Genomic DNA, 111659 nt, shown 5'->3' with positions numbered 1-111659 from the left:
GGCTCAGCTGCCGGACGACGTCGGCCGTGACGGCCACGGTCGCCTGCTCGTGGCGATCGGCAACACCACGTACTACGCCAATCTCGACGGCGACGCGGAGGAGGCGAGCATCGAGGCGGCGCGGGTGGTGCCTGACGAGGTCACGGTGCTGCGCGCCGAGGTGGCCGCCCTGCGGTCGCGCACCCTCGCCGGTCGCCGGCGCGACGACGAGGCAGCGGCCTGGGGCGAGCAGGCCCTGGCCATCGCGGAGCAGATCGGTGCCGAGGCCGTGATCTCGGACGCGAAGTCCACCCTGACCCGCCTCATGGTCCGCTCGGGCGAGGACCCCGCGAAGGCCAAGCTCGCCTTTCGCGAGCTCATCGACGGCTCGAGGGCTTCCGGACACGTCCTGGGCGAGCTGCGGGGCCTGCACCAGATGGCCTTCGTGCACTTCAACGACGGTGAGCTCGACGAGGCCGAGTGGGCCTTCGCCGAGGCCATGCGACGAGCGGAGCAGACCGGCTGGGCGTGGGGCCCCTACGGCTTCGACGGGCGGTTCTTCGGCGCCTTGCTCGCCTACATCCGGGGCCGGTGGGACGAGGCTCTCGAGCTCTGTGACGTCGGACCTGCCGCGCCCTCGATGATGGCCGCCTACCTGGGCGCCATCGCCTCGCTCGTCGCCGCCGGGCGGGGCGACCTCGGCCAGATCGAGCGCACGCTCCCGATGCGATCCATCTGGCGGCACGAGGTCGCGTCGTCGGTGCACAGCTCGGCGGCCCTGATCGACCTGCATGGCGCCGCGGGTGACCTGGCGGCCGCACGTCAGACCTACGACCAGCTGGTCGAGCTGCAGACCCGCGCGTGGGACGAGCCGCTCTTCCCCGGACGCGTCCGCCTGGCGGCACTGCTGGCCGGGCAGCACGCCGCCGCGGCACCGGGTCTCGAGCGGTCCGAGCGGGCGGCGCTCCTCGAGCACGCCACTGAGCTCGCTGCCTCGGTGGAGGCCGTCGTCGGCGACAACGCCACCTTCGGGCCGGAAGGCCAGGCGTGGCGCCGGCGGGCCCATGCCGAGGTCGCCCGGCTTCGATGGGTCTGCGGGGTCGACGCCTCGTCCGCCGCCGAGCTCGTCGAGCTGTGGCGTGGCGTCCATGCCGCCTTCATCGCCCTCGACGACCCGTACGAGTCGGCGCGTTCCGCAGCACGCCTTGCGGCCGTGCTCCTCGCGACGGGCGATGATGCCGAGGCCACCGCCCTCATCACCTCGGCACGCGCCGCCGCCGAACGTCTCGGGGCGAGGCCGCTGATCGACGAGCTCGACCTCCTGTCACCCCGAGCTGCCTCGACCGACGTCGTCCTGACCCCGCGCGAGCACGAGGTGCTGCAGCAGGTCGCCCTGGGCCACAGCAACGGCGAGATCGGGACGCGGTTGTTCATCAGCACCAAGACGGTGTCGGTGCACGTCTCCAACATCCTGGGCAAGCTCGGCGCCTCGAGCCGAGCCGAGGCCGCCGCGATCGCCCGTCGCCGAGGTCTCCTGGACGCCTAGGAGCCGGAGCTCTGGGCGAGGAAGGCAGCCGCGATCGACGTCATGGCGGTCGGGTCCAGGCTGCCGCTGCTCGTCGAGACCGTCATGTAGACGATCTCGTCGGCGCTGGGCTGGATCGTGAGGGTCACCGAACGGCTGGAGGCGCTGATGACGGCGTCCACGGCACCCTCGACCGTCACGGTCTCCGCGCCCGAGCTCCGACTCAGCTCCACGGTTCCCGTCGGGTCGTCGTTGGACGAGCGGGACAGCTGAACCGTCGCGAGGTGGTCGCCGAGGTAGGCACACCGGACGCTGGTGCCGCTGCGGCCGCCCCGAGCGAGCTGGATCGTGTCGACCCCGTCCTCGATCGTCGCGTCGTCGGCGGGAAGGCACGCGCTGTCGACCTCCGTCGTGAGTGCCTGCGACTCGAAGTCGTCCGGGATCGCCGGGAGGTACGCCTCGAGGAACTCGATCATGGCGTCCTCCGACACCCGGTTGGCGGGGTCGGTGTTGCCGGGGGAGTCGTTGCGCAGCAGCACCTCGTGGTCACCCACGCGCACACCGATCGAGATGGTGAGGGTCTCGCCGCCGAAGGACTGTTCACTGCGGAACGCCTCGTCGCCGAGGTCGTCGACGGGTTCGGTGCCGCTGTTGCCGCCGAGGATCTCGACCCGGTCCTCGAGCGTCTCGTCCGAGTCGACGACCTTGATGCCGAAGCTGACCGAGTAGACGTCGCCCACCGTGCAGCCGTCGTAGGTGAGGTCGCCGATCAGCAGCGTGGGAACGAGGTCCTCACCGTTCGGGTTCAGCGGGTCCGCCACCGACCGGTCCACGATCGTGCACGCGCTGACCTGTCCGGTCGTGCTGCGTCCGCCGTCCGTCGCCGTGGTGGACGGCGGAGACGGGTCGTCGTCGGTGCTGCCCCCACAAGCGGTCAGGAGCAGAGCAACGGCCAGTGCCGTGACCGCTCTCGCTGAGGTCTTGCGCATCGTCGGCCCCCGCTCGCTGGATGGTCACGACATCCTGCCACGACCGGGGCGGTCAGAACCGGCCGCCGCGACTCCGGCCACCACGGGAACCGGAGGACCGTCGACTCGACGACGAGCGCCTCGAGGACGAGGAGCGGCGCGACGACGACCGACGCGACGACGACCGCCGACTCGAGCCCCCACCGCTCCAGGCGCCGCTGCTGCCCCAACCGCCACCCCAGCCGCCGAACGAGGACGACTGGTCTGCCTCAGCCCGGTTCACGTCCGCCCGCGCCAGGCTCTCGGCCGATGCGGCGAGCTGGTCGGCCTGCTCCGCCTCGGCGAGCGCGGCGACCGGATCGGCGACCTGGGTCTGCTGCGCGGCGGCCAGGTGACGCCCGGCCTCGGACAACCGTGTGCGCGCCTCGGCGCCGATCGATCCGGCCCGGGCGTCCACGTACTGACTGACGCTCTGGATCCGGGTCTCGACCCGGGACACCGTGCCGGCGAGCGCAGCACGAGCCTGCTCGACCCGCGCGACCTCGGCCATGACGGGTGCGAGGGCCGAGGCGAGCGCCGTCTCGGCGTCCTGCAGCGCCGCCACGGTCGCCAGAGGATCCTGGTCGGAAGCCCGCGACGTCTCGGCGACGCCTCGCGCCCGTGTGGCCGCCGTCGTCACGCTCGGGTCGTCGGCGCCGTGCTCCGCCGCATCGACGAGGAGGGCGTCGATCTGGGTCAAGCACTGCGCGATCGTGGCAGGAGCGGCCTGGAGCGCTGCGTCCGCGCCGTCGACGGCGTCGAGCAGGGTCGAGGCATGGCCGAGCGCGGCTTCCGCCGAGCGGGCGTGGGCCACGGCGGCGGCGCGATCACCCTCGATCGCCGCCTGCCCCCTGGTCACGTCCTGCTGCGCCTGGGCGAGGAGCCGTTCGACCTCCTGAGGATGATCGTCGACCGAGCCGAGAGCGCTGACCGGATAGCGCGCCGCCAGCCCCTCGAGGGTTGCACGAGCCGCAGGCAGCCTGGTCCCGACCTCGGCAGCCCGGGTGGCCAGCTCCGTGAGCATCTCCGGCGCACGTCGGTGGAGGTCGCGCAGGGCCTCGAAGGCTTCGATCTTCGCGTCCAGCGTCTCGTTCGCCCGGGTGCAGAGCGCGATGATCTCCTCGGCGATGGTCCGTCGTTCCTCGTCCGACTCCGGGACGTCGTCGTCGAGGCGCTGACGGAGCTCGAAGGCCTGGGTGACGAGGGCACGAGAGTCGGTGAGCGCCGTCTGGAACTCGAGCGTGCCCTGGGTGCCGAACTGGGCCTGGGCGAAGGACAGCTCCTGCTCGGACGTGCGGATGGCGTCGTCCGCCGCCACGAGGGCCGAGCCACTGCGCTGCTCGATGTCGGCCAAGGACGCTGCAGCCGCCCCGCGACGTCGAGCACCCCGCCACAGCACGGTGGCGCCCGCCCCGCCGCCGACCACGGCCACGACCCCGAGGGTGATCCAGAGCCCCGGGCCGCGTTCGCCGGCGTCGACCAGGCCGTCTGCGGTGGCGATCGCGGCACCGGCCCAGTCGCTGTCGCGCAGGTGGGGGAGCAGGTGGTCGTCCACGACCTCGTCGACCTGGTCGTCGGACAGCGCGAAGCCGTCGGCGACCGACAGGCCGTAGGAGCGCTCCTCCGTCGCGATGGCGAGCAGGACGTCCTCCTCGCCCAGACGTGAGAGCGAGGCCGTCAGATCGGCCCACTCCGACCCGTCGACGCCGTCGAACGTCGGGACGACCACGACGAACAGCTGGTAGCCGGTCGCGGCCTGGTGCTCGTCGAGCGCCCGCCGCACCTCGTCGGCGCGGTCGTCCAGGACCCCTTCGGGGTCGGTCACCGGGCCCGACACGTCGAGCGGTGGCTCAGCCAGCGCGGCCGGTGGCCAGGCCACGACGAAGAGGGTCGTCAGGACGAGCGCGGCGGTGGCCGCGAGTCTCGAGGCGAAGGGCATGGGGTGAGCCTAGGTCGCGACGGCTCCGCCCTCAGGAGTCCTGGTCGTCGAAGCCGTCGTCGGGAGTCCACGTCACGGAGCGGTCGTCGTAGATGTCGTTCTGGAACACGACCTCGCCGTCCTCCACCTCGGGCTCGTCGCAGGCGAACTCCCCGAGCTCGTCGTCGAGCTCCCACGTGCGCAGATCGGATGTGACGAGTGCTGCACCCTGGTCGGGAGCCTGCTGCTCGAAGGCGTCGTCGACATAGCAGCCGAGCGCGACGGCGACGGTGGTGCCGTCCGTACCGGCGCCGACCTCGAGGCAGCCGTCACCGGCCACGAAGATGGGCCGCGGCTCGGTCCAGGCCTCCGGGTCGCGCGGATCGGAGTGCTGGACGAGGACCTGACGGATGTCGTCGGGATCGATCCAGACCACGAGCTCGGCTCCCGAGTCCAGCTCGAGCTCCACGAAGGCGTTGTCACGGTTCGGGTGGACGTCTCCGCCGTCCTCGCTGTACTCCTCCGGATCGGGCGCCTGCAGCTCGGAGGCGTACGCGAAGGGCTTCTCGTCGTCGTCCGCGGCGTCCTCCGAGCACGCCGTCAGGGCACTGACGAGCACGAGGACGGGAAGCAGGGCGAGGAGAGGGTGTCGAACAGCACGCATGCCGCAGCGTACGACGCGGGTAGGATGGTGGGGTGATCATCCAGCGCGAGTGAGCCGGCCGACGCCCCCGGCCCTGTTCTTCCTCCTCGAAAGTTCCTCATGATCACCGTCAACGACGTGACGCTGCGCTTCGGTGCGCGCGTCCTGATGTCCAACGTCTCCTTCCGGGTCGACACCGGCGACAAGATCGGCCTCGTCGGCCGCAACGGCGCCGGCAAGACCACCCTCACGCGCATGCTCTCCGGCGACGGCCAGCCGTCCGAGGGCTCGATCACCCACCGCGGCAAGATCGGCTACCTGCCGCAGGACCCGAAGATCGGCGACCTGTCGACCACGGCGCGTGATCGCATCCTCGGCGCACGCGGCCTCGACGAGGCCCTCGACCTGATGCGCAAGGCCGAGATCGACATGGGCTCCGCCGACTCGGCGACCGCCGAGAAGGCGATGCGCACCTACGGGCGCGCGCAGGACGCCTTCGCCGCCGGTGGCGGGTACGCCGCCGAGGCCGAGGCCGCCACGATCTCCGCCGCCCTGGGTCTGCCCGATCGCGTGCTCGAGCAGCCGCTCTCGACCCTGTCCGGCGGACAGCGTCGCCGCATCGAGCTGGCGCGCATCCTGTTCAGCGACGCCGAGACGATGCTCCTCGACGAGCCCACGAACCACCTCGACGCCGACTCGGTGACGTGGCTGCGTGGCTTCCTCAAGAACTACTCCGGCGGCCTGGTGATCATCAGCCACGACGTCGAGCTGATCGAGGAGACCGTCAACAAGGTCCTGTACCTCGACGCGAACCGCGCGACGATCGACATCTACAACATGGGTTGGAAGCACTACGTGCGCCAGCGCGAGGCCGACGAGGTGCGCCGCAAGCGCGAGCGCGAGATCACGACGAAGACCGCCGAGCGCCTGCAGATGCAGGGCAACAAGATGCGCGCCAAGGCCAGCAAGGCCACCGCTGCCCAGCAGATGCTGCGTCGCGCCGAGGACATGATGGCGGGCCTGGAGGGTGTGCGTCAGTCCGAGAAGGTCGCCAAGATCGACTTCCCGAGCCCTGCGGCCTGCGGCAAGACACCCCTCATGGCCGAGGGCCTGTCGAAGTCGTACGGATCGCTCGAGATCTTCACCGACGTGAACCTCGCGATCGACAAGGGCAGCCGCGTCGTGGTGCTCGGGTTCAACGGCGCCGGAAAGACGACGCTGCTGCGCATGCTCGCCGGCGAGCTGGTCTCGGACTCCGGCGAGATCCAGCCCGGCCACGGGCTCAAGATCGGCTACTTCGCCCAGGAGCACGAGACGCTCGACCCGGACCGCACGGTGCTGCAGAACATGCAGGCCAGCGCTCCCGACCTGACCGACACCCAGGCACGGAGCGTGCTCGGCGCCTTCCTCTTCACGGGCGACGACGCCGACAAGCCGGCGCGAGTGCTGTCCGGCGGCGAGAAGACGCGTCTCGCGCTGGCGGGGCTCATCGTCTCGAGCGCCAACGTGCTGCTGCTCGACGAGCCGACCAACAACCTGGACCCCGCCTCACGCGAGGAGGTGCTGTCGGCGATCCGGCGGTACCAGGGCGCGATCGTGCTGGTCTCGCACGACGAGGGCGCCGTGCAGGCGCTCGAGCCGGACCGGGTCCTGTTGCTGCCGGACGGCGACGAGGACCTCTGGAACGACGACTACGCCGACCTCATCTCGCTGGCGTGACCTCGCGGTCGGCCGCCGCCGGCGAGGGGTTCGCCCTGGCGGCCGCCTTGCGTCGCTCCTGGCGTTCGGCCCGGGCGAACCACCCGTAGCCGACGATGGCGAGGGCGGCGAAGAACCACCACTGCAGCCCGTAGAAGAAGTGCGGACCCTGACCGAGGTCGGGGCGGGGCTCGACGTCGACGCCGTCGGTCGCCGGGTCCTGCAGGTTCAGGTAGCCGTCGCGCAGGTCGTACGGCACGTGCTCGGCGAGACCCTCGCTCGAGATCGCGCGGACCTGGCCGTCGTTGACCCGGACGGCCTGTCCGGTGGCGGTGCTGTCGACGCGGATCCAACCGCTCACGTCGACGGATCCGTCGGGCGGCTCCGGGATGTCGTCCGGGGCCGCGTTGGTGCGGAGCGTCTCGACGAAGCCGCGGTCGACCATCAGGGCCGTGCCGTCGTCCAGCACCAGGGGCGTCAGGACGTCGACCCCGGGGCGTCCGTCACGACTGACGTACTTGACCGTGACCTGGTGGTCGAGGTCGAACGTGCCCGTGGCGCTCACGACGGTCCACTCCTGCTCGGAGCGCACGTCGGAGCCCTGCGGCACGACGTCCTCCAGGGGCACGGGATCCTCGGAGAGGTGCTCGCGCACGAGCTCGTTGCGCACCTGACGGTCCTCGAGCTTGTGGAACTGCCAGATGCCCAGCTGGATGCAGACGCCCGACAGCACGACCACGAAGACGGCGAATCCCACCCAGCGGGCGGACAGGAGGAACCGGAGCTCACGCATCAGCAGCTCCGACGGGCACGGTCTCGCGCCAGAACCCCCGGGCGGACAGGAACGAGGTCAGCGACGCGTCGTGGTCGGGGCACGCGAGCCAGACCTTGCGGCGGTCCGGCGTGTGCAGCTTGGGGTTGTTCCAGCGCACCTCGACGGTGGCCCCGGCCGTGCATCCCTTCGCCGAGCAGGTCAGCTCGTCGCCTGAGTCAGCGGGCACAGCGTCAGATCTCGGTGCGCTCGGGGCGGGACGCGATGGAGCGGTGCTCCATGGGCACGAAGTCCGAGCCCTTGGCCGGACCGGAGCGCACTCCGGCGTTGGCGAGCACGACCGAGACGTACGGCAGGAACACGGCACCGACGACGAGCGTCCAGCGCAGCCAGCCGTCCGCGATGCAGGCGCCGACGAAGCAGACGGTGCGCAGGGCCATCGACAGCGCGTAGCGACGCTCCTTCGCGCTCAGCCCCTGGCTGGCACGCTCGGGTGCTGACGTGATGACCTGCACCTCGTCGTCTCGCTTGTTCACCCCTTCAGGGTACGCCCCCTGACGTAGGGGCATCATGGACGGCATGAGCAACCGCACCTACCGCATCACCGAGATCGTCGGAACCTCGCCCGACGGCGTCTCCGAGGCCATCGAGAACGGCATCGCCCGTGCCGGCCAGACGCTCCGCCACCTCGACTGGTTCGAGGTCGAGGGCATCCGCGGCCAGATCACCGACTCGGTGCCGTCGCACTACCAGGTCACGATGAAGATCGGCTTCCGCCTGGAGGACGACGAGTGAGCCTGAGGCTCCTCGCGGTCGCCTCCCTCCTGGGTCTCGCCCTTGCGGCGTGCGGAGGCGGTTCGACCGACGGGGAGCCCGAGGGAGGCTCGTCCGGCGACGACTGGGGCTTCGACAGCGCGGCCGACGACGGCTCGGAGGACGGCAGCGACGGCCCCGGCACGGACGGCTCGACGGCCGAGCAGCCCACCGGCACCCCCGCGGATCCGGCGAACTACACGGACTCGTACTCGGGCCACGCCTTCGCGACGCCGACCGGCAACATCATCTGCTACGTCAACGTCGCGGCTGACCAGTGGGGATGCGTCATCGGTGAGCGGACGTACACCGAGCCGGCCGGTGCCGAGGACTGCTTCGCGAGCTTCGGCAAGGGGTTCGTGTCGGTCCAGGGCGGTCCGCTGCAGCCGCAGTGCCGTGGCGGCGTCCTCGCGGAGGCCGAGAACGGTGCCGGAGCGATCCTGCCCTACGGCAGCACGCTGACCGTGGGGTCGGTGACCTGCCTCTCGGAGCAGACCGGTGTGACGTGCGTCGACCAGCGCTCGGGACACTCGCTGTTCATCAGCAAGGCGAAGTACGAGATCAGCTGACGGCACCGGGTGACGCGGGGTCGTCGGAAGCGTCGGCCTCCTCGACCTCCTCGCGCGTGATGCCCATCAGGTACACGATCGTGTCGAGGTAGGGCACGTTCACCGACGTCCGTGCCTGGTCGCGCACGGTGGGCTTGGCGTTGAACGCGATGCCCAGCCCTGCTGCGGCCAGCATGTCGAGGTCGTTCGCCCCGTCGCCGATCGCCACGGTGTTCTTGACCGGGATGCCGGCCGATGCCGCGAACTCGCGCAGCGCGACCGCCTTCCCGGCGCGGTCGACCACCGTGCCGAGCACCCGGCCCGTGATCACGCCGTCGACGACCTCCAGGTCGTTCGCCCGGAAGTAGTCGATGCCCAGCTCCTCGGCGATGCGCGCGATGATCGGCGTGAACCCGCCGCTCACGAGGGCGAACCGGTAGCCCAGCCGCTTCAGCGTGCGGATCATCGTGCGAGCGCCCGGGGTGTAGACGAGGGAGTCGTACACGTCGTCGAGCGCCGTGGCCGAGACGCCGGCGAGCCGGGCGACGCGCTCGTGCAGGGACGCGGCGAAGTCGAGCTCGCCCCGCATGGCCCGCTCGGTCACGGCGGCCACCTCGGCCTCGCAGCCCGCGTGCGCGGCGAGCATCTCGATGACCTCGCCCTGGATCAGCGTGGAGTCGACGTCCATCACGACGAGGCGCTGGGCGTGACGCCGGATGCCGTTCTCCTGCACCGCGACGTCGACGCCCTGCTCGAAGGCCGTGCGTGCGAGCGTCGCCTGCAGGACGTCGGGATCGGCGCCGCTGACCTCCATCCGGATCGCGGTGACCGGGTAGCGAGCCATGCGCACGATGCGGTCGATGTTGCCGCCGTCGGTGCGGATCTGCTCGGTGATCGCGGCCATCGCGCGGGGGAGGAGCGGTGCTCCGAGCACCACGACCTGGGCACGACCGATGCGGCGCGGACGGTTGTCGCCCGTGCCGCGCTCGAGGGAGGCGGCGAGGCCGAGCTCGTCGCCGAGCGCGCGGACGGCGTCGTCGAGCCCGGTGTCCTCGGGGTCGGTCACGAGCACGCTCAGCACCAGCTGGCCGCGCACCACGAGCTGCTCGACGTCGATGACCTCGATCGAGAAGGTCTCGAGCACGCCGAACAGACGCGTCGACACACCCGCGCGGTCCGGACCGACCAGCGTCACGAGGACGGTCGGACCGGTGAAGTGCAGGGGGAGGTGGGGGACGGGCCCATGGCTGGTCATCGGCACGAGGCTAGCGCGATAGGTTGGTGCCTGAGCACGGCCACACCCGGAGGGACAATGACGAGCGCCATCAAGCTGACCGACGTCTCGGTGATCCGCTCCGGGTCCGTGCTGCTGGACCGGGTGGACTGGAAGGTCCGCGAGGGCGAACGGTGGATCGTGCTCGGCCCGAACGGCGCCGGCAAGACCACGCTGATGCAGATCGCCAGCGCGACGACGTTCCCCAGCTCGGGCGAGGCGAAGATCCTCGGCCAGGTGCTCGGCAGCGTCGACCTCTTCGAGCTGCGCACCCGCATCGGCCACACGAGCCTGACGGTCGCCGACCGCATCCCGCCCGCCGAGTCCGTCCGCGACGCGGTGCTCTCGGCCGCCCACGGGGTCACGGGTCGCTGGCGCGAGCAGTACGACGAGATGGACACGGCGCAGGCCGACCAGATCATCGGCGAGCTCGGCATCGCCCACCTCTCCGGTCGCACCTTCGGCACCCTCTCCGAGGGCGAGCGCAAGCGCGTGCTGATCGCCCGGGCCCTGATGACCGACCCGGAGATGATCGTGCTCGACGAGCCGGCCGCCGGGCTCGACCTCGGAGCGCGCGAGGACCTCGTCGCGAGCCTCGCGAACCTCGCGTCCGACGACGCCGCACCGGTGCTGGTCCTCGTCACGCACCACGTCGAGGAGATCCCGCCGGGCTTCACCCACGTGCTGATGCTGCGGCAGGGCGGGGTCGTGGCGCAGGGTCCCCTGGAGTCGACCCTCACGGCCGCAAACCTCACGCGCGCCTTCGGCACCGACCTGGAGCTCTCCGTCCTCGAGGGCCGGTACTCGGCCCGCAGGGTGCGCTACGGTCGACGCGCCGCCCGACGTGAGGAGTGAGCCGTGACTGACTGGGTGAACGAGAACCTGTGGGTCGTCTGGATCGGGGTCGCCTCGGTGCTGGCCGTCGCGGAGCTCCTGAGCCTCGACCTGGTGCTGCTGATGTTCGCGATCGCAGCGCTGGCCGCCGCGGCAGCCTCGCCCTTCATGCCCGCGTGGGCCACGATGATCGTCTTCGGTGTCATCTCGATCCTGCTGCTCGCGGTCATCCGCCCGCGCTTCAAGCGCAAGCTGCACTCCGGCCCCACGCTGTCGGTGGGGCACCACAACCTGGTCGGCCGTCCGGCCGTCGTCGACGAGCCCGTCACCGACGTGTCGGGCCGCGTCATGATCGACGGCGAGCTCTGGACGGCTCGTACGGCCACCGCGGAACACCATGACGTCGGCGAGCGTCTGACGGTCGTGTCCATCGAGGGGGCCACGGCGTACGTGGCCGGAAAGGTTGCACCGTGATCGGATCGGTAGCCCTGATCGTCGCGTTCTTTTTCCTGGCGCTGGCGATCGCCATCGTCGCGATGTCGTTCAAGATCGTCCCGCAGCAGCGGGCCGGCATCGTGGAACGGCTCGGCAAGTACCGCACGACGCTGGACTCCGGACCGCACCTCATCGTGCCGTTCCTGGACCGGCTGCAGTACATGATCGACCAGCGCGAGCAGGTGCTGTCGTTCCCGCCGCAGGACGTCATCACCGAGGACAACCTGACGGTCTCGATCGACACCGTCATCTACTACACGGTGAACAACCCGGTGTCGGCGACGTACGAGATCGTCAACTACATCGAGGCCATCCACCAGCTCACGATGACGACGCTCCGCAACATCATCGGTGGCATGTCCCTCGAGCACGCGCTGACCGGCCGCGACCAGATCAACCGCACGCTGGGCGCCGAGCTCGACGCAGCCACCACCCGCTGGGGCATCAAGGTCAACCGCGTCGAGCTCAAGAGCATCGACCCGCCGCCGACCATCATCGACGCGATGGAGAAGCAGATGCGCGCCGAGCGCGACCGCCGTGCCGTGATCCTGACGGCCGAGGGTCAGCGCCAGTCCGCGATCCTCACGGCCGAGGGCGAGAAGCAGTCGCAGATCCTCACGGCCGAGGGCGAGAAGCAGGCCGCCATCCTGTCGGCCGAGGGCGAGAAGCAGGCCGCGATCCTGCGGGCCCAGGGTGAGGGCCGCGCGATCGAGACCGTCTTCCAGGCGATCCACGACGGCAACCCCGACCAGAAGCTGCTCTCGTACCAGTACCTGCAGACCCTGCCGAAGATCGCCGGCGGCGAGAACGCCTCGACCTGGATCATCCCGGCCGAGCTCACCGCGGCCCTCGGTACGCTGGGCGGCGTGATCGGGACGGTGCCGGTCGACGGTGGCGGCTCGAAGAAGCGCATCGACCTGGACGCCCCGATCGAGGACGTGACCTCGTCGGTCGACACCTCCGAGGCCGTCGAGGCGGCGCTCGAGGCGGCCCGCCGGGCCGAGAACCCGGCGGCGACCCTCGACGACGACGTGGTGCCGCCCTCCTCGGTCGAGGACGACGACGGCCCGCCGCCGCCTCCGCCCGCGCCGACCGCGTGACCGAGGCACGCTCCCGGTTCGACGACGCGGAGCGTGCCGCGGTCTACCGCGTCATCGACGAGCGCCGCGACATGCGGCACTTCGCCGGTGGGGCGGTCGAGCCGACGGTCCTGCGTCGCCTGCTGCAGGCGGCGAACGCGGCTCCGAGCGTCGGACTCATGGTGCCGTGGCGCTTCGTCCGCGTGGTCGACCCCGCACGTCGCGAGTCGATCGCCCGGCTCGTCGACCTCGAGCGGGAGCGGACCGCCTCCGCCCTCGACGACCGCGGTGCCGAGTTCCTGCGGCTGAAGGTCGAGGGAGTGCGCGACTGCGCGGAGCTGCTGGTCGTCGCGATCACCGGTGACCGGGAGCGGCACGTGTTCGGTCGCCGCACGATGCCTCACATGGACCTGGCCTCCGTGGCGTGCGCGATCCAGAACCTGTGGCTGGCGGCGCGGGCCGAGAACCTGGGCATGGGCTGGGTGTCGCTGTTCGAGCCGGACGAGCTGGCGGCCCTGCTCGACCTGCCCGCGGGCGACGAGCCCGTGGCCGTGCTGTGCCTCGGCCCGGTCGACCGCTTCTACGAGCGGCCGATGCTCCTCGAGCAGGGATGGGCGGAGCCACCCCCGCTCGAGGAGCTGGTCGACGAGCGCTGACCGGGCCCGTCGCCTGTCTCAGTGCTGGTACGTGCCGTGCACGATCGCGCGGCCGAGGGTCTTGAAGGCCAGGTTGAAGCCGACGACCGCCGGGGACGCCGAGTCGTCGACGCCCAGCTTCTCCTCGCCGACCGCGTGCACGACGAAGTAGTAGCGGTGGACCTGGTCACCCTGCGGCGGAGCGGCGCCGGTGAAGGCCGCGCCGCCACCGTCGTTGCGCACGTGGAACGCGCCCGCGGGAAGCGTGTCGTCACCTGCGCCGGCTCCGGCAGCGAGGCTCGTGACGTCGGCCGGGATGTCCACGACGACCCAGTGCCAGAAGCCGGAGACGACCGGCGCGTCCGGGTCGAAGCACGTGACGACGAAGGACTTGGTGCCCTCCGGGGCGCCCGACCAGCTCAGCTGCGGCGACGTGTCGCCGTGGGCGTTGACCTGGTCGTCCTTCAGCGGGGCGCCGTCGGAGACGTCGTCGCTCGTGACGGAGAAGGTGGGGACTGCCGGAAGCAGCGTGTACGGGTCCGGGGTGACCGGTCGCTCGAGACTCATGCCACCTAACCTAACGGCGTGGCGCACATCGTTCGAGTGACGTCCGGCGACGACCGGCTGCGTGACTACACCAGCCTGCGGGACACGAGCCTGCGCAAGCTGCTCGAGACCGAGCGGGGCATCTACGTCGCCGAGGGCGAGAAGGTCGTCCGGCGAGCCATCGAGGCCGGCCACGAGCCTCGGTCCTTCCTGATGGCGCCCCGGTGGGTCGAGTCGCTGGGTGACGTGCTGGCGCGCACCGACGCGCCCTGCTACGTCCTCGACGAGGACGTCATCGAGGGCCTCACCGGCTTCCACGTGCACCGGGGAGCGCTCGCCGCCCTGCACCGCCCGCCCCTGCCGTCGGCCCAGGAGGTGCTGGCCGGGGCGCGCCGGATCGTGGTGGTCGAGGACCTGGCCGACCACACGAACGTCGGCGCGATCTTCCGCACCGTCGCCGCGCTCGGGTGGGACGGCGTCCTGCTCTCCCCGCGCTGCGCCGACCCGCTCTACCGTCGCGCGATCAAGGTCGCGATGGGTGCGGTGTTCCGTCTGCCCTACGCCCGCCTCGACGACTGGTACACGGCGCCCGACCTGCTGCGGGACGCCGGCTTCACGACCCTGGCCATGACGCTGGGCGAGGGTGCCGTCCCTCTGGACGAGGTGCCCACGGACGGTCGGCTCGCGCTCGTCGTCGGGTCGGAGGGCCACGGGCTTTCGCCCCGCTGGGAGCACGAGAGCGTCGTGCGCACGACGATCCCGATGAATCCCGACATCGACTCGCTGAACGTGGCCGCCTCGGTCGCGATCGCGTGCTGGCAGCTCCGGCCGTGAGCACGCAGCGCGGGTAGCGTCGGAGGCATGAGCGACTCCCTGGTCTGGTCGATCGTGCTGGCCGCAGCCCTTCTCCTGCTCGGGTGGGGCGTGTGGCGCTCGGCGCGGGCCCGCGCCCAGCACCCGGCTCCCTTCGGGCCGCCCCCGCGCACCGTCGCGGACGCGGCGACGACCCAGCGGGTCTCCGACCTGGTGGCGGCGGGGCGCACGATCGAGGCGATCAAGGCGCTGCGCGAGGCGACCGGGCTCGGGCTGGTCGAGGCGAAGGAGCGGGTCGACCGCTGGGAGACGGGCGCCGCCGCGACCGAGGCCGCGGTCGATCGCACGGAGCTCGACGCCGAGGTCCTCGCCGTGCGCTCGCAGCACGGTGAGATCGCCGCGATGAAGCGCCTCAGGGAGCGCACCGGGTGGGGTCTGGCCGATGCCAAGGCCTACCTGGACGGCCTGGGTCGGGGCTGACGGGGTCGGCACTAGGCTCGCCGAATGATGCGGCAGCGCGTGGCCCGGACGATCGCCCGACTGATGCGCTACCGGATGGTCGGCAGCGTTCCCGAGCGCGGCGTGCTCGTGGGTGCGCCCCACACCTCGAACTGGGACTTCGTGACGATGCTCCTGGTGATGTGGCACGGTGGCGCGCACCCCCGGGTGCTCGTCAAGCAGGAGCTGTTCACCGGGCCGGTCGGCTGGCTCGTCCGACGGTTCGGTGGAGTGCCGCTGGACCGCAAGAACCCGGCCGGGGTCGTGCAGGCCTTCGTGGACGAGGCCGCGAGCAACCAGGAGTTCCGCCTCGTGATCGCGGCCGAGGGCACGCGGTCGGCGGGGGAGTACTGGAAGTCCGGCTTCCTGCGCATCGCCCGTGACGCCCAGGTGCCGGTCACGCTGGCCTTCTTCGACCCGCCCACGCGGACGATGGGCTTCGGACCGTCGTTCGTGCCCAGCGGCGACTTCTCCGCCGACATGGACGTCGTGCGCGAGTTCTACGCTGACATGCAGGGCATCAAGCCCCAGAACCGCACGCAGCCGCGGCTCCGCGAAGAGGACTGAGCGCACTCGGGGCGGGCGCGCGTCAGCGCATGAAGCTGTGGGTGTGGGCGCGCAGCGTCGTCTCGTCGAGCTCGCGGTCGGCGTAGACGAGCCGGACGGCCGTCTCGTCGGCGTTGCCGAGGTCACGGCCCCGCCACACGAGCTCGAGCCCTGCGGACTCGGCGGTGCGGCGGCTGGCCTCGTTGCGCTCCAGCAGCTTCGCGGTGACCGGCACGGTGGAGTCGGCGGCCTGCGCCGCGGCGACCCCCTCGCGGGCGAGCGCTGATCCGTACCCGCGGTGCCAGTGCTCGCGGTGGACGCGGTAGCCGATGTTCCAGGCCACCCGGTCGTGCAGGAGCCGCGCGCCGCCGTGACCCACGAACACGCCGTCGTCGGTGAACGCCGCCCAGTTGCTCAGACCGTCGTCGCGCCATCCGTTGACGAAGAACTCCACGAGGGCCTTCGTCTGCCCGACCGACGTGAACACCCCGCTCGGCTGGTGCTCCCACACCCCCGGATCGGCGTAGAGGACGTGCATCTCCTCCCAGTCGCCGGTCTCGATCGGGCGCGTGATCACGGGCGGCTCAGGCCTCCGCGATCGGGGTGACGGGCCAGTCGTCGGGGTAGAGGTCGTCGAGCTCGGCCTGCATCTTGTCGAGCTTCTTGCGCGCACGGCCCGCGAGGCGGTCGCCGAAGACGGTGCCGAAGAGGTGGTCGGTCTCGTGCTGGAGGCAGCGCGCGAGCAGCCCGCTGCCCGTGAACTCCACCGGCTCGCCGAACTGGTCGACGCCACTGACGTGGGCCGTGTCCGGTCGCGCCAGGGGACCGAACGCGCCGGGGAACGAGAGGCAGCCCTCGTCGTCGTCGTCGAGCCGGCGGGCGTCGCCCTCCGGCAGCGTGAGCACCGGGTTGCACACGACGCCCGTGACGACCTGGTCGTCGTCGTCGGGGCACTCGAAGACGAACACCTTGACGTTCTCGCCGACCTGGTTCGCCGCGAGTCCGACACCGCGGGCGGCGTACATCGTGGCGACCATGTCGCGCACGAGCGTGTGGAGCTCCTCGTCGAAGACCGTGACGTCCTCGAGCTCGCGGTGCATCACGGGCGTGCCCCACCGGGTGATGGGACGGACGGATCCGCCCTCGGGGAGGGGGCGGGACTGCGGGTGGGTCACGGTGCTCCTAGCGGGCGAGTGGCGTCCGGGCGACGCTCCACGGTATCCGACGTCACGCTCGTGGTCCGCGGCGACGGTGGACCCCGGGACGACGCTGGGATACGCTCGGAGTGGCAAAGTGCAAACGAGAGTTACAACTTCGTCTACACTGGCTCCGACGGCGGGCACCTCGTCCGACCTCGCACCATCCCCCAGGAGATCTCGTGGCCTCTCGCAAAGACCCCATGGGCATCGGCCTCGCGGTGCTGAACCGCATCGCCAGCTCACCCGCGATCGACCGGCTCGGCCTGCGCAAGCAGACCGAGTCCGCCGTCTACCACGGCACCCGCGCCGGCTTCCAGGCCGCGGGCGGTGCCGCCCGCACCTTCAAGCGCGTCAAGGGCTCCGGCAAGCCGGCCCGACAGGGCAGCTCGGGGGACTCCGGCGTCTTCGACCTGACGCCCACCGAGGACCAGCAGATGATCGTCGGCGTCGTCGCCGAGTTCGCCGCCGAGGTCCTGCGCCCCGGCGCCGAGGCGGCGGAGAAGACCGACGACACGCCCAAGGAGGTGCTGGCCCAGACCACGGAGTTCGGGCTCAGCCTCCTCAACGTCCCCGAGGCGCTCGGTGGCCTGTCCGAGGAGCGCTCGGCCACGACCGGCGTGCTCGTCGCCGAGGCGCTCGCCTACGGCGACATGGGTCAGGCCGTCGCGTGCCTCGCCCCCTCCGCCGTCGCCACGGCGATCTCGCTGTGGGGCTCCGACGAGCAGCAGCAGACCTACCTGCCCGCCTTCACGGGTGAGGACGTCCCGGCCGCCGCCCTGGTGTTCAGCGAGCCCACGCCGCTGTTCGACCCGTTCGCGCTCAGCACCACGGCCACGAAGAGCGGCAACGGGTACACCCTCAACGGCCTGAAGTCCGGAGCCGTCCGCGGCACCGAGGCCGAGCTCTTCATCGTCTCCGCCGACCTGGACGGCACGCCCGCCCTCTTCGTCGTGGAGGCCGCCGCTGACGGCGTCAGCATCGCGGCCGACCCGTCGATGGGCCTGCGGTCCGCCGGCCTGACCCGCCTCAAGCTCGACGACGCCCCGGCGGCCCTCCTGGGCGACGGTGCCGAGGACGACTACCGCGAGGCCGTCCGCCTCGCCCGCCTCGGCTGGTCGGCGCTCGCACTGGGCACCGCCAAGGCCGTGCTCGACTACACCAAGGAGTACGTCGTCGGCCGCGAGGCGTTCGGCGAGCCGATCGCCTACCGCCAGTCGGTCGCCTTCATGGTCGCCAACATCGCGATCGAGCTCGAGGGCATGCGTCTGGTGACGCTGAAGGCCGCCTCGCGGGCCGAGCAGGGCCAGTCCCACGCGCGTGAGGTGGCCCTGGCCCGCAAGCTCGCGTCCGAGTACGGCATGAAGATCGGCACCGACGGCGTCCAGCTGCTCGGTGGTCACGGCTTCGTCAAGGAGCACCCGGTGGAGCGGTGGTACCGCGACCTGCGGGCCGTCGGCCTCATGGAAGGAGCCGTCCTCGTCTGAGGACAGGAGACACATCATGATCAATCTCGACACCCCCAAGAAGTTCCGCGCCTTCGTCGTCCAGGCCAACCAGGTCGCCGACAACTTCCTGCGCTCGAACTCCCGCAAGTACGACCTCGCCGAGCACTCCTACCCCAAGGAGCTCGACCTCCTGGCCTCGCTGGTCGACGGCATGAGCGACTCCGGCCAGGGCCAGGGGGCCGGCGCCGCCGGCGTCCGCCGTGGCGAGGACGACACCGACGGTGCGAAGTCCAAGAACAAGGTCAAGAACGGCACCAACATGAGCTCGGTGCTCTCGGTCATCGAGATGTGCTGGGGCGACGTCGGCCTGCTGCTCTCGATGCCGCGCCAGGGCCTCGGCAACTCGGCGATCGCCTCGGTCGCGACCGACGAGCAGCTCGAGCGCTACAAGGGCACGTGGGCGGCCATGGCGATCACCGAGCCGAGCTTCGGCTCCGACTCGGCGGCCATCAAGACCACGGCCGTGAAGGACGGCGACCACTACGTCCTCAACGGGGAGAAGATCTACGTCACCTCCGGCGAGCGCGCCGACTCCGTCGTCGTCTGGGCCACGCTCGACAAGAGCCTGGGACGCGCGGCGATCAAGTCGTTCGTCGTCAGCAAGGACACCCCGGGCATCCGGGTCGAGCGCCTGGAGCACAAGCTCGGCATCCGCGCGTCCGACACCGCCGTGATCCTCCTCGACAACTGCCGGGTGCACGAGTCGAACCTGCTCGGCAGCCCCGAGATCGACGTGAAGCAGGGCTTCGCGGGCGCCATGGCGACCTTCGACAACACCCGTCCGCTCGTGGCCGGCATGGCCGTCGGCTGCGCCCGCGCGTCACTCGAGCTCATCCGTGAGCTGCTCGAGAAGGCCGGTGTCGAGATCGACTACGACCGTCCGGCCGTGGCGCAGTCGTACGCGGCGGCCACGTTCATCCAGATGGAGGCCGACTGGGAGGCGGCGCTGCTGCTGACGCTCGAGGCGGCGTGGCTCGCGGACAACCGCAAGCCCAACTCGATGGAGGCCTCGATGGCCAAGGCCAAGGCCGGGCGCGTCGGCAACGACATCACGCTGCGGTGCGTCGAGCTGGCCGGCACCCTGGGCTACAGCGAGACCGAGTTCCTCGAGAAGTGGTCGCGCGACTCCAAGATCCTCGACATCTTCGAGGGCACGCAGCAGATCCAGCAGCTCATCGTGGCGCGCCGTCTGCTCAACCTGTCGTCGACGCAGCTCAAGTAACCCGCAGGACGCGCAGCTCGGGCTCGGCGTTCGACTCGGTAGGTTAGACGCATGTCAACCCCCGACGTCGATCTCGAGCTCGAGCTGACGCGTCTCGTGCAGCGCGTGCGCCGGCGGTCGATCCAGATCGTCTCGGGGCTGCACCGCGACCTCGACTACGGCACGTACCTGTTCTTCCTGGCCATCTGCGACGCCCCGGGGCAGGTGCGCGGTGCCGACCTCGCCGAGTCGATGGGCGTGCACAAGTCGACCGCGAGCCGCGCCATCGCCGCGCTGGTCAAGTACGGCCTGGTCGAGCAGCACCCCGACCCGAGTGACGGCCGCGCCCGTCTGCTGGTGCCGACCGACGAGGCCGCCTCCCGCCTGCGGGCCTACCGCATCGAGACCCACGAACGTCTCGTGCGGCTGCTGGACGACTGGGAGCCGAGCGACATCGACGCCTTCTCGGGCGCGCTGCGCCGGTTCAACGACAAGGCGGAGACGTTCTGACGTGCTGATCCACCATCTCGCCCTCCGTGCCGACTGGGCCGACGCCCAGGCCACTGGCGCGTACACGTGGTCGACCCGCGGCGTCACGATCGCCGAGGAGGGGTTCCTCCACGGGTCGCGACCCGACCAGGTCGAGGGCGTGCTGGCCCGGTTCTACGCCGATCTCGATCCGGCCGAGCTCGTGCTGCTCGACATCGACACCGACCTGCTCGACGTGCCGTGGCGCTTCGACCCGGTCGGCGACGACGAGTACCCGCACGTCTACGGACCCGTGCCGGTCGCCGCGGTCGTCGCCGCCCGCGACGTGCCGTCCTACAGCGACAAGTAGGTCTTGATCGCCGTGCGCTCGTCCATCGAGCGGTAGCCGTCGGCGACCTGGTCGAGCGGCAGCGTCTGGTCGAAGACCTTTCCGGGCTCGATCGCCCCGGACAGGACGTCCGGCAGCAGCTCGTCGAGGTAGGCCCGCACGGGTGCGACGCCGCCGCGCAGGCCCGTGTTCAGGTAGAACATGACGGGCACGTTGAGCTCGACGTCGTGCGGCATGCCGACGTAGCCGACCGTGCCGCCGGGGCGGACCGCTCGGAAGGCCTGCTTCATCGAGTCGGTGGTGCCGACGCACTCCAGCACCGCGTCGGCGCCGATGCCGCCGAGGATCTCCTTGACGGCCTCCGCGCCCTCCTTGCCGCGCGTCTCGACGATGTGGTCGCCGCCGAAGCTGCGGGCGACCTCCTGGCGCGGCGCGTGACGGGACATCGCGATCACGGTGGACGCACCGAGACGCTTCGCGGCGAGCACGGCGGACAGGCCGACCGCACCGTCGCCGACGACCGCGACGGTGCTGCCCGCGGTGACTCCGGCCGAGATGGCGGCGTGGTGGCCCGTCGGGAAGACGTCGGACAGGGTCAGCAGGTGGGGGAGGAGGGCCTCGTCGACCGGGCCGGGGACCGTCACGAGCGTGCCGTCGGCCCAGGGCACACGGACGAGCTCGGCCTGGCAGCCCGCGTAGCCGCCGCCGTTGACGCAGGAGGTCTGGACGCCCGCGGCGCAGTGCGCGCAGGTGTTGTCGCTGTAGAGGAACGGCGCGATGACGAAGTCGCCGACCTGCACGGCGGCGACGGCCGAGCCGACCTTCTCGACGACACCGATGAACTCGTGGCCGATCTGGCTGGGCTCCTTGGCGGCGTTGACGCCCCGGTACGGCCACAGGTCCGAGCCGCACACGCAGGCGGCGACGACGCGCACGACGGCGTCGGTGTCGTCCTGCAGGTCCGGGTCGGGGAGCGTGTCGAGACGGATGTCGCCGGGGGCGTGAAGAACGGTGGCTCGCATGGGGCCATTCTGCCCGTCGGGACCCGACCGCGCGCGTGTGACAGGATCGGAACATGACCTCCAAGCCTGAAGTCGATTTCATCCCCGGCCCCCCGCCCACCGAGCTGACCGTCACCGACCTCACCGTCGGTGAGGGCGCCGAGGCCGTTCCCGGCGGCGTCGTCGACGTGCACTACGTCGGTGTCGAGTTCGAGACCGGCGAGCAGTTCGACGCGTCCTGGGACCGCGGCCAGTCGGCACGCTTCCCACTCCCGAACCTGATCGCCGCCTGGCAGCAGGGCATCCCCGGCATGAAGGTCGGCGGCCGCCGCCAGATCGTCGCGCCCCCGGAGCTCGCCTACGGCCCCGCCGGCGGCGGACACCGCCTGTCGGGCAAGACCCTGGTCTTCGTCATCGACCTCCTCGACGTCGCCTGACCCACCCAGATGTGACGACTTTGGGCCCGTTCTGCACGTGAGAACGGGCCCAAGGTCCACAATTCGGGAGAGCGCGCCCGCTGTCCACAGGTGACACCTTGGCGCTCCCGTGACTCCGCTGCCGGCGCGACGCTCGAGGGATGGATCCCTCCCGCCCCTTCACCGTCGCGCAGGCCGCTGAGCTCGGCCTGACCCGCAAGCAGCTCAGGTCTCGACGGTTCCGACGTCTGCTCCGCGGTGTATACATCTCGGCCGATGTGGAGCCCACCTTCGCGCTGTGGATCCAGGCCGCACTGCTGGTGCTGCCCGGCGACGCGGTCGTCAGCCACACCTCGGCCATGAGGCTCTACGGCTTCGAGGGCAGGAGGCGCGGCATCCTCGAGTTCTCCACGAACACGTCGGCCCACACGTCGCTCCCCGAGATCGTCCTGCACCGGCGTCGCTGGCAGCTGCATCCACGTGAGGTCGACGGGTTCTGGACCACAGGCCCGGATCGGACCTTCGTCGATGTCGCTGCTCGCACCGCGTTGCCCGAGCTGGTTGCCTTCGGGGACCACTTGGTGCACGCCGGGCACACGACGACTGATGATCTCCGCTGGTACGCGGACTCACGTCACCTGGACGGTGTTCGCAAAGCCCGGCGCGTGGCACCCCTGGTCCGCAAGGGCGCGGAATCCCCGCCGGAGTCGACCCTCCGCGTGATGCTCCGGTTCGGACGCCTTCCGGAGCCTGAGGTGAACGGTGTCGTGCTCGACGAGGACGGCGGATTCCTCGCACGGGGCGACCTCGTGTATCGCCGGTGGAAGGTCATCGTCGAGTACGACGGACGCCACCACCTGACCGACCTGCGGACGTGGGTCCACGACCTGCGTCGGCGCGAGCTCCTCGAGGCGGCCGGGTGGACGGTCATCGTGATCACGGCTTCCGACCTCAGGACGCCGGCAACGGTGCCGTCGCGTGTCTATGCCGCCCTGGTCGCCCACGGCTACCGGGGCCCGTCACCCGTCATGAGCTCGCAGTGGCTGCGCTGGTTCTCCCGGTGACCTGCACGATATGACCAGTTTGGGCCCCCTTTTGACCAAGGAACGGGCCCAAACTCGACAAATCTGGGCGGGTCAGGGGGTGGGGAGGGTGTCCAGCTGCTTGCGCATCCGCTGGAGGCTGATGGGGTGCGCCGTGCCGAGCTTCTGGGCGGTCAGGCTGATGCGCAGCTCTTCCAGGGACCACCTGACCCGCTGCACGTCTGGCGACAGCTTCTGCCACTCGGTCAGCGACGCGGTGCGACGGTGGAACTCGGCCTCCAGGTCCTGCGCCTCGAGCAGGGGATCGGGAGTGCCGGCGATCTGGAGGCGCGCCGCGGCCGCCTGCAGGTAGACCGGCAGCCGGTGGATCCGCTCGACCCCGAGATCGCGGATGAAGCCGCGGTACACGAGCCAGGACAGCTGCACCGCCACGTCCTGCCCCGCCTCGTCGGAGCCGGGCCGCACCTCCCCGAGCCGTTCGTAGGAGCGGATCACGTGGGTCAGCACGCGCTGGGTGACGTCGAAGACCTCCGGCTTGACCGCCGCCGTGAGCGCCTCGAACGCCGCCTCGTCCGCCACCGGACCCCCGTGCGTCACGACCAGGTGGTCGATCGCCGCGAGCCAGCACGCCTCGATGACCTCGGCCGCGTCACGGTAGGGCCCGGTCTGCAGCGTCAGCTTCGCGCGGACGTCGAGCGTGCGCCCGATCGCCGGGACCACCGACGGCAGGTCGAACGACACGAGTCGCGCCTGTCCACGGATGCCCGCAGCCCGTTGCTCGGCCGCGTTGTGCAGGACCTTCAGCCCGACGCTCGCGCCCTCGTCGACGACCGCCGGGTACCCGGTCTGACGCCCGGCCGTGACCTCGACCGGCACCGTGCCGAACACCCAGGACCGCTCGCCGGTGCGCTCGATGCCACCCGTGGCGTCCTGCAGCTGCTCGCGCAGACGCGGACGCAGCCGTTCGCGCAGCTCGTCGAGGTCGTTCCCGCGAGCGACCTCCCCGGTGCCGTCCAGGACGCGGAACTTCACGCGGAGGTGGTCGGGCAGGCCGGAGAGGTCGAAGTCGTCGGCGGTGACGGCCGCCCCACCGCGAGCCGTCAACGCCCTCGCCAGCTCGGTGGTCACCGAGCCCCGCGACGGATCCAGCTGGGCGTAGACCTCGCCGGCGACCTGCGGGGCGGGCACGAAGCCGCGGCGCAGCTGCTTCGGCATCGACCGGATCAGCGCCTCCACGAGCTCGCGCCGGTGCCCCTCGACCTGCCAGCCGAAGGCGTCCGCGTCGAGCGACGGAAGCTGCTCGAGCGTCACGTCGACCGTGACGCCGTCGTCGACCGTGCCGGGCTCGAACGTGTACGTCAGGCTCATGGGGGCGCCGTCGGAGAACCACTCCGTGGGGAACTCCTCCGCGCCGGGGGCGTCCTGCCGGACGAGGTCGGCCGTGCTGAGGTCGAGCAGGTCCGCCCGATCGCGTCGTGCCTTCTTCCACCAGCCGTCGAAGTGGCGCGTCGAGACCACGTCGGCCGGCACGCGTTCGTCGTAGAAGCCGTAGAGGGTCTCGTCGTCGACCCGCAGGTCGCGGCGCCGCACGCGTGACTCCAGCGCATCGACGTCCTCCAGCAGCTGCTGGTTGTGGCGCCAGAAAGCGTGATTGGTGCGCCACTCGCCCTGCACGAGCGCGTGTCGGATGAAGAGCTCCCGCGCGAGCGGTGCGTCGAACCGGCCGAGCGGCACGAGGCGGTCGGCCACGACGGGCAGGCCGTAGAGGAGCACCCGCTCCCGCGCCATCGCCGCACCGCGCTTGGTCGACCAGTGCGGCTCGGCGTACTGGCGCTTCACGAGGTGCTCGGCGGCCTCCTCGATCCACTCGGGCTGGATGCGTGCCGCGGTGCGCGCCCAGAGCCGGGTGGTCTCGACCAGCTCGGCCGCCATGACCCACGCCGGCGGCTTCTTCGCGAGCCCGGAGCCGGGGAACACCATGAAGCGCGCCCCGCGCGCCCCGGCGAACTCGCGTCCGTCCGCCTCGCGCAGGCCGATGTGCGAGAGCAGCCCCGTGAGGAGCGCGCGGTGCACCGTGTCGGGATCGCTCGACGGCTCGCCCGCCTTCATCCCCAGGTCCTTGACGGTCCGTCGCAGCTGCGTGTGGACGTCCTGCCACTCCCGGATGCGCAGGTAGTGCAGGTACTCGCTCTTGCACATGGCCCGGAACTTCGAGTGCGACATCTCGTCGCGCTGCTCCCGCAGGTAGGTCCAGAGCGAGAGCCACGACAGGAAGTCGGAATCGGGCTGACGGAAGCGCGCGTGCTTCTCGTCAGCGGCCTGCTGCTTCTCGAGCGGGCGCTCACGCGGGTCCTGGATCGACATCGCGGCGACGATCACCAGCACGTCGGCCAGGCAGCCGAGCCGGTCGGCCGCGACGATCATGCGAGCCATGCGCGGGTCGACCGGCAGACGCGACATGGTGCGGCCGAGCCGGGTCAGGCGCAGGCTGCCGTCCTTCGCGTCGACGACCGCGTTCAGCTCGCGCAGCAGGTTCACGCCATCGCTGATGGAGCGCGAGTCCGGCGGGTCGAGGAAGCCGAACTCCTGGATGGGACCCAGGTCCAGGGCCGCCATCTGCACGATGACCGAGGCGAGGTTCGTGCGCTGGATCTCCGGGTCGGTGAACTCCGGGCGGCCCTCGAAGTCGTCCTCGGCGTAGAGGCGGATGCAGATGCCGTCGGCCACCCGTCCGCACCGACCCGCGCGCTGGGCGGCGCTGGCCTGCGAGATCGGCTCGATCGGCAGCCGCTGCACCTTCAACCGCTGGCTGTATCGCGAGATCCGGGCCAGGCCGGGGTCGATCACGTACCGGATGCCGGGCACGGTCAGGGACGTCTCGGCCACGTTGGTCGACAGGACGATGCGCCGACCCGGGTGTGAGGCGAAGATCTTCTGCTGGTCCTGCGCCGAGAGACGTCCGAACAGCGGGAGGATCTCGGTGTTGCGGTACTTCTTCCCGCTCAGGTGCTCGTCGACGTCGCGGATGTCGCGCTCGCCCGGCAGGAACACCAGGATGTCGCCGTCGCGCGGCAGCTCCTCCACCGCGGACGAGATGCCGTCGAGCAGGTCGCCCGCGTCGGGGTCGCTCAGCGGCCGGTACCGCATCTCGACCGGGTACGTGCGACCGCTGACCTCGATCACGGGAGCGTCGAACAGCGCCGCGAATCGGTCGACGTCGATCGTCGCCGACGTGATGACGACCTTCAGGTCGGGGCGGCGGGGGAGCAGCTGCCGCAGGTAGCCCAGCAGGAAGTCGATCGACAGGGACCGTTCGTGCGCCTCGTCGACGATGATGGTGTCGTAGCGCCGCAGCTCACGGTCGTGGTGGATCTCCTGCAGCAGCAGGCCGTCGGTCACCAGGCGGATCTTCGTGTCGGAGGAGCTGCGGTCGTCGAAGCGCACGGCGTAGCCGACCTCGGTGCCGAGCTCGACGTCGCACTCGTCCGCGATGCGCTTGGCCACCGAGCGCGCGGCGATCCGTCGCGGCTGCGTGTGGGCGATGCGTTCCCGGCCGACGCCGAGGGCGATCTTCGGGAGCTGGGTCGTCTTGCCGGAACCCGTCTCGCCGGCCACGACCACCACCTGGTGGGACGCCATCGCGTCGGCGATCTCGTCGCGCCGGGCCGAGATCGGCAGCGCGTCGTCGAACTCGATCCTCATCGCGGACAGTCTGTCACCGCAGGCCCAGGGCCTCGCCGAGGGTCAGGTACCCGACGAACGCGACGACGTCGAGCAGCGTGTGGGCGATGACGAGCGGCAGCACACGGCCCGTGCGCTGGAACCACCAGCCGAACACCAGGCCCATCACGACGTTGCCGAGCGCCTGGCCGAACCCCTGGTAGAGGTGGTAGCTGCCGCGGAGGAGGGCGCTCGTGACGATGATCGGCCAGGGGCCCCAGCCGAGGTCGCGCAGACGGGTGAAGAGGTAGCCGACGACCACCACCTCCTCGAGGAGGCCGTTCTGCAGGGCAGCGACCACCAGGATCACCGCCGTCCACCAGTAGACGGTGTCAGGCGCGACGACGATCTCGGCCGTGACGCCGAGCGCCCGGCCTGCGAAGTACAGGCCGAGGCCGGGGACGCCGATCACGAGGGCGAGGAGCGCACCGACCGCGGTGTCCCGGCCGGGGGATCGCCGGTCGAAGCCGATCGAGCGGCCCGCGAGCAGGTAGAGGGCCAGCGCCACCGGCACGAGGGCGAACACGATCGAGAGCACCTGCAGGGTCAGGTCGAGCCACTGCTGGTCGGCGCGCGAGGCGTTCAGGCTGGCGGTGGACTCACGCAGGCCGCCGTTCGTGAGCTTCACGACGAGGCTCAGGACCGCGTAGACGGCGGACTGGCCGAGGGACAGGCCCAGGACGATCCAGATCTCGGCGGTGACCCGGCGCCGGTCCTGCGGGGGCGCCGTGCTCACAGGTCGTCGGTGCCGAACGTGTCGCAGGAGTCGATCGTGCCGGACTCGTAGCCCGCGAGGAACCAGCGCTGGCGCTGCTCGCTCGAGCCGTGGGTCCAGGTGTCGGGGTTCACCGTGCCGCCGCCGAGCTCCTCCTGGATGTGGTCGTCGCCGACGGCCTCGGCAGCCGACAGGGCCGAGTCGATGTCGTCGCGGGTCAGTGGCTCGATCAGGGTGACGCCGTCGGCGTCTTCCGTCGTGGACGCGTGGTGCGCCCAGACGCCCGCGAGGCAGTCGGCCCGGAGCTCGATCCGCACGCCGGCGCTGGTCGGGCCGGTGGAGCGGTCCTGCTGCCCGGCCTGGAGGTCGCCGAGGATGTTCTCGACGTGGTGCCCGTACTCGTGCGCCACGACGTACATCTGCGCGAGGTTGCCGCCGTCGGCGCCGAAGCGGCTCGTGAGCTCGTCGAAGAACGTGGCGTCGATGTACACCTGCTCGTCGGCCGGGCAGTAGAACGGACCCACCGCCGCCGTGGCCGACCCGCACGCGGTCTGCGTGGAGCCGGAGAAGATCACCGTCTTCGCCTCGCGGTACGCCTCACCCGTGCCATCCAGCAGGGCATCGCCCCAGTAGTCCTGGACGCTGTTGACCGTGCCGACGATGCGGCAGACGTCCGAACGGTTGGCGTCGGCTCCGGTCTGGCACTCCGAGACGTCGACGCTGCTGCCGGAGCCGCCCTGGAGCACCTGCGACGGGTCGAACGGCAGGGAGCCGGAGCCGCCACTGCCGCCGAGGAAGAGGTAGACCAGCAGGAGCACGACGCTGCCGATGCCGCCGCCCGCGATCGCGCCGCCCTTGCCGCCCAGCACCTGGCTGGTGTCGAGGCGCGCCTTGTCGTTGAAGCTCACGGCTCGGAGTCTACGCAGCGACGAGCCGAACAGCGGGTCCGTCGATACGCTGCGGGAATGCCCGCCGAGACGACGACGTCGTTCGCCATGCCCGCCGAGCTCTCGGCCAAGGATGCCGAACGCCGTCGATCGCTGCGTCGCATGCGGGTCGTCGCGACGTCGCTGCTCGTGGTGGCCGCGATCATCTTCGTGCTGACCCGTGACGGCGAGGGCTGGCTCGGCTACGTCAACGCGACGGCCGAGGCGGCCATGGTGGGGGCGATCGCCGACTGGTTCGCGGTCACGGCGCTCTTCCGGCACCCGCTCGGGCTGCCGATCCCGCACACGGCGATCATCCCGCGGCGCAAGGAGTCGCTGGGGGAGAGCCTCCAGGACTTCGTGGTCGACAACTTCCTCCAACCAGGGGTGGTGCGGGAGCGCGTCCTCGCGGTGGGGGTCGCGGACCGCGCCGGCCAGTGGCTGCAGGAGCCGGGCCACGCCGAGCGCCTCGTGCGCGCCGGTTCGCGCATTGCCGCCCACGGGCTCGACCGCATCAGCGACGAGGACGTCGAGTCGCTCGTGCGCGACGTCATGGTGCCGAAGCTGAGCGCCGAGCCGATGGGGCCCGCGATCGGACAGATGATCACCGAGATCGTCAAGGACGGTGCCCACACGGGCCTCGTCGACCTCGTGGCCGAGGAGCTGCACCGCTGGCTGCTGAGCAACGAGGCCGAGGTCGCACAGATCGTGGAGCAGCGGGCACCGTGGTGGACCCCGCAGTGGGTCGACGACCGCGTGGCGTCGCGGCTGCACCTGGAGGCGGTCCGGTGGGTCGCCGAGATCCGCGACGACCCGCAGCACCGTGCGCGTGCGGCGTTCGACCACTGGCTGGGCCAGCTCGCGCACGACCTGCAGTTCGACGAAGCCACCCGCGAGCGCGCCGACCGCCTCAAGGAGCGCGTGCTCCACCAGCCGCAGGTCGTGCTCACGGCGGTGTCGCTCTGGACCTCCCTCAAGGGCGTCCTGAGCGAGGCGCTGACCGAGGACGGCCTCCTGCGGCGGCGTGCGGTCGAGGAGGTCGAGAACCTCGGTCGGCGGCTGCGCGAGGACGACCGGCTCGCGGCCCGCGTCGACGACCTGGCGGCCGACGTCGCCTCGTACACCGTCGAGCGCCACGGGCACGAGCTCGCGACCGTCATCTCGGCCACGGTGTCGCGCTGGGACGGCGTCGAGACCGCCCAGCGCATCGAGCTGCACGTCGGCCGCGACCTGCAGTTCATCCGCATCAACGGCACGGTGGTCGGCGGCCTCGCGGGGCTCGTCATCCACACGCTCGCTCACCTCTGACCGTCAGGAGACCCCATGACGACCCCCCGATTCACGCTGGTGCGGTTCCGCGAGGGCTACGACGCCGACGAGGTCGACGCCTTCGTCGCCACGGTCGAGGCCGAGATCGGCCGTGCGCGGCCCGACCCGGCGCTGGCCGACCGGATCCGCTCCGCCCGCTTCAAGCCGCGTCGTCTGCGACCGTCCTACGACATGGGCGAGGTCGACCAGTTCCTCGACGGACTGCAGCGCCGAGCGGCCGAGGGTCGATGACCCGGACCCGATTCGGAAGCCCGACGGTCGTTTGCTAAGATCGCACGCGCTGCCGAAGCCGGTCAGGCGGGAGCAGCGAGTCACACGTCCGGGTGGCGGAATGGTAGACGCGCTAGCTTGAGGTGCTAGTGCCCTTAATGGGGCGTGGGGGTTCAAGTCCCCCCTCGGACACAGCGAAACCCCGCAGATTCTTCGGAGTCTGCGGGGTTTTTCCGATCTAGGCGCTGCGGAAGACCGAGACGGCCCAGTCGCTCTCGCCGGTGAACGGGTCGAGGTTCCAGGTGCCAAAGCGGTGCTCGAGGTGCCAGCCCACGTCGGACGCGTCCTGGTCGAGCGCCTCGACGGTATAGGCCCGGTCGGTGTGGAAGCCGAACACGACCCGGCCGCGGGGGGCGATCACGGTCGCCATCGCTGCCAGGATGGCTCGCTCCGTGCCGGGCTCGACGTACGTCATGACGTTGCCGGTGCACACGATCACGTCGAACGGCCCGCCCACGTGTGGGGTCAGGTCGACCAGGTCCAGGACCCGCAGGTCCGTGCCCGGGTGCTGCTCGCGCCCGGCCTCGACCAGGATCGGGTCCGCGTCGACGCCGATCACCCGGTGGCCACGCACGGACAGGGCGTGGGTGATCCGTCCTGCGCCGCAGCCCGCGTCCAGGACGGTGCTGCCAGGCGTCGCCATCGCATCGATCAGTCGGGCCTCGCCGTCGACGTCCTTGCCGTCGGAGGCGATGTCGATGAAGCGGCGCGCATAGGCGTGGCGTTGCCGTTCGGTTCGTTCCGCGAACCACCGCGTCGGGCGCGGCTCGTCCAGGACCTCGATCTCGACGACCTGGACCTCGGTGTCGTCGGGCATGTCCGGGTAGTAGCCGGCGCGCAGCTCCTGGGCGAACGCCGCCATGTCGGTACCGATCGGCTGACGCGCGTCCGCGGCCGAGAGCGTGGGGAGCGGATGAGTCTCGACTCCCAGCACCCGGCCGGTGAGGGTCGGCGCCGTCGGGCCGTCCCCGAACACGAACGTGGCCGGGCCCACCGCGACCTGCTCCTGCCAGCGGACGGTCGTGACCTTCTCACCGGACATCACGGCAGCGTGGTGCCTCACGTGGAAGCGGATGACCTGGGTCGGGCGAGAAGACATGCGTCAAGTCTCCCGCGCCAGCGCCCACCGGCCCTAGGGTGTGCGCATGACGGGATGGCGGTTTCTGGCACGGATCGCAGCCGGCGTGCTGCTGGTCGCCGTGGTGTGGACGGGGTTCACCACCCTCGGGGAGGCGGGAGGCCGTGACTGCGGGAACGCCTTCGCCCCGGACTACTCGGCTGCGCCCGACGCCGGGAGCCTCGACGTCACCGACGACTCGTTCGACGAGATGGGCTTCGCGCAGGACTGCCGAGACGACGTCGCGACGCGGCGGTTCGTCGTGCTGGTCCTGGCGATCGCCGGGACCGGCATGCTCGCGATCGGGGTGTCGAGCCAGGAGCGACTCGGGGACGACGCCGCGTCCGCCTAGCTCGCGGCCGCCCTCAGGGTCGCGGCGATCACGGCCGGCGTCTCGGCCGGGTCGATCACGTCGTCGATCTCGAAGACGCGCGCGACGTTGAGAGCCTTGGCGTGCTGGCGCAGGTCGGCGGTGTGCTTTGCGACGGCCTCCTCGCGCTCGTCCTCGGGCATCTCCGCCAGCTCGTGGGCCATCGCGAGGCGCACCGCGCCCTCGAGGCCCATGGCGCCCAGGTGGGCCCCGGGCCAGGCGACGGTCAGGTGCGGCCGGTGCGTGCTGCCGCCGAGCATCGCCTGGGCCCCGAGGCCGTAGCCGCGACGCAGCACGACTCCCACGAGCGGGACCGTGAGGCGTGCGCCCGCCGTGACCATGCGCGATGCCTCGCGCACGAGGCCGGTGCGCTCCGCCTCCGGGCCGACCATGAAGCCCGGGGTGTCGACGAGCGAGACGACCGGGAGCCGCCAGCGCTCGCAGAGGTCGAGGAAGTCGGCGGCCTTCGTCGACGCTCCCGTGGTGAGGGCCCCGGCGAGTTGGGTCGACTGGTTGGCGACGATCCCGACCGGGAGCCCGTCGATGCGCGCGAACGCGGTGACGAGCTCGGGAGCGAACGCCTCCCGCAGCCACAGCACGGACTCAGGGTCGGCCAGCGCCTCGACGACCGGACGGACGTCGAATCCCTCGCGGTCGTTGTCGGGCAGGGCCGTCCGCAGGGCGTCGGCATCTGCAGGGGCTGAACGGCCGGCGGGCCCTGCCAGCAGCGACAGCACGTGGCGGACGACTCCCACGGCGTGCTCCTCGTCGTCCACCAGGACGTCGAGGACGCCGTTCGGTGCCTGGTCGGCCACCGGACCGATCTCCTCGGGTGCGAACTCGCCCAGCCCTCCGCCGGCGATCATGGCGGGCCCGGCCATGCCGAGGTTCGCGTCCGGGGTGGCGATGCGGAGGTCAGCGCACCCGGCGATGACCGCGTTGCCCGCGAAGCATCGGCCGGACACGACCGCGATGCGCGGCACGACCCCCTGCAGCTCGCCCCAGAGGGCGAACGACCCGACGTCCAGCGCCGAGACGAGCGGGATGTCCGTGTCGCCGGGCCGGCCGCCACCACCCTCGGTGAAGAAGACGGTCGGCAGGCGCATCCGTCCGGCGAGCTCGATCAGGCGGTCCGACTTGCGGTGGCCGCGCATGCCCTGGGTGCCGGCCATGACGAGGTAGTCGTAGGACAGCACGGCGCACGGACGGCCGTCGATCGTGGCCGTGCCGCCGATGATGCCGTCGGCAGGAGCCTCGACGACGAGATCGGCGAGGTCGCGCCGGTACTCCTGGGCAGGCGTGACGAACCGCCCGTACTCCACGAGCGACCCGGCATCGACGAGGTCGGCGATGTTCTCGCGCGCGGTGCGGCGTCCCTTGGCGTGCCAGCGCTCGACCTTCTCGGGTCGAGCAGCGTCCGTGGTCAGGAACCGGCGCGCGAGGACCTCGGGCAGGCCCTCGGCGGGCACGTCGTCGTCGAGCATGGCGCCATCATGGCGCACCGGTCAGTCGTACGGGACGACCCGCGCGTCGACGTCGGCCTGGATCGTGGCACCGACGCAGTCCGGGTGCGGCTCGTCGCGACCCGTGTAGATGACGTCGACGTCCAGCTCGCCGCGCTGCTCGATGCGCTTGCCGACCAGGTGGTTCTCGAGCTTCGCCACGACGCCGGCGCGGCTCGCGCCTGTGCACTCGGCGCCGCCGCCGGTGATGCGCAGCGACTTGATCTCGATCGAGGAGATCTCGACGGCCTCGCGCTCGCGGTTCTCGACCGTGTACACGACCGTGACCTCGTCGCCCTCCGGCACCTCGACCGGCGGAGCCTTCTCGACCATCATCTCCGTGCCCTCGGCGCTGTCGCTGCTGCCGCTGTCGCCGAAGAGACCGGGTGCGAAGACCTGCTGCAGCACGAAGGCGACGACCGCGACCGCGATCACCACCCAGCTGATCGGCTTCTTCAACCAGTCACCCAGGTTGGGCGTGTTCGGTGTGTTGCTCTCGGTCATGGATCCCCCGTCCAACGGCCAGTGTCGCGACCAGTCTGTCGCATCCGGTCAGTCGAGCAACGAGAGCATCACGGCGGTGATCACGAAGGCCGCGACCAGGACCCCGGCGGCGAGCGTGGGACCGAGCGTCCCCGGGGGCCTCGGGTCCTGTGCCTCGAGCCGACGGTGAGCGTGCCGGTATCGCTGCGTGCCGTAGACGATCGCCGCCACGCCGGTCAGCATCAGCGGGAGGCCGGACAGGATGCTCCCGACGGAGATCGCGTCCGGATCCGCGAACCGCATGACGACCAGGCCGACGACGAGCACTGCCGCCCCGGTGCGCAGCCACGCCAGATGGGTGCGCTCGTTGGCCAGGTGGTCGCGCCAGGTGTCGTCCTGCATCAGCTGATCGGCGAGCCCAGGTCGTAGTACGGGCGCCAGGACGCGGGAAGCGCCTCGATCGGCGGCACCTGCCCGCCGCCCAAGCGCACCAGAGCCGCGAAGCTCGTGACGTGGCGCAGCACGCGGCCGTCGCCCTGGTAGACCGAGGGATCACCGGCGAACTGCACGAAGCTGCCGGAGGCCAGGATCGGCGCGCCGGTCCCGACCCGAGCGACGGTCTCGCCGCTCCACGAGAGCAGGGTGAGCGCGCGGTTGCCGTTGAGCTGCACCAGCTGGGCGTAGGACCTGACGTGGTGGAGCACCCCCTGGTCCACGACGTAGACCTCCCCGCGTCCGGGCGTTTGCACGAACAACGGTGCCGCGACACTTCCGGAGCGCGGGAAGAACTGGCACGCGTCGGCCGCCAGGGCGAGCGGCGTGAGCCCGCCGGTGCCTCCGGTCACGGTCGCGAGTCGGCCGCCGGAGACGGCGTACGTCGTGCCGTGACAGGTCAGGGTGGGGGCCAGGCTGCCGGGGACCTGCCCGTTGCTGGCCAGCGCTCCTGCCGCGAGAACCTCGTACCCCGTGGCACCGGCGTCGTAGGCCAGACCGAACGACGGCACGTGCAGGAGCCGGAGCTCGTCGACCGCGAGGTAGACCGCGTTCTGGTCCGAGGAGCGGACGAGGGTCATGGGAGCGAGCAGGGACGACGTAACGGGGACCGACCCGGCGGTCCCGGCCGGCAGCGCGACCACGTACGACTGTCCGCGACGGCTGAGCGCCTGTTGCAGGGCCGACCAGGACACGACGTGGTGCCGCTCGCCGGGCGTGACCAGGAAGACCCGTCCGTCACCCTCCGCGACGTGGAAGTCGCCGACGGCGGCGCCCGCGGTGAACGCATCGACCTGCGGGCCGCCAAGCGCCGGGAGCACGGACGCGTCGACGGCGAGGTTCGTGGCGGCCGCGGCTGACATCTGGTGGCGGCTGCCGTCCTTCTGCAGCACCCACACGGTGCCGTTGCGGGCGTCCTTCACGACGCGCGTCGCGACCTGCCCGAGCGGCACCGCGTTGAGGGTGGCCGCAGCGACCGGTCGGACCCCTCCGAGCCGCGACTGCAAGGCCTCGTACTCGGCGAAGGAGGCGATCCAGTGGCGGGACGTGCCGGTCGCCAGCCAGATCTCGGCCTGACCCGGGGCCTGCACGAGGCCCGGGTCGAGCGTCACGGACGGGGGACCGCCGGTGCCGGTGCAGGTCACCGTGACGGTGTACGCGCCCAGGCTGGCGTAGTCGGAGTAGACGCCCGCGCGTCCGACGCCGTCGATGCGGATCCAGCGCGCACCGGAGGTGGAGGCGACGTCGAGCGAGGCGTCCAGGCCCGTCGCCACGGGGGGGAAGGCGTTCGTCTGCCCGGACGTCGGGTTGGCGCTGGTGAGCGTCGTGCCGTTGGACGCGAGCAGCTCGAGACCGATGTCGAGGTTGCCGCCCGACCAGGTCGAGCGGGCCTCGACCACGAGCCGGCCCTCGCACGACCCGATCGCATAGGTGTCGGCATCCGCCCGGGTCGAGATGAATCCCTGCACCGTCGGGCCCGTGAGGCCCGGGGCGTTCGTCACGCTGCCGGGAGCCTCGTCGGCGCGGGGCGACAGCCCGAACGACGCGAAGGTCGTGATGTCGTCGCTCGCCTGGTTGGTCGAGCGCGTGGCACCCGTGTAGCTGTGGTCGGTCCACTGCGTCACGGCGCGCCCGTACGGGGCTCCCATGATCGGGCCCCAGTTGTCGTGGCCGCCGTAGTAGGCCGAGGAGGTCGCTCCCGCGTGCCCCAGACCGAAGGTGTGTCCCACCTCGTGGCTGATGACCAGGGCCATCGACGCCGGCGTGCGGCTGTTGACGTTCCCCTTGATCCACGCGGGGTGGTAGCGCTCGGTGGTCTGGTTCGCGGTGCCGACGAAGGCGATGCCCGCGCAGCCGCTGCCACACTCGGCCGGGAACTGGGGACTGTTCGTGACCAGGGCCCGGGTGCCGTACGCCTGGTCGCTCTGGCTGCTCCGCACGAGTGCGGCCGTGCCCGGGTCCTGCGTCGTCACGTCGACGTCGAAGGCGGCGTAGTCCTCGGCGACGTGCTGCCAGACCTCCTGGACGAACCGGCGCTCCTCGTCGTTGAACGTGGCGTAGTCGCCGTCGAGCGAGTAGCCGATGTGGAACTGCGCCGGGACGCCGAACTGCGTGTTCCACTGCGTGCCGCTGACCGTGTGGCCGTCGAAGTCCAGGTAGATGGTGCGGGACGATCCGGCCTTGCTGTGCAGCGTGAAGGTCTGGTCGAGCGGCGCGACGGGTGCGAGCGCCACGGCGGGCTCCGTGGCGGTGGCTGCGGCCTCGTCGTGAGCCTCGTGCCCCTCGGACTCCTCGGCGTAGAAGAGCGTGCCGTCGGGAGTGACGCCCAGGGTCGGGTCGTCGAACGCCGCCGTCATGTCCTCGACCGAGAGGCCTCGGGCGGCCGCGAGGTCGGCGATGTCGTCGCCCAGGCGCTCCACGGCCTCGGCCCCGCGCACCGGCTCCGTCAGGTCCAGCGCGAGCGGATCCGCGGGTGCGGGCGCGGGCGAGCCGGGGTCCGGCGCCGTGACGAGCCCGGTCTCCGGCGTGGTGCTGTCCCAGGTCTCCGAGCGTGCAGTGGCGTCGTCGTCGTCCGTCAGGTCGGCGCTCACGGGGGCGACGACGAGGGCCGCCAGGACGACCACGGCGAGGACGCCACCACTGCGTCGAGCGTTCATCGGCCTGCTCCTCCAGCTGCGCGGGGCGGACGTGCCGCCGGCGGTGACCCGATGCGACCCGACCACGACAGAGCCGTGCCACCCTCGGGCCGTGCCACGATGCTGAACTCGCCGTCGTGCTTCCGCGCGCGCATCTCGAGGTTCGACAGGCCGCTGCGGCGCGACATGGGGCCGGGGCCGACGCCGTCGTCGGTGACCGACACCGAGATGCTGCCCTCGCTGACCGCGACCTCGATGTCGATCGAGCGGGCCTCGGCGTGCCGGACCGCGTTGGTGAGCGCCTCGCTGATGACGGCCTCGACGTCGTGCGAGAGCTCGTCGTCGGTCAGCAGGTCGATCGGACCGGCGAAGACGATCGTGGGGCGCCGCGCCAGGTGCTCACCGAGCCGCTCGACGATCGAGACGATGCGCGACCGCGGGGTCGAGCCCGAGCGTTCCGAGTCGTGGTTCAGCGCGAAGATGCTCTGTCGGATCTGGGTGATGGCGCCGTCGATCTCGTGCACGAGGTCCGACAGCCGACCGCCGGCGGGACCGTCGACCTGGGACGCGGTGGCCTGGAGGCTGAGACCGGTGGCGAAGAGCCGCTGGATCACGTGGTCGTGCAGGTCGCGAGCGATGCGGTTGCGGTCCTCGAGCATGACCACGCGCTGGCGGGTGCGCCGCACCTCGGCACGGTCCATGATCACGCCCAGGTGGCTGGTGAAGGACTGCACGACCTGCACGTCGCGGTCGCCGAACACCGCTCCGGCCTCGAGGTTCGCCACGCACAGGACGGTGCGCTGACCGGTCGACTTCGCGAACGGGACCACGACGAGGTTGGCAAGCGTCGGCTCCTCGGCCTCCGCGTTGTCCAGGACGAGCCGGACCCGGTTCAGGACGACGGCGTCGCCGTCCAGGCACGGGGCGAAGCTCTTGTCGACGGCCCTGATGCGGGCGTGGGCCAGGGCCGGGGTGTGGTCGCCGACCTCTTCTTCCACGACGAGCTCGTCAGCGACCGGGTCGATCGTGCAGACCACGGCCATCTCGGCCTCCAGGACGCCCCGCACGCGCTTGAGCAGCTGAGGGATGTGCTCGCCCTCGTCGTCCATCATGACGCCACGCGCCGCCTCGGCCAGCTCACGCGACCAGCGCTCGCGCCGGACCGACTCGTCGAACTGGCGAGCGTTCTCGATCGCGATGCCGGCCGTGGCGGCGAGCGCCTCGGCCAGCTCGACGTCGTCGGGCGAGAAGGTGCCGCTGCGACTGTTGGCGAGGTAGAGGTTGCCGTAGATCTCGTCGCGCACGCGGATCTGGGCCCCGAGGAAGCTCTCCATCGGCGGGTGTCCCGCAGGGAAGCCGACCGAGCGGGGGTCGTCGCCCAGGGCGGTCAGGCTGACCGGTCTGGCCGCGTCGATGATCGCGCCCAGCAGTCCCTTGCCCTCGGGCTGGCGCCCGATCGCCGCCTCGGTCTCGGCGTCGATGCCCGAGTGGATGAACTTCTCGATGCGGCGGTCGTCGCCGAGGACTCCCATCCCGGCGAACTCGGCGTCGATCAGCTCGGTCGCCATCTCCACGATGCGTCGCAGCACGGAGTCGAGGTCGAGGTCGCTCGTGATGGCGTGGTTGACCCGGATCAGGTCGCGCAGGCGTGACTGGGAGACCATCATCTCCTCGGCGCGCGAGACCATCTGCGCCAGCAGGGTCTCGAACTCCAGACGTGGACCCTTCACGTCCCAGATGTCATCCACGACGTCATGCTAGGTCGATCCGGGATCAGTCGCGGGTCATACGGGGAGCAGGCGGGAGATGAATCGCTCGAGCTGCGAGATCGTGCGGCACTCGTGCATCTCCACGACCTCGGCGTACTCCGGCGCGACCGAGTCGCCGAGGCCCCACGAGCCGGAGTGCTCGGGGTTGAGCCAGAAGCACCGCTTGGAGCGCTGGGCGATCTCGTGCAGCGCCTCGAGCCGCAGGGCCTGGTTGTTGTTGCGGGCGTCACCGAGGACCAGCACGGAGGTGCGGGGACCCACGGCGTCGAGGTGGTCGGCCACGAAGTCCAGGAACGACTCGCCGTAGTCGCTGCTGGTGTGCCACTTGGTGATGCGCGCCTCCTCGGAGATGCGCCGGCGGACCTCGCCGCCCTCGCGGACGATGTCGGTGACCTCGTCGACGGTGTTCACGAAGGCGAACACGCGGACCTTGCTGAACTGCTCCCGCAGGGCCTGGACCAGCAGCATCGTGAAGCCGGAGAACCCGGCGACCGAGCCGGAGACGTCGCACAGCAGCACGAGCTCGGGGCGGGTGCGGTGCGGGGGAGCGTGGACGGGGCGCATCGGCACCCCGCCGGTACCCATGGCGCGGCGCATCGTCCGCCGGATGTCGATGCGGCCTCGGCGCGAGCGACGACGGCGGGCGGAGAGCCGGGTGGCCAGCTTGCGGGCCAGCGGCTGGACGGCCTGGCGCAGCTCCTCGAGCTGCTGCGCGTTGGCCGAGAGGAAGTCGATCTGCCCGGAGGTCTTGCGCACGGCGTGCTGGGTGACGAGCTCGCGGCCTCGGACCTCCGCGGTGCGTCGACGGGCCTCGGCCTCGACCATCGTGCGGAACAGGTCGATCATGCGGCGTACCTCGTCGCGGGTGAGCGAGTCGGCGACGTCACCCCCCATCAGCCCGGCCGAGGAGCCGCCGGTGCCGGACCCGCCGCCCTGACCGCCGCCCTGGCCCGCCCCTTGTCCGTTGCCGCGCTGCTCGCTGCGCATGGCCTCCGCGGCCGCGGTCAGCGTGCGCGGGTTGAGGCGGTCGAGCGTCTGGTAGGCCGACCATCCGCCGGCGCTGCTCCCAGCCGTGGCGACGTTGCCGAGGGTCTCCACGGCCAGCTCCGCGAGCTGCTGCATCATCCGCGTGTCACCCTCGGCGATCGCCATCAGCAGCAGGTCGCGCAGGTCCTCGACCGACTCCGCGTCGATCTCGGTCGCCGAGGCACCGAGACCCACGCCGGCGGGGAAGTAGAGGTCGAAGGTCATGTCGAAGACGTCCCGCTGCCCGCCACGACGGACGAGCGCGCTCGCGAGGCCCTCGCGGAGCCGCCGACGGTCCTCGAAGCCCAGGGCTGCCATGACCGCCGCGGCGTCGACCGTCTCGCTCGTCCCCGCGGGGATGCCCTTGCCCCGCAGGGCGTCGACGAACTCGACCAGGCGCTGGGCCAGGTCCTGCGGGGCCTGGTCGGTGGTCATACCAGGATCGACGGGAGGTCGAGCTTCGTGCGCGCCTTCGCGATGTCGTCGGTGTGCTTGAGGATGACGCCGAGGCTGTCGCTGACGACCTGGGCGTCGAGCGACGTGGCGCCCAGGGCGACGAGGGTGCGTGCCCAGTCGATGGTCTCGGCGATCGACGGCGCCTTGCGCAGGCCCAGGTTGCGCAGGGCCTCCACGACCCGCACGAGCGAGGTCGCGAGCACCTCGTCCAGCTCGGGCACCTTGAGCCGCACGATCCGCTGCTCGAGCTCGGTCTCGGGGAAGTCGACGTACAGGAACAGGCAGCGACGACGCAGCGCCTCGGAGAGCTCGCGGGTCGCGTTCGACGTCAGGACGACGAACGGGCGCTGCACCGCCGTGATCGTGCCGAGCTCCGGCACCGTGACCTGGAAGTCGCCGAGCACCTCGAGCAGCAGGCCCTCGATCTCGACGTCGGCCTTGTCGGTCTCGTCGATCAGCAGGACCGTGGGTCCCTCGTTGCGGATGGCGCGCAGGAGCGGCCGGGGGAGGAGGAACTCCTCGCTGAAGATGTCGGAGCGCGCCTCGTCCCACGACTCCTCGCGGCCGGCGGTGATGCGCAGCAGCTGCTTCGCGTGGTTCCACTCGTACAGGGCCCGGGCCTCGTCGACGCCCTCGTAGCACTGCAGGCGGATCAGCTCCGAGCCCGTCGCTGCCGCCACGGCGCGCGAGAGCTCGGTCTTGCCGACGCCGGCCGGGCCCTCGACGAGCAGGGGCTTGCCGAGCTGGTCAGCCAGGAACACGGTCGTGGCGACGGCCTCGGAGGCGAGGTAGCCGACCTCGGCCAGACGGGTCACGACGTCGTCGACGCTGGCGAACGCGGGCGCGACCGGGGTGTCGAGGCCGGACGGTGGGGTGCTCATGAGGTCCTTTCCGCGCGGCGCACATCGCTGCCGCTGCCTACCATCGTGCCGTGGACGGAATCGAGATCGTGCGTGAGGTGCCCCTGTCGCCCGCCGAGGCGTGGGCGCGGGTGACCGACTGGCCGCGTCATGCGCGTGCGGTGCCCTTGACCCGCATCACCCGGACCGCCGACGGGTTCGTCGCCCGGACGGGGGTCGGCCGGCTGGGCTTTGACGACCCGATGCGCGTCGTCGAGTCCGATCCGCCGTGGCGCTGCCGCCTCGTCAAGGAGGGCAAGGTCGTGACCGGCTGGGCCGAGATCGTGGTCGAGGAGATCCCCTCCGGCAGCCGCGTCACGTGGCGCGAGCTGGCTCACGTGCGCGGCGTTCCCCGGGTGTTCGCGGGCCTCGAGCGGCGATCGGCCGAGGTGCTCTTCTCACGCGTCCTGGACGAGGTCCTGGGCTGAGCGTTCCCGCCAGGTCGTGCGTACGATCGACGTATGTCCGCGTCTGCCGAGTCCGAGGTCCTGGAGATCTGCCGCGACCTGATCCGCATCGACACGTCCAACTTCGGTGACGACTCCGGGCCGGGCGAGCGCAAGGCCGCCGAGCACGTCGCGGCGCTGCTCGACGAGGTCGGCATCGAGTCCGAGATCATCGAGTCCACCGCCGGCCGGGCGAGTGTCGTCGCCCGCTGGGGCAACCAGGACTCCCCGCGTCCCGGTCTGCTGATCCACGGCCACCTCGACGTCGTGCCGGCGCAGGCCGCGGACTGGCAGGTCGACCCCTTCGCAGCCGAGGTCGTCGACGGCTACCTGTTCGGCCGGGGAGCGGTCGACATGAAGGACTTCGACGCGATCACGCTGGCCGTCGTGCGCGACCGCCAGCGCAGCGGTCGCATCCCCGACCGACCGATCACCCTCATCTTCACCGCCGACGAGGAGGCCGGAGGCGTGCTCGGCGCCCAGTGGCTGGCGCGGCACCGCCCCGACGTCCTGGAGGGCTGCACCGAGGCGATCGGCGAGGTCGGCGGGTTCTCGACCGAGATCGGTGGTCAGCGCCTGTACCTGATCGAGACCGGCGAGAAGGGCATCTCCTGGATGCGTCTGACGGCCAAGGGCACCGCCGGGCACGGCTCGATGAAGGCTCCCGACAACGCCCTCGTCCACCTCTCCCGCGCCCTGGTCGCGCTGGGCGAGCACGAGTGGCCCGCCGAGCCCGGACCCTCGATGCAGGCCCTGTTCGCCAAGGTCCGCGAGCTGACGGGGGAGACGAGCACCGATCCCGACGAGATCCTCGCCCACTTCGGGCCGGCGGTGCGCATGCTCGGGGCCGGGGTGCGCAACTCGACCAACCCGACCATGCTCGAGGCCGGCTACAAGCACAACGTCATCCCCGGGGAGGCGGTCGCCTACGTCGACGGCCGCTACCTGCCGGGGCACGCCGACACCTTCCTGCCGGCCGTGCAGGACGTCGTCGGCAGCAAGGTGCTCGTCGAGCCGCACATCACCGACATCGCGCTGGAGTACCCGCTCGAGGGCGACCTGGTCGACGCCATGACGGTGGCCCTGCACAAGAACGACACCGGCGCGCACATCGCGCCGTTCGTGATGTCGGGCGGCACCGACGCGAAGGCGTGGAGCCTCGCCGGCATCACGTCCTACGGCTTCGCGCCCCTGCGCCTGCCGGCCGACCTCGACTTCACGGCGCTGTTCCACGGTGTCGACGAGCGGGTGCCGGTCGACGCGCTGGAGTTCGGCTGCCGCGTGCTCGACGACTTCCTCGACATCGCCTGACGCCGACTCACACGTACGTCGGTCGCATCCGGATGATCTTGCGGCGCAGGCGCACCGTGCGTTGACCCGTGCGGTCCTTGTGCAGCCGGTGGAGCTCCCAGCCCTGGTACTCGGCCGCCTGGGTCAGCATGTGGCACACCGCCGAGCGCGACTTGGTGCGCGAGATCGTCAGGTCCCAGAACTCGTACTCGACCATGGTGTCCTCCTTCAGACCTGGCTCGCCGACACGTCGTCGAGCGCCAGGATGATCTCGGGTGGAAGGGCGACCGACTCGGCCGCGAGCAGCTCGGTGAGCTGAGCGGTCGTGCGGGCACCGACGACCGCCGACGCGACGGTCGGACGGTCGCGGACCCAGGCCAGCGCGACCTGGGCCGGCGTGTGTCCGAGCCCCTCGGCGGCGCGGGCGACGGCCTCGACGACCGCGCTCGGGCCGGGCTGCAGGTACTCGGTGAGCCAGCGTCCCCAGCCGTCGTCGGCACCGCGGGAGTCGGCGGGCGTGCCGCGCCGGTACTTCCCGGTCAGGACCCCGCGACCGAGCGGCGACCACGCCAGGAGACCCAGCCCCAGGTGGTCGAGGGCGTCGACCAGGCCGGTCTCGGGGGAGCGGCGCAGCAGGGAGTACTCGACCTGGGTGCTGACGAGCCGGTGTGCGGACGGGCGGCCGGCGAGACGTTCGTGCGCGAGCGCCGTCTGCCAGGCCGAGAAGTTCGAGAGCCCGACGTAGCGCGCCCGCCCGGAGTCGACCGCGTGCTCGAGGGCCGCGAGGGTCTCGTCGAGCGGGGTCGAGTCGTCCCAGCGGTGCACCTGCCACAGGTCGAGGTGGTCGGTGCCCAGGTCGCGCAGGGACTGGTCGAGCTGGGCCAGCACCGTGCCGCGGGAGGCGTCGACGACGGCGCCGTCGGTGCCGGGACCGAGGCCGCACTTCCCGGCGAGCAGCACGCGGTCGCGGACGCCGCGGTCGGCCAGCGCCGCCCCGAGGACCTGCTCGCCCTTGCCGTCGCCGTACACGGGAGCGGTGTCGATCAGGGTGCCGCCCGCGTCCAGGAAGCCGTCGAGGAGCTCGGTCGCCGTGTACTGGTCGACCTGTGAGCCCCACGTCATCGTGCCGAGCGCCAGACGGGAGACCCGGAGGCCCGAGTGGCCGACCCGACGCTGCTGCATGCGCACAGGCTAGTCAGCACCTGGTAGCAGGGCCGGTAGGCTCGCGGACGTGGATTTCCTCCAGTCGCTCGTGCTCGGTCTGTTGCAGGGTCTGACGGAGTTCCTTCCGATCTCCAGCAGCGCGCACCTGGCCATCTTCCCCAAGTTCTTCGGTTGGTCCGATCCGGGCGCCGCGTACACCGCCGTCGTGCAGATCGGCACCGAGATCGCGGTGGTCCTGTACTTCTGGCGCGACATCTGGACGATCGGCTCCGGGTGGGTGCGCGGCGTGTTCTCCCGCGAGGCGCGACAGGCCCCGGAGTGGTCGATGGGCTGGTTCGTCATCATCGGGTCGCTGCCGATCGTCGTGATCGGCCTGGTGCTCGAGGACCTCATCGACAGCGAGTTCCGCAACCTCTGGGTCATCGGCACGATGCTGATCGCCCTGGGCATCGTGCTCGGCGTGGCGGAGCGGGTCGGCCGCAACGCCAAGCCGATCGAGGAGCTCACGTGGGGGCACGCGGTGATGCTCGGTCTGGCACAGGCCGCGGCGGTCGTCCCGGGCGTGTCGCGCTCGGGCGCCACGATCAGCATGGGGCTCTTCCTCGGCTACGAGCGGGCGGCGGCGACGCGCTACGCGTTCCTGCTCGCGATCCCGGCGGTCGTGGGTGCCGGTGTCTACAAGCTCAAGGACATCCCCGGCGGCGACAACACGTACGGCTGGGGGCCGACGATCCTCGGCACGGTGGTGGCCTTCGTCGTGGGCATCGCGGTCATCCACTGGCTGCTGCGCTACGTCAGCACGCGCTCGTACGCCCCGTTCGTGGCCTACCGCATCGTCCTCGGCTCGATCGTCCTGATCCTGCTCGGCACCGGCGCGATCACCGCCGACATCGCCATCAGCGGCTAATGACCGCTCGCGAGAGACTTTGTTGGTGGTCACGAGAGACTTTGTTGTCTCCTGTCCACCAACAAGCTCGCTCGCGAGGGGTAACAAAGTCTCTCGCGAGCGGTAGTTAGAGCCAGCCGGACTTCTTGAAGCGGCGGTAGGTGTAGAGGCAGAGACCGCCCATCAGGGCGAGGCACAGCGGGTAGCCGGCCGTCCAGGAGAGCTCCGGCATGTGCTCGAAGTTCATGCCGTAGACGCCGGCGATGGCGGTCGGGATGGCGAAGATCGTGGCGCCGGCGGCGAGCTTGCGCATGTCGGCGTTCTGCTGGACGCTCAGCTGTGCCAGGTGCGCCGTGAGGGCGTTGTCGAGCAGGTGGTCGATCGTGTCGATCGCCTCCGCCGCGCGGCCCAGGTGGTCGGCGATGTCGCGGAAGTACGGACGCGCCTCGGCCGGCTCGGCCGTCTCGGAGAACCGCACGACCGGCTCCTTCAGCGGCACCACGGCGCGGCGGAACTCCAGCGCCTCACGCTTGAGCCGGTAGATCCGGGTCGAGTCGCTCGTCAGCTCGGCGGAGAACACCGACGACTCGACCTCCTCGACGTCGACCTCCAGCTCCGAGGCGACCTGCTCGTAGCGGTCCACGATCGTGTCGACCACGGCGTACAGCGCGGCCGTGGGGCCGTGCGAGAGGGCCTCGTTGCGGCGCTCGGCCCTCCGGCGTCCCTCGACGAGCGACGGCCCGCCGTGGCGCACGGTGAGCAGGTAGTTGGCTCCGAGGAACAGGTTGACCTCGTGCGTCTGGATGTCGTCGTCGCTGTACGAGACCATCCGCATCGACATGATCAGGTGGTCGCGGTACCGCTCGATCTTGGGCCGCTGGTGGGCCTCCAGCGCGTCCTCGACCGCCAGCGGGTGCAGACCCAGGACCTTACCGATGCGGTGCATCTCGTCGACCGTCGGGTTGTTCATGCCGATCCAGAGGAAGTCGTCCTCACCGAGGCCGGCGAGCGCCGCGACCAGGTCGTCGCTGTGCTGGCCGGTGTCCTCCCGGGCCCCGTCGCGGTACACCGCGCAGTCGATGATCACGAGGACATCGTGCCAGCGATCGAACCGGACGGGCGTCGCACCGCCGGGAAAGCGCGGCCGATAGGCTCCACCCATGCGCAGCTGGTCGGGTCCCGTGGTGCCGTCCCTGGCCTCCGAAGGACTCGGAACCGGGCCCGCGCCCGTCGTGCACGACACCGCCCACGAGTCGCTGCGGCCGCTCGACGGCGAGGGCGAGGCCCGCCTCTACGTCTGCGGGATCACCCCGTACGACGCCACGCACCTGGGCCACGCGGCCACGTACCTGACCTTCGACCTGCTGCAGCGCGTCTGGCGCGACCAGGGTCGCGACGTGGTCTACACGCAGAACGTGACCGACGTCGACGACCCGCTCCTGGAGCGCGCGACCGCCACCGGCATCGACTGGGTCGAGCTCGCCGAGCGCGAGACGCAGCTGTTCCGCGAGGACATGACGGCCCTGCGCATCCTTCCGCCCCGCCACTACATCGGCGCCGTCGAGTCGATCGACCTCGTCGTCGAGCTCGTCGGACGCCTCGAGAAGGCCGGCGCGGTGTACGCGGTCGACGACGACCTGTACTTCGACGTGCACGCCGACGCGGCCTTCGGATCGGTCTCGGGCTGGGACGACGAGACCATGCGCCGGATCTTCGGCGAGCGCGGAGGCGATCCCGAGCGCGCCGGCAAGCGCGACCCGCTCGACTGCCTGCTGTGGCAGGCGGAGCGTCCGGGCGAGCCCGCCTGGGACACGCGACTCGGACGCGGCCGCCCGGGGTGGCACATCGAGTGCGCCGCGATCGCGCTGGCCCACCTCGGCACGAGCTTCGACGTGCAGGGCGGTGGCTCGGACCTGGTCTTCCCGCACCACGAGATGTCGGCCTCCGAGGCCGCCGTCGCGACCGGCGCACCGTTCGCCCGTGCCTACGTGCACGCCGGCATGGTCGGCTACGAGGGCGAGAAGATGAGCAAGTCCAAGGGCAACCTCGTGCTCGTGTCGCGGCTCCGCGCCGACGGTCACGACCCCATGGCGATCCGGCTGGCCCTGCTCGCCCACCACTACCGCAGCGACTGGGAGTGGTTCGGCCCGGAGATCACCGCGGCCGAGGAACGTCTCGCGGCGTGGCGAGCAGCGGCATCCCGCGACTCCACGGCACCTGCGGCGCTCGTCATCGATGCGGTGCGTGCAGCGCTGGCGGACGACCTGGACGCCCCGGCCGCGCTCGCTGCCGTCGACGCGTGGGCGGGGGAGTCCGGGGACGACGCCGAGGCGCCCCAGCAGGTGCGCACGGCGATCGACGCGCTGCTCGGCGTCGAGCTGTAGCTAGCGGTCGTCGCCCGTCTGGCGACGGCGGAGGTAGCGCTCGAACTCGCGGGCGATCGCGTCGCCGGAGGCCTCGGGCAGGTCGCTCGTGTCGCGCTCGGACTCGAGTGCCTTGACGTACTCGGCGATCTCCTCGTCGTCCTCCATGACCTCCTCGGCGCCGCGCTGCCACGCGTCGCTGAGCTCGTCGAGCACGCCCTGGGGGAGCGGGATCGAGAGGACGTCCTCGACCGCGCCGAGCAGCGCGAGCGTGGCCTTGGGGCACGGCGGCTCGGCCAGGTAGTGCGGCACGGCGGCCCAGAGCGACACGGTCGAGAGACCGAGCTTCGTGGCCTCCTCGTTCAGCACCGAGTTGATGCCGACCGGGCCGCTGTAGTGCGAGGACTCCACCCCCGGGACCACGCGCGCCGACATCCCGTTGCTCGAGCCGCTGACGGGCACGGGGCGGGTGTGCGGCGTGTCGGCCAGCAGGGCACCCAGCGTGATGACCTCGGAGACCCCGGCCAGCGAGGCGATGCCGAGGATCGTGCTGCAGAACCCCCGCCACTTGTAGTTGGGCTCGCTGGCGCGCAGCAGCAGGACGTCTCGCTCGGCGCCGCGCGGCCGGGCGACGTAGATCGTCGGCGTCGGCCACACGAGGACACCGTTGTCGTCCTCGTCGCGGCGCAGCACGGGTCGGTTGACCTGGAAGTCGTAGTACTCCTCCGGGTCGAGCTCGACCAGCACCTCCGCGTCCCACTCGTCGACCAGGTGGGCCACCGTGCCCGAGGCCGCGTCGGCGGCGTCGTTCCAGCCCTCGAAGGCGGCCAGCAGCCAGGGGTCGCGCAGCGGCGGGATGTCGTCGAACGTCACGAGGCCACCCTAGGACCGCTCACTCGTCGTCGGTCCGGTACCCGAGGTTCGGCGCGAGCCAGCGCTCCGCCTCGGCGACCGTCCAGCCCTTGCGCTCGGCGTACTCGGTGACCTGGTCACGCCCGATGCGGCCGACGACCGTGTACTGCGACTTCGGGTGCGAGAAGTACCAGCCGCTGACCGAGGCCCCCGGCCACATGGCCATGGAGTCGGTGAGCTCGATGCCTGTCTGCGCCTTGACGTCGAGCAGGTCCCACAGGAGCGCCTTCTCGGTGTGGTCGGGGCAGGCGGGGTAGCCGGGTGCGGGCCGGATCCCGACGTACTTCTCGGCGATCAGCGACTCGTTGTCGAGCTCCTCGGTGGGCTGGTAGCCCCAGAACTCCTTGCGGACGCGCTCGTGCAGCCGCTCGGCGAAGGCCTCGGCCAGGCGGTCGGCCAGCGACTCCAGCAAGATCGCGCTGTAGTCGTCGAGGGCCGCCTTGAACTCGTTGACCTTCTCGGAGCTGCCGAGACCGGCCGTGACGGCGAAGGCGCCGACGTAGTCCTGCAGGCCCGTCTCCTTCGGAGCGACGAAGTCGGCCAGCGACTTGTGGGCCACCCCGGCCCGGTGCTCGGTCTGCTGTCGCAGGTGGTGCAGCGTCGTGCGCACGTCGTCGCGGTGGCCGTCGGCGTACACCTCGATGTCGTCGTGACCGACCTGGTTCGCCGGGAACAGGCCCACGACGCCGCTGGCCGAGATCCACTGCTCCTCGATCATCGTGTCGAGCATCTCCTGCGCGTCCTCGTACAGCTTGCGCGCGGTCTCGCCCGTGGAGGGGTTGTTGAGGATGTCGGGGAAGCGCCCCTTCATCTCCCACGCGTTGAAGAACGGCTGCCAGTCGATGTACTCACGCAGCTCGGCCAGCGGGTAGTCGGTGAAGGTGCGCACGAACGCGCCGTCGGCGTCGAGCTCGGGCGGCACGGGCGGCTCGTAGCCCTCCCACTCGATGTCGACCTGGTTCGCGCGCGCCTTCTCGATCGACAGCAGCGGCTTGGCGTCGGAGCGCGCCGCGTGACGCTCGCGCAGCGAGTCGTAGTCGGTCTGCAGGTCCGAGAGCAGGCCCGGACGCTGGTCGTCGGACAGCAGGGCCGCGACGACGGGAACCGAGCGCGACGCGTCCTTCACCCAGACGACGGGACCGTGGTACTTCTGGTCGACCTTGACCGCCGTGTGGGCGCGCGAGGTCGTGGCGCCACCGACGAGCAGCGGGATGTCGAAGCCCTGTCGCTCCATCTCGGCAGCGAAGTTGACCATCTCGTCGAGCGAGGGCGTGATGAGCCCGGACAGGCCGATGACGTCGGCGTCGTGCTCCTTGGCCGCGTCGAGGATCTTCTGCGCCGGGACCATGACCCCGAGGTCGATGACGTCGTAGTTGTTGCACTGCAGCACCACGCCGACGATGTTCTTGCCGATGTCGTGGACGTCGCCCTTGACCGTGGCCATGACGACCTTGCCGTTGCTGCGGCCGGCGTCCTCGGGACTCTTCTCGTCCTCGATGAACGGGATGAGGTGCGCGACGGCCTTCTTCATGACGCGCGCCGACTTCACGACCTGCGGGAGGAACATCTTGCCCGCGCCGAACAGGTCGCCGACGACGTTCATGCCGTCCATCAGCGGGCCCTCGATGACCTCCAGCGGCTTGCCGCCGCGCGCGGCGATCTCGAGCCGGAGCTCCTCGGTGTCGGACTCGGCGAACTCGTCGATGCCCTTGACCAGGGCGTGCGTGATGCGCTCGCCGACGGGCAGCGAACGCCACTCGGCGGCCGCGACCTCGGCCTTCTCGCCCGTGCCGACGTACTCGCCGGCGATCTCGAGCAGACGGTCGGCCGCGTCGGGGCGCCGGTTGAGGATGACGTCCTCGATGCGCTCACGGAGCTTCTCGTCGACCTCGTCGTAGACCACGAGGGCGCCGGCGTTGACGATTCCCATGTCCATGCCGGCCCGCGTCGCGTGGTACAGGAAGACCGCGTGGATCGCCTCGCGCACGGCGTTGTTGCCGCGGAAGGAGAACGACACGTTCGAGACGCCGCCGGAGATCTTGACGCCCGGCAGGTTCTCCTTGATCCAGCGCGTGCCCTCGATGAAGTCGATGCCGTAGGTGGCGTGCTCCTCGATGCCCGTGGCCACCGCGAAGATGTTGGGGTCGAAGATGATGTCCTCGGGCGGGAAGCCGACCTCCTCGGTGAGGATCCGGTAGGCGCGGCCGCAGATCTCCTTGCGGCGTTCCACGTCGTCGGCCTGGCCCTCCTCGTCGAAGGCCATCACGACGACCGCGGCACCGTACTTGCGGCACAGGCGCGCCTGGGTGACGAACTCCTCCTCGCCGGCCTTCAGCGAGATCGAGTTCACGATGCACTTGCCCTGGACGTTCTTCAGGCCCTCCTCGATGACCTCCCACTTCGAGGAGTCGACCATGATCGGGACCTTGCAGATGTCGGGCTCGCTGCTGACGAGGCGGGTGAAGCGCCGCATGGCCTCGACGCCGTCGATCATGCCCTCGTCCATGTTGATGTCGATGACCTGCGCGCCGTTCTCGACCTGCTGCCGCGCGACCGACAGGGCCGTCGGGTAGTCGCCGTCGCGGATGAGGTTGCGGAAGCGGGCCGATCCGGTGATGTTGGTGCGCTCGCCGACGTTGACGAAGAGCGAGTCCTCGGTGATGTTCAGCGGCTCCAGGCCCGACAGGCGCATCGCGGTCTGCACCTCGGTGCGCTCGCGCGGGGCGACGCCCTCGAGCGCACCGGCGATGTCGGCGATGTGGGCCGGCGTGGTGCCGCAGCAGCCGCCGGCGGCGTTGATGATGCCGGCCTCGGCGAACTCGCGGAGGATCTCGGCCGTGGTGTGCGGCTCCTCGTCGTACTCACCGAAGGAGTTGGGCAGGCCCGCGTTCGGGTAGGCGTGCACGAAGCAGTCGGCGATGCGCGACAGCTCGGCGATGTACGGCCGCAGCTCGCGCCCGCCGAGGGCGCAGTTGAGCCCGACCATGATCGGACGCACGTGGCGGACCGAGTTCCAGAACGCCTCGGTGACCTGGCCGGTCAGCGTGCGGCCGGAGGCGTCGGTGATGGTGCCCGAGATCGCGACGGGCCAGCGCCGGCCGGCCTGCTCGAAGAAGGTCTCGAGCGCGAAGATCGCGGCCTTGGCGTTCAGCGTGTCGAAGATCGTCTCGACCAGGAAGAGGTCGACACCGCCGTCGACGAGGCCCCTGATCTGCTCGCCGTAGGCGTCGACCATCTCGTCGAAGGTGATGTTGCGGGCGGCTGGGTCGTTGACGTCGGGCGAGATCGAGCCCGTGCGGTTCAGGGGGCCGATCGCGCCGGCCACGTAGCGCGGCTTCTGGGGATCGCGAGCCGTGTACTCGTCGCACGCCTCGCGGGCCAGGCGCGCCGAGGTGACGTTGAGCTCGTAGGCGAGGTCCTCCATGCCGTAGTCGGCGAGCGAGATCCACTGACAGTTGAACGTGTTGGTCTCGAGGATGTCGGCGCCGGACTCGAGGTACTCGCGGTGGATGCCGCCGATGATCTGCGGCTGCGTGATGCTCAGCAGGTCGTTGTTGCCCTGGATGTCGGACGGCCAGTCGGCGAACCGCTCACCGCGGTAGCCGGCCTCGTCGGGACGATCACGCTGGATCGCGGTGCCCATGGCGCCGTCGATGATCGCGAGCCGCTCGGAGAGCAGCGCCGTCAACGCCTCGGTGGCGTCGGGGCGCCACTCGTCGGTCGGGGTCACGGGAGTGCTGGTCACGGTCATGCGATTCCTCGGATCCAGAGAGTGGACTGGGGAACCTCCAGCCGGCAGCGGGCTCGCATGGGCAATGAGGTCGAACGGGTTCATTGTGCCACGCAGGACCAGGTTTCGAGGCGAGTCGCCGTGGTGTGGACGCGTGATGCCGGGAACATTCTCGGTGCCCCGCTCCTCTGAGTTCACGAACACGCCACCCCGGCACGACACGACCACCGGTCCACCTCAGGACCCCGATCGGGAGGAACCACGATGGCCACCGACGAGACCCGCTACGAAGCCTCGAACCCGCAGACGGCACCCGCCCGCCTGCAGGAGCTGACGGGCGACCCCGACCTCTGGCCGCTCATCGCCGCCAACCCCAGCGCCTACGACTCGCTCGTCGCCTGGCTCGGCGAGAACGGCGGCCCGGAGGTGCAGTCCGCGATCGCGTCCCGCGGCAGCGCCGCAGCCGCATCGTCCGCTGCACCGCCTGCGGCACCCGCACCGCAGGGTCCCGGCCTGCCTCCGCCCGGTGGCTACGGACAGGCGCCCAGCGGCTACGCCGCTCCCGGTGCTCCGCAGTCGGGTTCCGGCGGCTCGAAGAAGGGCCTGTGGATCACGCTCGGCGTCCTGATCTTCCTGATCGTCACCGGCGGCATCGGCACCGGCGTCTGGGCGCTGACCCGCGGCGACGACTCCACCACGTCGTCCGACGACGAGAAGAAGGACTCGGACGACACGACGACGACGGACGACGACAAGGACGACAAGGACGACGAGCCGACCACCGAGGTCGACTGCGACACGCTCGACGACCTCGAGGACGCTGCCGGCGACCTGACGCTCTACTACCCGGACCTCGACGACGAATCCGACCTCGAGGACGCGGTCGCCACGATCGAGGAGTTCGCCGACGTCGACGACACGACCATCGCCGATGCCGTCGAGGTGCTCCTGGCCTACGCCGAGGAGCTGCAGGACGACCCGGACGCGGTCTTCAGCGAGGCCTGGTCCGACGCCATCGATGCCGAGTACGAGATCGTCGACTACGTCGCCGAGGAGTGCTGAACCCGGCTGTCCGCCGCCGCCGCCGATCCACCCGGGTCGGCGGCGGTGGCATGTGTGCTTGCTCGCACCCTGACATCCGGTCACGCCGAGGGCGTGACTGCACTAGGCTCATCTCGTTTCACACTGCGACTACTTGCTTCTCGAGGGGAACCACCGATGGCCACCGACGAAACGCGCGCTGAGGCGAGCAACCCGGGCACGCCCGCGGCACGCCTGCAGGAGCTCACGAACGATCCCGAGCTCTGGCCCCTGATCGCCGCGAACCCGAACGCCTACGACAGCCTCCTGGCGTGGCTCGGCGAGAACGGCGGACCGGACGTGCAGTCCGCGATCGCGTCGCGCGGTGGCGCGGCCGAGCCGACGTCGGTCCTGCCGCAGCAGGCCCCGCCCGTGACGCCGCCTCCCGGTGGTCCCGGTCTGCCCCCGCCGGGTGGCTCGGCGCTGCCGCCTCCCGGCGGCTACAACCAGGCCCCGGCCGGGTTCCCGCCCCCGGGCGGCCCGCAGGGTGGTTCGGGTGGCTCGAAGAAGGGCCTCTGGATCACGCTCGCGGTGCTCGTGTTCCTGCTCGTGGGCAGCGGCATCGGCGTGGGCGTCTGGGCGCTGACCAAGGACGACGACTCCGACACCCGTTCGGACGAGGACACCTCGGACACCGATCCCACCGACGACCCGAGCGACGAGCCGAGCGACGACACCGATGACGACGACACGTCGGGCGACATCGACTGCGACGCGCTCGACGACGTCTCCGACGCCGGCTTCGACATCGTCTACTACATCCCCGACGTCGACGACCAGTCGACGCTCGACGACGCCGTCGCCGTGCTCGAGGACTTCGAGGGCACCGACGACGCCGACGTCACGGACGCGATCGAGCTGATCCTCTCGTTCGCCTCGACGGTCCAGGACGACCCGGACGCGGCCTTCGGCGACGAGTTCCTCGAGGCGTCGGACGCCCTGGGCGACATCGACGACTTCATCTTCGAGGAGTGCTGACGGGTCCTTCCCGCTCGCGCGAGAGCCCGCCGACCGCCCCACGGGGCGGACCCGGCGGGCTCTCGGCGTTCTGACAGGATCGAGGCGTGGCCATCGACGCGTTCACCTCAGGCCTGCCGGCTGCCGTTCTCTGGGACCTCGACGGGACCCTGGTCGACACCGAGCCCCTCTGGATCGCTGCCGAGCACGAGCTCGCCGCCCTGGTCGGGGGATCGTGGACGGCCGAGGACGCCCTGCAGCTCGTGGGCTCGGACCTGCTGACCTCGGGCCGGATCCTGCAGCAGCACTTCGAGACCACGATGACGCCGGAGGAGATCGTCGACTTCCTCGTGGTGCGGGTCTCGCGCGGGCTCGCCGAGGGCACGCCGTGGCGCCCCGGTGCCCGTGAGCTCGTGCTGGCGTTCGCCGACCGCGAAGTGCCGCAGGCCCTGGTGACGATGTCGTACGCGGTCATGGCCGACCCGCTGGCCGCCACGCTCCCGCTCGCTGCCGTCGTGACCGGTGACCGGGTGACGCACGGCAAGCCGCACCCCGAGCCGTACCTCGCCGCCGCCCGGGCGCTGGGCGTGGACGCCGCAGCGTGCGTCGCGGTCGAGGACTCCGAGACCGGGGCCACCTCCGCCACCGAGGCCGGCTGCCACGTGCTGGCGGTGCCGCACATGGTGCCGGTCGCCCCGCACCCACGGCGCCGATCCGTGACGTCGCTCGAGGGGCTCACGCCCGAGTCGGTCGCCGCGCTGTTCTAGCCGAGCGGTTCCAGGCGGGTCGTCGGCATCGGCAGCACCTGACCGCCGCCCTCGGGGCACAGGTCGCGGTGGGCGCAGAAGCGGCAGAGCCCACTGGGCCGTGGACGGAAGTCGCCGGCCGCGAGGGCCGCGTCGATGGCCGACCAGATGGCGAGCAGCTTGCGCTCGGTGGCCAGCAGGTCGGGCTCGGTGGGCACGTACCGGAGCACCTGGCCGTCGCCGAGGTACATGAGCTGCAGCAGGGACGGCATGACGCCGCGCGTGCGCCAGACGACCAGCGCGTAGAACTTCATCTGGAACAGCGCCTTGTCCTCGTAGCGCTCGCCCGGGGACCGTCCGCTCTTGTAGTCGACGATGCGGATGCGACCGTCGGGTGCGACGTCGATGCGGTCGACGATGCCGGCCAGCACGAGCCGGTCGTCGACCGCGCCCTCGACGCGGACCTCGCGCTCGGCGGGCTCGAGCGTCTGCGGGTTCTCGAGGCGGAAGTACGTCTCGAGGAGGGCGTCGACCGAGGCGAACCATGCGTCGCGCTCGGGGTCGACCGCCTCGGGCGCGGTGAACAGGTCGACCAGACGCGCGTCGTCGGCGACGACCCGCTCCCACGCGGCCGGCACGAGCGACTGGGCGACCTCGGGCGTGCGTCGCTCGGCCGGCTGGTCGAAGAGGTCCTCGAGCACGGCGTGGACGAGCGTGCCGCGAGCGGCCACGGGTGACGGCGGCTCGGGCAGGCGGTCGATCGTGCGGTACCGGAACAGCAGCGGACAGGTGAGGAAGTCGGACGCCCGGCTGGGGGAGAGCCGGCGGCGCACGACGACGGGCTCGTCGTGCGCGGCGCCGAGGTCCGTTCCGGTGGTCATGCCCTGCACGCTAGTCGGCGGGTCCGACAAGGTCCCGAACCGCCACGGTCGCCGCGATAGGTTGACGCCATGTCGACATCCGGATCGCTGCGTCTCGGGCGCGTGTGGTCCGTGCCGATCCGCATCCGTCCCGGCGCCGTGCTGATGGGTCTGGTGCTGGTCGGCCTCTTCGGCCCCCGGCTCGACGCGGCAGGGTTCTCGAACCCGTGGCTGGTCGCGGTGCTCGCCGTGCTCTCGCTCTACGTGTCGGTGCTCCTGCACGAGATCGCCCACGTCGCCGCGGCGCGCCGGTACGACCTGCCGGTCCACTCGGTCACCCTGCACCTGCTCGGCGGCGAGACGCTGCTCGAGGCCGACAGCGCGACGGCCCGCGAGGAGCTCGTGACCGCGGCGTCGGGACCGCTCGCGTCAGCGGTGATCGGTGGCGCCGGGCTGGCCGCGGGAGCGGCACTCGGCGACGGCCAGGCGGGCGAGATCGTCATGACGCTGGGCCTCATCAACCTGCTGGTGGCCGGCATCAACCTGCTCCCGGCCCTCCCGCTGGACGGCGGACGCGTCGTGAGGGCGATCGCGTGGGCCGTCACCGGCCGGGAGCGTTCCGGCATCGTCGTGGCGGGCTGGACCGGCCGCTTCGCCGCGCTGGCGAGCTTCGCGCTGGGCGCCTGGCTGCTGCTGCAGGGCGGTCGCACGGCGTGGCTCGACCTCGCGCTGTGCGCCATGGTGGGCCTGTTCATGTGGGCCGGCTCCTCCCAGGCGCTGCGCATCGCCGACCGCGCGGCCCGCATCGACCGGCTCCAGGCACGCCGCATGTACGACTCCACCCGACCCGACCCCGAGTGGCCACGCCTGCACGTCGACCTGACCGGCGACGAGCTGCTGCGCGCGATGAGCCACGAGCCCGCCGATGCCTACGCCGTCGTCGACGGTGACGGCGAGGTCCTCGGCACCTTGCGCACCCGCACCGTCAACCGCCAGTACCGAGCAGGAGCCCGACGATGACCACGCCCGACCCCGCCGCGCCGACCCCGACCTGGATGCGTCGTGGCCCCTTCGCCGAGGGGGAGTGGGTGCGCCTGAACGACGCCAAGGGGCGCAAGCACAACATCCAGCTCGTGGCGGGCAAGGAGTTCTCGACCAAGAAGGGTCAGCTCCGCCACGACGACATCCTGGGCCGCCCCGAGGGCGTCGTGATCGAGGCCTCGCTCGGTGGCGAGTACCAGGTCTTCCGCCCGCTGCTCTCGGAGTACGTCGTCTCGATGCCCCGCGGCGCCGCGATCATCTATCCGAAGGACGCCGCCCAGATCGTCACGTGGGCCGACATCTACCCGGGGGCGCGGGTGGTCGAGGCCGGTGCCGGCTCAGGGAGCCTGACGGCCTGGCTGCTGCGCGCCGTGGGCACCGAGGGCAGCGTCGGCTCGTACGAGATCCGCGAGGAGTTCGCCGAGGTCGCCCGCAAGAACGTCGGCCAGATCATCGGGGACCACCCGGCCTGGACGCTCACGGTCGGCGACGTGCGCGAGGTCATGACCGAGACCGAGATCGACCGTCTGGTCCTCGACATGGTCGACCCCTGGACCTGCGTGCCGCTCGCCGCCGAACGGCTCGTGGCCGGTGGCGTCGTGTGCGCCTACGTCGCGACCACGACGCAGCTCTCGCTGTTCGTCGAGACGCTGCGCGAGCACGGAGAGTTCACCGAGCCCCGCGCCTGGGAGACCCTGGAGCGCGAGTGGCACGCGGAGGGCCTCGCCGTCCGGCCCGCGCACGGCGCCGGGTCGCACACCGCCTACCTCGTCACCGCACGTCGCATGGCCCACGGCCAGCGCGCCCTCGCCAAGACCCGCCGGCCCGCGCCTGGCGCCTACGGTCCCGACTACTCCGGGCCCCGTCCGGCGGGCTTGCCCGAGGCCTGACGCCGGCCGCGTCATCGAAACGTCACACACGGTGTGAGATCGACACTGTGGTGCAACGTTGCGCGGGGTAGTGTCAACCGCACGAGCAGGAGGTGTCACATGTCCGACGACGATGCCCGCCCCATGAACTCCGGATCGGCGGCAGCCGAGGCCGAGCTGGCCTACCTGCGCGCGGAGGTCGAGCACCTCCGTCGCCGCGCCGACGGAGACGTCTCCACCGACGCGCGCCTCCGGGAGGTCGAGGCCAAGTTGTCCGCCACCTCGGCGCAGAACGAGCGGCTCATGAGCACGCTCCGCGAGGCGCGCGACCAGATCGTGACGCTCAAGGAGGAGGTCGACCGTCTGGCGCAGCCGCCGACCGGTTTCGGCACGTTCCTGCAGCTCAACGACGACGAGTCGGTCGACGTGTTCACCGGCGGCCGCAAGATGCGCGTCAACGTGAGCCCGGCGGTCGACCGCGACGCGCTGCAGCGTGGCCAGGAGGTCATCCTCAACGAGGCCATGAACGTCGTCGCCGCGCTGGAGTTCGAGAACATCGGCGACATCGTCATGCTCAAGGAGATCCTGGCGGACGGCGAGCGCGCCCTCGTGCTCGGCAACGCCGACGAGGAGCGCATCGTCCGCATCGCGCACAGCCTCGCCGACGTGCGGATCCGCGCGGGCGACTCGCTCCTGCTCGACTCGCGCTCGGGGTACGTCTACGAGCGCATCCCCAAGAGCGAGGTCGAGGAGCTCGTGCTGGAAGAGGTCCCCGACGTCGACTACACCTCGATCGGCGGCCTCGGCAACCAGGTCGAGATCATCCAGGACGCCGTCGAGCTGCCGTACCTGCACCCCGAGGTCTTCGTCGAGCACGAGCTGAAGCCGCCGAAGGGCATCCTGCTGTACGGCCCGCCCGGCTGCGGCAAGACCATGATCGCCAAGGCGGTCGCGGCCTCGCTCGCCCGCAAGGTCTCCGAGAAGACGGGCCAGGAGGGGCGCAGCTTCTTCCTCAACATCAAGGGCCCCGAGCTGCTCAACAAGTACGTCGGCGAGACCGAGCGGCACATCCGTCTGGTGTTCCAGCGGGCCCGCGAGAAGGCCAGCGAGGGCACCCCGGTCATCGTGTTCTTCGACGAGATGGACTCCCTGTTCCGCACGCGCGGCTCCGGCGTCTCGAGCGACGTCGAGAACACGATCGTGCCGCAGCTGCTCAGCGAGATCGACGGTGTCGAGGGCCTGGAGAACGTGCTGGTCATCGGTGCGTCGAACCGCGAGGACATGATCGACCCCGCGATCCTGCGCCCCGGCCGTCTCGACGTGAAGATCAAGATCGAGCGCCCCGACGCCGAGGCCGCCCGCGACATCTTCAGCAAGTACCTGACCTCGCGCCTGCCGCTGCACGCCGACGACGTCGCCGAGTTCGGCGGCGACCGCGACGCCACCGTGCACGGCATGATCCAGCGCACCGTCGAGCGGATGTACACCGAGACCGAGGAGAACCAGTTCCTCGAGGTCACGTACGCCAACGGCGACAAGGAGGTCCTGTACTTCAAGGACTTCAACTCCGGCGCGATGATCCAGAACATCGTCGACCGGGCCAAGAAGATGGCCATCAAGGACCTCCTCTCGGCCCAGCAGCACGGCATCCGGGTGCAGCACCTGCTCCAGGCGTGCGTCGACGAGTTCAAGGAGAACGAGGACCTGCCCAACACGACCAACCCCGACGACTGGGCGCGGATCTCGGGCAAGAAGGGTGAGCGCATCGTGTTCATCCGCACCCTCGTCTCGGGCAAGTCCGGCGGAGAGCCGGGCCGCTCCATCGACACCGTCGCCAACACCGGCCAGTACCTGTAGGTGGCACTGGAGATCCGCGTCGTCTCGTACGGGAGTGACGACGCGCAGCTGCTGACGGCCGAGGTCCAGGCGGAGTACGGCCGGCGGTACGGCGGCGAGGGTGACATCTCGCCGATGGACCCCGCGCAGTTCGACGCGCCCGACGGGCTGTTCGTGATCGGCTACGTCGACGGGGTGCCGGCTGCGTCGGGCGGATGGCGGCGTGGCGGCCCCCTGGGCCACGCCGACGCCGAGATCAAGCGGATGTTCGTCCGACCGCAGTTCGCGCGTCAGGGTCACGCCCGCACGGTGCTGGCCGAGCTCGAGCGCACCGCCCGCGAGGCAGGCATCACCCGCCTCGTGCTGGAGACCGGCCTCGCCCAGCCCGAGGCGATCGCGCTGTACTCCTCGAGCGGGTACGAGAACATCACGCCGTTCGGCTTCTACGCGGCCTACGACGACTCGGTCCACTTCGGGAAGGTCCTAGGGTGAGGTCATGACGGTCCGCCGGGTCCAGGGCAGCGAGGTCGAGTACGGCATCGCGGTGCAGGGTCAACCCCACGCCAATCCCATGGTCACCTCGACGCACGTGGTCAACTCCTACGCCTCGGCGAACCACCTGACCCGCCGGGCCCGCTGGGACTTCGAGGAGGAGAGCCCGCTGCGCGACGCGCGGGGCTTCGACCTCGGCCGCGCCGACGCCGATCCCTCGCAGCTGACCGACGAGGACCTCGGGCTCGCCAACATCATCCTCACCAACGGCGCCCGCCTGTACGTCGACCACGCGCACCCGGAGTACTCCAGCCCCGAGGTCACGAGCCCGCGCGACCTGGTGATCTGGGAGAAGGCCGGCGAGGAGGTCATGCGGTCGGCGGCCGAGCTGGCCAGCCAGATCCCGGGCCACGGCACGGTCGTGCTCTACAAGAACAACATCGACAACAAGGGCGCCTCCTACGGCTCGCACGAGAACTACCTGATGGACCGGGCCGTGCCGTTCGACCAGATCGTGACGCACCTGACGCCGTTCTTCGCCTCCCGCCAGGTCGTGTGCGGGGCCGGCCGGGTCGGGCAGAAGCAGGACGGCAGCAGGCACGCCTTCCAGATCAGCCAGCGCGCCGACTACTTCGAGGTGCCGGTCGGGCTCGAGACCACGCTGAAGCGGCCCATCATCAACACCCGCGACGAGCCGCACGCCGACGCCCGCAAGTACCGCCGGCTCCACGTCATCATCGGCGACGCGAACTGCTCCGAGACCTCGATCTACCTCAAGCACGGCACGGCGTCGCTGGTGCTGGCGCTGATCGAGGCAGGGCGCACGGTGACCGACCTCGCCCTCGAGACGCCTGTCGCCGCCCTGCACGAGATCTCCTACGACCCCACGCTGCGCACGACGGTCCGTCTGGCCGACGGGCGCACCGTCACGGCCCTCGACCTTCAGGGGGAGTACCTGCAGCGCGCCCGCCGGCTCGTGGACGACACCGGTGACGCCGACGAGCAGACCCTCCACGTCCTCGACCTCTGGGAGGACGTCCTCACGCGGCTGGCGCGCGACCCGATGGACCTGTCGACCGAGCTCGACTGGGTCGCCAAGCTGGCGCTGCTCGAGCGCTACCGCGAGCGCGACCAGCTCGACTGGGACCACGCGAAGCTGCACCTGGTCGACCTGCAGTACCACGACGTCCGCACCGAGCGCGGCCTCTTCCACCAGCTCGTCCGCACGGGCCGCATGAAGCGCCTGGTCGACCCGGCCGAGATCACCGCGGCCATCACCGAGCCGCCCGAGGACACCCGTGCCTGGTTCCGGGGCAAGTGCCTGCAGCACTTCTCGGACGACATCGCGGCCGCGTCCTGGGACTCGGTCATCTTCGACCTGCCCGGCTACGCCTCGCTGCAGCGCGTTCCCACCATGGAGCCCCTGCGCGGCACGCGGGAGCACGTCGGCGCCCTGTTCGACTCCGGCCCCACCGCGACCGAGCTGTTCCGCGCGCTCACCGGCAACGGCTAGACGCGTCTGTTCGTCACGCGGGCGCAACCGTTCTGGGTCTAGGGTGAAGACATGTCCGAGCAGCAGCACAAGAGCAACCGTCCGTCGCGTGATGCCGACGAGCAGGTCGAGGCCGCACCGGTCGACACCGAGGCCAAGGCGAAGCTCGACGACGACGTGGATTCCATCCTCGACGAGATCGACGACGTGCTCGAGGAGAACGCCGAGGAGTTCGTGCGCAGCTTCGTGCAGAAGGGCGGGCAGTGATGCTGCCCGACGCCTTCCGCACGGCAGGCTCGGCCTCCTTCACGGAGTTCCTCGCATCGCACGCCCCTGACCAGCTGCCGCGCGCCCGTGCCGAGCACACCGGCGCCCTCGAGGGGGTCACGCACGGCACCACGATCGTGGCCGCCACCTTCCCCGGTGGCGTCGTCATGGCAGGTGACCGCCGCGCCACGATGGGCAACGTCATCGCCCAGCGCGACATCCAGAAGGTCTTCCAGACCGACGAGTTCTCCTGCGTCGGCATCGCCGGCACGGCCGGTCTGGCCGTCGAGATGACCCGCTTGTTCCAGGTCGAGCTCGAGCACTACGAGAAGATCGAGGGCACGGTCCTGTCGACCGACGGCAAGGCGAACCGCCTGGCCACCCTGATCCGCGGCAACCTCGGCATGGCGATGCAGGGCCTGGCCGTCGTGCCCCTGTTCGCGGCCTACGACCTCGACCTCGGCGTCGGCCGCATCTTCGCGTTCGACGTCACGGGCAACCGCAACGAGGAGCGCACGTTCCACTCGGTCGGTTCCGGCTCGTTGTTCGCCCGCGGCTCGCTCAAGAAGCTGTACCGCGACGACCTGACCGAGCGCGAGACCGTCACGGCCGCCGTGCAGGCGCTGTACGACGCGGCCGACGACGACTCCGCGACCGGCGGACCCGACCTCGCGCGCCGCATCTTCCCGATGGTCGCCGTCATCACCGCCCACGGGTTCCACGCCTACGGCCAGGACGAGACCGCGGCGATCGCCGACGAGATCGTGGCCGCCCGACTCGCTGCGCCGGACGGCCCGTCCGCGCCCCTGATCTGAGAAGAGGAGCGCCGCCGTGACCCAGCCTTTCTACGTCTCGCCCGAGCAGCTCATGAAGGACCGGGCGGACTTCGCCCGCAAGGGCATCGCCCGGGGCCGCTCCGTCGCGGTCGTCCGCTACGCCGACGGCATCCTGTTCGTCGCCGAGAACCCGTCGCGTGCGCTCCACAAGATCAGCGAGATCTACGATCGCGTCGGCTTCGCGGCCGTGGGCCGGTACAACGAGTTCGAGAACCTGCGCATCGCCGGCGTCCGCCTGGCCGACCTGCGGGGGTACTCCTACGACCGCCGCGACGTCACGGGGCGCGGGCTCGCGAACGCCTACGCACAGACCCTCGGCACGATCTTCTCCTCGGGCGGAGAGAAGCCGTACGAGGTCGAGCTCTTCGTCGCCGAGCTGGGCGACACGCCGGACGGCGACCAGGTCTACCGCCTCACGTACGACGGCTCCGTCGCGGACGTGCGCGGGTGGGGCGTCATGGGCGGCACCACCGAGCCCGTCGAGCAGTGGTTCACCGACCACTACACGCCCGACCTCGACCTCGCCGGAGCCCTGACTCTCGCGCGTTCGGCCCTCGGCCACGACGACACGGCGCCGCGAGACGTCCCTGCCGAGTCGCTCGAGGTCGCGGTGCTCGACCGCACCCGCAGCCAGCTGCGCAAGTTCAAGCGGCTCTCCGACGCCGCCGTCGCCGAGCTCCTGGGGGGATGACGACCATGGACCGGCGCATCATGGGCATCGAGAACGAGTACGGGGTCACCTGCTCGTTCAAGGGGCAGCGCCGGTTGTCGCCCGACGAGGTGGCGCGCTACCTCTTCCGCCGCGTCGTCTCCTGGGGTCGCAGCAGCAACGTCTTCCTGCGCAACGGCTCGCGCCTGTACCTGGACGTCGGCAGCCACCCCGAGTACGCCACCCCGGAGTGCGACGACGTCGCCGAGCTCGTCACGCACGACAAGGCGGGGGAGCGCATCCTCGAAGGCCTGATGCTCGACGCGCAGCAGCGGCTGCGCGACGACGGCATCGAGGGTGACATCTACCTGTTCAAGAACAACACCGACTCGGCGGGCAACTCCTACGGCTGCCACGAGAACTACCTCGTCGGCCGCGGCGGGGAGTTCGCGCGGATGGCCGACGTCCTGATCCCGTTCCTCGTCTCGCGCCAGATCATCTGCGGCGCCGGCAAGGTGCAGCAGACCAGCCGCGGCACGATCTACTCGGTGAGCCAGCGCGCCGAGCACATCTGGGAGGGCGTCTCGAGCGCCACGACCCGGTCCCGGCCGATCATCAACACCCGCGACGAGCCCCACGCCGACGCCGAGCGCTTCCGCCGGCTGCACGTCATCGTGGGCGACTCCAACATGAGCGAGACCACGACGCTGCTGAAGGTCGCCACGACCGAGCTCGTGCTGCGCATGATCGAGGCCGGGGTCACGATGCGTGACCTCACGCTCGACAACCCCATCCGCGCCATCCGCGAGATCTCGCACGACATGACGGGGCGCCGCAAGGTGCAGCTGGCCAACGGTCGAGAGCTCTCGGCCCTGGAGATCCAGGCGGAGTACTTCGGCAAGGCCAGCGAGTTCGTCGATCGTCACGGTCTCTCTGATCCCGTCATCGAGCGCACGCTGGACCTGTGGGAGCGCACGCTCAAGGCCGTCGAGTCCGAGGACCTCTCGCTCGTGGAGCGCGAGATCGACTGGGTCATCAAGCTGCGGCTGCTGGAGCGGTACCGCGAGAAGAACCAGCTGAGCTGGAGCGACCCGCGCATGGCCCAGCTCGACCTGGCCTACCACGACATCCGTCGCGACCGCGGTCTCTACTACCTCCTGGAGCGCAAGGGCGCCGTCGCCCGGGTCACGAACGACCTCGACGTCTTCCGGGCCAAGTCGGTGCCACCGCAGACCACGCGAGCTCGGTTGCGGGGCGAGTTCATCAAGCGGGCGCAGGAGCGCCGCCGCGACTTCACGGTCGACTGGGTGCACCTGAAGCTCAACGACCAGGCCCAGCGCACCGTGCTCTGCAAGGACCCCTTCAAGTCCGAGGACGACCGCGTCCAACGGCTCATCGACGGCATGTGACGCGCTGCGGTACGGAGTGTGCCGGGTGATTGGCTAGGGTGGTCCGCGGTCGACCGTCCACGACGCGTCGTTCGCCCTTCTTCTCCGACCCCAAGCCGAGGACGTGCATGTCGACGCTCGACGATCTGCAGCGGGAGGTCCGCGCCAACGACGCCTCGAGCGACGGCGCCTTCCCGGCCGCGTCCTACGGCGCCATGCTCAAGCAGTCCCTGGCTCCGGCCGTGGGCGCGAAGGGCCGGGTCGTCTCCGTCGTGCCCGTGCAGGTCAGCGTCGACTCCGAGAACCGGCCGACGCCGTACCCCGGCAAGACCGTCTCGACCGAGGACGGCCTGGCCGCGTTCCTGAGCGACCGCCTGGTGGTGTGCTGGTCCCGCGAGGGCGAGCGCAACGTGTTCACGACGCACGCCATCAGCTACGACGACCTGAAGAAGGTCACCAGCACGACCTTCGAGCGTGACGGCCAGGAAGCCGTCGGCATCACGATCCGCGACCGCATCACGTGGACCATGCTGTTCTCGACCACGGTCGACGCCGACGTCGTCGCCGACTTCCACGAGAAGGCCGTCGACCTGCTCGAGACGGCTCTCGAGGCCCGCCGCATGAAGGCCGAGCCGAGCTCGACCACGTCCCCCCAGAAGTCCACCCCGAGGAGCTCCGTGTCCCGCCGCAACCTTGTCCTGACCGTCTCGACCGTCGCGATCATGGCGGTGATCGCCGCCCTCCTCGTGTGGAAGCCGTTCGGCGGGGGTGCCGACGACTCGCTCCCGGGCGTGACCGTCAGCGAGGGCGACGTCCCCGAGATCACCGTCGAGGAGCCGCTCGAGGTCGAGGAGCCGGAGACGGCCGTCCTGTCCGAGGGCGACGGCCCCGAGATCGACGCGAAGGACTACTTCCGCGCCGACTACATCATCGCCGACGGCGAGACGGGTGAGACGGTCGACTCCTCCTTCGGCGAGGGCGCCAACGGCGCACCCGCGGCCGCGATCGTCTTCCAGAACGTGGAGGCCTCCGAGGCGGAGTCCCCGCAGACGGCCCCCGGCCTGCCCGAGCCCATGATCTCGGCGCTCGAGGGCACCAAGGTCGGCTCGAAGGTGCTCGTCGGCATCACGGCCGGCGACTTCTTCGGCGACGCCGCCGCGCAGGTGGGCTACGAGCCCGGCCAGACGCTGATCTTCTACTTCGACATCACCGACTCGATCGACGTCAGCGCCGACGTCACGGCGCCCGAGGGCGACGAGGAGGAGCTGCCGGCCGGCATCCCGACCCCCGTCGTCGACGGTGACTCCGTGACCGGCGTCGACGGTGCGGCCGCTACCGGCCCCGCTGCCCTGGGTGTCTTCACGGTCGTCAAGGGCGACGGTGCCGAGGTCGAGGCCGACGACTTCGTCTACGCGAACTACGTGGGCCAGATCTACCCCTCGGGTGCCGTCTTCGACTCCTCGTTCGAGCGCGAGTCGCCGTCGCTGTTCCCGCTCTCCGGCGTCATCCCGTGCTGGACGGGGCAGCTGCCCGGCCAGACGATCGGCTCCCGCGTGGTGCTGACCTGCCCGTCGGACAGCGCGTACGGCGACGGTGGCGGTGCCGGCGGCCTGATCGCTCCCGGCGACTCGCTCACCTTCGTCATCGACATCGTCGACACCGTCTGAGGTAGGTCGCCATGGCCGAGCGCAAGTCCGAGCGGTTGATGAACCTCATCTTCCTGCTGCTCTCGACCCGCCAGTTCCTCACCAAGGAGCAGGTGCGCGCGGCCATCGACGACTACCGGGCGAGCAGCGACGACGCGTTCAACCGGATGTTCGAGCGCGACAAGGGGGAGCTGCGTGATCTCGGGATCCCGCTCGAGATCGGCAGCTTCGACCCGCTCCACGAGGACATGCAGGGCTACCGCATCCCGCGCGACGCGGCCGAGCTGCCCGACCTGGAGCTCACGGCCGAGGAGTCGGCCGTGATCGGTCTCGCCGCCCAGGTATGGGAACACGCCGGGCTCGCGGGGCAGTCGGGTGACGCGTTGATCAAGCTGAAGGCCGCCGGCGTCGCGATCGACACCAGTGCCGTCCCGCTCGCCCAGCCGCGCATCACGGCGGGGGAGCCGGCCTTCGACGCCGTCTGGGACGCCGTCCGCGCGCACCAGCCCATCCGCTTCCCGTACGGCCGCACCGGCGAGGACCCGGTGCAGCGGCACCTGCAGCCGTGGGGCGTGCTCTCCTGGCGTGGCCGCTGGTACGTCGGCGGTCACGACGTCGACCGGGGCGAACCGCGCCTGTTCCGGGTCTCCCGCATCCGGGGCGACGTGACCCCGGCCGGTCCGGCCGACTCCTACACCGTCCCGCCCGACACCTCGGTGCGCGACCTCGCCGCGTCCTTCACGGTCAACGACCCGGTGGGCGAGGCCGTGCTGCACGTCCGTCGCGACCGCGCCCTGCCCCTCCGGCGCCACGCGCTATCGGTCACCGAGCTGGACGACGACCTGGACGAGGTCGTCGTCGGGTACCGCTCGACCTGGGAGCTCGCCAGCACCGCAGCCTCCTTCGCACCGCACGTCCTCGTGGTGTCACCGCCGGAGGCACGGGCCATGGCGGTCGACGTGCTCCGCGCCTCCGTCGAGGCGAACGCGTGAGGCCCTCAGCGCGCGACGTGCAGCGTCGACTCGCGCTCGTGCCCTACCTGCAGAGCAAGCAGGGCGTCTCGGTCGACGAGGTGGCGCGCGAGTTCGGGGTCAAGCCCCGCGTCATCCGCAAGGACGTCGAGCAGCTCATGATGACCGGCGTCGGCTCGCTCGGCGGCGAGATGATCGACATCGACCTGTTCGCGTTCGAGGACGACGACCGGATCTACATCTCCAACGCCGACTTCATGACCCGGCCCATGCGCATCAACGCGGGGGAGGCCTCGGCGCTCATCGTGGCCCTGCGGGCCCTGCGTGACGCCACGAGCGGCGAGCACGTCGAGGTCGTCGACTCCGCGCTCAGCAAGCTCCAGACCGCCGTCGGCGGGCAGTCGCCCGAGTCGGTCGCCGTGGTGCTCGAGGCGGTCGACCAGAGCATCCTCACGACGGTGCGCCAGGGTCTGGGCGCGGGCCGCCGGCTCGAGATCGTCTACACGACTCCCTCCCGCGACGCCATCACGACGCGTCAGGTCGACCCGATCGCCACCTTCGTGCGCGAGGGACACGAGTACCTCGACGCCTGGTGCCACCGGGCCGGTGGCCAGAGGTTCTTCCGCCTGGACCGCATCGAGCGCGCGGAGGTGCTGGACGTCCCCGTCGAGAACCGTGCCGTGGCGCCCCGCACCGCCGGAGACGGGTTCTTCGCGGCCGGAGACGGCGGTCTGCGTGTCGAGCTCGCCGTGGCGCCGGGCGCGCGCTGGGTGGTCGAGCACTACGACGCCGAGATCCTCGACGACACGGGTGAGACCTGGATCGTCTCGCTGGTGGCGAGCGACGAGGCGTGGGCGCGCCGTCTGGCGCTGCGATCCGGCGGTGCCGTACGGGTCCTGGCACCGGACTCAGCACGCGCACAGGTGACGGAGCACGCCCGCTCAGCCCTGGCGGCGTACGATGGGCTCACGCCCGCAACCGAGGAGCTGTGATGTTCAAAAATATCGGCCCGACCGAGATCCTGCTGATCCTGGCGGTCGTGCTCCTGTTCTTCGGTGCCGCGAAGCTCCCCGAGCTCGCCCGAGGCAGCGGCCGCGCCCTCCGCATCTTCAAGTCCGAGATCAAGGGTCTCGAGGACGACGACCAGCGCCGCGAGGCCGAGAAGCCCGAGGCCGACGAGACGCCGCGTGCGCGTCAGGTCGAGATCACGCGCGTCGACGGTCCCGACGACAAGCACTGATCCGCCTTGGGGCGCGGGAAGGGCGCCGGCCAGGCGCCCGGCGGCACCATGCCGCTCATGGAGCACCTGCGTGAGCTGCGCACCCGGATCTTCCGCGGTGTGCTCGCGATCCTGGCGGCGACGGTCCTGGGCTTCGTCTTCTACTCCGAGCTGCTCGCGTTCCTGACCGAGCCGTACCGGCAGATCGAGCCCGACCTCGAGGCGCAGGGCATCGACACCAACCTCGTCATCACCGGCATCGGCGGCGCCTTCCAGTTCCAGCTCAAGATCGCCCTCGTCGCCGGCATCGTGCTCGCCAGCCCGGTGTGGATCTGGCAGATGTGGGCGTTCGTGCTCCCGGCGCTGCACCGCAACGAGCGGCGCGGCGCGCTGATCCTCACCGGCATCGGCGTGCCGCTGTTCCTCGCGGGGGTCGCCCTCGCCTACGTGATCCTCCCGAAGGCCATCCTGGTCCTGATCGGCTTCGTGCCCGACGGCTTCGAGAACCTCGTCAGCGGAGCGGAGTACTACGACTTCATCATCCGGATGATGCTCGTGTTCGGCGTCGCCGCGGAGATCCCGCTCGCGGTCGTGATGCTGAACCGGCTCGGCGTCGTCAGCGGACGCGCGCTCGTGCGCGCCCGCCCGTGGACCGTGGTCGCCATCTTCGTCTTCTCCGCCGTCGCGACGCCGAGCACCGACCCGCTGACGATGCTGTTCCTCGCGATCCCGATGACCCTGCTCTACCTGGTCTCGGAGGTCATCGCACGACTCACCGACCGGCGCCGCGCGAAGGCCGAGCCGGACGTCCCCGACGACGAGGCGTCGCCGCTGTGAGGCACGCGGCCCTGGTCGTGAACCCGATGTCGGGCAAGCACCGCGGCGAGGCGATCGGCGAGCAGGCGACGCGCCGACTGCGGTCGGCGGGCTGGACGGTCGACCGCGTCACCGGTGACGACGTGGTCTCGGTGCGGTCGTCGCTGGCCGCCGTGCTGGCCGGCGGGGCCGACACCGTCGTGGTCACGGGCGGGGACGGCGCGCTCCACGGGATCCTCGACCTGCTGGTCGAGGCCGACGCCACGCTCGGCCTGCTGCCGGCCGGGACGGGCAACGACCTCGCGCGCGCCCTCGAGCTGCCCTACCGCGACGCCGAGGCGTGCCTCGACGTCCTGCTGAGCAGCACGCCTCGTCGCATCGACCTCGCCCGGGTCGACGGGGCGGGGGAGTCCCGGCTCGTCGCCACGGTCGTGGCCTCCGGCTTCGACTCGAAGGTCAACGAGCGGGCGAACGCGATGACCTGGCCCCGCGGCAACATGCGCTACAACATCGCGATCGTGGCCGAGCTGCGCGCGTTCTCCCCGATCCCGTTCACGCTGGAGCTCACCGACGCCGCGGGGGAGTACTCGACCGTCGAGACCGACGCGATGCTCGTCGCGATCGGCAACGGCCCCTCGTTCGGAGGAGGTCTGCGCATCGCCCACGGCGCCTCGCTCTACGACGGCCTGCTCGACGTCTGCCTGATCCGCCCCGTCAGCCGGACGCTGCTGATCCGCACCTTCCCGAAGCTCACGAAGGGCACGCACGTCTCGATGCCGGAGTTCGAGCGGTACCGCGTCCGGTCCGTGCGCATCGACGCCCCGGGGATCGTCGCGTACGGCGACGGCGAGCGCCTCGGGGCGCTGCCCCTGACGGCCGAGGTCCTGCCCGGGGCACTCTCGGTGCTCGCGCCTCCCACGCGCGTCTGAGCGACGTCCGTAGGCTGGGGTCATGCCCAGTCCGTCGGAGGCCTACGCGCGGTCGCGGGCCGAGCGCCAGCACCCCCACCTCACTGAGTTCCGCGGCCACCACTCCTTCCCGCTCGACGACTTCCAGGTCGAGGCGTGCCGCGTGGTCGAGGACGGCCAGGGCGTGCTCGTGGCGGCCCCCACCGGGTCGGGCAAGACGATCGTGGGCGAGTTCGCGGTGCACCTCGCGCTCGCAACCGGCCGCAAGTGCTTCTACACGACCCCCATCAAGGCGCTGTCGAACCAGAAGTTCCACGACTTCGGCGAGCGCTACGGCACCGAGAACGTCGGCCTGCTGACGGGTGACAGCAGCATCAACGGTGACGCCCCGATCGTGGTCATGACGACCGAGGTCCTGCGCAACATGCTGTACGCCCGCTCGCGCACCCTCGAGGGCCTCGGCTACGTCGTGATGGACGAGGTGCACTACCTCGCCGACCGCTTCCGCGGCGCCGTCTGGGAGGAGGTCATCATCGGCCTCCCGGAGTCGGTCAGCATCGTCTCGCTCTCGGCCACGGTCTCCAACGCCGAGGAGTTCGGCGAGTGGCTCACCGAGGTGCGCGGCAACACCGTGACGATCGTCGAGGAGAGCCGACCGGTGCCGTTGCACCAGCACGTGCTGGTCGGCCGCAAGCTGTTCGGGCTCTTCGAGGAGGGTGCCGCGAGCCCCGAGGGCGGCCCCGTCGTGAGCCGACAGCTGGAGCGGTTCGCGCGCGACGACTGGCAGCTGAGCCGCATGCAGAAGGGGCGTCCCAAGAAGGGCGGCCACCGACCGCGCACCCGCCACACCACGCCGTCCCGGCTCGACATCGCCATGAAGCTCGAGCAGGAGGGCCTGCTGCCGGCGATCGACTTCATCTTCAGCCGAGCCGGCTGCGCCGCGGCCGTGCAGCAGCTCCTGGACGCGCGCGTCATGCTCACGAGCGCGGAGGAGCGCCTCGAGATCGAGAGCTACGTCGACGAGGCCTGCGCGCACCTGCCCGACGAGGACCTCCACGTGCTCGGGTTCCACGAGTTCCGCGAGGCCCTCGGTCGAGGCGTCGCCGCCCACCACGCCGGCATGCTGCCGACGTTCAAGGAGTGTGTCGAGCACCTGTTCAGCCTGGGCCTCGTGCGCATGGTGTTCGCCACCGAGACCCTCGCGCTCGGCATCAACATGCCCGCGCGCTCGGTCGTGATCGAGAAGCTCAGCAAGTGGAACGGCGAGGCGCACGTCGACGTGACGGCGGGGGAGTACACCCAGCTCACCGGTCGCGCCGGTCGGCGCGGCATCGACGTCGAGGGCCATGCCGTCGTGCTGTGGCAGGCGGGCTTCGATCCGCGCCAGGTCGCCGGGCTGGCCTCCCGCCGCACGTATCCGCTCAACTCCTCGTTCCGGCCCTCGTACAACATGGCGGTCAACCTGGTGGCCCAGGTGGGTCGCAAGACGGCTCGCGACCTCCTCGAGCAGTCGTTCGCCCAGTTCCAGGCCGATCGCGGGGTCGTCGGCCTCGCCCGTCAGATCCACAAGTCCGACGAGGCCCTGGAGGGCTACGCCGAGGGCGCCACGTGCCACCTCGGCGACTTCATGGAGTACGCCGACCTGCGGCGTCAGATCGGTGACATCGAGAGCGAGGGCTCGCGGGCCCGCAAGGCCAAGGCGCGGGAAGGCGTCGCCTCGTCCCTGCTGGCGCTCAAGCGAGGCGACATCATCGAGGTCCCGCGCGGCAAGTGGGCCGGGTCGGCCGTCGTCCTCGACCCGGGCCACGCCGCCGACCGCGAGGGCCCGCGGCCGTTCGTGCTCACCGAGGGCCGGCACGCGCGCCGGCTGGCGGCGGTCGACTTCACCGGGCCGGTCGAGCCGCTCGGCCAGATGCGGGTGCCCAAGAACTTCAACCCGCGCAGCCCGCAGTCCCGGCGCGAGCTCGCCACGACGCTGCGCAGCCGCGCTCCGCTGCGTCGTGACGCGGTGGAGCGCCAGGGCCGCTCGCTGCACACCGGCGGCTCCGGGCCGACCGACGAGGACCCGCGCGTGACCGAGCTGCGCCGGCTCATCAAGGCGCACCCGTGCCATCAGTGCCCCGACCGCGAGTCGCACGCCCGGTGGGCCGAGCGGTACCAGCGGCTCGAGAAGGAGACCCTGCAGCGCCGTCGCACGATCGAGCAGCGCACCAACACCGTGGCGCGCGAGTTCGACCGCGTCTGCGAGGTGCTCGACGAGCTCGGCTACCTCGAGGGCGACACCATCACCGACACCGGGCGCCGCCTCCAGCGCATCTACGGTGAGCTCGACCTGCTCATCAGCGAGTGCCTGAACCAGGGGGTGTGGAACGGTCTGACGCCCGCCGAGCTGGCCTCCGTCGCGAGCGGTCTCACGTACTCCTCGCGAAACGTCGACGACGCGCCGCCGCCGCAGTTCGTGACCCAGAAGTCGCACGACGTCGCGACGCGCATGGGGCAGATCCATCTCGACCTGGCCGCGCTGGAGCGTCGTCACCGTCTGCGCTTCCTGCGCGACCCCGACTTCGCCTTCGCCGAGGGCGTGGGCCTGTGGGCCGACGGCGCACCGCTGCACGAGGTGCTGAGCGTCACCGGGCTCGCCGCCGGCGACTTCGTGCGTTCGGTCAAGCAGCTGATCGACGCCCTCGCCCAGATCGCCGTCGCTGCCGGCGACGACACGGCGCTGCGATCGACCGCCCGCAAGGCGCTCGACGCCCTCCGCCGCGGCGTGATCAGCTACAGCTGAGCCAGGAGGCGCTCGACCGGGCTGGCGACGCCCCAGCGCTCGCCGAAGGCCCGCAGCCCGTCCGCGTCGGGCTGCGGGAGCGGATCGGGCACGGCGACGTCGAGATCGGCCCGCACGGTCACGACGGTGCGCGCCGCGGCGATGTAGTCGCGTGACTCCAGGAGGGACGCGCGGGGACGGGGCTTGATCGACGAGGCGTCGTCCTCCGCGGCGGCGAGGATGCCGTCGAGGTCGGAGAACTCGTTGACGAGTGCCGCGGCGGTCTTCTCGCCGATGCCTGCGACCCCCGGCAGGCCATCGCTGGCGTCGCCGCGCATCACGGCGTAGTCGACGTACGTGGCGGGGTCGATGCCGTACTTCTCACCGATCCACGCCGCGTCGACGGTGTCGAGCTTCGCGACACCGCGAGCCGTGTAGAGGACCCGCACGGAGCGCGAGTCGTCGACGAGCTGGAAGAGGTCCCGGTCGCCGGTGACGACGTCGACGGGACCCTTCCAGGTGTGGGACAGGGTGCCGATCACGTCGTCCGCCTCGGCGTCGGGTGCTCCGACGACCGGGATCCCCGCGAGGGCGAGCACCTCGGCGATCAGCGGGACCTGCGGTGCCAGGAGGTCAGGGGTCTCCTCGGCGTCGGCGCTGCCGTCGGCCAGGCGCTGGGTCTTGTAGCTGGGCACGAGATCGACGCGCCACTGCGGTCGCCAGTCGTCGTCCCAGCACGCCACCACGGCGGCCGGCGCGTCGTCCTCGCGGGCGATCAGCGTGGCGGCGAAGTCGATCATTCCGCGCACGGCGTTGACGACGGTGCCGTCAGGACCCTTGAGGGAGTCCGGGATCCCGAAGAACGCGCGGTAGTAGAGGCTCGCGGTGTCGAGGAGCAACAGGCGTCCGGGCATGCCGCGATCCTAGGCTCTTTCAACGGTGTGATGTACCTCACACTCGCCGTGACTGTCGGACCGCGGGAACGTCCGGCCCGAGAATGGGGGGCATGACCGCCGTGCTCCGCAGGACCACCCACGCCACCGTCGGTGTCATCGTCGTGCTGCTCCTGACCGCGATGGTGGTCGTCGCGTTCCGCGGCCTGGACGAGGACGTGCTGACGTCGCCCGCACCGGCGGGGGAGGACGGCGCCGGTAGCGACGACGTCGCACCCGGCGCGGACCCGGTGCCCGGCCTCGAGGGCACGCCCGTCGCACCCGGGGCGACCTGGGACGCAGCGGACGACCTGGCGCTCGTCTCGCAGGACGTCACGCTGTCCGAGGTGGGCAGCCCGTCCCACCCCGCGACGACCGTCTCGAGCACGACCCCGGCACCCCGTCCGACGACGAGCACACCCCCGGTCACCACCCCTCCGGCCACGACTCCGCCGGTGGTGACGCCCCCGCCGACGACGCCTCCACCGGTCACGCCGCCGGTGACGCCTCCGCCGGTCACCCCGCCCCCGGCACCTGCCCCGACGTCGGTCGTGAACGTCTCGGTGCTGTCGGGCGGCAACCTGGTCTCGGTGTCGGTGAACCCGGGCGGATCGAACCTGCTGAACCTGAACCTCCTGCAGCCATGACCCGCTGGGTAGGCTCCTCGCATGCAGCGACTGGAGCGTGCCCGTGACCTCGCCGGAGCCTCCGGCATCGACGCCCTGCTGGTGACGCCCGGCGCGGACCTGCGCTACCTGTCCGGGTACGCCGCGAAGCCGCTGGAGCGGCTCACGTGCCTGGTCGTGCCGGTCGGTGCCGACCCGTTCCTGGTCGCCCCGAACCTCGAGGTCGCGGCCGCGGAGGCCGCAGGTGTCGACGTCGAGATCGTCGGCTGGAACGAGACCGACGACCCCTTCGCGATCCTGGCGGCCCGGCTCGGCGACGTGCAACGGATCGCGCTCGACGACGAGATGTGGGCCGCCCGTGTGCTCGCCCTGCGTGCGGCGCTCCCGAGCACCGAGCAGGTGCTCGCCGGACCCGTGATCTCCCAGCTGCGCATGCGCAAGGACCCGGCCGAGGTCGAGGCGCTGCGCGAGGCCGGCGCCGCGATCGACCGCGTCCACCGGCGCATGGCCGAGTGGCTGCGCCCCGGTCGCACGGAGCGGGAGGTCGGCCACGACATCGCACGCGCGATCGTCGAGGAAGGCCACGAGACGGTCGACTTCGTCATCGTCGGCAGCGGCCCGAACGGCGCCTCGCCCCACCACGAGGTCTCCGACCGCGTCATCGAGGCCGGCGACCCGGTCGTGGTCGACATCGGCGGCACCACGCCGGCCGGCTACTGCTCCGACAGCACGCGCAACTACCTGGCCGGCGGTGAGGTGCCCGCGGCCTACGCCGAGGCCTACGCCGTCCTGCACGAGGCCCAGGAGGCCCAGCGGGCGTACGCCCGTCCCGGCGTCACGGCCGAGTCGATCGACCGGGTCGGGCGCGACATCATCGCCGACGCCGGCTTCGGCGAGCTGTTCATCCACCGCACGGGTCACGGCATCGGCACCCAGACCCACGAGGAGCCCTACATCGTCGAGGGCAACGACCTCGTGCTCGAGCCGGGCATGGCCTTCTCCATCGAGCCGGGGATCTACCAGCCCGGCCGCTTCGGCGCGCGGATCGAGGACATCGCGGTGTGCACCGAGGACGGTCTCGCCGTCCTCAACGACACCGAGCGCCAGCTCGTCGTGCTGGGCTGAGCGGGTCCACGACGTGAGGTTCCGCACCGCTGCGCTGCTGGTCGTGCTGTCGGGCCTCGTGTCGTCCTTCGCCTTCGAGCCGCTCGCGCTCCCGTACGTCATGGTGCTGGCGGTCGCGCTGCTGTTCGCGGTGGTGCTGCGTGTGCCGGACCTGCGCTGGAAGGGCGTGATGGCCCTCGGGTTCCTGTGGGGGCTGGCCTTCTTCGGTCCGTTGATCTGGTGGATGCGGGCCGTGAGCGACGGCGCGTACGTCGCGCTCGTGATCGCCGAGGCCGTGCTGCTGGGCGTCGTCGTGCTCGGGCTGCACGCCGTGGCCCGCCTGACCTGGTGGCCGGTCCTCATGCCTGCCGTCTGGGTGCTCGGCGAGCAGGTGCGCGGCTCGTTCCCGTTCACCGGGTTCCCCTGGGGGCGCCTCGTCCACACGGCTCTCGACACGCCCCTGGAGTCCTGGGTCCGACTCGTCGGCATGCCGGCCACCTCGTTCCTGATGGCGGGCCTGGCGGCGGCGCTGCTGGTCCTGGTCGACCTCGCCGCCCGTTTCCGGCTCGTCGCTGCCGCCACGATCGTCGGGGCGATCCTGCTCGGCGGCCTGCTGCCGACCGGCGTCGCCGGGTCGGACGGCGATGCCCGATTCGCCCTGGTGCAGGGCGACGTGCCGGGGGAATTTCTGCAGTGGCCGCGGGGGGCGATCTTCAAGCTCCACGCGGAGGAGACGCAGCGACTCGTCGACCGCATCGAGGACGGTGACACCGACGCCCCCGACGTCGTGCTGTGGCCGGAGAACTCCACCGACAGCGACCCGCGCGAGAACGCCGAGGAGTCGGCTCGGCTCGACCAGCTCGTGGCCGACCTGGGGGTGCCGATCCTGGTCGGCGGCATCCTCGACGGCCCGACGGACGACACCGCCGAGAACGCCGGCCTGGTCTGGACCGAGGACGGTCCGGGCGAGAAGTACGTCAAGCGCAAGCCGGTGCCCTACGGCGAGTACGTGCCGTTCCGGGACGCGCTGGGCGGCCTCGTCCCGCGCATCGACCGCGACATCCCCCGCGACCTGGTGGCGGGCGACGAGCCCGGCGCCCTCACGGTCAACGGGCTCCGCCTCGGCGACACGATCTGCTACGACATCGCCTATGACGGCGTGGTCGACCAGGCCATTGCGGACGACGCCCAGGTGCTCGTGGTCCAGACCAGCAACGCAGCCTTCACCGGCACCTCCCAGCCGAGTCAGCAGTGGTCGATCTCCCGCCTGCGCGCGATCGAGACGGGCCGCTGGGTCCTCGTGCCCTCGACGAACGGCATCTCCGGCGTGATCGACGCCGACGGGGAGGTCGTGGCGCAGGCGCCGCTGCGGCAGCCCGCCACGATCGAGACCGACGTGCCGCTGGCCGAGGGCTCCACCCCGGCCGCCCACCTCGCCGGTCCGGCGGGCTGGGCCGTCATGATCCTGGGTGTGGTGGGATGGACCCTTGCCCTGGTGTCGAGACGACGGGAGGACGCGCGGTCGTGACCACCTTGGTCGTCGTGCCCACCTACGACGAGGCGGAGTCCTTGCCCCGACTCCTCGACGGCCTGGCCGTCCATGCGCCCGACTGCGACGTGCTGGTCGTCGACGACGCCTCGCCCGACGGCACCGGTCTGATCGCCGACCGTCTGGCCCGTCTCGACCCCCGCGTCCACGTGCTGCCCCGCTCCCGCAAGCAGGGACTCGGCGTCGCGTACCGCGCGGGATTCGCCTGGGCCCTGGCGCGGGAGTACGACGTCGTCGTCGAGATGGACGCCGACGGGTCGCACCGTCCGCAGGACCTGCCCGTGCTGCTGGCGCGCATCGACGAGGGGGGCGCGGACCTCGTGCTCGGCTCCCGGTGGGTGCCGGGCGGCGGGGTCGTCAACTGGCCCTGGTACCGCCGGCTGATCTCCCGGGGTGGCACCTGGTACGCGCAGAAGGCGCTGGCCATCTCGGTCACGGACGCCACCGGTGGGTTCCGGGCGTTCCGTCGGTCGACCTTGGAACGCCTTCCCCTGGACCGCATCGCGTCGCAGGGCTACTGCTTCCAGATCGACCTGGTCCGCCGCGTCTTGGCCCTGGGCATGACGGTCGAGGAGGTGCCGATCACGTTCGTCGAGCGCACCCGCGGCCGCTCGAAGATGAGCGGGTCGATCGTGCGCGAGGCGCTCTGGCGCGTCACCCTCTGGGGTGTGAAACGCCGAGCCAGGCGGATGCGATCCGTCCTGACCCGGCGCTCGTAGACCGGTCGTCGGTCAGCGGCTCGAGGCCGCCTTCTTCTTGGTGCGTCGGTGCAGGTGCGGCGGGCCGATCTCACCGGCGCGCAACAGCTCGATGCGCTCGGTGAGGATCTCCTCGAGCTCGTCGACGGAGCGACGCTCGAGAAGCATGTCCCAGTGCGTACGCACGGGCTTCTCGTTCTTCGCTTCCGGCTCGGCGCCGTCGACGAGGCGACCTACGATGCCGCTCTTGGGGTCTTCCCACTGCAGGGGGACCTCGGCCTCCTGCGCCATCGTGACGGTGAAGGTGCGGCCGTCGGGCAGGACGTACTCGACCTCCTGCCGGGGCGCCATCTCGACACCGCGCTCGTCCTCGAAGCTCTGACCGCCCAGTCGCGCACCGCGCAAGGCTCGCTCAGCCATGATCGGACTCCTCTCGTGTCGTCTCTCGCGTCAACGTACGGGACCTGCGTGAGATTCCCCTGAGGGTGCACCCCCGGCGCAAACGCCTGTGACCTTCCATTCAGCCCGAGGTCGCGCGGTCCCGCACGTCGGACGGAACGGCGAGCAGGGCCAGCAGGCCGGCGCCGAGCACGATCATGATGCCGAGGATGCCCCACCGGTCGTCGCCGCCGAGGAACACGCACAGCCCGAACAGGGCGGGGGACAGGAACGAGGCGGCCCGCCCCGTCATCGCGTAGAAGCCGAAGTTCTGGCCCTCGAGGCCCGGAGGCGTCAGCCGGATCAGGTAGCTGCGCGCCGCGGACTGGGCCGGGCCGACGAACAGGCAGAGCATCAGGCCGAAGATCCAGAACATCGTCGAGCCCGAGACGAACAGCAGCACGACGCCCGCGACCAGCATCGAGGTGAGCGACACCACGATGACGACCCGTGGGCCGCGCAGGTCGTCGAGCCGACCCGCGGCGAGCGCTCCCGCCGCGGACACGACGTTCGCGACGATGCCGAAGATGATGACGGTGTCGTCGGTGAACCCGTAGACCGTGACCGCCAGGATCGCGCCGAACGCGAAGACCCCCGCGAGCCCGTCGCGGAACACCGCGCTGGCCACCAGGTACTGCAGCACGACGCGGTCCTCGCGCCACATGCGCTTGAGGTCCCGGGCGACGTCGCGGTACGACTGCACGATGCCGACCTTCGCGGCCGGGCTCGCGTCCGCGGGCAGCTCCGGCACGAGGAACAGGACGGGCAGGGCGAAGACGGCGAACCAGACCGCCGCCAGCACGGCGACGATGCGGATGTTCAGGCCGTCCTCCGTCGAGACGCCCAGCAGGCCGCCGTCGCCCGTGATCAGGCCGAAGAAGCAGATCAGCAGCAGGACGATGCCACCTAGGTAGCCGAACGCCCAGCCGATCGCCGAGACCCGGCCGACGTTGCCGGGGGTCGAGACCTGTCGCAGCATCGCGAAGTACGGCACTTGCGACAGCTCGAACATGATCTCGCCGATCACCAGCAGCAGGAGCCCGAGCCAGAGGTACGACGGGTCGTCGCGGACGAAGAACATCAGCGCCGTCATCGCCACGACGCCCGCGGTCAGGAGCGCCAGCGAGCGTCGTCGACCGCCGCCGGCGTCGGAGCGTCGTCCGGTGACCGGAGCGAGCAGCGCGATGACGACCGATCCGGCCGCCACCGACCACGCCAGCCACGTGCTGGCCGAGATCGGTCCGTCGAGGTCGTCACCGACCCCGTCGACGAGATAGACCGAGAACACGAACGTGATGATGACCGCGTTGAACGCGGCCGACCCCCAGTCCCACAGGCTCCAGGCCAGCACCTGCCGGCGGGTGGTCGCGGTGGCGACGGCCTCGGTCATCGGTTCCCCCAGGTTCCGCGCGCGACGAGGGTGTCGCGCAGCACGTCGGTCCGGTCGGTGAAGATGCCGTCGACGCCGAGGTCGACGAGCCGCTCGATCTCACGCGACTCGTCGATCGTCCACACGAGGACGCCGGCACCGGTCGCGTGGGCGGCCTCGACGAAGCGACGCGTGACAACCGGGATGCCCTTGCGGCGCGCCGGCACGCTGAGCCAGCGGTAGTCGACGCGCCGGCGGGACGGCGGGACCAGCAGCGCCTCGACCACCTCGCGCCGGGAGGCGGCCGTCTCGACGCCGGGCAGCCGGCGACGGATCGCGAGGGTGCGCCGGTGGTCGAAGCTGCCGAGACAGACCCGATCGGTGGCCTCGAGCCGCTCGATGACGCGGCAGGTCTCCTCGACCGCGTCGGCGGCCTTGACGTCGATGCTGAACCACGCGTCGGGGTGGGCCTCGAGCAGCTCGTCGAGCCGGGGGATGCGAGCGCGGCCACCCAGGCGGAGCTCGTCGACCTGCGCGGAGTCGAGGTCGCCGACGTGCAGCCGCTGGCCGGTGAGCCGGCGCAGCTTCACGTCGTGGCACACGTAGGCGACACCGTCGCGCGAGCAGACGACGTCGGTCTCGAGGTGGCGGTAGCCGAGGGACGCCGCGTGCGCGAAGGCCTCGAGCGAGTTCTCGATGCCGACGTTGTCCGCGGTGAGACTTCCACCGCGGTGAGCGATCGCCAGGGTCACGGCCACCACGCTAGGCGGTCGCCGGGTCAGATGTCCCGGAAGGTCTCGATCCGCGCGCCGAGGGCGTTCAGACGCTCGGCGAGGTCCTCGTAGCCACGGTTGATCACGTAGACGTTGCGCAGCACCGACGTGCCCTTGCCCGCGAGCATCGCGAGCAGGATGACAACCGCCGGGCGCAGGGCCGGCGGGCACACCATCTCCGCGCCGCTCCAGTGCGTCGGCCCCTCGACCAGGACCCGATGGGGGTCCATCAGCGTCACGCGCGCACCGAGCTTGTTGAGGTCGGTGAGGTAGATCGCCCGGTTCTCGTAGACCCAGTCGTGCAGCATCGTCTGCCCCGTCGCGGTGGCCGCGATGACCGCGAAGAACGGCAGGTTGTCGATGTTGAGCCCCGGGAACGGCATGGGGTGGATCTTGTCGATCGGAGCCCGCATGGGGGAGGGGTGCGTCGTGATGTCGACCAGACGCGTGCGGCCGTTCTCGGCGAGGTACTCGTCGCTCTGGTCGTACCGGAAGCCCATGTCCTCGAGCACCGCGAGCTCGATCTCCATGAACTCGATCGGCACGCGACGCACCGTGATGCTGGACTGCGTCACGATCGCGGCGGCGATCAGGCTCATGGCCTCGATCGGGTCCTCGCTCGGCGCATACTCGACATCGCGGCTGATGCGCGTCTTGCCGGTGACCCGCAGGGTCGTGGTGCCGATGCCCTCGATCTCGACGCCGAGCTCGGTCAGGAAGAAGCACAGGTCCTGGACCATGTAGTTCGGGCTGGCGTTGCGGATGATCGTGACGCCGTCGACGCGCGCGGCGGCGAGCAGCGCGTTCTCGGTGACGGTGTCGCCGCGCTCGGTCAGGACGATGGCCTTCTCGGGCACGTGCGGCGTGGCGTCGGCGTGGTAGCTGCCCTCGGTGGCGACGACCTTGAGGCCGAAGTGCTTGAGGGCGGTCATGTGCGGCTCGACCGTGCGCGTGCCGAGGTCGCAGCCGCCGGCGTACGGCAGCTCGAAGGTCGTCTCGCGGTGGATCAGCGGGCCGAGGAACATGATGATGCTGCGCGTGCGCCGGGCGGCCTCCTCGTCCATCGCGTCGAGCTTGAGCTCCGCCGGGACGACGAGCTCCAGGTCGTTGTCGGTGTTGAGCCAGCGGGTGCGGACGCCGATCGAGGACAGCACCTCGAGCAGGCGGTTGACCTCCTCGATGCGCGCGACCTTGCGCAGCACCGTGGTGCCCTCGTTGAGCAGGCAGGCGCACAGCAGGGCGACGCCGGCGTTCTTGCTGGACTTCACGTCGATGCTGCCGTGCAGCTCGGTGCCGCCGTGGACGCGCAGGTGGCTCGGGCCCGAGGACCCGACGTTGACGAGGCCGGAGTCGAGGGCGTTGCCGATGCGCGCCACCATCTCGAGGGTCAGGTTCTGCTGGCCCTTCTCGATGCGGTTCACCGCGCTCTGGCTGGTGCCGAGGGACTCGGCGAGCTGCGCCTGGGTCTTGTTCGCGCGGACGCGTGCGTCGCGGATCATCGTGCCGATGCGCTCGAGGTAGTCGTCGGTCATCTGATCAGCGTATCTCGTATGTGAGATACGACAAATCACCCCTCCGCGCGGCGAGGCGGGGTCAGCAGCAGGGCCACGACGACCCCCAGCAATGCGACCGCGCCACCGACGAGCCCGAGGGCCCCGACCTCGACCACGGGGTCGAGCAGGTCCAGCAGCTCGGCCGTCACGACCTGTCCGGCGATCATGCACAGACCCAGGACGAGCACGCCGTACGTCTGCACGGCGACGGCCGCGATCATGATGAACCCGATGCCGAGCACGCCGCCCAGGTAGTACCAGCCCGCGGTCGGCAGCGCCCCGACCCGACCGTCGACGAGGAACGAGACGGCCAGGAGCACCAGCAGCGCGGTCGTGCCGACGAGGAAGTTGTTCCAGGTCGTCGCGGGGGACTGGACGACGGCGGAGACCCGCCCGTTCAGCGCCTGTTGCACGGCCTGGGCGGTACCCGCGACGAACGCGAGCGCCGCGAGACCGACCGTCAGCCAGGTGGCTCCGGCGTCGAGCTGCTCGATCGCCTTCAGCAGCACCGCGACGATCGCGCAGGCTGCGGCGACGGTGCGTCCGACCGAGACGGCCTGGACGCCCCCGGGACCGAATCCGAGGTGATCGACCGCGAGCGAGCTCAGCGACTGGCCCGCGGTGAACGCGACGATGAACAGCGCCACGCCGATCGTGCCGACGGCGATGCCCTGGCTGGCGACGAACAAGGCCCCACCGAGTCCGCCGACGAGCTCGTACCAGCGCAGCCGACGCGAGGAGCGCGCATGGGCGAGCCGCCGCATCGAGCGGCGACCGGACTCGGTGGTCACGACGATCAGGGTCATGACGGCGAGCCCGCTGCCGAAGCTGATGACGGCGGCCAGCGTCCCGGCCCGCAGTCCGGTGCCGATCTCGCCGGCGAGGGCCCCGTTCACGCGGGACTGGAAGGCCACCAGGGCACCGGCGAGCACCATGAGCGGGACCATGAGGCCCCGGGGGAGAGTCAGGTTCACGCGGTCGTGACCTCGGTGCTCCCGGTCTGGCCGAGGCCGCGCATGTCCTGCACGCCACCGTGGTTCGAGACGTGGCCCCAGTACATGCCGTGGGCGAGATCCGAGACGGTGCGGTCGTGGATCGGGAAGACGGTGCGCGGGGCGACCCGGGTCACGAAGTCGACGGTCTCGGACACCTTGGCCCATGGAGCGGCGAGGGGGAGCGCGAGCACGTCGACTCCCTCGGGGGCGGTCGCGTAGCTGTCGCCCGGATGGAACAGGGTCACTCCCTCGGCGACCAGGAGCACACCGACGTTCGCGATCCGCGGGATCGTGCGCAGGATCTCGGCGTGGACGGCACCCGCCGCACGGATCACGAGGCCTCCCAGGTCGAGCTCGTCGCCGTCGACGTGGGCCTGCCAGGGCGAGCCCATCTCGTCGGCGGTCGCCGGGTCCGCCAGCAGCACGGCGCTCGTGTTCGCCTCGAGCAGCACGGACACACGTTCGCGGTCGAGGTGGTCCGGGTGCTGATGGGTCACCACCACGGCGTCGAGCTCGGTCAGCCCGAAGGCCTCGTCGGTGCTGAAGGTGCCCGGGTCGACCAGGACGCGGCGACCGGCCGCCTCCACGAGCACGGCGGCGTGTCCGAAACGGGTGATCTGCACCCGCCCATCATGCGCTCAGGCGTCGAGCCGCCCGACGTCCGGGGCGTCAGCGCCGAAGTAGCGGTACATCTGCTCGTCCCGGTACGCCCGCGCCCATCGGTCGATGCGTCGTCGTCCCGCCGCCGTGCGCATGAGCACGCGGTACCGCCACAGGTTGCCGGGCAGGACCATCGCGGTCGCCCACGGCAGACGCGCGGGCAGCCGGAGGTCGGCCAGGCCGCGCCGCCCCAGGAAGGGGCGCAGCATGCTGAGCAGCCGTCGCGGCGCGTACCAGCGTTGGAACCTCGCGAACCGGCGGAAGTGCAGCTGGGTCTGGGCCTCCACGATCGACTGCGAGAGCAGGGCCCCGGCCTCCGTGACGTCGTCCTGGGCCAGCAGCACGTGGTAGTTGAGCCGGTGCTGCTCGCGCTCGGCGTCGAAGAGCCAGTCGTCGTCGACGCCCATGAGCCACCCGACGTACTTCCACAGGTGCATGACAGCGAGGGACTCCTCCCGCGTCACGCGCACGCCCAGGGCGCGCACCCCCAGCAGGAGCGCGCCCGTGAACAGGCCGAGGGTCGCCGCCTGGTCGGTCTGGTTGATCGGCCGGCCCCAGTGCGCCGAGTCCCAGTCGGGGTGGTCGTCGTACCGGTGGTTCACCAGGGCGTGCATCAGGCGCACGTGCGCGGTGAGCTTCCACCCGGCCCCGTCGCGCAGCATCGCGTCGTGCTCCGTCACGGCGATGCTCCACTGCTGCGTCTCGGCCAGGCGACGCCGCGTCATGTCGCCCGTGAGGCCCCCGGTGGCGACCAGGAGGTCCGTCGGTCCGCCGAAGCGGTAGCCGCCGATCAGCGACAGCTGCAGCAGGACGTCGCCCGCGTTGCGGCCGAGGCGGCGGTACACCTCGCCGCCGCGGTTCATCAGGTCGACGTCGACCCAGTCCGGGGTCTGCTCGAGCGTCGCGAAGAACTCACGCAGGGCCGGCGGCGCATCGGGCACGGCCTCGATCCCGTGAGCCAGCGCCCGATGGAACTGCTCGAGCCGCACCCGGTCCGGGCCCTTCGAGCGCACTGCGGCCGCCAGCCGGGCACCTGGCTCGTCGACGGCCCAGTGCCGCTCGCCGATCCGGGTCATGAGGTCCTCGTCGACCTCGCGCACCCGACCGACCACGCGGAGGAGCTTGCCGATCTGGGCGCCGCGGTCCTCCGCGGCCCGGAATCGGGTCGGTGGAGCCGTCCGGACGAGCTGGTCTGTCATGCCGGGAGCGTGACACGAGCAATGACTCGCATACAATTCGCGTATGACCTCTCCCGCACCCGGACTGCGCAAGGCACCTCGCCAGGAACGGTCACGGCTCATGGTCGAGCGCATCGTCGCGGGTGGACGCCAGGTCCTCGTCGAGCACGGCTACGAGCGCACGACCACGAACCGCGTGGCTGAGGCGGCCGGCATCAGCCCGGGTTCGCTGTACCAGTACTTCCCGAACAAGGAGGCCGTGCTGGCGGCCGTGGTCGACGCGTACTCCGCCGAGATCGCCGACCAGCTCGCCACGGTCGTCACCGATCGCTTCGCCCTGCCGCCACTGGAGCTCATGCGGGCCTCGTACGACGAGCTGCTCGACATCCTGATCGCCAACCGGGAGTCCGTGCGCCTGATGACGCGCGAGCTTCCCCGTGCTCGCGTCGCGCCGCATGTCGAGCAGCTCGAGCGCCGGGTCAGCGACCTGGTCGGCACGTACCTCTCGGTCGCCCGGCCCACCGACCGCGTGAGTCCCGCGACGTCCGCCTGGATCCTCGTGCGCATGGTCGAGCACCTGTGCGTCCAGTTCGTGCTCGACGAACCGCCCTTCGACCGCGAGACGCTCGTGGACGAGCTCGTGCGGCTCAGCGCCGGACACCTGGCCTGATCACCCAGCCGATCGAGGTCCGGCACCGAACCACCGTCATGGGACTGCTCGCCGACGCCCAGGCCCTGATGATGGGCGCCTCCGCACGCATGACGGTGCACTACGGCCGCGACCGGGTCTTCGCCGGCGGCGACCTGCCGGACCCACGCCGGTTGATCGTCCCGACCCGCCACGGGCGCATCCGCTGCGACGTCTACGCCGATCCGACGCGGACGGAGCCCGCGCCCGTCCACGTGCACCTGCACGGCGGCGCCTTCCTGATGCGCTACCCGAAGATGGACGACTTCTGGTGCCGCTACCTCGTGGCCGAGGCCGGTGTCACGGTCGTCAACGTCGACTACGACATCGCTCCTCGACGGCGGTACCCCGTGGCTCAGGAGCAGGCGTACGACGTCCTGGCCTGGGTGCAGAAGCAGGCCGACGACTGGGACCCGACCCGCACGACCCTCAGCGGGTTCAGCGCCGGCGGCAACCTGGCCGCAGCCGCCTGCCTCCAGGCCGTCGACCTGGGCACGCCGCTCCCGCGGCTGCAGCTGCTCGGCGTGCCGTCGCTCGACGTGTCCACGACGGACAAGCCGGCGCCGGCCGGGGCGATGATCTCGCCCGCCGTGATCGACCTGGTGCGGCGGACCTACTTCCGCGACGAGAGCCGGCGCACCGAGCCGTACGCATCGCCGCTGCTGGCACCCGACCTCACGGGGCAGCCGCCCACGCTGGTCGTCACGGCCGGACGCGACCGACTCCGTGCCGAGGCCGTCGCCTACGTCGCCCGGCTCGCCGAGGCGGGGGTGCCCGTCGACCACCTCGACCTGCCCGACCGCGACCACTACTTCCTGGACGGACCGCGCGAGCGGGCCCACGACGTGATGCGATCGATGGCGACAGCGGTGCGGGACGCCTGACACAGTGGGCGCATGACGTCCGAGCGCGAGGTCCTCACCTGGGAGCTGTTCGGCACCGCGAGCCGCGAGCTCGCCGCCACCGTGCACGCCGACGGCTTCGAGCCGGACGTCGTGCTCGGGATCGCGCGTGGGGGACTCGTGCCCGCCGGCGCCATCGCCTACGCGCTCGACTGCAAGAACCTCTTCGCGCTCAACGTCGAGTTCTACACCGGCGTCGGGACCACGCGTGACGCGCCGATCATCCTGCCGCCGTACCTCAACGCGGCCGATCTCGACGACAAGCAGGTGCTGGTCGTCGACGACGTCGCCGACAGCGGCCGCACGCTCGAGCTCGTCGTCGACTTCTGCCGCGGCCACGGTGACGACGTGCGCACCGCGGTGCTCTACGACAAGCCGGGCTCCGTCGTGACTCCCACGTACTCCTGGCGCACGACCGACCGGTGGATCAACTTCCCGTGGTCGGAACCGCCCCTGGTCGACCGGACGGGCATCGTCGACGTGTGACGTCCGGCGGACGGGGTGAGACTGAGGACATGGCTCCCGACACGACACCCGTGAAGACCACCGACGTCCTCGACGCAGGACTCGACGACTGGGTCCTGGCCGAGCGATGGCTGCACGCCCGCTTCACGACGTCCGACTTCGCCGCAGGTCTCGCGCTCGTGAACGCGATCGGTGCCGCGGCCGAGGACGCGAACCACCATCCGGACGTCACGCTGCGCTACGGCCACGTCGACGTGCACCTGCGCAGCCACGACGCCGGGGACCTGACGTCGCGGGACGTGGACATGGCGCGCCGCATCTCCGAGCTGGCCGCCGAGCACGGCGTGACGGGCACACCGTCAGCCGTCCGTCTGCTGTCGCTCGCCCTGGATGCTGCTGACATCCCGGCTGTCGGGCGCTTCTGGTCGGCCGCCTTCACCGGCGCGCCCGACAACGTCGACGAAGACGACGTCGTCGACCCGGACACGCACGAGCTGGTGATGTGGCTGCAGCAGACCGATCCCCACGCCGAGCCGCGCCAGCGGTTCCACCTCGACCTGTGGGTCGCGCCCGACGCCGCCGAAGCCCGGATCGCGGCGATCGTGGACGCCGGGGGAGTCCTGGTCAGTGACGACGAGGCGCCGTCGTTCACGGTGCTCGCCGATCCGGAGGGCAACAAGGTCTGCATCTGCACGTGTCTCGACCGCCGGCCGTGAGCGGGGCCCAGTGCGAGGGAATCTTCGAGCCGCCCGAGCGTTGACCACTGCGTGAAGAAGATCGGGTTCCTGTCCTTCGGCCACTGGTCCGACACGCCGCACTCGCAGACGCGCACCGCCTCGGACGTGCTGCTGCAGTCGATCGACCTGGCCGTCGCCGCCGAGGAGCTGGGCGCCGACGGCGCCTACTACCGCGTGCACCACTTCGCGCGGCAGCTCGCCTCCCCGTTCCCGCTGCTGGCCGCCGTCGGTGCCCGCACGTCGCGCATCGAGATCGGCACCGGCGTGATCGACATGCGCTACGAGAACCCGCTCTACATGGCGGAGGACGCCGGGTCGGCCGACCTCATCTCCGGCGGCAGGCTGCAGCTGGGCATCAGCCGCGGATCACCCGAGCAGGTCGTCGAGGGCTACCGGTACTTCGGGCACGTGCCGTCGGAGGGCCAGACCGACGCCGACCTGGCCCGCACCCACGCCGACGTCTTCATGCAGGTCATCAGCGGTGAAGGCTTCGCGCAGCCGAACCCCCGGCCGATGTTCCCGAACCCGCCGGGCCTGTTGCCGATCGAGCCGCAGTCGCCGGGTCTGCGCGACCGGATCTGGTGGGGCGCCGGCAGTCGCGCGACGGCCGAGTGGACGGCTGAGCAGGGGTACAACCTGATGAGCTCGACCCTGCTCACCGAGGACACGGGCGTGCCGTTCCACGAGCTGCAGGCCGAGCAGATCCAGCGGTTCCACGACGCCTGGAAGACCGCTGGCCACGAGCGCACGCCGCGCACCTCGGTGAGCCGCAGCGTCTTCCCGATCGTCGACGACCGCGACCGCGCGTACTTCGGCGGCTCGGGCAGCACCGACCAGGTCGGCTACATCGACGGGGGAGTGGCGCGCTTCGGCAAGACGTACGCGGCCGAGCCGGACGTGCTGATCGAGCAGCTGCGCGAGGACTCCGCGATCGCTGCGGCCGACACGCTCCTGCTCACGGTGCCCAACCAGCTGGGCGTCGACTACAACGCTCACGTGCTGGAGTCGCTCCTGACGCACGTGGCCCCGGCACTCGGCTGGCGCTGAGCGACCAGGAGTCCCTGGGCGCGTGCACCCGGATCCGTCCGCGTGCGCGCGTCGAGCACGGAGAACCCGGCTCGCTCGAGGCGTTCGCTCAGGGCGTCCACCGACCAGTAGTAGGCCGTGGTCACGGCGTGGTCGAACGGCTCTTGCGCGGGACCGTCGAAGAATCCGATCGCCAGGGTCCCGCCCGGCCGGATGCAGCGGGCGAGCTCTGCGAGCGGCTGGTGGAGCAGGTCCGGGTGGGTGTGGATGAGGGAGAACCACGCGAGGACGCCGCCCAGGCTCGCGTCCTCCACTCCGAGGTCCTCGGCGCGTCCGGCGCGGCACCGCGACGACGGATAGCGCGCTCGCGCATGGACCAGGAACGCCGCGACCGGCTCGACGCCCTCGACGTCGGCACCGGCCTGGTGCAGGAAGCTCGTCCACTGGCCGGGTCCGCACCCGACGTCGATGATCGGGCCGTCGACCGACCGGGCCCACGCCAGGAGTGCGGCGCGGTCGGTCTCGGCGGCGTGCTCGATCATGCCCACGACCTCGACGTACTCCGCGGCTCGTGCCGCGTACGCCTCGCTCACGACGTCAGACATCACGCGGCGTGGACGAACTCGACGGCGAAGGCGGGCTTCGGAAGATCACTCTCGCGGTCCAGGAGCTCGAGCAGGATGCCGTGTCCCTTGCGGGCGTGGTCGCGCTTGCACCGGTGCTTGAGGTTGAGCCCGGTCGTGCGGCCCTCGGGCCAGGGGATGACGTGGTCGAGCTCGCACTCGTCGGCCGGCACGAGACATCCGGGTGTTGCGCAGGTGCCGGACCGGAAGGCCAGGGCGCGCCTGAGGACGGCCGGCGGACTGTAACCCGCGTACTCGTGGGCGAGGACGTCCTTGGTGATCGGGTGGAGCAGCATCCGGTGCCAGAACGCATCTCCGGCGAAGGCCGAGTGGAGCAGCCAGTCGGTCGGCACCTGCCAGGAGCCGTCAGCAGCCTCGGCGGGCCCCTCGACCGCACCGGTGAGGACCGAGGCATCGATCATGACCGCGACGTCGCACCGCAGGCCGACGGCGGCGGGCAGCTCGTCGGCCGGGGCCGAGGTGAGCAGGTGGGTGAGGAGATCGGCTCGACGCTGCTCATGGGTGCGGTCGATGCCGTCAGCCTTGTCGGTGGCCTTCATCGCCGTAGCCGTTCGCTGCAGGCGCTTCTGGATCGCCGCAGCGTGGTGCGAGGGCAGATAGGCGTGCAGCCACGCCATGCCGTCGTCGGTGTGGTCGACGACGACGTGCCGCTTGGCTCGCTCGGCGTTGGCGCGCTCGGTGAACAGGTCGGCCTCGACGCGGGCGACGAAGCGTCGCAGCCAGCGCCGCAGCTCGGTCACGGTGTGCTCGCGGGCATAGGGGGCGGCTTCGTCGTCGAGGCGCTGGATCGAGTCGTCGCGCTCGAGCTTCTCGATGGTCAGCGAGATCTCGCGCACGCGCACGGCGTCGATGTGCCCGGCCTGGAAGGCTGCCCAGGTCCTCGGTCCGTGCTCGATGGCACGGTCGGCCGAGGCGAGCCGATGGACGACCTGACCCTCGGACATCTGCAGCTCGCGGGCGATCTGCAGATGGATGGCCATCCGCTCCAGGCCCTGTCGCATCGGCGAGGCGTCGCGCCTCAACCGGGTGAGGGCGTTGTCGCGGAACGTGACCATCGCCGTCCACTCGCGGGCCTCCGCCTGGGCCCGCTCGCGGCGCGCCTGACTCAGCTCGCGCAGCGTGCCGGGAGGGGGAGTGGACATGCGTCCATCATACTCGAACACATGTTCGAGGACAACTGTTCTCGCCGGACTTTCGGCGGTTTTCCGGTGGTTTTCCATCGTCGCGGCGCGTTCGGATCCTCGGCCTGTCGGCTCGGTGGTCGGTCTCGCTAGGCTTCGCGGGTGACCATCCACGCGACGCAGGTGGGGGAGAGCGGCACGCGTGTCGTCTTCCTGCACGGTCTGTTCGGGCAGGGCAAGAACTTCACGCAGGTCGCGAAGGCCCTCCAGCCCGAGCTGACGTCCCTGCTGGTCGACCTGCCGAACCACGGGCGGTCGTCGTGGACCGACCACGTCGACTACGTGGAGATGGCCGACACGGTGGCCGAGTTCCTGCGCGACGGCTTCGGCGCGGACGGGCCCGTGCACCTCGTGGGCCACTCGATGGGCGGCAAGGTCGCGATGGTGCTCGCCCTGCGGCACCCCGACCTGATCGACCGCCTCGTGGTCGTCGACATCACGCCCTCGTTCAGTGACGGTGCGGGCGAGTTCGAGCACCTGCTCGGCAGCCTGGCGTCGATCGACCTGGCCACGATCGACCGGCGCAGCGAGGCCGACGAGGCGCTCCGGGAGAAGATCCCGAGTCCCACCATCCGGGGCTTCCTGCTGCAGAACCTGCGCGCGGGCGACGACGAGCGGTACACGTGGCAGGCGAACCTGGACGTGCTGCGGCGCGACCTGCCGACGATCGGCGGCTTCCCCGAGATCGACGCGACCTTCGACCATCCCGTGCTGTGGGTCGCGGGGGAGACGTCGCCCTACGTCCAGGAGGAGCACGAGGCGCGGATGCGAGAGCTGTTCCCGCGCACCCGGCTCGTGACGATCAAGGGTGCGGGGCACTGGGTGCACTCGGAGCAGCCGGCGTCGTTCGTGTCGGCGCTGAAGGTGTTCCTCACCGCCTGAGTGGTCACCGTCGCATGGCGCAACCGTCCGACGAGCGATATCTTGGCGCGGGTATGACGGGGGTGCACATGACGACGGATCAGGTTCTCGCGGACGGCGACGTCCAGCTGAGCCACGACCTCGTCGCGCGCGCGCTCGACCAGTGGCAGTCCGAACGGCCCGACCTCGACGTCAGCCCGCAGGGCGTGATCGGACGCGTGCAGCGGCTCTCGGCGCGGCTCAGCGACGAGATCGCGGCGGAGCACGCGCACCACGGGCTCGACGACGACGAGTACGACGTTCTCACCACGCTGCGGCGCACGGGGGAGCCGTACGAGATGACGTCCGGCGAGCTCGCACGGCTTGCCGTCGTGACGACGGTCGAGATGGACCGTCGCATCGACCGGCTCGCCGAGACCGGCCTCGTGACGCGCACGGGCGACGCCCTCGTCGCCCTCACGCTCACCGGACGCTCGGTGGCCGACGAGGCCTTCACGGCCCACGTCGCGAACGAGCACCGGCTGATCGGGCCGCTCAGTCCCAGCGAGCGCGCCGACCTCGAGCGCCTCCTGGCCCGCTGGATCGAGGCGCTCGAGGGCCCCGACCACGTGTCACGCTGACGCTCGAGCAGCGTCCTACGCTGGCAGCATGGACCCGGACCTGCTGATCGACCGCAGCCCTCTGCCCGACGGACTCGACGAGCGGCTGCGCCGACAGCTCACGTTCGTCGCCGAGGCCGACCTGCTCAAGTCGGTGCTGCGCGCCTCGCCCCTGGCGGCCGCTGACCGGCGCGAGAACGACGCCGAGCACTCCTGGCACCTGGCGCTGATGGTGCTGCTGCTCGCGGAGCATGCCGACGAGCCGATCGACGTCGGCCACGCGATGACCCTCGTGGTGATCCACGATCTCGTCGAGATCTACGCGGGGGACAGTCCCGTGTTCGACGCGACCGCGGTGGTCGACCAGGTGGAGCGCGAGGAGGCCGCGGCCGACCGGCTGTTCACGCTCCTTCCGGACGACCAGGCCACCCGCGTCCGCGCCCTCTGGGACGAGTTCGAGGCGGGCCGCACCCCGGAGGCGCGCTTCTGCAAGGCCATGGACCGGTTGCAGCCGATGCTGCTGAACTGGCTGAACCACGGCGGCACCTGGCAGATGCCGGGCGCGACGGAGACGACCGTGCGCGCCCGCGAGGCCGGTGTCGTGGCGGGATCCACCACGCTCGGGGACGCCGTCGGGCGCCTCGTGGAGCAGGGGATCGTCAGGGGCTGGATCCGTCGCGACGGCGCGACCTGAACCACGTCCACGCCCCGGTGCACCAGAGCGCCCAGAGAATCAGCAACGGCTGGACGAACAGCCTGACCAGCCGGGCGCCGTCGGTGTCGAGTCCGAAGGCGTCGTTGCCCTCGACGTACTGGGCGATGTTGCCGGGAAACACCGCGAGGAAGAACGCAGCGACGACCCAGCCCACGAGGGGCCGATGACGCGTCGGCACCACGAGGGCGAGCGCGAGCGCGACCTCCACCACGCCCGAGGCGAGCACCACGAAGTCGGCACCGAGCGGCAACCAGTCGGGGACCTGCGCTTGGAACGTCTCCCGGCCCCAGAACAGGTGCGACAGCCCCGCGAAGCCCAGGAACGCGGCCAGCAGCCATCGTGCGACCGACGCCGCGAGGTCATTCATGTCGACCACGCTAGCGGCGACGACAATGGGGCAGTGGCCATCTCTGCTTCACCGTGGACGTCGACCGGTCCGTCGCGGACGCGTGTGAGTCTCGTCCTGGTGCCGACGGCGACGCTCCACGCCCTGGGGGCGGGCACGGCCGACGACGAGACGCTGACACCGTTCCTGCGCGGCCCCGACTGTCGTTGGCTCTGGCGGTTCCGGAGCGAGCAGATCGCTCGCTCTCCGTCCGACCACCCGTGGATCACGCGCGTCGTCGTCGACACGACGTCCGGGCATCCCGTGGGGCTGGCCGGATTCCACGGACCGCCCGACGAGCGCTGCATGGTGGAGGTCGGTTACCGGACCGACCCGGCCTGGCAGCGTCGCGGCTACGCCAGGGCTGCGCTCGAGGTCCTCATCTCGACGGCGACGGCGACCGACGGTGTCGACGTCGTCCGGGCCACGATCAGCCCCGAGAACCTGCCCTCACGACGGCTCGTCGCCCAGTACGGTCTGGTCGAGGTCGGCGAGCAGTGGGACGACGAGGACGGCCTCGAGACGATCTTCGAGCTGCCCGTGTGACGTCGTGATCAGTCGAGTGACGATCCCGCCGGCTGCCACGGCTGCACGCCGCGTCACGTTCGTCATCATGGGCTGCTCCGATCGATGGAGGAACTACCTGGACCGCAGGGCGGCCTGATGGCACCCTGCAACGACCCATCGCGCTCCCCTCACATTCCCCCGATAATGCACATTATGTCAACTAGTGCGTCCTCCGGGACCCTGAGAGGCTTCCCCCATGACCGCTCTCGTCCGTCCGACGGTCGAGCTCTACGACACCTGGGCGGCGTGTGTCGGTGAGTTCGAGAACGAACCGGGACACATCCACGCGTCAGCCACGTGGCTGATCGACCGCGAGCCCGAGACGACGCGTGAGTACTGCGCCGAGCTCGTGGCCGCCATCGAGGCGAATGCCGACGCGAGTCGGGTCCAGCCCGAAGGCATCGTGCCCGCCGACACGTACTGGGTCACCGACGACGGAGACGACGGTGACCGTGTGGTCGTCGGATTCCTCCAGCTGCGCCACACGCTCACCGAGCGACTCCGTGAGATCGGCGGTCACGTGGGCTACAGCATCCGGCCGTCCTACCGGCGCCGCGGCCACGCTGGACGAGCGCTCCGCCTCTCGATGGAGCGCGCTCGAGACCTGGACCTCGGGCGGCTGCTCGTGACGTGTCACGACGACAACCCGGCCTCGGCGCGGACGATCGAGCGAGCCGGCGGAGTCCTCGAGGACACGCGCAACGGCGTGCGCCGGTACTGGATCGACCTGTGAACGCGAAGATCGACTTCAAGCGCACGATCCCCTCCTACCGTGCGCGGCGCGACGTGCCGGAGATCGTGGACGTCCCGGACCTGCAGTACCTGATGGTCGACGGCCACGGCGACCCGAACACGTCGCCGGAGTTCACCGCTGCGGTCGAGGCGCTGTACCCGCTCGCCTACACGCTGAAGTTCGCCAGCAGGTCCGAGCTCGGGCGCGATCACGTCGTGATGCCGCTGGAGGGACTCTGGTGGGCCGACGACATGACCTCCTTCACGTCGTCACGCGACAAGGAGACGTGGGACTGGACCCTCATGATCATGGTCCCGGACTGGATCGACCACGACCTGTTCGCGACGGCGGTCGACAAGGTCGCGACGAAGAGTCGGCCCGAGCGCCTGGACGACGTGCGTCTGGAGACCCTGGTCGAGGGGCGGTGCGTCCAGGCGCTGCACGTCGGCTCCTACGACGACGAGGCCGAGCTGCTGGCACGCATGCACGACGCCTTCATCCCCGAGCACGGCCTCCGGATGACGGGCCGGCACCACGAGGTGTACCTGAGCGACGCTCGTCGCGTCGCGCCCGGGAGGCGCCGCACGATCCTGCGCCAGCCCGTCCGACCCGCCGACTGAGCGTCACTCCCCCTGGAGCTGCATCTCCGCCCGCAGGGCGACGCTCGTGAGCCAACCACCGATCACGACCGTCGCGAGGTACACCCCCACGGCCGTGACGAACTGACCCGTGGCGAACAGCAACGACACGCCGAGCACCGATCCGACCAGGACGATCACCAGTCCGACGGCGAACGTGACGTCCGCGTTCCACTCCTTCATGACTCCCCCGTTTCGACAGACGTTCTCAGGAGGAGGACGATCCGCGTCCCTTCATGATGACGCGGATCCGCCGATCGGCAGTCCGGGGAGACCGTCGATGCTCAGGGCGTTCTTGCGCGCCCGGTACTCCTCGAGCCCGTCCGGCCCCTTCTTCTCGGCGTGCTGGCGGATGAGGTCGCGCTCCCCCGCCATCTCCATGACGGGCACACCCCACCCGCACGAGTCGCTGATGCGCGTGACGTCGACCGTGATCACCGCCCGCGTGCTCGGGTGCTCAGGCTTGAGGGCGACGACCTCCTCGAACTCGGGCTCCCCCGGCAGGTGCACGAAGCCGTGACCGTGCAGTCGCACGATCCGCGGTCGCTGGCCGAACGAGCTGAACATCAGGCACACCCGAGCGTTCTCGCGCACGTGGGCGATCGTCTCGACACCGCTCCCCGTGTAGTCGACCCAACCGACCCGCCGCTCCCCCAGGACGACGAACGCGTCGTGACCCCGGGGTGACATGTTGACGTGTCCGTCGGCGGCGAGCGGCGCCGTCGCGACGAACCACATCGGCTGCGCCTCGATCCACGTGCGGAGCTTGGCGTCGATGCTGTCGAAGAGCTGGCCCATGACCCGAGCCTAGAACGACCTCACGCCTCGCTCGAGGTGCCCCGCTCCCCCGTTCTGGGGTCAGAAGAGGTCGACCTCGCCCGCGCGCGCAGCATCGCGCAACCGCTCGTCGCGGGTGGCCAGCGGCAGCGCGAGGCGCTGCGCCAGCAGCAGGTAGGCGGTGTCGTAGGCCGTCAGGTCGTGGACCCGTGACGCTCCGATCAACGAGAACGCCGACGACGTCTCGACCTCCTTGATGGGATGCGCCTCCAGAATCTCCAGGCAGTCTCGCGACTGATTCGCGGCGATCCGACCTCGTCGTTCTCCCTTCCGCAGCGCGTTGCACAGCTCGTAGCGCCACAAGGTCGGAACGAACGCGACCGTCCCCTGCGTGAACGCCTGCCGGATCTCCTCCGTGTCGGTGCCGGACTCATCCGAGTAGACCAGCGGCAATGTGCTCGAGACGTCCAGAACGAAGCTCACCACCGGCGCCCTTCCTCAATGAGCTCCTTGATCGTGACGTCGGGGCCTAGCGTGATGCCCTGGCTGAGCTCGCGTAGCGCCTCGACCGCCTCGGCGGGCGTGAGTGCTCGCCGAGGCGGCGGGGTCAGGTGAGCGACCTCCTTGCCGTGGCGGGTGATGACGATGGTCTCGCCCTGCTCGACGGCTGCCAGAAGCTTGGACAAGTGGGTCTTGGCCTCGTAGGCCCCGACGGAGACAGTCATGATTTCAGACTAGTCGCCGACCAGTTCACTCGGCCAGCGTCATCATCTCAACCCCGCAGCAGGGACACGGCGATCACGACCATGACCACGGCGATCGCCCCGTCGAGCACCTGCCAGGACCGGGCCGTGCGGAGCACCCCGCTGAGGTGGCGGGCACCGAGGCCGAGGCAGGTGAACCAGGTGACGCTGCCGGCAGCGGCGCCGAGGGCGAACCACCAGCGGTCGTCACCGTGGGACGTGGCGACCGATCCGAGCAGGAACACCGTGTCGAGGTACACGTGCGGGTTGAGCCAGGTCAGCGCGACCGCCGTCGCAGCCACGGTCGTCCTGCGCGTCGTCGTGCGCGCGCCGACGGCCACCGAGCCGGTGGGAACCCCGACCTCCTCTCCCCCGTCCGTGGGAACGAGCTCCCCGCCGCCGACGAAAGCTCGTCGGGCCGCGAGGGCCGCGTAACCGAGGAGGAACGCAGCACCCGCCAGCCGCGCGGCATCGACGAGCCACGGCACCGCCTCGACGAGCCGCCCCAGCCCGGCCACGCCGGCGGCGACCAGCACCGCGTCGGACGCCGCGCAGATCGCGATCACCAGCCCGACGTGCTCCCGGCGGATGCCCTGGCGCAGCACGAAGACGTTCTGCGCGCCGATCGCGAGGATGAGCGAGAGCATCACGAAGAAGCCGGGAATCACGGTGATCACGCCCCCGACGCTAGTGATCAGGCATCATGAGCACCAGCAACTATTCGTCACGTACATGAAGCGGAGCTTCAGATGGATGCCCTCCTGGCCCTGACCCTCGCTGCCGTCGCGGACGAGGGAACGCTCGACGGTGCCGCGCGACGCCTCCACCTCACGCCGTCGGCGGTGAGCCAGCGGGTCAAGACGCTCGAGGACCAGGTCGGGCACCGGTTGCTCGTCCGTTCGCGACCGGTCCGCGTGACGGAGGCCGGCGAGGCCGTCGTGCGGTTCGCGCGTCGCTACGAGGTGCTCGCCCACGAGGCGTCGGCCCAGCTGGGCGCGGCCGCACCGTCCGCGCGCACCCGCATCACCGTCGCGGTCAACGCCGATTCCCTCGCGACCTGGCTCCTGGCACCCGTCGCGCGCTTCACGGAGGCTCACGACGTCGAGGTCGAGATGGTACGTCTCGACCAGGACCGCACGGTCGACCTGCTCGAGTCCGGCGCCGCGCTCGCTGCCGTCACGTCACAGGGCGCGCCCGTCAACGGGTGCCGGTCCACTCCCCTGGGCCACATGGCCTTCCACGCGATGGCAGCCCCCGGGTGGGTCGAGCGGTGGGCTCCCACCGGGATCGACGCCGCGGCGCTGTCGAGGGCGCCGCGCGTCGACTACGACCGCGACGACACGCTCCAGCTCGAGTGGCTGCGGCACCACGGCATCGACGGACACGACGCGCCGCGGCACTTCGTGCCCTCGACGCACGACATCGCCCGCGCCGTGGAGCTCGGCCTGGGCTGGGCCCTGGTCCCCGCGCGTCAGGCGCGCGACCTCGAGGCCGAGGAGCGGCTCGTCCCCCTGGGCGGGCCGGTCGTCACCACTCCCCTGTTCTGGCAGGCGTGGAAGGGCGGGTCGTCACTGCTCGCCTCCTTGACCGACGAGATCGTCGCCGAGGCCCGCCGCGAGCTGCAGCCCGCCTGAGGCGGACCGTGTTCCTGCTGCTCAGAGGCGCTTGAGTGCGGACTCTGCGGCGTGGAAGCCGCACATGCCGTGGACCCCTGGGCCCGGCGGGGTGGCCGCGGAGCACAGGTAGAGGCCGTCACCGAGGCGATAGGGGTCGAGGGCGATGCGCGGACGCATCACCACCTGGCGCGCGGAGTTGGCGCCGACGTTGATGTCGCCGCCGACGTAGTTCGCGTTGTACGCCTCCATCGCCTGCGTGCCGCGCACGACGGTCGCGACGATGCGCTCGCGGAACCCCGGCGCGAACCGCTCGATCTGTGCGAGCAGCGCGTCGGTGGCATCGCCCGTGTAGCCGTGGGGCACGTGGGCGTAGGCCCAGATCGGGTTGATGCCGCCGGCCGACCGGCTCGGGTCCGCGAGGTACTGCTGACCGACCAGGAGGAACGGGCGGTCCGGCATCTCACCCCGGCTCGTCGCGGCCTCGGCAGCGACGATGTCCGCCGACGACCCACCGACGTGGACCGTGCCCGCTCGCCGCGTCCCGGGGTTGGTCCAGGGGATGTCGCCCTCGATGGCGAGGTCGACCTTGTGGATCGCGGGGCCGTACCGGTACCGACCCAGCTGGCGTCGCACGCGCGGTGACAGGCGGTCACCCAGGATCTGCACCGCCGCCGTCGGCGACGTGTCGAGCAGGATCGACTCCGGCGTGCGGCCCACGAGCTCGCGGACCTGGTCGTACGACGTGACCTCCACGCCGGTGCGCACGGTGCCCCCGAGCGACTCCAGCAGGCCGACGAGGGCCGTCGAGATGGACCCCGTGCCGCCGCGCGCGACGGGCCAGCCGGCGGCGTGTCCGGCCGCCGTCAGCATCAGACCGATCGACGAGGTCAGCGGCAGGTCGAGGCGGCCGAACGCGTGCGCCGACACCCCCGTGAACAGCGCCTTGGCCGGTTCGTCGTCCCAGCGCCGCGCGGACCACGTGGCCGGGAGCAGGGCCTGGACCCCGAAGCGACCCAGGGCGACCGGGTGGCGGGGCACGTGCACGATCGGGCGGAAGACCTCGCCCACGAGCTTGTCGAAGTTGCGCGCCTGCGCGCCGAGCGATCGGGACCACCGCGGGCCGTCGACGCCCAGCGACTCGACCGTGGTCGCCATGTCCCGCGAGAGCAGCCCGGCGCGTCCGTCGTCCAGCGGGTGCGCCAGGTCCACCTCCGGCCAGTCCCACTCCAGACCGAAGCGGTCCAGGCCGAGTCCGGCGAGGAACGGCGACACGACGCCGGTCGGGTGGAAGGCCGCGCAGTCGTCGTGCAGCACGCCCGGCAGCGTCAGCTCGCTCGTGCGCGTGCCGCCGCCCGGGCGGTCCGCGGCCTCGAGCACCGTGACCTGGATGCCCGCCTGCGCGAGGCGGATCGCCGCAGCGAGCCCGTTCGGGCCACTTCCCACCACGACGGCGTCAGTCATGCGACCTTCCTACCTGATGCACCCGGCTCACCCGACGGGCGCCGAGTCGCCGGACACGCGTCCGGCACCCGGGGTGTACCCCGGCATGACCCAGTCCACCTGCAGAGCGACCGGTCCGTTCGGCAGCCACGGCTGCTGGGCGACCGCCTCGGCCACGACCCAGCGTCCGCGCTCGACGACACCGAGGGCGGCGTCGATGACCCGGTACCGCTGGAACGGCTCGTGCACCGCCTGCGACTCGACCCACATGACCCGCAGGTCTCCCGGCGCGAGGTTCAACCGACGCTGGATCGCGGCGATCAGTCGTTCGTCGTGCAGGTGCCCGCACCCGAAGTTCCATCCGAGGATCGAGTTGCACACGAACTCCGCCTCGCGGATGACGTGTGCGTCGACGTCGTCCACGTGCCGGTACATGACCGAGTAGAGCCCGCGCCCCTGGCTGTGCATCGCGCGCCAGGCGAGCGTCATCTGCATCGTGATCTCGGCGACGTCCGGCTCGAACCCGAAGGCCTGCAGCTGCTCGACCTGGTTCTTGGCCGGCTTGGTGAGCTCGTTGAGCCGCTCCTCGACGCCCGGCTTCATCGCCCACGTGGCCGAGGCCCAGTTGCCCGCGTACTGGCGCATCGCCGGGAGGAACGAGACCAGGTCCGGGCGCAGGTTGCCCAGGACGGGGAAGAACAGCAGCGCCGCCACGATCAGCGGCAGCATCCACGGCTCCGAGAAGTCGGTCAGCCCGTAGCCGTCGCCGTTCGGGTACCCGACGAACAGGAACACCGCGAGGTAGCCGAACAGCACGTTCCACTCCAGCGGCACCGCGAGCGGGAAGGCCGTCAGGATGAACAGGTGGAAGAACGCCATGAAGGCGGCCGCGGCGAGCGCGACCTCCGGCGAGGTCGTGAACAGCAGCACGAGCGGCACGCCGAGCTCGACGGTGGTCCCGCCGACGTGGCCCATGAACCACGCGAATCGTGAGGGACGGAGGTCCTCCCCCTCGACGTCGCGGTAGTGCATCCGCCGCATCGCCCGGGTCGGCATCGTCGGCGCGTTCGACATCATCGGCGGCACGACGTTCGAGAAGTGGTGGCCGAACTTCGAGAACCCCGCCCCGAGCCACACGCTGACGATGAGCAGCTTGTAGGCGATGATCATGTCGGTGAACGGCAGCGTCGCCGACAGGACCATGACCGGCAGGTACTGCTCGCCGCGCGCCGCCAGGAAGATCACCTTGTCGCGCAGGCCCATCAGCACGAGCAGTGCCAGCGTGAGCACCCACAGCTCAGCGCTCACGAGACCCGCCGAGCCGGCGCCGAGCGCCGCGTCGAGGTCGTCGTCCTGCACGCCGGGAAGGACCAGGGCCACCACGAAGCTCGCCAGGAGCGCGGCGTAGAGCAGCACGTCGAACAGCGTGCGCGTGTCGCCGGACGTGCCGGGGACCTTCCCGGCCCACGGCGCCATGCGGATCGTGCCAGGACGCAGCCAGTAGAACGCGCCGCCGGTCATGGGCTTGAAGTGGCCGGCCAGCGGCCCCCACGTCCCGGCGACACCGAACGTCTCCAGGAAGATCGTCCAGAGAACGAGCTTCTGGTAGACGATCGGCTCGTCCCACCAGCTCGTGAACTCCCCCAGCCCACCGAGGTCCGACGTCCACGAGACCACCAGCAGTCCCCCGAGGCCGTAGAGCACCACGACCTTGAGGATGTAGATCACGTGGAAGACCTTGGGCGACCCGAACCCGTTGTCGGCCCAGAAGAGGGTGAGGATCCTCATCCGCTCCTGGAAGGGCTTGCGGAGGAACTCCTCCGGCTCGACGGGAGGTGAGGTCGGCGTCATGAATCCCATGCGCCGACGGTAGGTCCCGCCGACCTGACCGGACTTGTGCCCTGAGCACGAACCCATGCCCTACATTTGTGTCCCACGTCACTCCATCGGCCGCCTTCCGCCCGGAATGGTGGCGCGCATGACACAGCGCCTTGTCCCACGAGCACGAAGCGGAGCCACCGTGAGCCCGACCGACGGCCCCCTGCAGACCCGCGCGGAAGCCCTGATCGCGGACCTCGGGGCCCACATGGCCGGCCAGATCACGGTGCTCACGACGACGCTGCACGAGCACATGGCCACGCGCATCGCGCCGCTCCAGGGCGACGAGCAGCTGCTGCGCCTGCTCGAGGCCAGCATCGAGTCGAACATCGAGAGCCTCGTGCACCTCCTGCGCTACGACATCCCGGTCGCCGAGTCGCACGCCCCGGCCGCCGCCCGGGAGTACGCGCGGCGCCTGGCCCAGCGCGGCATCGGGGTCGCCGCCCTCATCCGGGCCTACCGGCTCGGGCAGGAGCTCGTGACCTCCTGGGCCTTCGCCCAGCTCGACGCGATGGAGGACGACACCGCCGTGACACTCCTGGCCGGCCGGCTGTTCTCCGAGCTGACGTTCCGCTTCATCGACGCGGTCTCCGAGCAGGTCGTCGAGGAGTACGAGACGGAGCGCGCCCGCCGTCAGGCGCAACGCAACACGATGCGGGTCGCCATGGTCGACGAGCTCGTGGCCGGGCGTCCCGTCGACGTCAGCGCGGCCGAGCAGGCGCTCGGGCACCGCCTGCGCCAGCACCACGTCGCCGCGGTCGTCTGGGCCGAGGCCGACGCCACCGACGCGAACCCCGTCGCGAACCTCGAGCACGCCGTCGACGTGCTCACCAAGGCGCTCGGCGTGACCCAGACTCCCCTGTTCCTCCCCCGGGAGCGCACGCTCGGATGGGCGTGGATCCCGGTCGGACGCGGCGACGGCACCGCCGATCTCGGCGTGACGGTGCTGCCGGCCGGCGTGCGCGTGGCGCTCGGCCGAGCCGCATCCGGCGCCGAGGGCTTCCGCACGAGCCACGTCGAGGCGCAACGCGCGGTTCGCCTCGCTGCGGCCGCCGGTACCCACGCGTCCACCATCACGGCGTACGGCGAGGCCGACGTCCGCACCGCGGCGCTCCTCGCCCAGGACCTGGAGTCCACCCGCCATCTCGTGGCCCGCACCCTGGGTGGTCTCGCGCTCGACTCCGACGGCGCCGCCCGGCTGCGGGAGACCCTGCGGGCCTTCCTCGCGCACCGCGGCAGCTTCCTCGCGACCGGCGAGCACCTGCACCTGCACAAGAACACGGTCAAGTACCGCATCGACAAGGCGGTCGAGGAGATCGGCCACCCGCTCGAGGACGACCGCCTCGAGCTGGAGATGGCCCTCGTGGCCGCCGCTCAGCTGGGGCCCGTGGTGCTCCAGTCCTGACCAGACGGCGACCGACGCACGAGCACGAGACCGACCGTCAGTGCCGCCGCTGCGACGAGGGCGAGCCAGGCGCCGAGGCCGACACCCGACTCGGGCAGCCCGTCCGGCGTGGCGCGGACGACGCCGGAGCCGGACAACGACGTCACGGAGGTCGTCGCGGTGCTGACCGCGGTGGCGGGGGTGGACCCGCCTCCCGTGGTCGTCGAGCCCGCACCGCCGGGGCCGGTCGTCCCGGTCGACGACCCGCCACACCCTGCCGCGAGCACGTAGCACTTCAGCGGCGGCTCGGCCGCCACGTTCTGCGTGCCGGCGACGTTCACCAGCGGGACAGGCACGAGCAGGACGTTGGGGACCGCGCTCAGCACCTGGAGGATGCGGGGATCGAGAGGATTGAGCCCCGGGATGAGGAGCTGGAGGCAGACGGACCGGTTGATCCTGGCAGGGTCGGCCGGACCGTCGTGGTTCAGCGCATCCATCACGAGCGCGTGGGCCACGGGGTCGATCGTCCCGACCGCGAGGTGCTCGTAGACCGAGAGCGGGCAGATGCTCTGCGTCGTGACGTTCGTGATCCGGCCGGCGCCGGTCCGCAGGGCCGAGCTCGGAGCCGGGCCCGACGTCGGGAGCACGACCTCGTCGGTCAGCGTGTAGATCGCGGTGTAGTCCGTCCCGGCGAAGGTCTCGGCACCACTGTTCAGGGCAGCGGTGAAGGCCGAGGTCGAGCGCTGCTGCCAGACCGCCTCGGTGCAGGTCAGCACCGCCGAGCAGATCGGGTCGATCAGCGTCGTGCCGTGGTTCGACGGCGCCAGGCCGATCTGGTCGGCGACCATCGCGCGCGTGTCGGGCCAGAAGCGGAGCGCCCAGCGCGGCGCCATGCCGCCCTGGCTGTGACCGAGGACCGCGATCGGACGGCCCGTCTGCGCGTAGGTCTCGCGGATCGCGTGGACGATGTACTCCCCGGCCTCCTGGATGTCGTCGAGGGAGTGGTGCGGCAGCGTGACGGTGCAGTAAGGGCGTCCCTCGGACTCGAAGAAGCGGCCGTAGTTCCAGCTGAAGGTCTCGGCCGGGGTGCCACCCGTGGGCGGTACGAAGAGCAGGGCCTCGAGCGGCGAGGAGAAGTCGCCGACACACGCGTACGAGGCGTCCAGCTCCGCCTGCGGGATCGTCAAGGCGGGACCGGGCCGGTCGACGGGCGCGTACGCCTCGTCGGCCTGGGCCGGCGCGTGGGGCGCCAGAAGAACGCAGGAAGTCAGGAGCAGTCCGGCCAGGAGTCGTCGCACGACACGGTTCAACGAGCGCGCCGCGTCCGGGTGACGCGGATCACGGCAACGCCTCAGCGCACGACGATGCGGACCTCGACCTCGCGGTCGCGGTCGCCCGCGAGCGCCTGCAGCTTGGTCTCGAGCCCGTCACCCACGAGCTGCTCGAGCAGCTGGATCACACGGTCGGTGACACCACGGACCGTGCTGACGGTGACGGGCCCGAGCCCCTCGACCGTGTGGCGCACTCCGAGGTCCAGGCTCGTGACCTCGCCGAGCACCTCGTCGGCGGCGACCTGACGCGCGATGTCGGCCAGCGTGCGACCGTCGGCCTCGATGCCCGAGATCGACAGCGTGTCGCCCGAGACGCGGATGACCGAACCGTCGAACGTGTCGAGCGCGTGGACCATGCGGTCGGCCTGGACCTTCGTCGAGACGGTGGCGTTTCCGTGCGGGTGCATCGGTCCTCCTGGGCGTGTCACGGGTCGTCCGCGGTGGTGCGGCCGACACGTTCCGTGAGAGGCGCGGGGCCGCACGGATGTTCCCGGATCAGGCGCCGCCGTGGACCCCGGCAGGGTACGCCGTGTTCACGACGTCGGCAGCCCACAGGCACCACGTCGGGTCGCCGTAGTCGCTCGGAGCCGCCGAGTCGGTGATGTAGACCCCCGCGAGCTCTCCCGACGGCCCGTCGACGTCGACCTCCGTGCCGCCCTCGTGCGGCGCGGCGGCCGCGACGAGCAGGAGCTGCTCGATCATCGGTCCGACGACCGGGTTCCAGGTGGCGAAGTCGGCCGGCACGTCCTCCGGCAGGGCGCCGCCGAGCGACACCTCTGCCAGGTCGATCGCGTCGTCGCGCACCAGGACGTAGACGTGCTCGGGAGCCGCGTCGACCGGGGTCGTCGCGACGACGTCGACGACGGTCTGCCAGTGGGCGATCGCGACGTCGGTGATCAGACCGTCGATCCACACCTTCGCGCTGGGCAGCCCCTCGGCCGCGTGCTCGACCTGCACGACGGTGCTCGGGAAGTGCCCGAGCAGCGGGTGGTCGGCGATCGCGCCCATGACCTCCGACACGCGCAAGCCTTCCGCGTCGACGCCCGTGATGGTGAGGAGACCGCCGTTGACGGTCACGAGGGCCTCGGGGTACTGCGCCAGTGCGGTGAGGAAACCCCCTGCGCGGCGTCCGGGATCGCCCGACTGCTCGCGGAGACTGATCGTCGGGACCTGCGCACCGTCGGTCGACCCGGCGTCGCTCTCACGACGCACGCTCCCGCCGAAGTCGTCGGCCTCGACGCGCGGCCCCAGCTCCTCCGCCGTGCGGAGCACCTCGGCCAGCTCGTCGGCATCGATCCCGTCGTCGACGACGACGTCGACGCCCAGCACCCGGTAGTCGGTGTCCTGCTCGGTCACCTCGGCCTCCACAGCCACGACACCCGGCAGTGACGCGACCTGCTCCTGGAGGTCCTCGACCGAGACGGATCCGCTGTCGGCCGTGCCGTTCGCGCACCCGAGCACCGTCGCCAGCACGGCGACCGCGAGCAAGCGGCCCAGGGCATCGCGCAGCATCGTCATGCCAGGAGAGAGCGCTGCGGGAGCCGTGATGTTCCGACGCACGGGCTCACGGGCCTGCTCTACCCTGAGCGCGTGAGCTTCCACGACCGACCGAGGACCGTCTGATGGCCGGCGGGATCGTCGCCCTGCTCGACGACGTCGCCGCCCTGGCCCGTCTTGCTGCCGCGTCCATCGACGACGTCGGTGCCGCCGCCGGCCGCGCCAGCGCGAAGGCTGCGGGAGTCGTCGTCGACGACGCCGCGGTGACGCCGCGCTACGTCCAGGGCCTCGCGCCGGAGCGGGAGCTGGCGATCATCGGCCGCATCGCCAAGGGCTCGATCATCAACAAGCTGCTCTTCATCCTGCCGGCGGCGCTGCTGCTGAGCGAGTTCCTGCCGTGGCTGCTGACCCCGATCCTCATGGTCGGCGGAACCTACCTCTGCTTCGAGGGAGCCGAGAAGATCTGGGAGAAGCTCTCAGGTCACGGGCACGGGACCGACGAGCCGGCCAGCGTGTCCGGCCCCGAGCAGGAGAAGACGGTCGTCTCGGGTGCGGTGCGCACCGACTTCATCCTGTCGGCCGAGATCATGGTGATCTCGCTCAACGAGGTCGCCGACGAGTCCTTCTGGACGCGCGCGATCATCCTCGTGATCGTGGCCCTGGGCATCACGGTCCTGGTCTACGGCGTCGTCGGCCTCATCGTGAAGATGGACGACATCGGCCTGTCGCTGACGCGGCGCGCGTCGTCGGCGGCGCAGGCCGTCGGCCGTGGTCTGGTCAGGGCGATGCCGATCGTGCTGCTCACGCTCTCGACCGTCGGCGTGGTCGCGATGTTGTGGGTCGGTGGTCACATCCTGCTGGTCGGCACCGACGACCTCGGGTGGCACGGCCCCTACGGACTCGTGCACGACATGGAGCACGCGGTGCACGACGCGACCGGCGCTGCCGGCGCGGTGCTGGGCTGGCTGACGAACACCGCGGCGTCCGCCGTCGTCGGTGTCGTGGTGGGTGCCGTGGTGGTCGCGATCCTGCACCTGGTCCCCCGCCGGTCGACCTCGTCACACTGACCGCTTCTGACTTGGGAGTAACGCCGGGCGGTTCCTACGCTTGGTCCGTGACCGCAGTCCAGGTTGACCAGTCCCCCACCGTCCCCGTCTCCATGGCCCGTTCGTGGCGCCTGGTCTCGGCCGCCTCGATCGACGCCTGCGCGCCCGACGAGCTGTCGGCCGCGGACGTCACGGTGCTCGACCTCGAGGCCGGGTGCCCCGACGAGCTGAAGCCGCAGGGCCGCGACGCGGTGCTGCGCCACGCCGACGCGGGTCACCGGGTCTGGATCCGCGCCAACGGCGCGACGACCACCGACTGGGCGACCGATCTGGACCTCGCGGCGAGCCACCCGAACGTCGAGGGCGTCGTGCTGGCGATGGCCGAGACCGGTGACGAGGTGCGCGCCTCGCTCGATGCCTGCGGCAAGCCGGTCGTCGCGATGGTCGAGACGGCGCGGGCGTTCGTCGGCTTCAGCGACATCGCGACGTCCGGCACAGCGCGCATCGCCTTCGGCACGGGCGACTTCCGCCGCGACCTCGGCATCGGCAACGACCCGACCGCCCTGCTCCACGCGCGCTCCCAGCTCGTGCTGATGAGCCGCGGACACGACCTCCCGCCGCCGATCGACGGCCCCACGGTCGTCGACGACGCCGACGTCGCCCGCACCGACTCGGTCCACGCCCGATCGCTCGGCATGACCGGACGCATCTGTCTGACGCACACCCACACGCAGGTCGTGAACGAGGTGTTCGCCCCGAGCCCGACCGACGTGCACGCCGCTCGGTCGCTGCTGGCATCGCCGCCCGAGGGCTACGCCGGCGCCATCGCGCCACGGCTCGCCCACGCCCGCCAGGTGATCCATCGCGCCGGCGTGTTCGGCATCGACGCGCACTGAGACCGCTTGTCCGGCGCACCTGCGCCGCCTAGCGTTGTCACCGGTGGTGATGACGATGCCGGAGCCGAACGACGAGCAGGAGCGCCCGACCCGGGAGCGACGTCCTGAGGACACCGTCCTCTGGGTCGACCAGCAGATTCGCGCGGCGATCGACCGCGGCGACTTCGACGGGCTGCCCTACACCGGCAAGCCGCTCCCCGACCGTCTGACGTCGCAGACCGACCCGGACTGGTGGCTCAAGGGCCTGGTGGAGCGCGAGAAGATCACCGGCGTCCTGCCCGAGGCGCTGCAGCTGCGCAAGGACGACACCGAGCTCGACGCCACGCTGGACCGACTGGCCCGCGCCGCTGACGTGAGGGACGCCCTCGAGACGTTCAACCAGCGGATCGTGGAGGCTCGGAGGCAGCTCGCGGGCGGTCCGCCGGTGATCACTCCCCTGCGGGACGTCGAGGCCGAGGTCACGGCATGGCACGCACGACGCCGAGCGCGGATTGCGGTCGCACCGGTCCTCCCGGCGGCCACTCCTCGGCGCCGCTGGTGGCGCCGCCGGTCGGCCTAGACGAACGGGCTGGTGTCCCCGGCGCCCTCACGGACGATCTCGGGCACACCGTCGAGGAAGTCGACGACGGTCGTGGGCGACGGGCTGACCTCGCCGGAGTCGACGACCGCCTCGACGTCGTGGTCGAGCGTCTCCTTGATCGTCCACGCGTCGGTCATCGCCTCGGTCTCGCCCGGCAGGATCAGCGTGCTCGTGAGGATGGGCTCGCCCAGCGCCGCGACGATCGCCTGGGTCACGGCGTGGTCGGGGATGCGGGCGCCCACAGTCTTCTTCTTGGGGTGCAGGAGCCGCTTCGGGACCTCGCGCGTGGCCGGGAGGATGAACGTGTACGGCCCGGGCGTCGCGGACTTGATCGCCCGGAACACCGTGTTGTCGACGTGCACGAACTGCCCCAGCTGCGAGAAGTCGTGGCAGATCAGCGTGAAGTGGTGCTTGTCGTCGAGCTGCCGGATGGAGCGGATGCGGTCCAGGGCCGCGGCGTTGCCGATCTGGGCGCCCAGCGCATAGCCGGAGTCGGTCGGGAACGCGATCAGGCCACCACTCGTCAGCAGGTCGACGGCCTGGTCGACCGCACGCTGCTGCGGGTTCTGCGGGTGGATGTCGATGAAGCGAGCCATCCCCCGACCGTACGCCAGGCGTCGTCAGCGGGCGATGACGGAGAAGACGTTGCCCGAGGGGTCGGTGAACCACGCGATGTCCGGTCCGTAGCCCCGCATCACCCCGTGCTCGTCCTGCGGCGCGCCCTCGTACGTCACGAAGTCGATCCCGGCGCCCGTCATCTCCGCGACCGCTGCCCCGACGTCGTCGACCGGCAGGTTGAGGATCGTGAAGCTCGCGGGCTCGTGGTCGTCGCCCTTGGGGTAGAAGATCACGTCGTGGCCACCACCGAGGTGGATGACTCCGATGCCCATCTCGCCCTCGGAGGCGTCGAGTCCGAGCACGTCCCGGTAGAAGGTCAGGGCCGCCGGGACGTCGGCGACGGCGAATCCGCTGAACGGCTGGTGAAAGGTCGGCATGAGTCCAGTGTGACCCACCTCACCAGAATCCGTCCCGTGATGCGGACGCGCTCGGCCGGGAATGGGTCGTCTCGGGGCCCGGTTCTACTCTTGACACCAGTCGATCGTCGAAGGAGTGTGCCATGGCTGCCGCCAGCCTCACCCTCGCCGAACGCCGTGAGCGCCAGCAGCGCCACGACGCCGAGCGGGCCACCCACCTCGCGGATCGCGAGCACCTGCTCGCGCCCCGCCGCAGCAACGCCGAGCTCGAGGCGCTCGCCCACGAGGCGGAAGCACGCTTCGACTCCCCCGACACCACCAGCGACGACGTCCTCACGTGGGTCGGCGACACGTTCGGACTGCGCACCGCGGTCGCGTGCTCGATGGCCGACGCGGTGCTGCCGGCCGTCGTCGCCGAGCACATCGACTGGGTCGACACGCTGTTCCTCGACACGGGCTACCACTTCGCCGAGACCCTCGGCACGCGTGACGCCGTCGAGTCCTCGATGCGGCTGACGATCGTCGACGTGCTCCCCCGCAAGACCGTCGCGGAGCAGGACGCCGAGCACGGCGCCGAGCTGCACCGGCGCGAGCCCGCCCTCTGCTGCGAGATGCGCAAGGTCGAGCCGCTCACCCGCACGCTCGCGGGCTACGAGGCCTGGATCACCGGCGTGCGCCGCGACGAGGGCCCGACGCGGGCGAACACGCCGTGGGTCACGTGGGACGCCAAGAACGGCCTGGTCAAGATCAACGCCCTTGCGTCGTGGACGTTCGACGAGGTGCTGGACTACGCCCGCGACCACGACATCATCGTCAATCCCCTCGTGAACGACGGCTACCCGTCGATCGGCTGCGCCCCGTGCACGCGTCGCGTCGCCCCCGGCGAGGACCCCCGTGCCGGTCGCTGGGCGGGGTTCGACAAGACCGAGTGTGGCCTGCACACGTGAGCCCCGAAGGAACCATGACGACCGTCGAGCAACGTCGACTCACCCATCTGCAGTGGCTGGAGTCGGAGTCGATCCACATCATCCGCGAGGTCGTCGCCGAGTTCGAGCGGCCCGTGCTGCTCTTCTCCGGCGGCAAGGACTCGGTCGTCATGCTGCACCTGGCGGTCAAGGCCTTCTGGCCGATGCCGGTGCCGTTCCCCGTGCTGCACGTCGACACGGGTCACAACTTCCCGGAGGTGCTCGCCTTCCGTGACGCGACGGTCGAGCGTCTCGGCCTGCGCCTCGAGGTCGCGAGCGTGCAGGACTACCTCGACGACGGTCGCCTGCGCGAGCGCGCCGACGGCACGCGCAACCCCTTGCAGACGCAGCCGCTCCTCGACGCGATCGAGGGCCACAAGTTCGACGCCGTGTTCGGCGGCGGTCGTCGCGACGAGGAGAAGGCCCGCGCCAAGGAGCGGATCTTCAGCCTGCGCGACGAGTTCGGCCAGTGGGACCCGCGCAACCAGCGTCCCGAGCTCTGGAACCTGTACAACGGTCGCCACACGCCTGGCCAGCACGTGCGCGTGTTCCCGATCAGCAACTGGACCGAGCTCGACGTCTGGCAGTACATCGGCGCCGAGAAGATCGAGCTGCCGTCGCTGTACTACGCCCACGACCGCGAGGTCTTCGAGCGCGACGGCATGCTGCTCTCGGTCGGCGAGTTCGCCCAGCCCAAGGACGGCGAGACCGTCTCGACCCGCACGGTGCGCTACCGCACGGTCGGCGACATGTCCTGCACCGGCGCCGTCGACAGCCCGGCCGTCACGGTCCAGGACGTCATCGCCGAGGTCGCCGCCACCCGCGTGACCGAGCGAGGCGCCACCCGGGCCGACGACCGCATCTCCGAGGCCGCCATGGAAGACCGCAAGAAGGAAGGCTACTTCTGAACCGGCGCACCGTCCTCATGAAGTACTGGAATTGCAGCTGTTTCGTGACGGACTGAAAGAGCTCTCGGGCACTTCTAATGATCTCCTGAACTTCTAAGGTGCCTCATCCGTCGCGGAGGTCAGGACAGCGTCTGCCTGCCTCGTGAGTCCTGCTGCGAACCCGAGACTCGAGGCGCTCTTACTAGTACTTTGCTTCGGTGGCGAATAGATCGAAGATTGTCGACCTACGCGAGGTCCTCGAGTGGATCGAATCCGGGAAGACTTACGCCTGGATTCGCGATGAGTACCTCCGCAAGTACGACGTTGAGACATCGATGTCCATGTGGCGGAACGTTCGGCAGCAGCACGGCATCGCGCGGAGGATCGAACGCGACGACGATCTAATCCCCTGGGAGATCCGGCCGGAGCACCGACATCGACACGCGGTCTCGATGCTTCGGATGGAAAACCGCTTGCGGCGCGGACTGCCCGTGTCGCCCACCCGGCAGCGGATGCATTCTCCCTGGAAGGCCAAGCTGCTGCGTGAAGGCTTGGTCGTCCACTACGACCCCGAATCCGAGAAGGGATTTTCTTATGTCCCGAAGCGACCCGAAGTTGACCTCGACCTCATTCGCGAGCCTGACTCGAAGACCACGAGGCGTCGCAGGGATGACGGTCAACCCTAATCTGTCTCGTCTGCTCGCCTAAGACAGTCGGTCGCAGCAGTGTGGGCGCGGATCGGTCCTGCCGGTACTGACCCTGGCGAAGCCATAGGCTTACTGCATGGCGTTCTCGGGCCCTCTTCGATCGGCGGCGAACCGCATCGCCGTCGCTGTTGGGTTCACGGCCGGGATCGCATCCTTTCTGTACGGGCTCTCAGATCAGGCACGGCAACCGTGGGCTTGGATCTTGGTCGGCGTCGCAGCCGTTGCAGCGGCTTCCGCTCCGATCGTTTCGTTCGCAGCGACGGTGGTGAACCGTTACAACGCACACGAACGCACAGTTCAGCGCTTGGGCGAGGCGGAGAGCGCTGCATCCGTCCTTGAGTCTCAGGTCACAACATTGCGCGAGGCCCTGCCGAGGCTCTGGGAGCGCGGAATTCGGGAAGGCTGGTCTCGCACCGTTGGCGCTGTGGGTTCAATGAACTTTGGTCTGAAACCTCGACATTTCGACATCCAAGGCGGGGCGGTCCTGGTGTCGGCTGACCTGCTCGACACGGAACCGGGCCGGGCAACCCTGGTCGAAGAGCTGAATGAGAAAGCACGCTTCGCGCTTGTGCACCTCGACACGGACAAGCCGATCGCAATCCTCGCGGTCGAAAGCGTGACGGACAAGATTGTCACGCTACGAGCAACCCAGTTCGTGCGGCTGGATTCGTGGGATGGCCTGATCAACCAGGCGGTGGTTGGCTCAGCGGTACCACCTGGCCTCGGTCTCCGAAGTAGCTCTCTTGACGACTACAAGATGCTCGAAGATTCCACCGATCT

General features: G+C 70.8%; 117 protein-coding genes and 1 tRNA gene (2 of these 118 running past the window's edge). 67 read left to right on the top strand and 51 right to left on the bottom strand.

Annotation, left to right across the window (positions count from 1 at the left end):
- On the top strand, positions 1–1525 hold the 3' portion of the coding sequence (locus LO931_RS12835; RefSeq protein ID WP_229054100.1) for a LuxR family transcriptional regulator. Its footprint begins 1352 nt before the window's first position; 1525 of the gene's 2877 nt are visible here — the last part of the coding sequence; its start codon lies beyond the left edge, outside the window; its stop codon occupies positions 1523–1525.
- Here LO931_RS12835 and LO931_RS12830 read toward each other — a convergent pair.
- The 3 genes from LO931_RS12830 to LO931_RS12820 are packed head-to-tail and all read right to left on the bottom strand — an operon-like array spanning position 1522 to position 5093.
- Positions 1522–2493: a hypothetical protein gene (locus LO931_RS12830; protein ID WP_229054099.1), complete on the bottom strand. Its 972-nt coding sequence runs from the start codon at positions 2491–2493 to the stop codon at positions 1522–1524. The genes LO931_RS12835 and LO931_RS12830 overlap by 4 nt on opposite strands.
- Positions 2494–2545: 52 nt before the next feature.
- Positions 2546–4450 (bottom strand): TPM domain-containing protein, encoded by a 1905-nt coding sequence (locus tag LO931_RS12825; RefSeq protein WP_229054098.1) that lies wholly within the window; start codon positions 4448–4450, stop codon positions 2546–2548.
- A gap of 31 nt (positions 4451–4481) precedes the next feature.
- A complete protein-coding gene (locus LO931_RS12820; protein ID WP_229054096.1) occupies positions 4482–5093 on the bottom strand; it encodes a hypothetical protein in 612 nt (203 codons plus the stop codon).
- A gap of 99 nt (positions 5094–5192) precedes the next feature.
- Here LO931_RS12820 and abc-f point away from each other — a divergent pair, with 99 nt between their 5' ends.
- Positions 5193–6791 (top strand): ribosomal protection-like ABC-F family protein, encoded by a 1599-nt coding sequence (abc-f, locus tag LO931_RS12815; protein WP_229054095.1) that lies wholly within the window; start codon positions 5193–5195, stop codon positions 6789–6791.
- Here abc-f and LO931_RS12810 read toward each other — a convergent pair.
- The 3 genes from LO931_RS12810 to LO931_RS12800 are packed head-to-tail and all read right to left on the bottom strand — an operon-like array spanning position 6775 to position 8078.
- Positions 6775–7563 (bottom strand): SURF1 family protein, encoded by a 789-nt coding sequence (locus LO931_RS12810; RefSeq protein ID WP_229054093.1) that lies wholly within the window; start codon positions 7561–7563, stop codon positions 6775–6777. The two genes, abc-f and LO931_RS12810, sit on opposite strands and share 17 nt — an antisense overlap.
- Positions 7556–7771, bottom strand: a complete 216-nt coding sequence (locus LO931_RS12805) for an acetone carboxylase (RefSeq protein WP_229054091.1) — start codon at positions 7769–7771, stop codon at positions 7556–7558. Before LO931_RS12805 ends, LO931_RS12810 begins: the two co-directional genes overlap by 8 nt.
- Positions 7772–7775: 4 nt before the next feature.
- Entirely contained in the window at positions 7776–8078 is a 303-nt protein-coding gene (locus LO931_RS12800; protein ID WP_229054089.1) for a DUF3099 domain-containing protein, read from the bottom strand.
- 43 nt (positions 8079–8121) lie between these two features.
- Between LO931_RS12800 and LO931_RS12795 the strand changes: the two genes are divergently transcribed.
- Positions 8122–8337 carry a dodecin gene (locus LO931_RS12795; protein ID WP_229054088.1) on the top strand — a complete coding sequence of 72 codons (216 nt, stop codon included), beginning with the start codon at positions 8122–8124 and terminating at the stop codon, positions 8335–8337.
- The gene (locus LO931_RS12790; RefSeq protein ID WP_229054086.1) at positions 8334–8924 is read left to right on the top strand and encodes a hypothetical protein; all 591 of its coding nucleotides are present in this window, start codon (positions 8334–8336) and stop codon (positions 8922–8924) included. The genes LO931_RS12795 and LO931_RS12790 overlap by 4 nt, the downstream gene beginning before the upstream one ends.
- Here the strand turns inward: LO931_RS12790 and serB are convergent.
- The gene (serB, locus tag LO931_RS12785; RefSeq protein WP_229054084.1) at positions 8917–10158 is read right to left on the bottom strand and encodes a phosphoserine phosphatase SerB; all 1242 of its coding nucleotides are present in this window, start codon (positions 10156–10158) and stop codon (positions 8917–8919) included. The genes LO931_RS12790 and serB overlap by 8 nt on opposite strands.
- A 57-nt stretch (positions 10159–10215) precedes the next feature.
- On the opposite strand from serB, the gene LO931_RS12780 reads away from it, so the two are divergent.
- From LO931_RS12780 to bluB, 4 genes are read left to right on the top strand one after another with little or no spacing between them, the layout of a single operon-like run.
- A complete protein-coding gene (locus LO931_RS12780; RefSeq protein WP_229054083.1) occupies positions 10216–11031 on the top strand; it encodes an ABC transporter ATP-binding protein in 816 nt (271 codons plus the stop codon).
- A 3-nt stretch (positions 11032–11034) separates the two neighbouring features.
- Positions 11035–11484: an NfeD family protein gene (locus LO931_RS12775; RefSeq protein ID WP_229054081.1), complete on the top strand. Its 450-nt coding sequence runs from the start codon at positions 11035–11037 to the stop codon at positions 11482–11484.
- Complete coding sequence (locus LO931_RS12770; RefSeq protein WP_370636116.1) at positions 11481–12605, top strand: SPFH domain-containing protein; 1125 nt, start codon at positions 11481–11483, stop codon at positions 12603–12605. The genes LO931_RS12775 and LO931_RS12770 overlap by 4 nt, the downstream gene beginning before the upstream one ends.
- Entirely contained in the window at positions 12602–13240 is a 639-nt protein-coding gene (gene bluB, locus LO931_RS12765) for a 5,6-dimethylbenzimidazole synthase (protein WP_229054079.1), read from the top strand. The genes LO931_RS12770 and bluB overlap by 4 nt, the downstream gene beginning before the upstream one ends.
- Positions 13241–13258: 18 nt before the next feature.
- Here the strand turns inward: bluB and LO931_RS12760 are convergent, their stop codons facing one another.
- A complete protein-coding gene (locus tag LO931_RS12760) occupies positions 13259–13786 on the bottom strand; it encodes a YbhB/YbcL family Raf kinase inhibitor-like protein (protein ID WP_229054077.1) in 528 nt (175 codons plus the stop codon).
- A gap of 18 nt (positions 13787–13804) precedes the next feature.
- Between LO931_RS12760 and LO931_RS12755 the strand changes: the two genes are divergently transcribed.
- The 3 genes from LO931_RS12755 to LO931_RS12745 are packed head-to-tail and all read left to right on the top strand — an operon-like array spanning position 13805 to position 15643.
- Entirely contained in the window at positions 13805–14599 is a 795-nt protein-coding gene (locus tag LO931_RS12755) for an RNA methyltransferase (RefSeq protein ID WP_229054075.1), read from the top strand.
- 27 nt (positions 14600–14626) lie between these two features.
- Positions 14627–15058 carry a ribosomal protein L7/L12 gene (locus LO931_RS12750; RefSeq protein WP_229054073.1) on the top strand — a complete coding sequence of 144 codons (432 nt, stop codon included), beginning with the start codon at positions 14627–14629 and terminating at the stop codon, positions 15056–15058.
- 24 nt (positions 15059–15082) lie between these two features.
- A complete protein-coding gene (locus LO931_RS12745) occupies positions 15083–15643 on the top strand; it encodes a 1-acyl-sn-glycerol-3-phosphate acyltransferase (RefSeq protein WP_229054071.1) in 561 nt (186 codons plus the stop codon).
- A 22-nt stretch (positions 15644–15665) separates the two neighbouring features.
- Here the strand turns inward: LO931_RS12745 and LO931_RS12740 are convergent, their stop codons facing one another.
- Entirely contained in the window at positions 15666–16199 is a 534-nt protein-coding gene (locus tag LO931_RS12740; RefSeq protein WP_229054066.1) for a GNAT family N-acetyltransferase, read from the bottom strand.
- A 7-nt stretch (positions 16200–16206) separates the two neighbouring features.
- Positions 16207–16797, bottom strand: coding sequence for a peptide deformylase (gene def, locus LO931_RS12735; protein WP_229054064.1), 591 nt, complete (start codon positions 16795–16797; stop codon positions 16207–16209).
- Between the two features lie 203 nt (positions 16798–17000).
- Between def and LO931_RS12730 the strand changes: the two genes are divergently transcribed.
- The 4 genes from LO931_RS12730 to LO931_RS12715 are packed head-to-tail and all read left to right on the top strand — an operon-like array spanning position 17001 to position 20365.
- Entirely contained in the window at positions 17001–18305 is a 1305-nt protein-coding gene (locus tag LO931_RS12730; RefSeq protein ID WP_229054062.1) for an acyl-CoA dehydrogenase family protein, read from the top strand.
- 16 nt (positions 18306–18321) lie between these two features.
- Positions 18322–19548 (top strand): acyl-CoA dehydrogenase family protein, encoded by a 1227-nt coding sequence (locus tag LO931_RS12725; protein WP_229054060.1) that lies wholly within the window; start codon positions 18322–18324, stop codon positions 19546–19548.
- Between the two features lie 51 nt (positions 19549–19599).
- The gene (locus LO931_RS12720) at positions 19600–20037 is read left to right on the top strand and encodes a MarR family winged helix-turn-helix transcriptional regulator (protein WP_229054058.1); all 438 of its coding nucleotides are present in this window, start codon (positions 19600–19602) and stop codon (positions 20035–20037) included.
- Position 20038: 1 nt separating this feature from the next.
- The gene (locus LO931_RS12715; RefSeq protein ID WP_229054056.1) at positions 20039–20365 is read left to right on the top strand and encodes a DUF952 domain-containing protein; all 327 of its coding nucleotides are present in this window, start codon (positions 20039–20041) and stop codon (positions 20363–20365) included.
- Here the strand turns inward: LO931_RS12715 and LO931_RS12710 are convergent.
- Complete coding sequence (locus tag LO931_RS12710) at positions 20350–21366, bottom strand: zinc-dependent alcohol dehydrogenase family protein (RefSeq protein WP_229054054.1); 1017 nt, start codon at positions 21364–21366, stop codon at positions 20350–20352. The two genes, LO931_RS12715 and LO931_RS12710, sit on opposite strands and share 16 nt — an antisense overlap.
- A 53-nt stretch (positions 21367–21419) precedes the next feature.
- On the opposite strand from LO931_RS12710, the gene LO931_RS12705 reads away from it, so the two are divergent.
- Together LO931_RS12705 and LO931_RS12700 are read left to right on the top strand one after the other, a co-directional pair.
- Complete coding sequence (locus LO931_RS12705) at positions 21420–21782, top strand: FKBP-type peptidyl-prolyl cis-trans isomerase (protein WP_229054053.1); 363 nt, start codon at positions 21420–21422, stop codon at positions 21780–21782.
- Between the two features lie 140 nt (positions 21783–21922).
- On the top strand, positions 21923–22825 hold the full coding sequence (locus LO931_RS12700) for a DUF559 domain-containing protein (RefSeq protein WP_229054047.1): 903 nt from the start codon (positions 21923–21925) through the stop codon (positions 22823–22825).
- Between the two features lie 72 nt (positions 22826–22897).
- Here the strand turns inward: LO931_RS12700 and hrpA are convergent, their stop codons facing one another.
- Genes hrpA through LO931_RS12685 form a run of 3 tightly spaced genes read right to left on the bottom strand, consistent with a single transcriptional unit; the run spans position 22898 to position 28147 of the window.
- The gene (hrpA, locus tag LO931_RS12695) at positions 22898–26506 is read right to left on the bottom strand and encodes an ATP-dependent RNA helicase HrpA (protein WP_229054045.1); all 3609 of its coding nucleotides are present in this window, start codon (positions 26504–26506) and stop codon (positions 22898–22900) included.
- A gap of 13 nt (positions 26507–26519) precedes the next feature.
- Entirely contained in the window at positions 26520–27260 is a 741-nt protein-coding gene (locus LO931_RS12690) for a CPBP family intramembrane glutamic endopeptidase (protein WP_229054044.1), read from the bottom strand.
- Positions 27257–28147, bottom strand: coding sequence for a neutral zinc metallopeptidase (locus tag LO931_RS12685; protein WP_229054043.1), 891 nt, complete (start codon positions 28145–28147; stop codon positions 27257–27259). The genes LO931_RS12690 and LO931_RS12685 overlap by 4 nt, the downstream gene beginning before the upstream one ends.
- Before the next feature lie 57 nt (positions 28148–28204).
- Between LO931_RS12685 and LO931_RS12680 the strand changes: the two genes are divergently transcribed.
- The 3 genes from LO931_RS12680 to LO931_RS12665 all read left to right on the top strand — a co-directional run bounded on the left by LO931_RS12680 (position 28205) and on the right by LO931_RS12665 (position 29896).
- Entirely contained in the window at positions 28205–29473 is a 1269-nt protein-coding gene (locus tag LO931_RS12680) for a DUF445 domain-containing protein (RefSeq protein WP_229054042.1), read from the top strand.
- Between the two features lie 15 nt (positions 29474–29488).
- Positions 29489–29725 (top strand): DivIVA domain-containing protein, encoded by a 237-nt coding sequence (locus LO931_RS17585; protein ID WP_304523512.1) that lies wholly within the window; start codon positions 29489–29491, stop codon positions 29723–29725.
- Positions 29726–29811: 86 nt separating this feature from the next.
- Positions 29812–29896 (top strand) — tRNA-Leu (locus LO931_RS12665).
- Positions 29897–29942: 46 nt separating this feature from the next.
- Here LO931_RS12665 and LO931_RS12660 read toward each other — a convergent pair.
- A complete protein-coding gene (locus LO931_RS12660) occupies positions 29943–30863 on the bottom strand; it encodes a methyltransferase domain-containing protein (RefSeq protein ID WP_229054041.1) in 921 nt (306 codons plus the stop codon).
- Positions 30864–30909: 46 nt separating this feature from the next.
- Here LO931_RS12660 and LO931_RS12655 point away from each other — a divergent pair, with 46 nt between their 5' ends.
- A complete protein-coding gene (locus tag LO931_RS12655) occupies positions 30910–31233 on the top strand; it encodes a hypothetical protein (RefSeq protein ID WP_229054040.1) in 324 nt (107 codons plus the stop codon).
- Here LO931_RS12655 and LO931_RS12650 read toward each other — a convergent pair.
- Genes LO931_RS12650 through LO931_RS12620 form a run of 7 tightly spaced genes read right to left on the bottom strand, consistent with a single transcriptional unit; the run spans position 31230 to position 40496 of the window.
- Entirely contained in the window at positions 31230–32735 is a 1506-nt protein-coding gene (locus tag LO931_RS12650; RefSeq protein ID WP_229054038.1) for an acyl-CoA carboxylase subunit beta, read from the bottom strand. The genes LO931_RS12655 and LO931_RS12650 overlap by 4 nt on opposite strands.
- A 21-nt stretch (positions 32736–32756) precedes the next feature.
- Positions 32757–33257: a hypothetical protein gene (locus LO931_RS12645; RefSeq protein WP_229054036.1), complete on the bottom strand. Its 501-nt coding sequence runs from the start codon at positions 33255–33257 to the stop codon at positions 32757–32759.
- A 48-nt stretch (positions 33258–33305) separates the two neighbouring features.
- Positions 33306–33638 carry a YidH family protein gene (locus tag LO931_RS12640; RefSeq protein ID WP_229054034.1) on the bottom strand — a complete coding sequence of 111 codons (333 nt, stop codon included), beginning with the start codon at positions 33636–33638 and terminating at the stop codon, positions 33306–33308.
- Positions 33638–36385 carry a zinc-dependent metalloprotease family protein gene (locus tag LO931_RS12635; RefSeq protein WP_229054033.1) on the bottom strand — a complete coding sequence of 916 codons (2748 nt, stop codon included), beginning with the start codon at positions 36383–36385 and terminating at the stop codon, positions 33638–33640. The genes LO931_RS12640 and LO931_RS12635 overlap by 1 nt, the downstream gene beginning before the upstream one ends.
- The gene (locus LO931_RS12630) at positions 36382–38112 is read right to left on the bottom strand and encodes a GAF domain-containing protein (protein WP_229054031.1); all 1731 of its coding nucleotides are present in this window, start codon (positions 38110–38112) and stop codon (positions 36382–36384) included. Before LO931_RS12630 ends, LO931_RS12635 begins: the two co-directional genes overlap by 4 nt.
- A 36-nt stretch (positions 38113–38148) precedes the next feature.
- A complete protein-coding gene (locus tag LO931_RS12625; RefSeq protein WP_229054029.1) occupies positions 38149–39594 on the bottom strand; it encodes a VWA domain-containing protein in 1446 nt (481 codons plus the stop codon).
- A complete protein-coding gene (locus tag LO931_RS12620; protein ID WP_229054028.1) occupies positions 39591–40496 on the bottom strand; it encodes a MoxR family ATPase in 906 nt (301 codons plus the stop codon). Before LO931_RS12620 ends, LO931_RS12625 begins: the two co-directional genes overlap by 4 nt.
- A gap of 50 nt (positions 40497–40546) precedes the next feature.
- Between LO931_RS12620 and LO931_RS12615 the strand changes: the two genes are divergently transcribed.
- Together LO931_RS12615 and LO931_RS12610 are read left to right on the top strand one after the other, a co-directional pair.
- Positions 40547–40942 carry an SRPBCC family protein gene (locus tag LO931_RS12615; protein ID WP_229054026.1) on the top strand — a complete coding sequence of 132 codons (396 nt, stop codon included), beginning with the start codon at positions 40547–40549 and terminating at the stop codon, positions 40940–40942.
- A 33-nt stretch (positions 40943–40975) separates the two neighbouring features.
- The gene (locus tag LO931_RS12610; protein ID WP_229054024.1) at positions 40976–42271 is read left to right on the top strand and encodes a M20/M25/M40 family metallo-hydrolase; all 1296 of its coding nucleotides are present in this window, start codon (positions 40976–40978) and stop codon (positions 42269–42271) included.
- Between the two features lie 7 nt (positions 42272–42278).
- Here LO931_RS12610 and LO931_RS12605 read toward each other — a convergent pair whose 3' ends face one another.
- Together LO931_RS12605 and LO931_RS12600 are read right to left on the bottom strand one after the other, a co-directional pair.
- Positions 42279–42467: a DUF5703 family protein gene (locus tag LO931_RS12605; RefSeq protein WP_229054023.1), complete on the bottom strand. Its 189-nt coding sequence runs from the start codon at positions 42465–42467 to the stop codon at positions 42279–42281.
- A gap of 11 nt (positions 42468–42478) precedes the next feature.
- Positions 42479–43432: an aldo/keto reductase gene (locus LO931_RS12600; RefSeq protein ID WP_229054022.1), complete on the bottom strand. Its 954-nt coding sequence runs from the start codon at positions 43430–43432 to the stop codon at positions 42479–42481.
- Between the two features lie 49 nt (positions 43433–43481).
- On the opposite strand from LO931_RS12600, the gene LO931_RS12595 reads away from it, so the two are divergent.
- Positions 43482–44321 (top strand): undecaprenyl-diphosphate phosphatase, encoded by an 840-nt coding sequence (locus tag LO931_RS12595; RefSeq protein ID WP_229054016.1) that lies wholly within the window; start codon positions 43482–43484, stop codon positions 44319–44321.
- Between the two features lie 106 nt (positions 44322–44427).
- Here LO931_RS12595 and corA read toward each other — a convergent pair whose 3' ends face one another.
- Positions 44428–45387: a magnesium/cobalt transporter CorA gene (gene corA / locus LO931_RS12590; RefSeq protein WP_229054010.1), complete on the bottom strand. Its 960-nt coding sequence runs from the start codon at positions 45385–45387 to the stop codon at positions 44428–44430.
- A gap of 73 nt (positions 45388–45460) precedes the next feature.
- Here corA and mshC point away from each other — a divergent pair, with 73 nt between their 5' ends.
- Entirely contained in the window at positions 45461–46684 is a 1224-nt protein-coding gene (mshC, locus tag LO931_RS12585; RefSeq protein WP_229054008.1) for a cysteine--1-D-myo-inosityl 2-amino-2-deoxy-alpha-D-glucopyranoside ligase, read from the top strand.
- On the opposite strand, the gene LO931_RS12580 is transcribed toward mshC, so the two are convergent.
- Entirely contained in the window at positions 46685–47536 is an 852-nt protein-coding gene (locus LO931_RS12580) for a PAC2 family protein (RefSeq protein WP_229054007.1), read from the bottom strand. It abuts the gene before it with no gap.
- A gap of 19 nt (positions 47537–47555) precedes the next feature.
- Positions 47556–51326 carry a methionine synthase gene (gene metH, locus LO931_RS12575; RefSeq protein ID WP_229054002.1) on the bottom strand — a complete coding sequence of 1257 codons (3771 nt, stop codon included), beginning with the start codon at positions 51324–51326 and terminating at the stop codon, positions 47556–47558.
- Positions 51327–51569: 243 nt separating this feature from the next.
- On the opposite strand from metH, the gene LO931_RS12570 reads away from it, so the two are divergent.
- The 3 genes from LO931_RS12570 to LO931_RS12560 all read left to right on the top strand — a co-directional run bounded on the left by LO931_RS12570 (position 51570) and on the right by LO931_RS12560 (position 54109).
- Positions 51570–52367, top strand: coding sequence for a hypothetical protein (locus LO931_RS12570; RefSeq protein ID WP_229054000.1), 798 nt, complete (start codon positions 51570–51572; stop codon positions 52365–52367).
- A gap of 156 nt (positions 52368–52523) precedes the next feature.
- Positions 52524–53363 carry a hypothetical protein gene (locus tag LO931_RS12565; protein WP_229053998.1) on the top strand — a complete coding sequence of 280 codons (840 nt, stop codon included), beginning with the start codon at positions 52524–52526 and terminating at the stop codon, positions 53361–53363.
- 86 nt (positions 53364–53449) lie between these two features.
- Positions 53450–54109 carry an HAD family phosphatase gene (locus tag LO931_RS12560; RefSeq protein WP_229053996.1) on the top strand — a complete coding sequence of 220 codons (660 nt, stop codon included), beginning with the start codon at positions 53450–53452 and terminating at the stop codon, positions 54107–54109.
- Here LO931_RS12560 and LO931_RS12555 read toward each other — a convergent pair.
- Complete coding sequence (locus LO931_RS12555; protein ID WP_229053994.1) at positions 54106–54969, bottom strand: PD-(D/E)XK nuclease family protein; 864 nt, start codon at positions 54967–54969, stop codon at positions 54106–54108. The genes LO931_RS12560 and LO931_RS12555 overlap by 4 nt on opposite strands.
- A 69-nt stretch (positions 54970–55038) precedes the next feature.
- Between LO931_RS12555 and LO931_RS12550 the strand changes: the two genes are divergently transcribed.
- The 16 genes from LO931_RS12550 (at position 55039) to LO931_RS12475 (ending at position 72163) form a co-directional block, all read left to right on the top strand.
- Positions 55039–55968 carry a site-2 protease family protein gene (locus tag LO931_RS12550; RefSeq protein WP_229053992.1) on the top strand — a complete coding sequence of 310 codons (930 nt, stop codon included), beginning with the start codon at positions 55039–55041 and terminating at the stop codon, positions 55966–55968.
- Positions 55965–56879 (top strand): tRNA (adenine-N1)-methyltransferase, encoded by a 915-nt coding sequence (locus LO931_RS12545; protein ID WP_304523511.1) that lies wholly within the window; start codon positions 55965–55967, stop codon positions 56877–56879. The genes LO931_RS12550 and LO931_RS12545 overlap by 4 nt, the downstream gene beginning before the upstream one ends.
- Positions 56880–57002: 123 nt before the next feature.
- A complete protein-coding gene (gene arc, locus LO931_RS12540) occupies positions 57003–58715 on the top strand; it encodes a proteasome ATPase (protein ID WP_370636128.1) in 1713 nt (570 codons plus the stop codon).
- Positions 58716–59186: a GNAT family N-acetyltransferase gene (locus tag LO931_RS12535; protein ID WP_229053988.1), complete on the top strand. Its 471-nt coding sequence runs from the start codon at positions 58716–58718 to the stop codon at positions 59184–59186.
- Between the two features lie 4 nt (positions 59187–59190).
- Positions 59191–60699 (top strand): depupylase/deamidase Dop, encoded by a 1509-nt coding sequence (gene dop, locus LO931_RS12530; RefSeq protein WP_229053987.1) that lies wholly within the window; start codon positions 59191–59193, stop codon positions 60697–60699.
- A gap of 51 nt (positions 60700–60750) precedes the next feature.
- On the top strand, positions 60751–60945 hold the full coding sequence (locus LO931_RS12525; RefSeq protein ID WP_229053985.1) for a ubiquitin-like protein Pup: 195 nt from the start codon (positions 60751–60753) through the stop codon (positions 60943–60945).
- Complete coding sequence (prcB, locus tag LO931_RS12520; RefSeq protein ID WP_229053983.1) at positions 60945–61760, top strand: proteasome subunit beta; 816 nt, start codon at positions 60945–60947, stop codon at positions 61758–61760. Before LO931_RS12525 ends, prcB begins: the two co-directional genes overlap by 1 nt.
- 16 nt (positions 61761–61776) lie before the next feature.
- Positions 61777–62472: a proteasome subunit alpha gene (prcA, locus tag LO931_RS12515; RefSeq protein WP_229053981.1), complete on the top strand. Its 696-nt coding sequence runs from the start codon at positions 61777–61779 to the stop codon at positions 62470–62472.
- Positions 62473–62477: 5 nt separating this feature from the next.
- On the top strand, positions 62478–63839 hold the full coding sequence (gene pafA / locus LO931_RS12510) for a Pup--protein ligase (protein WP_229053979.1): 1362 nt from the start codon (positions 62478–62480) through the stop codon (positions 63837–63839).
- A 107-nt stretch (positions 63840–63946) separates the two neighbouring features.
- A complete protein-coding gene (locus LO931_RS12505) occupies positions 63947–65485 on the top strand; it encodes an FKBP-type peptidyl-prolyl cis-trans isomerase (protein WP_229053976.1) in 1539 nt (512 codons plus the stop codon).
- A gap of 11 nt (positions 65486–65496) precedes the next feature.
- Complete coding sequence (locus tag LO931_RS12500; protein WP_229053974.1) at positions 65497–66456, top strand: YafY family protein; 960 nt, start codon at positions 65497–65499, stop codon at positions 66454–66456.
- The gene (locus tag LO931_RS12495) at positions 66453–67427 is read left to right on the top strand and encodes a YafY family protein (protein ID WP_229053973.1); all 975 of its coding nucleotides are present in this window, start codon (positions 66453–66455) and stop codon (positions 67425–67427) included. Before LO931_RS12500 ends, LO931_RS12495 begins: the two co-directional genes overlap by 4 nt.
- On the top strand, positions 67427–67675 hold the full coding sequence (gene tatA, locus LO931_RS12490) for a twin-arginine translocase TatA/TatE family subunit (protein ID WP_229053972.1): 249 nt from the start codon (positions 67427–67429) through the stop codon (positions 67673–67675). Before LO931_RS12495 ends, tatA begins: the two co-directional genes overlap by 1 nt.
- Before the next feature lie 57 nt (positions 67676–67732).
- Positions 67733–68491 carry a twin-arginine translocase subunit TatC gene (gene tatC, locus LO931_RS12485; protein ID WP_229053970.1) on the top strand — a complete coding sequence of 253 codons (759 nt, stop codon included), beginning with the start codon at positions 67733–67735 and terminating at the stop codon, positions 68489–68491.
- On the top strand, positions 68488–69399 hold the full coding sequence (locus tag LO931_RS12480; RefSeq protein ID WP_229053967.1) for a diacylglycerol kinase family protein: 912 nt from the start codon (positions 68488–68490) through the stop codon (positions 69397–69399). The genes tatC and LO931_RS12480 overlap by 4 nt, the downstream gene beginning before the upstream one ends.
- Before the next feature lie 22 nt (positions 69400–69421).
- Positions 69422–72163, top strand: a complete 2742-nt coding sequence (locus LO931_RS12475; protein WP_229053965.1) for an RNA helicase — start codon at positions 69422–69424, stop codon at positions 72161–72163.
- On the opposite strand, the gene LO931_RS12470 is transcribed toward LO931_RS12475, so the two are convergent.
- Positions 72154–73056 (bottom strand): 5'-3' exonuclease, encoded by a 903-nt coding sequence (locus LO931_RS12470; protein ID WP_229053963.1) that lies wholly within the window; start codon positions 73054–73056, stop codon positions 72154–72156. The two genes, LO931_RS12475 and LO931_RS12470, sit on opposite strands and share 10 nt — an antisense overlap.
- Positions 73057–73148: 92 nt before the next feature.
- On the opposite strand from LO931_RS12470, the gene LO931_RS12465 reads away from it, so the two are divergent.
- From LO931_RS12465 to LO931_RS12450, 4 genes are read left to right on the top strand one after another with little or no spacing between them, the layout of a single operon-like run.
- The gene (locus LO931_RS12465) at positions 73149–73721 is read left to right on the top strand and encodes a hypothetical protein (protein WP_229053961.1); all 573 of its coding nucleotides are present in this window, start codon (positions 73149–73151) and stop codon (positions 73719–73721) included.
- 21 nt (positions 73722–73742) lie between these two features.
- Complete coding sequence (locus LO931_RS12460; RefSeq protein ID WP_229053959.1) at positions 73743–74825, top strand: Xaa-Pro peptidase family protein; 1083 nt, start codon at positions 73743–73745, stop codon at positions 74823–74825.
- 13 nt (positions 74826–74838) lie between these two features.
- Positions 74839–76332 (top strand): apolipoprotein N-acyltransferase, encoded by a 1494-nt coding sequence (gene lnt, locus LO931_RS12455; RefSeq protein WP_229053957.1) that lies wholly within the window; start codon positions 74839–74841, stop codon positions 76330–76332.
- On the top strand, positions 76329–77072 hold the full coding sequence (locus LO931_RS12450; RefSeq protein WP_229053955.1) for a polyprenol monophosphomannose synthase: 744 nt from the start codon (positions 76329–76331) through the stop codon (positions 77070–77072). Before lnt ends, LO931_RS12450 begins: the two co-directional genes overlap by 4 nt.
- A gap of 12 nt (positions 77073–77084) precedes the next feature.
- On the opposite strand, the gene LO931_RS12445 is transcribed toward LO931_RS12450, so the two are convergent.
- The 7 genes from LO931_RS12445 to LO931_RS12415 all read right to left on the bottom strand — a co-directional run bounded on the left by LO931_RS12445 (position 77085) and on the right by LO931_RS12415 (position 84038).
- Entirely contained in the window at positions 77085–77471 is a 387-nt protein-coding gene (locus tag LO931_RS12445) for an RNA polymerase-binding protein RbpA (RefSeq protein ID WP_229053953.1), read from the bottom strand.
- 100 nt (positions 77472–77571) lie between these two features.
- Positions 77572–78879, bottom strand: coding sequence for an MFS transporter (locus tag LO931_RS12440; protein ID WP_229053951.1), 1308 nt, complete (start codon positions 78877–78879; stop codon positions 77572–77574).
- Positions 78876–79610 carry a glycerophosphodiester phosphodiesterase family protein gene (locus tag LO931_RS12435; RefSeq protein ID WP_229053949.1) on the bottom strand — a complete coding sequence of 245 codons (735 nt, stop codon included), beginning with the start codon at positions 79608–79610 and terminating at the stop codon, positions 78876–78878. Before LO931_RS12435 ends, LO931_RS12440 begins: the two co-directional genes overlap by 4 nt.
- A gap of 26 nt (positions 79611–79636) precedes the next feature.
- Positions 79637–81163 (bottom strand): UDP-N-acetylglucosamine 1-carboxyvinyltransferase, encoded by a 1527-nt coding sequence (locus tag LO931_RS12430; RefSeq protein ID WP_229053948.1) that lies wholly within the window; start codon positions 81161–81163, stop codon positions 79637–79639.
- A gap of 35 nt (positions 81164–81198) precedes the next feature.
- Entirely contained in the window at positions 81199–82158 is a 960-nt protein-coding gene (locus LO931_RS12425; protein ID WP_229053947.1) for a DMT family transporter, read from the bottom strand.
- Positions 82155–82802, bottom strand: a complete 648-nt coding sequence (locus tag LO931_RS12420; RefSeq protein ID WP_229053946.1) for an MBL fold metallo-hydrolase — start codon at positions 82800–82802, stop codon at positions 82155–82157. Before LO931_RS12420 ends, LO931_RS12425 begins: the two co-directional genes overlap by 4 nt.
- A 15-nt stretch (positions 82803–82817) precedes the next feature.
- Complete coding sequence (locus LO931_RS12415; protein ID WP_229053944.1) at positions 82818–84038, bottom strand: oxygenase MpaB family protein; 1221 nt, start codon at positions 84036–84038, stop codon at positions 82818–82820.
- Between the two features lie 43 nt (positions 84039–84081).
- Between LO931_RS12415 and LO931_RS12410 the strand changes: the two genes are divergently transcribed.
- Genes LO931_RS12410 through LO931_RS12390 form a run of 5 tightly spaced genes read left to right on the top strand, consistent with a single transcriptional unit; the run spans position 84082 to position 87856 of the window.
- Positions 84082–84687: a TetR/AcrR family transcriptional regulator gene (locus LO931_RS12410; RefSeq protein WP_229053942.1), complete on the top strand. Its 606-nt coding sequence runs from the start codon at positions 84082–84084 to the stop codon at positions 84685–84687.
- Positions 84688–84725: 38 nt separating this feature from the next.
- Positions 84726–85589, top strand: coding sequence for an alpha/beta hydrolase (locus LO931_RS12405; protein WP_229053940.1), 864 nt, complete (start codon positions 84726–84728; stop codon positions 85587–85589).
- A 12-nt stretch (positions 85590–85601) separates the two neighbouring features.
- Complete coding sequence (locus LO931_RS12400; protein WP_229053938.1) at positions 85602–86093, top strand: phosphoribosyltransferase; 492 nt, start codon at positions 85602–85604, stop codon at positions 86091–86093.
- Positions 86094–86122: 29 nt separating this feature from the next.
- A complete protein-coding gene (locus LO931_RS12395) occupies positions 86123–86788 on the top strand; it encodes a 4a-hydroxytetrahydrobiopterin dehydratase (protein WP_229053936.1) in 666 nt (221 codons plus the stop codon).
- A 51-nt stretch (positions 86789–86839) separates the two neighbouring features.
- Positions 86840–87856, top strand: a complete 1017-nt coding sequence (locus LO931_RS12390; RefSeq protein WP_229053934.1) for an LLM class flavin-dependent oxidoreductase — start codon at positions 86840–86842, stop codon at positions 87854–87856.
- On the opposite strand, the gene LO931_RS12385 is transcribed toward LO931_RS12390, so the two are convergent.
- Together LO931_RS12385 and LO931_RS12380 are read right to left on the bottom strand one after the other, a co-directional pair.
- Positions 87802–88440, bottom strand: a complete 639-nt coding sequence (locus tag LO931_RS12385) for a class I SAM-dependent methyltransferase (protein ID WP_229053931.1) — start codon at positions 88438–88440, stop codon at positions 87802–87804. The two genes, LO931_RS12390 and LO931_RS12385, sit on opposite strands and share 55 nt — an antisense overlap.
- Positions 88440–89621 carry an HNH endonuclease signature motif containing protein gene (locus LO931_RS12380; RefSeq protein WP_229053925.1) on the bottom strand — a complete coding sequence of 394 codons (1182 nt, stop codon included), beginning with the start codon at positions 89619–89621 and terminating at the stop codon, positions 88440–88442. The genes LO931_RS12385 and LO931_RS12380 overlap by 1 nt, the downstream gene beginning before the upstream one ends.
- Positions 89622–89762: 141 nt before the next feature.
- On the opposite strand from LO931_RS12380, the gene LO931_RS12375 reads away from it, so the two are divergent.
- The 3 genes from LO931_RS12375 (at position 89763) to LO931_RS12365 (ending at position 91814) form a co-directional block, all read left to right on the top strand.
- On the top strand, positions 89763–90542 hold the full coding sequence (locus tag LO931_RS12375; protein ID WP_229053923.1) for an alpha/beta fold hydrolase: 780 nt from the start codon (positions 89763–89765) through the stop codon (positions 90540–90542).
- A gap of 68 nt (positions 90543–90610) precedes the next feature.
- Entirely contained in the window at positions 90611–91141 is a 531-nt protein-coding gene (locus tag LO931_RS12370; protein ID WP_229053921.1) for a MarR family winged helix-turn-helix transcriptional regulator, read from the top strand.
- Positions 91142–91169: 28 nt separating this feature from the next.
- On the top strand, positions 91170–91814 hold the full coding sequence (locus LO931_RS12365) for an HD family hydrolase (protein WP_229053920.1): 645 nt from the start codon (positions 91170–91172) through the stop codon (positions 91812–91814).
- Here LO931_RS12365 and LO931_RS12360 read toward each other — a convergent pair.
- Entirely contained in the window at positions 91780–92202 is a 423-nt protein-coding gene (locus LO931_RS12360; protein ID WP_229053918.1) for a MauE/DoxX family redox-associated membrane protein, read from the bottom strand. The two genes, LO931_RS12365 and LO931_RS12360, sit on opposite strands and share 35 nt — an antisense overlap.
- 84 nt (positions 92203–92286) lie before the next feature.
- Between LO931_RS12360 and LO931_RS12355 the strand changes: the two genes are divergently transcribed.
- The 3 genes from LO931_RS12355 (at position 92287) to LO931_RS12345 (ending at position 94140) form a co-directional block, all read left to right on the top strand.
- A complete protein-coding gene (locus LO931_RS12355) occupies positions 92287–92766 on the top strand; it encodes a GNAT family N-acetyltransferase (protein ID WP_229053916.1) in 480 nt (159 codons plus the stop codon).
- 217 nt (positions 92767–92983) lie between these two features.
- Positions 92984–93520, top strand: a complete 537-nt coding sequence (locus tag LO931_RS12350; RefSeq protein WP_229053914.1) for a GNAT family N-acetyltransferase — start codon at positions 92984–92986, stop codon at positions 93518–93520.
- Positions 93517–94140: a GyrI-like domain-containing protein gene (locus tag LO931_RS12345; protein WP_229053912.1), complete on the top strand. Its 624-nt coding sequence runs from the start codon at positions 93517–93519 to the stop codon at positions 94138–94140. Before LO931_RS12350 ends, LO931_RS12345 begins: the two co-directional genes overlap by 4 nt.
- Before the next feature lie 3 nt (positions 94141–94143).
- Here the strand turns inward: LO931_RS12345 and LO931_RS12340 are convergent, their stop codons facing one another.
- The 5 genes from LO931_RS12340 to LO931_RS12320 are packed head-to-tail and all read right to left on the bottom strand — an operon-like array spanning position 94144 to position 96355.
- The gene (locus tag LO931_RS12340; RefSeq protein WP_229053911.1) at positions 94144–94341 is read right to left on the bottom strand and encodes a hypothetical protein; all 198 of its coding nucleotides are present in this window, start codon (positions 94339–94341) and stop codon (positions 94144–94146) included.
- Between the two features lie 51 nt (positions 94342–94392).
- Positions 94393–94956 carry a pyridoxamine 5'-phosphate oxidase family protein gene (locus tag LO931_RS12335; RefSeq protein WP_229053910.1) on the bottom strand — a complete coding sequence of 188 codons (564 nt, stop codon included), beginning with the start codon at positions 94954–94956 and terminating at the stop codon, positions 94393–94395.
- A gap of 60 nt (positions 94957–95016) precedes the next feature.
- Positions 95017–95421 (bottom strand): type II toxin-antitoxin system VapC family toxin, encoded by a 405-nt coding sequence (locus LO931_RS12330; protein ID WP_229053909.1) that lies wholly within the window; start codon positions 95419–95421, stop codon positions 95017–95019.
- Complete coding sequence (locus LO931_RS12325) at positions 95415–95660, bottom strand: type II toxin-antitoxin system Phd/YefM family antitoxin (protein ID WP_229053908.1); 246 nt, start codon at positions 95658–95660, stop codon at positions 95415–95417. Before LO931_RS12325 ends, LO931_RS12330 begins: the two co-directional genes overlap by 7 nt.
- Before the next feature lie 47 nt (positions 95661–95707).
- Positions 95708–96355, bottom strand: coding sequence for a LysE/ArgO family amino acid transporter (locus LO931_RS12320; RefSeq protein ID WP_370636112.1), 648 nt, complete (start codon positions 96353–96355; stop codon positions 95708–95710).
- Between the two features lie 72 nt (positions 96356–96427).
- On the opposite strand from LO931_RS12320, the gene LO931_RS12315 reads away from it, so the two are divergent.
- Entirely contained in the window at positions 96428–97312 is an 885-nt protein-coding gene (locus LO931_RS12315) for an ArgP/LysG family DNA-binding transcriptional regulator (protein WP_229053907.1), read from the top strand.
- Between the two features lie 21 nt (positions 97313–97333).
- Here LO931_RS12315 and LO931_RS12310 read toward each other — a convergent pair whose 3' ends face one another.
- Positions 97334–98755, bottom strand: coding sequence for an NAD(P)/FAD-dependent oxidoreductase (locus tag LO931_RS12310; protein WP_229053904.1), 1422 nt, complete (start codon positions 98753–98755; stop codon positions 97334–97336).
- A 27-nt stretch (positions 98756–98782) separates the two neighbouring features.
- Entirely contained in the window at positions 98783–100594 is a 1812-nt protein-coding gene (locus LO931_RS12305) for a DUF3556 domain-containing protein (RefSeq protein WP_229053903.1), read from the bottom strand.
- A 160-nt stretch (positions 100595–100754) separates the two neighbouring features.
- Here LO931_RS12305 and LO931_RS12300 point away from each other — a divergent pair, with 160 nt between their 5' ends.
- On the top strand, positions 100755–102017 hold the full coding sequence (locus tag LO931_RS12300; RefSeq protein ID WP_229053900.1) for a CdaR family transcriptional regulator: 1263 nt from the start codon (positions 100755–100757) through the stop codon (positions 102015–102017).
- Here LO931_RS12300 and LO931_RS12295 read toward each other — a convergent pair.
- From LO931_RS12295 to LO931_RS12285, 3 genes are all read right to left on the bottom strand, one after another.
- On the bottom strand, positions 101987–103294 hold the full coding sequence (locus tag LO931_RS12295) for a triacylglycerol lipase (protein ID WP_229053898.1): 1308 nt from the start codon (positions 103292–103294) through the stop codon (positions 101987–101989). The genes LO931_RS12300 and LO931_RS12295 overlap by 31 nt on opposite strands.
- Before the next feature lie 53 nt (positions 103295–103347).
- A complete protein-coding gene (locus LO931_RS12290) occupies positions 103348–103734 on the bottom strand; it encodes a hypothetical protein (protein ID WP_229053896.1) in 387 nt (128 codons plus the stop codon).
- Between the two features lie 88 nt (positions 103735–103822).
- A complete protein-coding gene (locus LO931_RS12285) occupies positions 103823–104845 on the bottom strand; it encodes a hypothetical protein (RefSeq protein ID WP_229053894.1) in 1023 nt (340 codons plus the stop codon).
- Positions 104846–104949: 104 nt separating this feature from the next.
- Between LO931_RS12285 and LO931_RS12280 the strand changes: the two genes are divergently transcribed.
- Genes LO931_RS12280 through LO931_RS12270 form a run of 3 tightly spaced genes read left to right on the top strand, consistent with a single transcriptional unit; the run spans position 104950 to position 107325 of the window.
- On the top strand, positions 104950–105891 hold the full coding sequence (locus LO931_RS12280) for a DUF808 domain-containing protein (protein ID WP_229053891.1): 942 nt from the start codon (positions 104950–104952) through the stop codon (positions 105889–105891).
- A gap of 47 nt (positions 105892–105938) precedes the next feature.
- Positions 105939–106766 (top strand): CoA ester lyase, encoded by an 828-nt coding sequence (locus tag LO931_RS12275; protein WP_229053889.1) that lies wholly within the window; start codon positions 105939–105941, stop codon positions 106764–106766.
- 49 nt (positions 106767–106815) lie between these two features.
- On the top strand, positions 106816–107325 hold the full coding sequence (locus LO931_RS12270) for a DUF1992 domain-containing protein (protein ID WP_229054293.1): 510 nt from the start codon (positions 106816–106818) through the stop codon (positions 107323–107325).
- Here the strand turns inward: LO931_RS12270 and LO931_RS12265 are convergent.
- Positions 107322–107942, bottom strand: a complete 621-nt coding sequence (locus LO931_RS12265; protein WP_229053887.1) for an L-threonylcarbamoyladenylate synthase — start codon at positions 107940–107942, stop codon at positions 107322–107324. The genes LO931_RS12270 and LO931_RS12265 overlap by 4 nt on opposite strands.
- 24 nt (positions 107943–107966) lie before the next feature.
- Positions 107967–108341 (bottom strand): VOC family protein, encoded by a 375-nt coding sequence (locus LO931_RS12260; RefSeq protein ID WP_229053885.1) that lies wholly within the window; start codon positions 108339–108341, stop codon positions 107967–107969.
- Positions 108342–108463: 122 nt separating this feature from the next.
- On the opposite strand from LO931_RS12260, the gene LO931_RS12255 reads away from it, so the two are divergent.
- The 3 genes from LO931_RS12255 to LO931_RS12245 all read left to right on the top strand — a co-directional run.
- Positions 108464–109267, top strand: coding sequence for a phosphoadenylyl-sulfate reductase (locus LO931_RS12255; RefSeq protein WP_229053883.1), 804 nt, complete (start codon positions 108464–108466; stop codon positions 109265–109267).
- 14 nt (positions 109268–109281) lie between these two features.
- A complete protein-coding gene (gene cysD, locus LO931_RS12250; protein WP_229053881.1) occupies positions 109282–110193 on the top strand; it encodes a sulfate adenylyltransferase subunit CysD in 912 nt (303 codons plus the stop codon).
- 762 nt (positions 110194–110955) lie between these two features.
- Positions 110956–111659, top strand: partial view of a hypothetical protein gene (locus LO931_RS12245; protein WP_229053879.1) — the 5' portion only. Its footprint extends 28 nt past the window's final position; only the first 704 of its 732 coding nucleotides appear in the window; the start codon lies at positions 110956–110958; its stop codon lies off the right edge, out of view.

This window comes from Aeromicrobium sp. Leaf350 (assembly GCF_916858655.1).
Lineage (GTDB): Bacteria > Actinomycetota > Actinomycetes > Propionibacteriales > Nocardioidaceae > Aeromicrobium.
This window is presented reverse-complemented; position numbering and strand designations above follow the sequence as displayed.

Excerpts from the sequence above, each read along its gene's own strand:
- LO931_RS12825 (WP_229054098.1), bottom strand. The coding sequence starts at position 4,450 with ATGCCCTTCGCCTCGAGACTCGCGGCCACCGCCGCGCTCGTCCTGACG.
- metH (WP_229054002.1), bottom strand. The coding sequence starts at position 51,326 with ATGACCGTGACCAGCACTCCCGTGACCCCGACCGACGAGTGGCGCCCC.
- LO931_RS12385 (WP_229053931.1), bottom strand. The coding sequence starts at position 88,440 with ATGTCTGACGTCGTGAGCGAGGCGTACGCGGCACGAGCCGCGGAGTAC.
- tatA (WP_229053972.1), top strand. The coding sequence starts at position 67,427 with ATGTTCAAAAATATCGGCCCGACCGAGATCCTGCTGATCCTGGCGGTC.
- LO931_RS12525 (WP_229053985.1), top strand. The coding sequence starts at position 60,751 with ATGTCCGAGCAGCAGCACAAGAGCAACCGTCCGTCGCGTGATGCCGAC.
- LO931_RS12380 (WP_229053925.1), bottom strand. The coding sequence starts at position 89,621 with ATGTCCACTCCCCCTCCCGGCACGCTGCGCGAGCTGAGTCAGGCGCGC.
- LO931_RS12660 (WP_229054041.1), bottom strand. The coding sequence starts at position 30,863 with ATGTCTTCTCGCCCGACCCAGGTCATCCGCTTCCACGTGAGGCACCAC.
- LO931_RS12750 (WP_229054073.1), top strand. The coding sequence starts at position 14,627 with ATGAGCGACTCCCTGGTCTGGTCGATCGTGCTGGCCGCAGCCCTTCTC.
- LO931_RS12445 (WP_229053953.1), bottom strand. The coding sequence starts at position 77,471 with ATGGCTGAGCGAGCCTTGCGCGGTGCGCGACTGGGCGGTCAGAGCTTC.
- pafA (WP_229053979.1), top strand. The coding sequence starts at position 62,478 with ATGGACCGGCGCATCATGGGCATCGAGAACGAGTACGGGGTCACCTGC.
- LO931_RS12635 (WP_229054033.1), bottom strand. The coding sequence starts at position 36,385 with ATGAACGCTCGACGCAGTGGTGGCGTCCTCGCCGTGGTCGTCCTGGCG.
- LO931_RS12620 (WP_229054028.1), bottom strand. The coding sequence starts at position 40,496 with ATGAGCACCCCACCGTCCGGCCTCGACACCCCGGTCGCGCCCGCGTTC.
- LO931_RS12505 (WP_229053976.1), top strand. The coding sequence starts at position 63,947 with ATGTCGACGCTCGACGATCTGCAGCGGGAGGTCCGCGCCAACGACGCC.
- LO931_RS12340 (WP_229053911.1), bottom strand. The coding sequence starts at position 94,341 with ATGAAGGAGTGGAACGCGGACGTCACGTTCGCCGTCGGACTGGTGATC.
- LO931_RS12410 (WP_229053942.1), top strand. The coding sequence starts at position 84,082 with ATGACCTCTCCCGCACCCGGACTGCGCAAGGCACCTCGCCAGGAACGG.
- LO931_RS12610 (WP_229054024.1), top strand. The coding sequence starts at position 40,976 with ATGTCCGCGTCTGCCGAGTCCGAGGTCCTGGAGATCTGCCGCGACCTG.
- LO931_RS12465 (WP_229053961.1), top strand. The coding sequence starts at position 73,149 with ATGACCGCCGTGCTCCGCAGGACCACCCACGCCACCGTCGGTGTCATC.
- LO931_RS12565 (WP_229053998.1), top strand. The coding sequence starts at position 52,524 with ATGGCCACCGACGAAACGCGCGCTGAGGCGAGCAACCCGGGCACGCCC.
- LO931_RS12265 (WP_229053887.1), bottom strand. The coding sequence starts at position 107,942 with ATGGCTCGCTTCATCGACATCCACCCGCAGAACCCGCAGCAGCGTGCG.
- abc-f (WP_229054095.1), top strand. The coding sequence starts at position 5,193 with ATGATCACCGTCAACGACGTGACGCTGCGCTTCGGTGCGCGCGTCCTG.
- LO931_RS12705 (WP_229054053.1), top strand. The coding sequence starts at position 21,420 with ATGACCTCCAAGCCTGAAGTCGATTTCATCCCCGGCCCCCCGCCCACC.
- LO931_RS12335 (WP_229053910.1), bottom strand. The coding sequence starts at position 94,956 with ATGGGCCAGCTCTTCGACAGCATCGACGCCAAGCTCCGCACGTGGATC.
- LO931_RS17585 (WP_304523512.1), top strand. The coding sequence starts at position 29,489 with ATGACGACCCCCCGATTCACGCTGGTGCGGTTCCGCGAGGGCTACGAC.
- LO931_RS12285 (WP_229053894.1), bottom strand. The coding sequence starts at position 104,845 with ATGACGATGCTGCGCGATGCCCTGGGCCGCTTGCTCGCGGTCGCCGTG.
- LO931_RS12290 (WP_229053896.1), bottom strand. The coding sequence starts at position 103,734 with ATGCACCCGCACGGAAACGCCACCGTCTCGACGAAGGTCCAGGCCGAC.
- LO931_RS12310 (WP_229053904.1), bottom strand. The coding sequence starts at position 98,755 with ATGACTGACGCCGTCGTGGTGGGAAGTGGCCCGAACGGGCTCGCTGCG.
- LO931_RS12830 (WP_229054099.1), bottom strand. The coding sequence starts at position 2,493 with ATGCGCAAGACCTCAGCGAGAGCGGTCACGGCACTGGCCGTTGCTCTG.
- LO931_RS12645 (WP_229054036.1), bottom strand. The coding sequence starts at position 33,257 with ATGACCGAGAGCAACACACCGAACACGCCCAACCTGGGTGACTGGTTG.
- tatC (WP_229053970.1), top strand. The coding sequence starts at position 67,733 with ATGGAGCACCTGCGTGAGCTGCGCACCCGGATCTTCCGCGGTGTGCTC.
- LO931_RS12370 (WP_229053921.1), top strand. The coding sequence starts at position 90,611 with ATGACGACGGATCAGGTTCTCGCGGACGGCGACGTCCAGCTGAGCCAC.
- arc (WP_370636128.1), top strand. The coding sequence starts at position 57,003 with ATGAACTCCGGATCGGCGGCAGCCGAGGCCGAGCTGGCCTACCTGCGC.
- prcB (WP_229053983.1), top strand. The coding sequence starts at position 60,945 with ATGCTGCCCGACGCCTTCCGCACGGCAGGCTCGGCCTCCTTCACGGAG.
- mshC (WP_229054008.1), top strand. The coding sequence starts at position 45,461 with ATGCGCAGCTGGTCGGGTCCCGTGGTGCCGTCCCTGGCCTCCGAAGGA.
- LO931_RS12470 (WP_229053963.1), bottom strand. The coding sequence starts at position 73,056 with ATGCCCGGACGCCTGTTGCTCCTCGACACCGCGAGCCTCTACTACCGC.
- serB (WP_229054084.1), bottom strand. The coding sequence starts at position 10,158 with ATGACCAGCCATGGGCCCGTCCCCCACCTCCCCCTGCACTTCACCGGT.
- LO931_RS12780 (WP_229054083.1), top strand. The coding sequence starts at position 10,216 with ATGACGAGCGCCATCAAGCTGACCGACGTCTCGGTGATCCGCTCCGGG.
- LO931_RS12405 (WP_229053940.1), top strand. The coding sequence starts at position 84,726 with ATGGGACTGCTCGCCGACGCCCAGGCCCTGATGATGGGCGCCTCCGCA.
- LO931_RS12415 (WP_229053944.1), bottom strand. The coding sequence starts at position 84,038 with ATGACAGACCAGCTCGTCCGGACGGCTCCACCGACCCGATTCCGGGCC.
- LO931_RS12600 (WP_229054022.1), bottom strand. The coding sequence starts at position 43,432 with ATGCAGCAGCGTCGGGTCGGCCACTCGGGCCTCCGGGTCTCCCGTCTG.
- dop (WP_229053987.1), top strand. The coding sequence starts at position 59,191 with ATGACGGTCCGCCGGGTCCAGGGCAGCGAGGTCGAGTACGGCATCGCG.
- LO931_RS12680 (WP_229054042.1), top strand. The coding sequence starts at position 28,205 with ATGCCCGCCGAGACGACGACGTCGTTCGCCATGCCCGCCGAGCTCTCG.
- LO931_RS12625 (WP_229054029.1), bottom strand. The coding sequence starts at position 39,594 with ATGACCACCGACCAGGCCCCGCAGGACCTGGCCCAGCGCCTGGTCGAG.
- LO931_RS12820 (WP_229054096.1), bottom strand. The coding sequence starts at position 5,093 with ATGCGTGCTGTTCGACACCCTCTCCTCGCCCTGCTTCCCGTCCTCGTG.
- LO931_RS12555 (WP_229053994.1), bottom strand. The coding sequence starts at position 54,969 with ATGACCACCGGAACGGACCTCGGCGCCGCGCACGACGAGCCCGTCGTC.
- LO931_RS12725 (WP_229054060.1), top strand. The coding sequence starts at position 18,322 with ATGATCAATCTCGACACCCCCAAGAAGTTCCGCGCCTTCGTCGTCCAG.
- LO931_RS12360 (WP_229053918.1), bottom strand. The coding sequence starts at position 92,202 with ATGAATGACCTCGCGGCGTCGGTCGCACGATGGCTGCTGGCCGCGTTC.
- LO931_RS12760 (WP_229054077.1), bottom strand. The coding sequence starts at position 13,786 with ATGAGTCTCGAGCGACCGGTCACCCCGGACCCGTACACGCTGCTTCCG.
- LO931_RS12460 (WP_229053959.1), top strand. The coding sequence starts at position 73,743 with ATGCAGCGACTGGAGCGTGCCCGTGACCTCGCCGGAGCCTCCGGCATC.
- LO931_RS12745 (WP_229054071.1), top strand. The coding sequence starts at position 15,083 with ATGATGCGGCAGCGCGTGGCCCGGACGATCGCCCGACTGATGCGCTAC.
- LO931_RS12260 (WP_229053885.1), bottom strand. The coding sequence starts at position 108,341 with ATGCCGACCTTTCACCAGCCGTTCAGCGGATTCGCCGTCGCCGACGTC.
- LO931_RS12280 (WP_229053891.1), top strand. The coding sequence starts at position 104,950 with ATGGCCGGCGGGATCGTCGCCCTGCTCGACGACGTCGCCGCCCTGGCC.
- LO931_RS12400 (WP_229053938.1), top strand. The coding sequence starts at position 85,602 with ATGACGTCCGAGCGCGAGGTCCTCACCTGGGAGCTGTTCGGCACCGCG.
- LO931_RS12270 (WP_229054293.1), top strand. The coding sequence starts at position 106,816 with ATGACGATGCCGGAGCCGAACGACGAGCAGGAGCGCCCGACCCGGGAG.
- LO931_RS12700 (WP_229054047.1), top strand. The coding sequence starts at position 21,923 with ATGGATCCCTCCCGCCCCTTCACCGTCGCGCAGGCCGCTGAGCTCGGC.
- LO931_RS12655 (WP_229054040.1), top strand. The coding sequence starts at position 30,910 with ATGACGGGATGGCGGTTTCTGGCACGGATCGCAGCCGGCGTGCTGCTG.
- LO931_RS12545 (WP_304523511.1), top strand. The coding sequence starts at position 55,965 with ATGACCACGCCCGACCCCGCCGCGCCGACCCCGACCTGGATGCGTCGT.
- hrpA (WP_229054045.1), bottom strand. The coding sequence starts at position 26,506 with ATGAGGATCGAGTTCGACGACGCGCTGCCGATCTCGGCCCGGCGCGAC.
- LO931_RS12795 (WP_229054088.1), top strand. The coding sequence starts at position 8,122 with ATGAGCAACCGCACCTACCGCATCACCGAGATCGTCGGAACCTCGCCC.
- LO931_RS12640 (WP_229054034.1), bottom strand. The coding sequence starts at position 33,638 with ATGCAGGACGACACCTGGCGCGACCACCTGGCCAACGAGCGCACCCAT.
- LO931_RS12475 (WP_229053965.1), top strand. The coding sequence starts at position 69,422 with ATGCCCAGTCCGTCGGAGGCCTACGCGCGGTCGCGGGCCGAGCGCCAG.
- LO931_RS12395 (WP_229053936.1), top strand. The coding sequence starts at position 86,123 with ATGGCTCCCGACACGACACCCGTGAAGACCACCGACGTCCTCGACGCA.
- LO931_RS12325 (WP_229053908.1), bottom strand. The coding sequence starts at position 95,660 with ATGACTGTCTCCGTCGGGGCCTACGAGGCCAAGACCCACTTGTCCAAG.
- LO931_RS12315 (WP_229053907.1), top strand. The coding sequence starts at position 96,428 with ATGGATGCCCTCCTGGCCCTGACCCTCGCTGCCGTCGCGGACGAGGGA.
- LO931_RS12255 (WP_229053883.1), top strand. The coding sequence starts at position 108,464 with ATGGCTGCCGCCAGCCTCACCCTCGCCGAACGCCGTGAGCGCCAGCAG.
- LO931_RS12440 (WP_229053951.1), bottom strand. The coding sequence starts at position 78,879 with ATGACCGAGGCCGTCGCCACCGCGACCACCCGCCGGCAGGTGCTGGCC.
- LO931_RS12430 (WP_229053948.1), bottom strand. The coding sequence starts at position 81,163 with ATGACCGACGACTACCTCGAGCGCATCGGCACGATGATCCGCGACGCA.
- LO931_RS12365 (WP_229053920.1), top strand. The coding sequence starts at position 91,170 with ATGGACCCGGACCTGCTGATCGACCGCAGCCCTCTGCCCGACGGACTC.
- LO931_RS12500 (WP_229053974.1), top strand. The coding sequence starts at position 65,497 with ATGGCCGAGCGCAAGTCCGAGCGGTTGATGAACCTCATCTTCCTGCTG.
- LO931_RS12350 (WP_229053914.1), top strand. The coding sequence starts at position 92,984 with ATGACCGCTCTCGTCCGTCCGACGGTCGAGCTCTACGACACCTGGGCG.
- LO931_RS12650 (WP_229054038.1), bottom strand. The coding sequence starts at position 32,735 with ATGCTCGACGACGACGTGCCCGCCGAGGGCCTGCCCGAGGTCCTCGCG.
- LO931_RS12550 (WP_229053992.1), top strand. The coding sequence starts at position 55,039 with ATGTCGACATCCGGATCGCTGCGTCTCGGGCGCGTGTGGTCCGTGCCG.
- LO931_RS12305 (WP_229053903.1), bottom strand. The coding sequence starts at position 100,594 with ATGGGATTCATGACGCCGACCTCACCTCCCGTCGAGCCGGAGGAGTTC.
- LO931_RS12720 (WP_229054058.1), top strand. The coding sequence starts at position 19,600 with ATGTCAACCCCCGACGTCGATCTCGAGCTCGAGCTGACGCGTCTCGTG.
- LO931_RS12710 (WP_229054054.1), bottom strand. The coding sequence starts at position 21,366 with ATGCGAGCCACCGTTCTTCACGCCCCCGGCGACATCCGTCTCGACACG.
- LO931_RS12605 (WP_229054023.1), bottom strand. The coding sequence starts at position 42,467 with ATGGTCGAGTACGAGTTCTGGGACCTGACGATCTCGCGCACCAAGTCG.
- LO931_RS12810 (WP_229054093.1), bottom strand. The coding sequence starts at position 7,563 with ATGCGTGAGCTCCGGTTCCTCCTGTCCGCCCGCTGGGTGGGATTCGCC.
- LO931_RS12570 (WP_229054000.1), top strand. The coding sequence starts at position 51,570 with ATGGCCACCGACGAGACCCGCTACGAAGCCTCGAACCCGCAGACGGCA.
- cysD (WP_229053881.1), top strand. The coding sequence starts at position 109,282 with ATGACGACCGTCGAGCAACGTCGACTCACCCATCTGCAGTGGCTGGAG.